Source organism: Sulfitobacter sp. AS92, from assembly GCF_038900015.1.
Taxonomy (GTDB): domain Bacteria; phylum Pseudomonadota; class Alphaproteobacteria; order Rhodobacterales; family Rhodobacteraceae; genus Sulfitobacter.
The window spans coordinates 1-113,874 of record NZ_JBBMQL010000008.1 but is presented as its reverse complement, the minus strand read 5'-3'; the positions used below and the strand labels follow the sequence as shown (position 1 = coordinate 113,874).

105 protein-coding genes (1 of these 105 only partly in view) are annotated in these 113,874 nt (G+C 60.7%); 58 read left to right on the top strand and 47 right to left on the bottom strand.

Features of this window, described 5'->3' with window-relative positions; genetic code table 11:
* Positions 1–45 carry the start of a glutathione S-transferase N-terminal domain-containing protein gene (locus WNY61_RS14450; protein WP_342852116.1) on the bottom strand. It extends 585 nt beyond the left edge of the window, so the window shows 45 of its 630 coding nt (coding positions 1–45); its start codon is at positions 43–45; its stop codon lies beyond the left edge, outside the window.
* A gap of 230 nt (positions 46–275) precedes the next feature.
* On the opposite strand from WNY61_RS14450, the gene WNY61_RS14445 reads away from it, so the two are divergent.
* Positions 276–2,339 carry an NAD(+) synthase gene (locus WNY61_RS14445; RefSeq protein ID WP_342852115.1) on the top strand — a complete coding sequence of 688 codons (2,064 nt, stop codon included), beginning with the start codon at positions 276–278 and terminating at the stop codon, positions 2,337–2,339.
* Between the two features lie 6 nt (positions 2,340–2,345).
* Here WNY61_RS14445 and WNY61_RS14440 read toward each other — a convergent pair whose 3' ends face one another.
* Positions 2,346–3,566, bottom strand: coding sequence for an MFS transporter (locus WNY61_RS14440; RefSeq protein ID WP_342852114.1), 1,221 nt, complete (start codon positions 3,564–3,566; stop codon positions 2,346–2,348).
* A gap of 255 nt (positions 3,567–3,821) precedes the next feature.
* Here WNY61_RS14440 and WNY61_RS14435 point away from each other — a divergent pair, with 255 nt between their 5' ends.
* From WNY61_RS14435 to WNY61_RS14425, 3 genes are all read left to right on the top strand, one after another.
* Positions 3,822–4,991, top strand: coding sequence for an efflux RND transporter periplasmic adaptor subunit (locus tag WNY61_RS14435; protein ID WP_342852113.1), 1,170 nt, complete (start codon positions 3,822–3,824; stop codon positions 4,989–4,991).
* Positions 4,988–8,107 carry an efflux RND transporter permease subunit gene (locus WNY61_RS14430; RefSeq protein WP_342852112.1) on the top strand — a complete coding sequence of 1,040 codons (3,120 nt, stop codon included), beginning with the start codon at positions 4,988–4,990 and terminating at the stop codon, positions 8,105–8,107. The genes WNY61_RS14435 and WNY61_RS14430 overlap by 4 nt, the downstream gene beginning before the upstream one ends.
* Before the next feature lie 90 nt (positions 8,108–8,197).
* Positions 8,198–9,754, top strand: coding sequence for a phospholipase D-like domain-containing protein (locus WNY61_RS14425; protein ID WP_342852111.1), 1,557 nt, complete (start codon positions 8,198–8,200; stop codon positions 9,752–9,754).
* Between the two features lie 14 nt (positions 9,755–9,768).
* On the opposite strand, the gene WNY61_RS14420 is transcribed toward WNY61_RS14425, so the two are convergent.
* The 5 genes from WNY61_RS14420 to WNY61_RS14400 form a co-directional block, all read right to left on the bottom strand.
* Positions 9,769–11,028, bottom strand: coding sequence for an OpgC domain-containing protein (locus WNY61_RS14420; RefSeq protein WP_342852110.1), 1,260 nt, complete (start codon positions 11,026–11,028; stop codon positions 9,769–9,771).
* Positions 11,015–12,817: a glucans biosynthesis glucosyltransferase MdoH gene (mdoH, locus tag WNY61_RS14415; RefSeq protein ID WP_342852109.1), complete on the bottom strand. Its 1,803-nt coding sequence runs from the start codon at positions 12,815–12,817 to the stop codon at positions 11,015–11,017. Before mdoH ends, WNY61_RS14420 begins: the two co-directional genes overlap by 14 nt.
* A gap of 172 nt (positions 12,818–12,989) precedes the next feature.
* The gene (locus tag WNY61_RS14410) at positions 12,990–14,543 is read right to left on the bottom strand and encodes a glucan biosynthesis protein G (protein ID WP_342852108.1); all 1,554 of its coding nucleotides are present in this window, start codon (positions 14,541–14,543) and stop codon (positions 12,990–12,992) included.
* A 336-nt stretch (positions 14,544–14,879) separates the two neighbouring features.
* Positions 14,880–15,431 (bottom strand): 2OG-Fe(II) oxygenase, encoded by a 552-nt coding sequence (locus WNY61_RS14405; RefSeq protein WP_342852107.1) that lies wholly within the window; start codon positions 15,429–15,431, stop codon positions 14,880–14,882.
* Between the two features lie 205 nt (positions 15,432–15,636).
* On the bottom strand, positions 15,637–16,665 hold the full coding sequence (locus tag WNY61_RS14400) for an Ldh family oxidoreductase (RefSeq protein ID WP_342852106.1): 1,029 nt from the start codon (positions 16,663–16,665) through the stop codon (positions 15,637–15,639).
* A gap of 106 nt (positions 16,666–16,771) precedes the next feature.
* On the opposite strand from WNY61_RS14400, the gene WNY61_RS14395 reads away from it, so the two are divergent.
* From WNY61_RS14395 to WNY61_RS14355, 9 genes are all read left to right on the top strand, one after another.
* Complete coding sequence (locus WNY61_RS14395; RefSeq protein WP_342852105.1) at positions 16,772–18,289, top strand: aldehyde dehydrogenase (NADP(+)); 1,518 nt, start codon at positions 16,772–16,774, stop codon at positions 18,287–18,289.
* Positions 18,290–18,533: 244 nt separating this feature from the next.
* Positions 18,534–19,340: a transporter substrate-binding domain-containing protein gene (locus tag WNY61_RS14390; RefSeq protein ID WP_342852104.1), complete on the top strand. Its 807-nt coding sequence runs from the start codon at positions 18,534–18,536 to the stop codon at positions 19,338–19,340.
* 60 nt (positions 19,341–19,400) lie between these two features.
* Complete coding sequence (locus WNY61_RS14385) at positions 19,401–20,066, top strand: amino acid ABC transporter permease (protein ID WP_342852103.1); 666 nt, start codon at positions 19,401–19,403, stop codon at positions 20,064–20,066.
* Positions 20,067–20,079: 13 nt separating this feature from the next.
* Positions 20,080–20,733 carry an amino acid ABC transporter permease gene (locus tag WNY61_RS14380; protein WP_342852102.1) on the top strand — a complete coding sequence of 218 codons (654 nt, stop codon included), beginning with the start codon at positions 20,080–20,082 and terminating at the stop codon, positions 20,731–20,733.
* Positions 20,726–21,448 (top strand): amino acid ABC transporter ATP-binding protein, encoded by a 723-nt coding sequence (locus WNY61_RS14375; RefSeq protein ID WP_259986195.1) that lies wholly within the window; start codon positions 20,726–20,728, stop codon positions 21,446–21,448. The genes WNY61_RS14380 and WNY61_RS14375 overlap by 8 nt, the downstream gene beginning before the upstream one ends.
* A complete protein-coding gene (locus WNY61_RS14370; RefSeq protein WP_342852101.1) occupies positions 21,448–22,671 on the top strand; it encodes an FAD-binding oxidoreductase in 1,224 nt (407 codons plus the stop codon). Before WNY61_RS14375 ends, WNY61_RS14370 begins: the two co-directional genes overlap by 1 nt.
* Positions 22,672–22,679: 8 nt before the next feature.
* Positions 22,680–23,681 (top strand): 4-hydroxyproline epimerase, encoded by a 1,002-nt coding sequence (locus WNY61_RS14365; RefSeq protein WP_342852100.1) that lies wholly within the window; start codon positions 22,680–22,682, stop codon positions 23,679–23,681.
* Between the two features lie 16 nt (positions 23,682–23,697).
* Positions 23,698–25,395, top strand: a complete 1,698-nt coding sequence (locus tag WNY61_RS14360; protein WP_342852099.1) for an aconitase family protein — start codon at positions 23,698–23,700, stop codon at positions 25,393–25,395.
* Positions 25,388–26,419, top strand: coding sequence for a proline racemase family protein (locus tag WNY61_RS14355; protein WP_342852098.1), 1,032 nt, complete (start codon positions 25,388–25,390; stop codon positions 26,417–26,419). The genes WNY61_RS14360 and WNY61_RS14355 overlap by 8 nt, the downstream gene beginning before the upstream one ends.
* On the opposite strand, the gene WNY61_RS14350 is transcribed toward WNY61_RS14355, so the two are convergent.
* Positions 26,416–27,975 (bottom strand): NAD(P)/FAD-dependent oxidoreductase, encoded by a 1,560-nt coding sequence (locus WNY61_RS14350; RefSeq protein WP_342852097.1) that lies wholly within the window; start codon positions 27,973–27,975, stop codon positions 26,416–26,418. The genes WNY61_RS14355 and WNY61_RS14350 overlap by 4 nt on opposite strands.
* 103 nt (positions 27,976–28,078) lie before the next feature.
* On the opposite strand from WNY61_RS14350, the gene WNY61_RS14345 reads away from it, so the two are divergent.
* The 11 genes from WNY61_RS14345 (at position 28,079) to WNY61_RS14295 (ending at position 40,460) form a co-directional block, all read left to right on the top strand.
* Positions 28,079–29,647: an NAD(P)/FAD-dependent oxidoreductase gene (locus WNY61_RS14345; RefSeq protein ID WP_342852096.1), complete on the top strand. Its 1,569-nt coding sequence runs from the start codon at positions 28,079–28,081 to the stop codon at positions 29,645–29,647.
* Between the two features lie 43 nt (positions 29,648–29,690).
* Positions 29,691–31,217, top strand: a complete 1,527-nt coding sequence (locus WNY61_RS14340; protein ID WP_342852095.1) for an ABC transporter substrate-binding protein — start codon at positions 29,691–29,693, stop codon at positions 31,215–31,217.
* 61 nt (positions 31,218–31,278) lie between these two features.
* Entirely contained in the window at positions 31,279–32,289 is a 1,011-nt protein-coding gene (locus WNY61_RS14335; RefSeq protein ID WP_342852094.1) for an ABC transporter permease, read from the top strand.
* Positions 32,282–33,133, top strand: coding sequence for an ABC transporter permease (locus WNY61_RS14330; protein WP_342852093.1), 852 nt, complete (start codon positions 32,282–32,284; stop codon positions 33,131–33,133). Before WNY61_RS14335 ends, WNY61_RS14330 begins: the two co-directional genes overlap by 8 nt.
* Positions 33,130–33,999, top strand: coding sequence for an ABC transporter ATP-binding protein (locus WNY61_RS14325; RefSeq protein ID WP_342852092.1), 870 nt, complete (start codon positions 33,130–33,132; stop codon positions 33,997–33,999). The genes WNY61_RS14330 and WNY61_RS14325 overlap by 4 nt, the downstream gene beginning before the upstream one ends.
* The gene (locus WNY61_RS14320) at positions 33,996–34,790 is read left to right on the top strand and encodes an ATP-binding cassette domain-containing protein (RefSeq protein ID WP_342852091.1); all 795 of its coding nucleotides are present in this window, start codon (positions 33,996–33,998) and stop codon (positions 34,788–34,790) included. Before WNY61_RS14325 ends, WNY61_RS14320 begins: the two co-directional genes overlap by 4 nt.
* A 158-nt stretch (positions 34,791–34,948) precedes the next feature.
* Positions 34,949–36,565 carry a peptide ABC transporter substrate-binding protein gene (locus WNY61_RS14315; RefSeq protein WP_342852090.1) on the top strand — a complete coding sequence of 539 codons (1,617 nt, stop codon included), beginning with the start codon at positions 34,949–34,951 and terminating at the stop codon, positions 36,563–36,565.
* A gap of 89 nt (positions 36,566–36,654) precedes the next feature.
* Complete coding sequence (gene oppB, locus WNY61_RS14310) at positions 36,655–37,572, top strand: oligopeptide ABC transporter permease OppB (RefSeq protein ID WP_342852089.1); 918 nt, start codon at positions 36,655–36,657, stop codon at positions 37,570–37,572.
* A gap of 1 nt (position 37,573) precedes the next feature.
* Positions 37,574–38,488 carry an ABC transporter permease subunit gene (locus WNY61_RS14305; protein WP_342852088.1) on the top strand — a complete coding sequence of 305 codons (915 nt, stop codon included), beginning with the start codon at positions 37,574–37,576 and terminating at the stop codon, positions 38,486–38,488.
* On the top strand, positions 38,488–39,456 hold the full coding sequence (locus WNY61_RS14300) for an oligopeptide/dipeptide ABC transporter ATP-binding protein (protein ID WP_342852087.1): 969 nt from the start codon (positions 38,488–38,490) through the stop codon (positions 39,454–39,456). The genes WNY61_RS14305 and WNY61_RS14300 overlap by 1 nt, the downstream gene beginning before the upstream one ends.
* On the top strand, positions 39,453–40,460 hold the full coding sequence (locus tag WNY61_RS14295) for an oligopeptide/dipeptide ABC transporter ATP-binding protein (protein WP_342852086.1): 1,008 nt from the start codon (positions 39,453–39,455) through the stop codon (positions 40,458–40,460). The genes WNY61_RS14300 and WNY61_RS14295 overlap by 4 nt, the downstream gene beginning before the upstream one ends.
* A gap of 181 nt (positions 40,461–40,641) precedes the next feature.
* Here the strand turns inward: WNY61_RS14295 and WNY61_RS14290 are convergent, their stop codons facing one another.
* From WNY61_RS14290 to WNY61_RS14280, 3 genes are read right to left on the bottom strand one after another with little or no spacing between them, the layout of a single operon-like run.
* Positions 40,642–42,831 (bottom strand): xanthine dehydrogenase family protein molybdopterin-binding subunit, encoded by a 2,190-nt coding sequence (locus tag WNY61_RS14290; RefSeq protein ID WP_342852085.1) that lies wholly within the window; start codon positions 42,829–42,831, stop codon positions 40,642–40,644.
* Positions 42,828–43,814 (bottom strand): xanthine dehydrogenase family protein subunit M, encoded by a 987-nt coding sequence (locus WNY61_RS14285; protein ID WP_342852084.1) that lies wholly within the window; start codon positions 43,812–43,814, stop codon positions 42,828–42,830. The genes WNY61_RS14290 and WNY61_RS14285 overlap by 4 nt, the downstream gene beginning before the upstream one ends.
* Positions 43,811–44,317: a 2Fe-2S iron-sulfur cluster-binding protein gene (locus WNY61_RS14280; RefSeq protein ID WP_342852083.1), complete on the bottom strand. Its 507-nt coding sequence runs from the start codon at positions 44,315–44,317 to the stop codon at positions 43,811–43,813. The genes WNY61_RS14285 and WNY61_RS14280 overlap by 4 nt, the downstream gene beginning before the upstream one ends.
* Before the next feature lie 269 nt (positions 44,318–44,586).
* Here WNY61_RS14280 and WNY61_RS14275 point away from each other — a divergent pair, with 269 nt between their 5' ends.
* Both WNY61_RS14275 and WNY61_RS14270 read left to right on the top strand, forming a co-directional pair.
* Complete coding sequence (locus tag WNY61_RS14275; RefSeq protein ID WP_342852082.1) at positions 44,587–45,813, top strand: glutathionylspermidine synthase family protein; 1,227 nt, start codon at positions 44,587–44,589, stop codon at positions 45,811–45,813.
* A 39-nt stretch (positions 45,814–45,852) separates the two neighbouring features.
* Complete coding sequence (locus WNY61_RS14270) at positions 45,853–46,431, top strand: DUF1190 domain-containing protein (RefSeq protein WP_342852081.1); 579 nt, start codon at positions 45,853–45,855, stop codon at positions 46,429–46,431.
* A gap of 7 nt (positions 46,432–46,438) precedes the next feature.
* Here WNY61_RS14270 and WNY61_RS14265 read toward each other — a convergent pair whose 3' ends face one another.
* The 4 genes from WNY61_RS14265 to WNY61_RS14250 all read right to left on the bottom strand — a co-directional run bounded on the left by WNY61_RS14265 (position 46,439) and on the right by WNY61_RS14250 (position 49,356).
* Positions 46,439–47,344, bottom strand: coding sequence for a bestrophin family ion channel (locus WNY61_RS14265; RefSeq protein WP_342852080.1), 906 nt, complete (start codon positions 47,342–47,344; stop codon positions 46,439–46,441).
* A gap of 96 nt (positions 47,345–47,440) precedes the next feature.
* Entirely contained in the window at positions 47,441–47,599 is a 159-nt protein-coding gene (locus tag WNY61_RS14260; protein WP_342852079.1) for a peptidase M23, read from the bottom strand.
* A gap of 38 nt (positions 47,600–47,637) precedes the next feature.
* Positions 47,638–48,465, bottom strand: coding sequence for a 3-keto-5-aminohexanoate cleavage protein (locus tag WNY61_RS14255; protein ID WP_342852078.1), 828 nt, complete (start codon positions 48,463–48,465; stop codon positions 47,638–47,640).
* A 27-nt stretch (positions 48,466–48,492) separates the two neighbouring features.
* Positions 48,493–49,356 (bottom strand): 3-hydroxyacyl-CoA dehydrogenase NAD-binding domain-containing protein, encoded by an 864-nt coding sequence (locus WNY61_RS14250; protein ID WP_342852077.1) that lies wholly within the window; start codon positions 49,354–49,356, stop codon positions 48,493–48,495.
* Between the two features lie 85 nt (positions 49,357–49,441).
* On the opposite strand from WNY61_RS14250, the gene WNY61_RS14245 reads away from it, so the two are divergent.
* On the top strand, positions 49,442–50,167 hold the full coding sequence (locus WNY61_RS14245; protein WP_342852076.1) for an SDR family oxidoreductase: 726 nt from the start codon (positions 49,442–49,444) through the stop codon (positions 50,165–50,167).
* Here WNY61_RS14245 and WNY61_RS14240 read toward each other — a convergent pair whose 3' ends face one another.
* The 4 genes from WNY61_RS14240 to WNY61_RS14225 form a co-directional block, all read right to left on the bottom strand.
* Positions 50,168–51,076, bottom strand: coding sequence for a LysR family transcriptional regulator (locus WNY61_RS14240; RefSeq protein ID WP_342852075.1), 909 nt, complete (start codon positions 51,074–51,076; stop codon positions 50,168–50,170).
* Positions 51,077–51,154: 78 nt separating this feature from the next.
* Entirely contained in the window at positions 51,155–52,336 is a 1,182-nt protein-coding gene (locus WNY61_RS14235) for a LarC family nickel insertion protein (protein WP_342852074.1), read from the bottom strand.
* Positions 52,336–53,649, bottom strand: coding sequence for a lactate racemase domain-containing protein (locus WNY61_RS14230; protein WP_342852073.1), 1,314 nt, complete (start codon positions 53,647–53,649; stop codon positions 52,336–52,338). Before WNY61_RS14230 ends, WNY61_RS14235 begins: the two co-directional genes overlap by 1 nt.
* A gap of 24 nt (positions 53,650–53,673) precedes the next feature.
* Positions 53,674–55,221, bottom strand: coding sequence for an altronate dehydratase family protein (locus WNY61_RS14225; protein ID WP_342852072.1), 1,548 nt, complete (start codon positions 55,219–55,221; stop codon positions 53,674–53,676).
* Positions 55,222–55,310: 89 nt separating this feature from the next.
* Between WNY61_RS14225 and WNY61_RS14220 the strand changes: the two genes are divergently transcribed.
* On the top strand, positions 55,311–56,087 hold the full coding sequence (locus WNY61_RS14220) for a GntR family transcriptional regulator (protein ID WP_342852071.1): 777 nt from the start codon (positions 55,311–55,313) through the stop codon (positions 56,085–56,087).
* Position 56,088: 1 nt separating this feature from the next.
* Here WNY61_RS14220 and WNY61_RS14215 read toward each other — a convergent pair whose 3' ends face one another.
* From WNY61_RS14215 to araD, 3 genes are read right to left on the bottom strand one after another with little or no spacing between them, the layout of a single operon-like run.
* Positions 56,089–56,799, bottom strand: coding sequence for a ribonuclease activity regulator RraA (locus tag WNY61_RS14215; protein ID WP_342852070.1), 711 nt, complete (start codon positions 56,797–56,799; stop codon positions 56,089–56,091).
* Positions 56,796–57,707 carry a dihydrodipicolinate synthase family protein gene (locus WNY61_RS14210; RefSeq protein ID WP_342852069.1) on the bottom strand — a complete coding sequence of 304 codons (912 nt, stop codon included), beginning with the start codon at positions 57,705–57,707 and terminating at the stop codon, positions 56,796–56,798. The genes WNY61_RS14215 and WNY61_RS14210 overlap by 4 nt, the downstream gene beginning before the upstream one ends.
* 11 nt (positions 57,708–57,718) lie before the next feature.
* Positions 57,719–59,461, bottom strand: coding sequence for an L-arabinonate dehydratase (gene araD, locus WNY61_RS14205; RefSeq protein WP_342852068.1), 1,743 nt, complete (start codon positions 59,459–59,461; stop codon positions 57,719–57,721).
* 132 nt (positions 59,462–59,593) lie between these two features.
* On the opposite strand from araD, the gene WNY61_RS14200 reads away from it, so the two are divergent.
* Genes WNY61_RS14200 through WNY61_RS14190 form a run of 3 tightly spaced genes read left to right on the top strand, consistent with a single transcriptional unit; the run spans position 59,594 to position 62,882 of the window.
* Positions 59,594–60,379: an HpcH/HpaI aldolase/citrate lyase family protein gene (locus WNY61_RS14200; RefSeq protein ID WP_342852067.1), complete on the top strand. Its 786-nt coding sequence runs from the start codon at positions 59,594–59,596 to the stop codon at positions 60,377–60,379.
* Positions 60,380–60,381: 2 nt separating this feature from the next.
* Positions 60,382–61,923 (top strand): aldehyde dehydrogenase (NADP(+)), encoded by a 1,542-nt coding sequence (locus WNY61_RS14195; RefSeq protein ID WP_342852066.1) that lies wholly within the window; start codon positions 60,382–60,384, stop codon positions 61,921–61,923.
* Entirely contained in the window at positions 61,920–62,882 is a 963-nt protein-coding gene (locus WNY61_RS14190; protein WP_342852065.1) for a 2-hydroxyacid dehydrogenase, read from the top strand. Before WNY61_RS14195 ends, WNY61_RS14190 begins: the two co-directional genes overlap by 4 nt.
* Positions 62,883–62,924: 42 nt before the next feature.
* Here WNY61_RS14190 and WNY61_RS14185 read toward each other — a convergent pair whose 3' ends face one another.
* Genes WNY61_RS14185 through WNY61_RS14165 form a run of 5 tightly spaced genes read right to left on the bottom strand, consistent with a single transcriptional unit; the run spans position 62,925 to position 66,210 of the window.
* Positions 62,925–63,239 (bottom strand): NIPSNAP family protein, encoded by a 315-nt coding sequence (locus tag WNY61_RS14185; protein WP_342852064.1) that lies wholly within the window; start codon positions 63,237–63,239, stop codon positions 62,925–62,927.
* Positions 63,240–63,264: 25 nt separating this feature from the next.
* A complete protein-coding gene (locus WNY61_RS14180; protein ID WP_342852063.1) occupies positions 63,265–63,981 on the bottom strand; it encodes a FadR/GntR family transcriptional regulator in 717 nt (238 codons plus the stop codon).
* A 3-nt stretch (positions 63,982–63,984) separates the two neighbouring features.
* Entirely contained in the window at positions 63,985–64,692 is a 708-nt protein-coding gene (gene larB / locus WNY61_RS14175) for a nickel pincer cofactor biosynthesis protein LarB (protein ID WP_342852062.1), read from the bottom strand.
* A complete protein-coding gene (locus WNY61_RS14170) occupies positions 64,673–65,458 on the bottom strand; it encodes an adenine nucleotide alpha hydrolase (RefSeq protein WP_342852061.1) in 786 nt (261 codons plus the stop codon). Before WNY61_RS14170 ends, larB begins: the two co-directional genes overlap by 20 nt.
* Positions 65,455–66,210 (bottom strand): FadR/GntR family transcriptional regulator, encoded by a 756-nt coding sequence (locus tag WNY61_RS14165; RefSeq protein WP_342852060.1) that lies wholly within the window; start codon positions 66,208–66,210, stop codon positions 65,455–65,457. Before WNY61_RS14165 ends, WNY61_RS14170 begins: the two co-directional genes overlap by 4 nt.
* Positions 66,211–66,464: 254 nt before the next feature.
* On the opposite strand from WNY61_RS14165, the gene WNY61_RS14160 reads away from it, so the two are divergent.
* The 4 genes from WNY61_RS14160 (at position 66,465) to WNY61_RS14145 (ending at position 72,630) form a co-directional block, all read left to right on the top strand.
* Positions 66,465–67,424 carry a TAXI family TRAP transporter solute-binding subunit gene (locus WNY61_RS14160; RefSeq protein ID WP_342852059.1) on the top strand — a complete coding sequence of 320 codons (960 nt, stop codon included), beginning with the start codon at positions 66,465–66,467 and terminating at the stop codon, positions 67,422–67,424.
* 132 nt (positions 67,425–67,556) lie between these two features.
* Positions 67,557–69,431, top strand: coding sequence for a TRAP transporter permease (locus WNY61_RS14155; protein ID WP_342852058.1), 1,875 nt, complete (start codon positions 67,557–67,559; stop codon positions 69,429–69,431).
* A 31-nt stretch (positions 69,432–69,462) separates the two neighbouring features.
* Positions 69,463–71,169 carry a thiamine pyrophosphate-binding protein gene (locus tag WNY61_RS14150; protein WP_342852057.1) on the top strand — a complete coding sequence of 569 codons (1,707 nt, stop codon included), beginning with the start codon at positions 69,463–69,465 and terminating at the stop codon, positions 71,167–71,169.
* A gap of 12 nt (positions 71,170–71,181) precedes the next feature.
* Entirely contained in the window at positions 71,182–72,630 is a 1,449-nt protein-coding gene (locus tag WNY61_RS14145) for an FAD-binding oxidoreductase (protein WP_342852056.1), read from the top strand.
* Positions 72,631–72,634: 4 nt separating this feature from the next.
* Here the strand turns inward: WNY61_RS14145 and WNY61_RS14140 are convergent, their stop codons facing one another.
* Positions 72,635–73,381, bottom strand: coding sequence for an SDR family oxidoreductase (locus WNY61_RS14140; RefSeq protein WP_342852055.1), 747 nt, complete (start codon positions 73,379–73,381; stop codon positions 72,635–72,637).
* 165 nt (positions 73,382–73,546) lie between these two features.
* Between WNY61_RS14140 and WNY61_RS14135 the strand changes: the two genes are divergently transcribed.
* The 11 genes from WNY61_RS14135 (at position 73,547) to WNY61_RS14085 (ending at position 82,078) form a co-directional block, all read left to right on the top strand.
* Positions 73,547–74,158: a TetR/AcrR family transcriptional regulator gene (locus WNY61_RS14135; protein ID WP_342852054.1), complete on the top strand. Its 612-nt coding sequence runs from the start codon at positions 73,547–73,549 to the stop codon at positions 74,156–74,158.
* Between the two features lie 11 nt (positions 74,159–74,169).
* Positions 74,170–75,150, top strand: coding sequence for a zinc-binding dehydrogenase (locus tag WNY61_RS14130; RefSeq protein WP_342852053.1), 981 nt, complete (start codon positions 74,170–74,172; stop codon positions 75,148–75,150).
* Between the two features lie 261 nt (positions 75,151–75,411).
* Positions 75,412–76,209: an urease accessory protein UreD gene (locus WNY61_RS14125; RefSeq protein ID WP_342852052.1), complete on the top strand. Its 798-nt coding sequence runs from the start codon at positions 75,412–75,414 to the stop codon at positions 76,207–76,209.
* A gap of 1 nt (position 76,210) precedes the next feature.
* Complete coding sequence (locus WNY61_RS14120) at positions 76,211–76,513, top strand: urease subunit gamma (RefSeq protein WP_342852051.1); 303 nt, start codon at positions 76,211–76,213, stop codon at positions 76,511–76,513.
* Positions 76,514–76,522: 9 nt separating this feature from the next.
* The gene (locus WNY61_RS14115) at positions 76,523–76,720 is read left to right on the top strand and encodes a hypothetical protein (protein WP_342852050.1); all 198 of its coding nucleotides are present in this window, start codon (positions 76,523–76,525) and stop codon (positions 76,718–76,720) included.
* Positions 76,717–77,022, top strand: a complete 306-nt coding sequence (locus WNY61_RS14110) for an urease subunit beta (protein ID WP_342852049.1) — start codon at positions 76,717–76,719, stop codon at positions 77,020–77,022. The genes WNY61_RS14115 and WNY61_RS14110 overlap by 4 nt, the downstream gene beginning before the upstream one ends.
* Positions 77,022–78,758: an urease subunit alpha gene (ureC, locus tag WNY61_RS14105; protein WP_342852048.1), complete on the top strand. Its 1,737-nt coding sequence runs from the start codon at positions 77,022–77,024 to the stop codon at positions 78,756–78,758. The genes WNY61_RS14110 and ureC overlap by 1 nt, the downstream gene beginning before the upstream one ends.
* A gap of 10 nt (positions 78,759–78,768) precedes the next feature.
* Positions 78,769–79,263 carry an urease accessory protein UreE gene (ureE, locus tag WNY61_RS14100; RefSeq protein WP_342852047.1) on the top strand — a complete coding sequence of 165 codons (495 nt, stop codon included), beginning with the start codon at positions 78,769–78,771 and terminating at the stop codon, positions 79,261–79,263.
* Entirely contained in the window at positions 79,256–79,903 is a 648-nt protein-coding gene (locus WNY61_RS14095) for an urease accessory protein UreF (protein WP_342852182.1), read from the top strand. Before ureE ends, WNY61_RS14095 begins: the two co-directional genes overlap by 8 nt.
* On the top strand, positions 79,900–80,544 hold the full coding sequence (gene ureG / locus WNY61_RS14090) for an urease accessory protein UreG (protein ID WP_342852046.1): 645 nt from the start codon (positions 79,900–79,902) through the stop codon (positions 80,542–80,544). Before WNY61_RS14095 ends, ureG begins: the two co-directional genes overlap by 4 nt.
* 193 nt (positions 80,545–80,737) lie before the next feature.
* Positions 80,738–82,078 carry a DUF2793 domain-containing protein gene (locus WNY61_RS14085; protein ID WP_342852045.1) on the top strand — a complete coding sequence of 447 codons (1,341 nt, stop codon included), beginning with the start codon at positions 80,738–80,740 and terminating at the stop codon, positions 82,076–82,078.
* A 45-nt stretch (positions 82,079–82,123) separates the two neighbouring features.
* Here WNY61_RS14085 and WNY61_RS14080 read toward each other — a convergent pair whose 3' ends face one another.
* On the bottom strand, positions 82,124–83,086 hold the full coding sequence (locus WNY61_RS14080; RefSeq protein ID WP_342852044.1) for a pyridoxal-phosphate dependent enzyme: 963 nt from the start codon (positions 83,084–83,086) through the stop codon (positions 82,124–82,126).
* A gap of 16 nt (positions 83,087–83,102) precedes the next feature.
* The gene (locus WNY61_RS14075) at positions 83,103–84,062 is read right to left on the bottom strand and encodes an ornithine cyclodeaminase family protein (protein ID WP_342852043.1); all 960 of its coding nucleotides are present in this window, start codon (positions 84,060–84,062) and stop codon (positions 83,103–83,105) included.
* Between the two features lie 100 nt (positions 84,063–84,162).
* Between WNY61_RS14075 and WNY61_RS14070 the strand changes: the two genes are divergently transcribed.
* Together WNY61_RS14070 and argE are read left to right on the top strand one after the other, a co-directional pair.
* Positions 84,163–84,783 (top strand): PAS domain-containing protein, encoded by a 621-nt coding sequence (locus WNY61_RS14070; RefSeq protein ID WP_342852042.1) that lies wholly within the window; start codon positions 84,163–84,165, stop codon positions 84,781–84,783.
* A complete protein-coding gene (argE, locus tag WNY61_RS14065) occupies positions 84,780–85,931 on the top strand; it encodes an acetylornithine deacetylase (RefSeq protein ID WP_342852041.1) in 1,152 nt (383 codons plus the stop codon). The genes WNY61_RS14070 and argE overlap by 4 nt, the downstream gene beginning before the upstream one ends.
* Here the strand turns inward: argE and WNY61_RS14060 are convergent.
* The 3 genes from WNY61_RS14060 to WNY61_RS14050 all read right to left on the bottom strand — a co-directional run bounded on the left by WNY61_RS14060 (position 85,905) and on the right by WNY61_RS14050 (position 88,717).
* Complete coding sequence (locus tag WNY61_RS14060) at positions 85,905–87,056, bottom strand: aminotransferase (protein ID WP_342852040.1); 1,152 nt, start codon at positions 87,054–87,056, stop codon at positions 85,905–85,907. The genes argE and WNY61_RS14060 overlap by 27 nt on opposite strands.
* A gap of 19 nt (positions 87,057–87,075) precedes the next feature.
* Complete coding sequence (locus tag WNY61_RS14055) at positions 87,076–88,158, bottom strand: serine hydrolase (protein WP_342852039.1); 1,083 nt, start codon at positions 88,156–88,158, stop codon at positions 87,076–87,078.
* A gap of 79 nt (positions 88,159–88,237) precedes the next feature.
* A complete protein-coding gene (locus WNY61_RS14050) occupies positions 88,238–88,717 on the bottom strand; it encodes an Lrp/AsnC family transcriptional regulator (RefSeq protein WP_342852038.1) in 480 nt (159 codons plus the stop codon).
* Between the two features lie 94 nt (positions 88,718–88,811).
* On the opposite strand from WNY61_RS14050, the gene WNY61_RS14045 reads away from it, so the two are divergent.
* The 4 genes from WNY61_RS14045 to WNY61_RS14030 all read left to right on the top strand — a co-directional run bounded on the left by WNY61_RS14045 (position 88,812) and on the right by WNY61_RS14030 (position 94,847).
* On the top strand, positions 88,812–90,014 hold the full coding sequence (locus tag WNY61_RS14045) for a methionine gamma-lyase (RefSeq protein WP_342852037.1): 1,203 nt from the start codon (positions 88,812–88,814) through the stop codon (positions 90,012–90,014).
* 65 nt (positions 90,015–90,079) lie between these two features.
* Positions 90,080–92,464, top strand: a complete 2,385-nt coding sequence (locus WNY61_RS14040; protein WP_342852036.1) for a 1-deoxy-D-xylulose-5-phosphate synthase N-terminal domain-containing protein — start codon at positions 90,080–90,082, stop codon at positions 92,462–92,464.
* Positions 92,465–92,877: 413 nt separating this feature from the next.
* Positions 92,878–93,456: a TRAP transporter small permease subunit gene (locus WNY61_RS14035; RefSeq protein WP_342852035.1), complete on the top strand. Its 579-nt coding sequence runs from the start codon at positions 92,878–92,880 to the stop codon at positions 93,454–93,456.
* Positions 93,456–94,847 carry a TRAP transporter large permease subunit gene (locus tag WNY61_RS14030; RefSeq protein WP_007121131.1) on the top strand — a complete coding sequence of 464 codons (1,392 nt, stop codon included), beginning with the start codon at positions 93,456–93,458 and terminating at the stop codon, positions 94,845–94,847. Before WNY61_RS14035 ends, WNY61_RS14030 begins: the two co-directional genes overlap by 1 nt.
* A gap of 156 nt (positions 94,848–95,003) precedes the next feature.
* Here WNY61_RS14030 and WNY61_RS14025 read toward each other — a convergent pair whose 3' ends face one another.
* On the bottom strand, positions 95,004–96,098 hold the full coding sequence (locus WNY61_RS14025; protein ID WP_007121130.1) for a TRAP transporter substrate-binding protein: 1,095 nt from the start codon (positions 96,096–96,098) through the stop codon (positions 95,004–95,006).
* 242 nt (positions 96,099–96,340) lie between these two features.
* Between WNY61_RS14025 and WNY61_RS14020 the strand changes: the two genes are divergently transcribed.
* From WNY61_RS14020 to dctP, 3 genes are read left to right on the top strand one after another with little or no spacing between them, the layout of a single operon-like run.
* Positions 96,341–96,841, top strand: coding sequence for a TRAP transporter small permease subunit (locus tag WNY61_RS14020; RefSeq protein WP_342852181.1), 501 nt, complete (start codon positions 96,341–96,343; stop codon positions 96,839–96,841).
* Complete coding sequence (locus tag WNY61_RS14015) at positions 96,831–98,153, top strand: TRAP transporter large permease subunit (protein WP_342852034.1); 1,323 nt, start codon at positions 96,831–96,833, stop codon at positions 98,151–98,153. Before WNY61_RS14020 ends, WNY61_RS14015 begins: the two co-directional genes overlap by 11 nt.
* A gap of 26 nt (positions 98,154–98,179) precedes the next feature.
* On the top strand, positions 98,180–99,262 hold the full coding sequence (dctP, locus tag WNY61_RS14010) for a TRAP transporter substrate-binding protein DctP (protein WP_342852180.1): 1,083 nt from the start codon (positions 98,180–98,182) through the stop codon (positions 99,260–99,262).
* An 82-nt stretch (positions 99,263–99,344) separates the two neighbouring features.
* On the opposite strand, the gene parA is transcribed toward dctP, so the two are convergent.
* The 13 genes from parA to WNY61_RS13945 all read right to left on the bottom strand — a co-directional run bounded on the left by parA (position 99,345) and on the right by WNY61_RS13945 (position 111,027).
* A complete protein-coding gene (parA, locus tag WNY61_RS14005) occupies positions 99,345–99,983 on the bottom strand; it encodes a ParA family partition ATPase (RefSeq protein ID WP_342852033.1) in 639 nt (212 codons plus the stop codon).
* Positions 99,984–100,075: 92 nt separating this feature from the next.
* Entirely contained in the window at positions 100,076–100,810 is a 735-nt protein-coding gene (locus tag WNY61_RS14000; protein ID WP_342852032.1) for an amino acid ABC transporter ATP-binding protein, read from the bottom strand.
* Positions 100,807–101,481 (bottom strand): amino acid ABC transporter permease, encoded by a 675-nt coding sequence (locus WNY61_RS13995; RefSeq protein ID WP_342852031.1) that lies wholly within the window; start codon positions 101,479–101,481, stop codon positions 100,807–100,809. Before WNY61_RS13995 ends, WNY61_RS14000 begins: the two co-directional genes overlap by 4 nt.
* A 3-nt stretch (positions 101,482–101,484) precedes the next feature.
* Positions 101,485–102,243: an amino acid ABC transporter substrate-binding protein gene (locus WNY61_RS13990; protein ID WP_342852030.1), complete on the bottom strand. Its 759-nt coding sequence runs from the start codon at positions 102,241–102,243 to the stop codon at positions 101,485–101,487.
* 242 nt (positions 102,244–102,485) lie between these two features.
* The gene (locus WNY61_RS13985) at positions 102,486–103,838 is read right to left on the bottom strand and encodes a sigma-54 dependent transcriptional regulator (RefSeq protein WP_342852029.1); all 1,353 of its coding nucleotides are present in this window, start codon (positions 103,836–103,838) and stop codon (positions 102,486–102,488) included.
* Between the two features lie 18 nt (positions 103,839–103,856).
* Positions 103,857–103,982, bottom strand: coding sequence for a hypothetical protein (locus WNY61_RS13980; protein ID WP_007121121.1), 126 nt, complete (start codon positions 103,980–103,982; stop codon positions 103,857–103,859).
* 34 nt (positions 103,983–104,016) lie between these two features.
* Positions 104,017–105,219 carry a formate dehydrogenase subunit gamma gene (locus WNY61_RS13975; protein WP_342852028.1) on the bottom strand — a complete coding sequence of 401 codons (1,203 nt, stop codon included), beginning with the start codon at positions 105,217–105,219 and terminating at the stop codon, positions 104,017–104,019.
* A 67-nt stretch (positions 105,220–105,286) separates the two neighbouring features.
* Entirely contained in the window at positions 105,287–105,880 is a 594-nt protein-coding gene (gene fdh3B / locus WNY61_RS13970) for a formate dehydrogenase FDH3 subunit beta (protein ID WP_067266580.1), read from the bottom strand.
* Positions 105,881–105,892: 12 nt separating this feature from the next.
* Entirely contained in the window at positions 105,893–108,880 is a 2,988-nt protein-coding gene (locus WNY61_RS13965; RefSeq protein ID WP_342852027.1) for a formate dehydrogenase subunit alpha, read from the bottom strand.
* 105 nt (positions 108,881–108,985) lie between these two features.
* The gene (locus tag WNY61_RS13960) at positions 108,986–109,198 is read right to left on the bottom strand and encodes a twin-arginine translocation signal domain-containing protein (RefSeq protein WP_342852026.1); all 213 of its coding nucleotides are present in this window, start codon (positions 109,196–109,198) and stop codon (positions 108,986–108,988) included.
* A gap of 61 nt (positions 109,199–109,259) precedes the next feature.
* Positions 109,260–109,868, bottom strand: coding sequence for a molecular chaperone TorD family protein (locus WNY61_RS13955; protein WP_342852025.1), 609 nt, complete (start codon positions 109,866–109,868; stop codon positions 109,260–109,262).
* Positions 109,865–110,491: a DUF3306 domain-containing protein gene (locus WNY61_RS13950; RefSeq protein ID WP_342852024.1), complete on the bottom strand. Its 627-nt coding sequence runs from the start codon at positions 110,489–110,491 to the stop codon at positions 109,865–109,867. The genes WNY61_RS13955 and WNY61_RS13950 overlap by 4 nt, the downstream gene beginning before the upstream one ends.
* Entirely contained in the window at positions 110,488–111,027 is a 540-nt protein-coding gene (locus WNY61_RS13945; protein WP_342852023.1) for a DUF3305 domain-containing protein, read from the bottom strand. Before WNY61_RS13945 ends, WNY61_RS13950 begins: the two co-directional genes overlap by 4 nt.
* 381 nt (positions 111,028–111,408) lie before the next feature.
* On the opposite strand from WNY61_RS13945, the gene WNY61_RS13940 reads away from it, so the two are divergent.
* From WNY61_RS13940 to WNY61_RS13930, 3 genes are all read left to right on the top strand, one after another.
* Positions 111,409–113,373, top strand: a complete 1,965-nt coding sequence (locus tag WNY61_RS13940; RefSeq protein WP_342852022.1) for a 4Fe-4S binding protein — start codon at positions 111,409–111,411, stop codon at positions 113,371–113,373.
* Between the two features lie 27 nt (positions 113,374–113,400).
* Positions 113,401–113,604 (top strand): DUF6494 family protein, encoded by a 204-nt coding sequence (locus WNY61_RS13935; protein WP_342852021.1) that lies wholly within the window; start codon positions 113,401–113,403, stop codon positions 113,602–113,604.
* A gap of 5 nt (positions 113,605–113,609) precedes the next feature.
* Positions 113,610–113,874: iron-sulfur cluster assembly protein (locus tag WNY61_RS13930; protein WP_342852020.1), on the top strand; the 265-nt coding region annotated here is incomplete at its 3' end.

Below are 113,874 nucleotides of genomic sequence, written 5' to 3'. Positions count from 1 at the left end.
GACCTTGCGGCCGTTTGGGGTGGTCCATGTATAAAGGTCGATCATCGCTATTGGTCCCGTCTATGGATGCGCGCGTATTGATTTCTTGCAATGTTAAGCAGGCGCGCGAGGGTGGGTCAATGTGCAGTCCGATCCGACGCCCCGCGTGAACACCAAAGAGAAACCCATGCATTTTGCGCTTGCACGCGAAGGGTGTAACAAGGTTCATCGGGTCAATCTGCCGCGCCATGATCCGAGAACGCGGCCTGACATACGATATTGAAGGAAACCTTGACGTGAGCACGAGCCAAGCCGACGCCTTTACCGCCTACCACCGTCATGGCTTTGTCCGCGTGGCCACCTGCACGCCGCGGGTGCGGCCTGCCGATGTGGCGTTCAACCGCGATAGTCTGCTGGAGGAAATGCGCCGTGCCGACACGGCCCGCGTTGATCTGCTGGTCTGCCCTGAACTGTCGCTTTCCTCTTATGCGATTGACGATTTGCACATGCAGGACGCGCTGTTGAATGCTGTTGAAGAGGCGCTTGGCATTTTAATTGAGGCTAGCGCCGAGATGACACCGGTGGTCCTACTCGGTGCGCCGTTGCGGCGCGAGGGGCGGCTTTATAACTGTGCCATCGCGATCTCACGCGGGCAGGTGTTGGGGGTGGTGCCAAAATCCTACCTGCCGAACTACCGCGAGTTCTATGAGAAACGCTGGTTTGCCCATGGCCGTGACACCAGCGGAGAGATCACTGTCGCGGGGCGTCGCGTACCCTTTGGCGATGATCTGATTTTCGAGGCAACGGATCTTCCCGGCCTGATCTTTCATACCGAGATCTGCGAAGACCTTTGGACGCCTGCACCGCCGTCGGCTGATGCGGCCCTTGGAGGGGCGTTGATCCTTGCCAACCTTTCGGCGTCCAATATCGTGATTGGCAAATCGTCAGACCGCCATCTGCTCTGCCGGTCGCAATCCATGCGCGCCTTTGCGGCCTATGTCTATTCCGCCGCCGGGCCGGGTGAGAGCACGACTGATCTGGCCTGGGACGGGCAGGGTATGATCCACGAATTGGGCGATCTGCTGGCGGAATCCACCCGCTTCCCATTGGAGCCGGAATTGACCATCGCCGATGTAGACTGTGGACGCATCCAGTCGGAACGGATGCGAACGGGCAGTTTCCATGACGCCGCACGGCACCGCGCGCCCACGTTCCGCCGCGTGACCTTCACCCATCAGCCGCATTATGAAAACGTGGGCCTGCAACGCCCGGTGCGCCGTTTTCCCTATGTGCCGAACCGCGAAAGCCATCTGGATCAAGATTGCTATGAGGCGTTCAACATCCAGGTCGAAGGCCTGCGCCGCCGGTTTGAGGCAACCAAGAGCAAGACCATGGTCATCGGCATTTCTGGCGGGCTCGATTCCACCCATGCGCTGATCGTGGCGGCCAAGGCCTGTGATCGCATGGGCCTGCCACGTGACCGTATTTTGGGGTTCACCATGCCCGGCTTTGCGACTTCCGATGACACCAAGTCCAACGCTTGGAAACTGATGCGCGTCATGGGCATCACCGCCGATGAGATCGACATCCGCCCCGCCGCGCGGCAGATGCTGGGCGACATGGATCACCCCTTCTCGGACGGTGAGCCTGTCTATGACATCACCTTCGAGAACGTGCAGGCCGGGCTTCGGACTGATTACCTGTTCCGGCTTGCCAATCAGCGGCAGGGGTTTGTGATCGGTACCGGCGATTTGAGCGAGCTGGCGCTTGGCTGGTGTACCTATGGCGTCGGCGATCAGATGAGCCACTATGCCGTGAACACCGGCGTGCCCAAGACGTTGATCCAATATCTGATCCGATGGGCCACCCGCACAGGTCAGTTCGACGCTGATACCGATAAGGTGCTCGAAGCCATTCTGGAGACCGAGATTTCGCCCGAATTGGTGCCTGCAGGTGAGGGTGAAGAGATCCAAAGCACCGAGGCGATGATCGGGCCCTATGAGTTGAACGATTTTTTCCTCTACCACACAATGCGCTATGGGCTGTCGCCGTCAAAGGTGGCGTTCCTCGCATGGCACGCTTGGCATGATATCGAACAGGGCCGCTGGCCGGATGGTTTTCCGCAGGCCAAGCGAAATGCGTATGACCTGCAAACCATCCGCCATTGGCTTGAAAAATTTCTGCACCGCTTCTTTGCCACCAGCCAGTTCAAACGCTCGGCTCTGCCCAATGGGCCAAAGGTCAGTGCAGGAGGCGCGCTGTCGCCGCGCGGCGATTGGCGTGCGCCCTCAGACGGTGTGGCGACCCCGTGGTTGGACGAATTGCGTAGCAACGTGCCAGAGGCATGGCCCGAGGGCTAAGCCGCCCTATTCCTCGCGGCTCAACTTGCCCTCAACAAAGTTCGGAGTAAGCGGCGGTGCGGCATGGCGCTCTTGTGTCTCAGGGTCGCTGCGCAGATGCATCCGCAGCAGCCCCCAAGCGACAATCGCAAGCTGGAACGCGCCAAGGGCCAGTGGCAGGCCGCGCGGCCCCATCAGGTCAAGCAGCAGGCCCGCCACCAGCGGCCCGATGGCGGCCCCGATACCTTGCATCAGCACCAACCCGCCCGACACGGCCACCACCGCCGTCCCCGGCGCGCGGTCGTTGACATGGGCAATAACGATGGATTGCGCGGGCAGCACCAGCCCGCCAATGGCAAAGCCCAAAAGCAGCAACCCCGTCCCCGACGGCGCGGGGATTGGCAGGGTCAGCATCATCAACGCGCCGCCCGCGGCGGCCAGCCCAATGCCCAAACCGCGACGACTCATCCGATCAGAAATCCAGCCGAGCGGAAACTGCAGCACCAACCCGCCAATGGTGAAGGCGGCGATCAGCAGCGCGATGCGCGATTGGGCATAGCCCATGTCCTGCGCAAACAGCGGGGCCAACCCGTAGAACGTGCCGATGGACGCGCCGACCAGCCCTGCACTGACGGCGCCATAGGGCGAAAGCCCCCAGAGACGGCGCAGCGACGGCGGCTCTTGCGCGTCCTCAGATCTCGGCCCCTCCACCCGGCTAAGAGAGATCGGTACCAGCGCGAGCGACATGACGATTGAGACGAGCACAAAGAGAATAAATTCAGCCGGATCCCCGAGATTGAGCAGGAACTGCCCCGCAGCACCCGAGGCCATGCCGACCATCCCATAGACCGCCAACAACTTGCCCCGCTGCGCCGAACTGACCGAAGCATTGAGCCAACTTTCCGTCACGATGATCAACCCGGCAAAGGCAAAGCCGGTAAGGCAACGCACCCCGATCCAAACCCAAGGGTCAATAAAGGCGATATGCATCAGCGCGGCCGCCGAGGCGACGGAGGCGAGGGCGGCGAAGGTCCGGATATGCCCCACACCACTGATCAGCCGCGGTGCCACAAAAGACCCAAGGCTCAGACCCGCGAAAAAGCCCGACATGATCAGGCCGGTGGTCACCCCACCAAACCCTTCAAGCCCCGCGCGGATGGCTAAAAGCGTGCCCTGCAACCCATTGCTCATTTGCAAAAGTGAAAAGCCGAGTAACAGTGTTACCAGTGGCATAACAGTTGCGCGCATGATGTCCCCTTGGTCTTAAATCCGGTCTCGGTACAGGGTTACGTGACCTAATGGTCCCAAAATATGTGCGGCGGATCTGTAATTTCCAGTAATCAACCCAGACGCTCTTCCACCGGGCAAGGTTCCGCGTCATAGTCGTATCAGCCAGTGGCTCCTTCGTGGAATGCCCAGCTGAAGATCAAGCAGATTTGACATGCCTTTTTTACGGGGATGCTCAAAAATGCGCCTTGCAACGCAATTTGAAAGCGCATCCTCGTGAAAGCCCTGCGCCAATTTATCGTATTCCTGCTGGTTCTCGTTGCCGGCCTCTATGTGATGTTAACCTACGTGCCTGCGTCTCGTCCCTTCGTGGCGCAGACCGGTATCCTTGATCTTTTGGGGGTCGACGCAGCACCGGAAAAGCCCAAGGAGTCAGGTGGCGGCTGGGGCGGCGGCGGGCCGTCGCTGGTCGTGACTGCCGAGGTTGGCGAAGAGACATTGGCCGACCGCATCACCGCAATCGGCGACGGGCGCGCGCGCCGGTCAGTGACCTTGCGGTCCAACGCAGTTGGGGTCATCACCGACCTCAACCTGCCCGCCGGTCAGCTGATTGAAACAGGCACTGTGATCGCACTGTTAGAGAATGAGGCCGAGCAGATCGCGCTGAAACAGGCCGAATTGCAGCTAGAGAATGCCCGCACCGAACAGGTCCGCGTGGAGAGGTTGCAAAACACAGGCGCGGTCAGCGAAGTGCGCTTGCGGGAGACGGAACTGGCGCTGCAAAGCGCTGAGCTTGCGCTCAGCCAAGCGCAGTTTGACCTTTCTCAGCGCCGTATTCTTGCGCCGATCTCTGGCTGGGTTGGGATCACTGACATCGAAGAAGGCGACCGGGTGAATGCCCAAGACGAACTCGCCACCCTGACCGACCGCAGCGAGATTTTAATTGATTTCCGCGTGCCAGAGCGTGTGGTGGGCAAATTGGCATTGGGCAAGGAAATCACAGTCACCCCCCTTGGCATGCGAGACCTTACGCTTGAAGGCGAAGTCAGCGCCATCGACAGCGTGATCGACCGCGCCAGCCGCACTCTGTTGGTGCAAGGCCGGGTGCCGAACGAAGACGACCAATTGCGCGCTGGCATGGCGTTTTCCGTCAGCCTCACATTTGTCGGTGACGCGCTTTTGGCGATCCCGCCGTTGGCGGTGCAATGGTCCTCCGACGGTCCATTTGTTTGGGCCGTGCGCGAGGGCAAGGCGCATCAGGTCGCCGTGGAAATCGCGCAGCGCAACAGCGATTCCGTGTTGGTCCTGTCAGACGATTTAACCGCTACGGATGTTGTGGTGACCGAGGGCGTGCAAACCCTGCGCGAAGGCGGCGATGTACGCGAAGCCAATCAATCCGGCAGCGTCCAGTCTGATGCTGCATCTCTAGAAAAGAAATCCCTGTGAGCGCCGAGGCCCCCGGCGAAGGTGCGCCGCCCCCTTCCACCGGAGGCGGCACAGCACTTTTCGTACGGCGGCCGATCTTTGCCTTTGTGTTGAACGCGCTGATCGTTCTGGCAGGCATCGCCGCGCTCTTTGGGGCGGAAATTCGCGAACTGCCAAATGTCGATCGGCCCGTCGTAACTGTCACCACGACGTTCTCGGGTGCCTCCCCGGAATCTGTCGACCAAGAGCTGACGGGGCGGATCGAAGGCGCGGTGGGACGTGTCTCTGGCGTGCGGGCAATCTCGTCGAACTCACGTTTCGGTCGCAGCCGTGTCACGCTTGAGTTCAACGACAGCACTGATATCGACGTGGCCGCCACCGATGTCCGTGACGCTGTCGCGCGGATTGTGAACCAACTGCCAGACGGAGCCGAGCAGCCGCAGATCGTCAAAGCCGACGCCAATGCCCAGCCGGTGATGCGGATTGCCGTGACCTCCATGGGCCGCTCGCCCGAAGACCTGACCAGACTGGTGCAGGACCAAGTCGAGGATCGGCTGATCTCGGTCAACGGGGTCGCGGACCTGCAGATTTACGGCGACCGTGAACCCTTTTTTCGCGTCGATATTGATCAGTTGGAACTCGCCAGTCGTGGCCTAACCTTGGGCGACATCCAACGCGCCTTGGCCGATGTCGCCTATGACGCACCTGCGGGCGATCTTGCGGGGGACCGCCAGTCGATCAACGTGCGCACAACTGCTAGCGTCGCCACCACGCAGGCCTTTGAAGCGATGGAGATCAAGGAGAATGTCCGGCTCGGCGATGTCGCTCAGGTGACGCTCGGCCCCGCCAAGGGCGAGACCATCCTACGCGCGAATGGGCAATTGGGGTTGGGCATCGGGATCATCCGGCAGGCGACCTCGAACACTTTGGAAATTTCGAACGACGTGCGCGCCGTGGTGGCAGAGTTGAACGACACGTTGCCCGAGGATGTGCGGATCTTTGTTACCTCAGACGACGCGACCTTCATTTCAGGTTCGATCCGCGAGGTACTCTCGACGCTGGCATTTGCCGTGGGCATTGTGGTCGCGGTGATCTTCATCTTTTTGCGCGATTTCCGCGCCACGCTGATCCCGGCGCTGACCCTTCCGGTCGCCCTGATCGGCACATTGGCGGCGATCTATCTTGTCGGTTTCTCGATCAATATCCTGACACTGCTCGCCTTGGTTTTGGCCACGGGCATGGTGGTGGATGACGCGATTGTCGTCTTGGAAAATATCGTGCGCCAGCGTGCGGCGGGCATGGGGCCACGGGCGGCAGCGGTGCTGGGCACGTCGCAGGTGTTCTTTGCCGTTGTCACCACCACCGCGACGCTGGCGGCGGTTTTCATCCCGCTGTCGTTTCTGCCCGGCCAAGCGGGCGGGTTGTTTCGAGAGTTCGGCTTTACCCTCGCGATCGCGGTGATGTTGTCTTCTGTCGTGGCACTCAGCCTTTGCCCGGTTCTGGCCAGCCGTCTGCTCACCCGGCCTGCAGCGGAAAATCCGCGCGGTCCTGTGGTGGCGCTTGGCAACGGGCTGTTCCGGCTCTACGCCGCGACGCTTCGCTGGGCACTGGCAATGCCCTATGTTGTGGTGCTGATTGCGGCCTTTGTGGCGCTGACGGCAGTGCTGGTTTCAGGCGAAATCCGCCAAGAGCTGACGCCGCGCGAAGACCGCGCCGTGGCCCTGCTTAGCGTGACGGCCCCGCAGGGGGTATCGCTTGAGTATACCCAAAGCAAAATGCGCGAGATCGAAGACCTGGTAACCCCGCTTCAAGAGACCGGGGAGGTGACGAACATCTTCTCTATCACTGGGTTTGGCGCGGACAACCGGGGGTTCATGGTGTTTACCCTCGCCGGATGGGAAGACCGCGCGCGCAGCCAAGATGAGATCGTCGGCGAGATCAACGGCAAGCTGCGCGGCATCGTTGGCGTGCGGGCCTTTGCGATCCAGCCGAACTCCCTCGGCATTCGCGGCGCGGGGCGCGGGCTGTCTTTTGCGATCACTGGCAACAACTATGAGCAACTCTCGGAAGTTGCGCAGGCGATGGTTGACCGGCTGAGCACGAACCCCGCGATGGGCCAAGTGCGGCTGGAGTATGAGCGCACGCAACCGCAGCTTTTCGTGCAGATTGACCGGACGTTGGCGGCGGATTTGGGCGTTGATATCACAGGCTTGGGCCAAGCCTTGCAAGCCATGCTCGACGGGCGCGAGGTGGCGTCGGTCTTTATCGACGATACCAGCTACGGTGTGCAGATGCTGTCGACCTCAGACCCCGTGAACGACCCACGCGACCTTGAGAATGTCTTTGTCCAATCTGGCACAGGGCAGATGATTTCACTGGCCAGTTTTGTCACCCTCGAAGAACGCGCCGTCGCACCAGAGCTGGACCGCGAAGGTCAGAACCGTTCGGTCGAGATTTCCGCCGGGCTGACGCCGGGTCTGTCGCTTGGGGACGCGCTGGTGCAAGTGCGCGCCATCGGGGATGAGGTGCTTGGCGATGAAAACCTGATCGTGCCCCTGGCCGAAGCCGCCGCATTGGATCAAACAAGTTCGGGGCTTTTCGTAACCTTTGGCTTTGCGATCCTCGTGGTTTTCCTCGTCCTTGCTGCCCAGTTTGAGAGTTTCGTCTCGGCCGTGGTGGTGATGGCCACGGTGCCTTTAGGGCTGGCTTGTGCGATATTCGCGCTGCTGATGACGGGGCAAAGTCTAAACGTCTATAGCCAGATCGGTCTGGTTATGTTGATCGGGATCATGGCCAAGAATGGCATCCTAATTGTCGAGTTTGCCAATCAGTTACGCGATCAAGGGGCGGATATTCATGAGGCGATCTTTGGCGCATCTACGATCCGCCTGCGCCCGGTGATGATGACGATGACCTCAACCGTGCTGGGGGGCGTGCCGCTTATCTTGTCTTCGGGTGCGGGGGCAGAGGCACGCGAGGCGCTTGGTTGGGTGATTGTGGGGGGCCTAGGCATGGCTACGCTATCCACGCTCTACCTCACCCCTGTCGCCTATTTCCTTCTGGCCCGGTTCACCACACCCAAAGCAGCGGAAGAAGCCCGGCTGCAGCGCGAACTCTCTGAGGCGCAGGTGGTCTAGCGGCCTGTTGGCGCGATATTTCGTGACCTATGCAACTTCGGCCAGTGGTGGGCGTTTAGCCATGTAGGACCAAAGCGAGAGGGACATGACGTGCGCAGCGATCTAAGTTTGGCAACATCCAGCAACGAGTCCTCCGCCGACGGGGCAAACAGCCCAAGCCTTTTCACCGACAGCACAACCTGGCGTGTGGTGCGGGCCGACCGCTTTGGCCTGATCGTCGATGCTGCGGATTACTTTCGGATTTTGCGCGAAATTTTTCTGGGTGCCCGCCAGCAGCTCATGCTTGTCGGCTGGGATTTTGATTTTGAACTGGAAATGCTGCCGGGCGAAAGTGACGAAGACGGCAACGCCCCTGACGGCTATCCCAATCAGCTTGGGGCTTTTGTCGAAGCGGTGGTTGAACGGACGCCCGAGTTGCATGTCTATCTGTTAAAGTGGAACGGGGCTGTGCTCGCCGCGCCCGGAAGGTTGGTCCCCTCGCTTGCTCTCAGCCTGTTCGGCGGAGACCGGATTCATTTTGCTTTGGATGGACATCATCCTTTCGGTGCATGCCATCATCAAAAGATCGTCGTGGCAGACGATGCCCTGGCCTTTTGTGGCGGCATCGACGCGACGGAAGACCGCTGGGACACCCCAGACCATCTGCCGGGTGACCCACGCCGGATACGCAAGGATGGCACGCCGTCTGACCCTTGGCACGATGCGACCTCGGCCATATCTGGCCCCGCTGCCGCAGCCTTTGGTGAACTTTCACGCCGCCGCTGGCTGCGGGCCACGGGCGATGAGATTGAAGGGCCGTCGAATGCGCTTAAGTTCGAATGGCCCGACCTTCTGCCAGTAGATGCCGAAGACGTTGACGTGGGCATCGCGCGCACCGAACCGCCTTTTGATGAAGAGCCTCTGATCAATGAGATCGAACAGCTCTATCTTGCAGGGATAAAGTCCGCGCAGAAATATATTTATATCGAATCACAGTACCTTGCCGCTGAATCGGTTTGCGATGCGCTAAAGGCGCGGCTGGTTGAAAAAGACGGACCGGAGATTGTCATCATTAACCCGCGCAACGCGGAATCACAGTTAGAAGACGATGCGATGCACGTCTTGCGAGAGCGGCTGGTTGAAGAGTTAAAGCGCGCAGATCATCAAAATCGTTTCCGCATCTATTTCCCGGTCACTGATGAAGATGAGCCGATTTATGTCCACGCGAAGATCATGATTATCGACGATCATTTGCTGCGGCTTGGGTCTAGCAACCTTAACAACCGCTCTATGGGGTTCGACACGGAATGCGATGTCGCGATTGAACAGCCCGCTGAGGTTATTGAAGGGTTCAGGAACAGGTTGCTTGCAGAGCACTTGGGCCAAACGGTTGCGCGTGTGGTCGAGGTTATGACGCGCACGGGATCGATGATCGGCACGATCGAAACACTTAATAGCAAAAAGGGCCGGGGCCTGCGTGCGGTTTTTCGGGGCAGTGAGACGGTGGTCGGTGGCTTTCTGGCCAACACCCGTTTGCTCGACCCACGTTACCACCCCGGAGAGAACACCTCCACCGGGCGCGGCATCCGCCCGCGTCATCTGGGGTTGATCGCAGGCGGGCTGGGTGTTGCTTGGTTAGCATGGCGCAATTGGGGGCGGCGGGACTAGCCGCACCATTCGCCTTAAGGTGACACCGCGATCGTGCGCGTTTTCTCGAAACCAGTTCCGCTCATAGCGGGGTCTATCTGTTCTGCAGGCGCAGACAAGATCCGGCGTGATACGTCGGCGATGAACGCGATTGCAAAGAGCGCCGCTGTCCCGAGTGCCGGCAGAACCCAAACCATCCAAACTGCATTTGGTTGCGCCAACATCAACGTCTGACAGACCAGCGCCAGAACCGTACCGCTGGCAAAGATTAGCAGCCCGTGTTGGCCAATCAGCCGGAACGGGCTAGCCGCCCGATGTCCGGCCAGTCGTGTCACGCTTGGCAGTTGGGACAGAAAATATCCTAATGCCAGAATATGGATGAACCGGGGCGCAGACAGATAGGTTTTGTCATGCGACGTGAGGTTAAAGGGTACGCCTGCCTCTCTCAGATTGTGCATCTGAAGGTTTAGATATTTACCTAACCCCGGCACGTATTTCCACGCGAGGATCCCAAGCAGCACCGCAATCGACAGGCTAAAAAGGACTTTGGATGCGGGGAAGAAGCGATGCCCCTGGCGCTGACTTAGCCCGACCAACAGCCCGCAGACAAAAATTGCCTGCCATGCAAAGGGATTGAAGAACCAGCCACCGGGATTGGGATAGTTCGGCAGGTTAAGACGGAAAACGCCAGTAAACAGCCAAAGGGTAAGCGACAGAGTGAGCAGTATTCGGGGCCAGCGCAGCCCAAGGATGATTGCCGCCGGAGCGCAGATCAGCAAGACCGAATAGGCCGGTAGAATATTCACATAGCCGAACTGATGCGTCAAAAGCGGGATACCGATTAAGGCTTGGGTCGGGTTTTGAAACACTTGCCGCATGTTGATCTTGGTCAGGAAATCTGCCTGTGCGGTGATCTGAAACGCTCCTGCAAAGATGGCCAAAGCAATGGCAGACAATGCTATTTGCACAAGGTAAAGGGACCAAGCGCGCTTCCACAGCGGCGCGATCGCACGCCAGAGGCCGTGGCGCACGCGGTCTCTCTCGATAAACCGGGGGGTATAGGCCAATCCCGCCGCAATGCCGGACATAAGGAAAAACGCCTCGGCAGCATCGGCAAACCCAAGGTTGCGGATAGTCAAATATTCGTAAGGATTGCCCGGAACGTGATTAATAAAGATCATGATCAGCGCAAGGCCGCGAAAAACGTCGATGCGCGGGTCGCGGGGGGCTTTGCCGATACGAGCAGAGCCCGCAGATACTGCCGCGTGGGACAGGCCGACGTTATGCTGTTGCATGGATCAGGTCAGTCGATGTGAGGTTGTTCATCAGGTGCTCATCATTCCAAGTCAGCCGCCAGACATCGCAAATGCTGTCGAATTCCGCGACGATATCAAGCGGGTTTGAATTCTCTGGCACGGTAAAACTCCGGCTTGAGGGGCGCGATGTCCAAGCAATAAGGAAAGGCGCAAACAACATCGGGACTGCCACAGGCAGCAACCAGACCGTCAGGTCCGGCGCGAGCCATTGCACCGCTGCCAAGATCACAGCCCCAATCAAAACGATCCAACTGCCCGCCGCCCAGCCGTCACGCAGGCTCAGCCGACCTTCGTTGCGTTGATTTGCAGGCCAGCCACCGTCTTGGCCCGATAGAACCTGTAAGACCGACCGGCTGTGATAGAGCAACATCAACGGGGCCAAGAGGGTCGTTAGGATGACTTCACTCAAAACAGACCGTGCCATGCGCAGGCTGAGACCAAAGTCGCGCGCCCGACCAAAAAGGGTCGCGTGGAGCAGGATCAGCATCTTTGGAACCACCAAAAGTCCCAACACGCCCAAAGCTAACAACGTGATTTCACGGGTGCTGGTTTCCGGAAAAACGGGAAAGAGTTGATACGGTCCGGGAAAGTATTCTGGCGGAGGGGCATAAAGAGTACTGATCGCTGATGTGACCAAAAACGCGGCCCAAAGTAGGGAAACCACATAAGCGGTTACGTTTTGCAAGAACACAAACCGGCTCCAACCGGCCAACCCGGGGGCGAATATCAGCCGGGCGTGTTGAAGGTTGCCTTGGCACCAGCGGCGCTCTCGACGGGCGAAAGAAAGCACATTTTCCGGGCCTTCTTCAAAGGAACCGCCCAGGGTTTCGTCGACCTCAACTTTCCATCCTGCGCGGGCCAGCAAAGCGGCTTCGACGTAGTCGTGGCTTAGGATATGGCCGCCCAAAGGGGGCGGACCGGAAAGTTCGGGCAGGCCGCAGCTTTCGGCAAAAGCGTTGACCCGAATGATCGCGTTGTGACCCCAAAATGGGCCGGTCGGGCCTTGCATGCGGGCGAGGCCACGGGTGAAAATCGGGCCATGAAACCAAGAGGCAAACTGCAAAGCGCGGCCAAAAAAGGACCGTGCGCCAATAATCTTGGGCAGGGTTTGCAACAGCCCTAACCGCGGGTCGGACTGCATCCGGGCAATCATCGCGCGGATCGTGCTGCCCTCCATTAAACTGTCTGCGTCAAGGATCACGGCCAGTTCATAAGCCCCGCCAGAGGTGCGGATGAACTCTTCGATATTGCCTGCCTTGCGGCCTGTGTTGTCACGCCGCCTGCGGTAAAAGATGCGCCCCGCGCCGTTCGTCTCGCGCAGCAAACGTGCAAAGGCGAACTGCTCTTTCCCGGCCAGACTTTCGTCGCGGGTATCAGACAGAACGACGAAATCAGCGGTGACACCGGCCTGTGCCACGGAGCGGTCGATCGCGGCGATGCGGGCGAATGTGGTCAGCGGGTCTTCGTTGCAGACGGGCACCGCAACCACGGTGCGAGGCTGCGGCGCGCGAAGGTCTGGGCGCGGTGCGTCCGATCTGCCGCCGAACAGCCCGATCAGTGCAAGTGAGGCCCCCCACGACAGCCAAGCTGTCGTAGCAAAGACAAGCACGGCGCGGATGCCATCCCAACCACTGAAACCATCCCGCGCGGCCGCCTCTGCCAAAAGCGTCGAGGCGATGACTGCACATCCAAGCGAAACGGTCACGGCAAGCGCCCGTGCAAAGCGCGTTCGGGTGTCCGCTGCAAGCTGCGTCTGCTGGCGTGCCATTGGTGTCAGGCCTTACGGCGCAGCAATAAGGCCCGCGTCAATTCAACAAGTCCGGCCCGATGTGGACGCCGTTCCAAAGTCTGTCTGGGCATCGACAGTGGCGCCACTGGCGGCATCCAGTTTTCGACCTCTGTCGTCATTGCCGAATAAGGGGAATCCCCCTCGTTAAAGCTTACGCGTTGATCCATTGGTACACCCATGTCTCTGTAAGATTGCGGTCATATCCCGATAGAACTGCCTTGATCTCGACGATGGCGTCAGTCTCTGCGCGCAATTCCAGTACAAGCCGCCATTCATTTCTGCCGGCGACCCGGCTTAGGATTGCCTCAACGATTTCACCGTTCTGCGCGCTTGCAACCGGTTCCAATTCAGCGTCGCTCGGCATATCGCTGAGCTGACCCCCGGCAAAGTCGATGACGAATTTGCGCGTTTCGGTATCTGCCTCAACACCCGCAACCCCACCATGGCCCGAGCGCAGCCGAACCACGCGACCAAGGGTTTGCGGTGTCGCGCCCGGCGGGTTGATCCCCCAGTGCATACGGTAGCTATAGGCCAATTCGTCCCCGGCGCGTGTTTCGCCTTCAGGGATCCAATAGGCGACGATATTGTCGTTGCCTTCCAGATCCGACGGTATCTCAACCAGTCGAACCGTGCCCTTGCCCCAATCGCCCATCGGCTCAATCATCAGTGACGGTCGGCGCTCGTAATGGGCCTGTGCATCGAGGTAATGTTCAAAATCCCGGTTGCGCTGAACCAGTCCGAAAGAGCGTGGGTTCTCGGCTCCGAAATAGGAACTGGCAAGGCGCGGTGGGTTGTTGAGTGGTCGGCACAGGGTCGCGTCTTTGCCCGCATTCAGCACCAAAGCTTCGCTGTCATGGACCGAGGGGCGGAAATCGTCAAATGCCCCTTTGTCCGCACCATTATGTAAGAACATCGAGGTGAGTGGCGCGATGCCGAGTTGCTTGATGTCTTTGCGCAGGAAAAGACGCATCGTCACGTCGACCGAAGTCGTCTCTCCCGGTGTGACGGCGAACTGATACGCACCGGTCACAGACGGGCTATCGAGAGCGGCGTAGATCATCACGGTGGTATCGCCGGGTTCCGGACGGCGCAGCCAAACCTCGCTAAACCGGGGGAACTCTTCGCCTTCGGGCAGTCCGGTGTTCACTGCAAGCCCGCGTGCGCTCAGACCATAGAGCGTGTCTTTCCCAAGAGCGCGGAAATAGCTGGCACCTTGAAATACGATCAACTCATCGAAGATATCGGCGCGGTTGATCGGAGTATGAAGACGGAAACCAGCAACGCCCGGCATTTCGGCATTGGGCGGGATCGACTTGGCCAAGGCATCGTCGTCATATTCAAAATCTGCCGTGGTAAAGCCCATAGGCGCAACCCTGTCGCCTTGGACTTCATTGATTTTAACAGCCTCTTTGAACAGCCAGCCGGGATGGAAAGCCTGCACCCTAAAGCCAACGCCTTTTTCCTGCCAACGGGCCTGTTCAGGGCGGAAGCGAATGCGCTGGTAAGCGTCGTAATCAAGGTCTGCAAGGAACCCCTCGACGGGCTCAGGGGCCGCATAGGGCGACTGCGCCAGTTCACGCATCTCGTTTACAAGATTATCGAAGGTGAAGGACGCCGCAGCAACCTCCTGCGCGTGACTGCGTAAGGGCAGAAGTGCTGAAGCAAAGGACACGGCTGAGAGCGTCAAAAACTGGCGCCGCTCCAAGCGAGCCGCTTTCAATCCTTCAGTTCGTGTAGTGTTAGAAATCGACAATATAAAACTCCGAAAGACACGTTATGAGTGTGCAATTTTGTGACCTATCTAATCGTTTCGGCACCGCTGAAAACTTGAATCTTAATTTTTCAGCGAAATGCTGCACAGCAGCGCGGGAAACCGCCGACCTGTCTTATGTTCTTCGCTGTTTGCCCAAAATTTCGCCTTGATTACCGTAGGATCGCCGCTCTTTTATGACTTTCGGCTACGGCTTCGGCGTCTCATTCGGCGCAAGCCCACAGGTGTTTACCCGGCCTTCTGCCAGACCAACCGCTCCGCCAGGCCGTTTCACCGAAACGCGGGCCCGTGCGCCCAAACGGTCATCGAATAGCGGGTGCCGCGTGTGACGGGCGTGACCTGATGCAGCGTGAAACTGGGGAAGATGCTCACACAGCCCTGTTCGCGGTTGGCCGTCAGCGTGTGAGCGCCCGGCATGACCTCCAAATCACCGCCCTCATAGCTGTCGGCGTCGCTTAGTTGGAGCACGAGCGTCAGCTTGCGTTTCCCCGCCGCGGGGCCGCTGCCAATGTCGGAATGCCAAACGAAATGGCCGCTGTCCGACGCCTTGTAGATCGCGACCTGTGGGCTTTCTGCAAATTCGGTCAGATCGAACTCAAAATGCGCGCGGTTGGCTGTGCGCACCAGATCGATCAGGCGCTCCATCACCCATTCCGTGCCTTCCACTTCGTCGGTCCAGACGAGTTGGGATTTGCGCAGGTTGTGATCCCGGTTGCGGCCCACCAACAACGCTTCGTCTGTGGGCACGTCAGAGATCCGTTTGATGATGGCCTCGCATTCGCTTTTGCTGAATGCAGCCGGCATTGCGTGTAGTGCAAGCATTCCTTCGGTCCTTTGGAAATGAGCTTGCTTCGGAGTGCGCGCATGCTGCGGCGAATCTCTTTGTCGAAGTGGCTCGGTGATTTCCCTTAGCATGAAATCTGAGCCGGAACGCTAGTGTACATTTGCGCTTCTTGCGCTTTCTCTTTGGCGGACACAAAGGCCACGTCCAGCCTGCGCGAGATCGGTTTGGACGTGGCGGATTTGATTATACGGCATCAAGCCCTTGGGCCAGCAGGTGCTCTAGCCCGCTCATTTCTGCGTCGGTCAATGTAATACCATTGGCGCGCGTCTCTGCCCGCGCTTTGAAGCGACGTTGCGAGGGCAGGCGCGCGCCTTGGCTGAGGATGGCGGAAAAGAGCGTTTCGGCCCGGGCAAAAGGATCTCCGGGGCGATCAGCGGCAAACTTCACCGGATCGAATGCGATGATCAGCTCGCCATGTGCAGGCGCAAGAGAAAGTGAGCCCAAGGCGTCACGTGCCTCCGGGCTGGTCAGATCCCCGATCATCACCCCCGCGAGCAGTTCAATCATCGTCGAGATGGCCGAGCCTTTGTGACCGCCGAACGGCAGCATCGCCCCTGCAAGGGCAGCTTCGGGGTCAGTGGTCGGCGTGCCGTCGGGGGCAATGGCCCAGCCTTCGGGCAGGGACGTGCCCGCGCGGCGATGCAGCTCAATCTCCCCGCGTGCGGCGACGCTGGTGGCAAAGTCAAAGACGTAAGGATCGCTGCCCATACGCGGCCAGCCAAATGCGAAGGGGTTCGTCCCCATCAGCGGGTCGGTACCGCCCGAAGGGGCAACGCTGGCATAGCTGGGGCACATGGCCATGGCGGCAAGGCCCATGTCCGTCAGGGCCTCAATCTCGGGCCAGAGGGCGGCGAAATGGGTGCAATCGTTGATCACCATCGCGGCGATCCCGGTGGCGCGGCAGCGTTCGGCCAGCACCGGCGCGCCCGCGTCAAACGCAGCGTTGGAGAAGCCGCCGCCTGCGTTCACCCGCACGATGGCGCTTTCGTCTTGCACCACCTGAGGCACGGCATCGGGGACCACCTTGCCCGCCTTGATCGTGCGCAGGCACCCTTCGATCCGATAGATGCCGTGAGATTTGCAAGCATTGCTTTCACCCGCCACGATCACCCGCGCCAAGGCTGACGCATTAAGCGGCGATAGACCCGCGCCTTCGCAAATCCGGATGACGATTTCATTGAGTTCGTCGTGGGACAGGGTTGCATCGCTCATTTGGAGCCTCGTGCAGCATGGGTTGCAATCTTGCATACATCATGTATGCAGTGACGGAAAGACGCAAGCTGACACCGGGCCGCGGCCCGCATGAAAGGATAAGACGATGGCCTTTACCCCCCATGGCAAACACCTGATCGCTGGCGAGTGGATCGCCACCGACGCGCGTTTTAGCTCCAGTCCCGCGCATGGAAGCGCACATGAATTCTCGGTCGGCACGGTGGAACTGGTCGACCAAGCCTGCCAAGCCGCCGAAGCCGCGTTCTGGGACTATGGCTATTCCAGCCGGGTGACCCGCGCGAAATTTCTGAACGCCATCGCCGATGAGATCGACGCACGCGGGGCAGAGATCACCGAGATCGGCAGCCAAGAAAGCGGCCTGCCCGAAGCGCGGTTGGAAGGGGAGCGGGGCCGGACCGTTGGTCAGTTGCGCCTCTTCGCCACGCATATCGAAAAGGGTGCGTATCTCGACCGGCGTTTTGACGCAGCCATGCCCGAGCGTCAACCGGCACCACGCCCGGCCATCACAATGGTGCAACGCCCCATCGGCCCTGTCGCCGTCTTTGGCGCGTCGAACTTCCCGCTGGCCTTTTCGGTCGCAGGCGGTGACACGGCGGCGGCGCTGGCGGCAGGCTGTCCCGTTGTGGTGAAAGGTCACTCCGCGCATCCCGGCACTGGTGAGATCGTGGCCGAAGCGATCCATGCGGCGGTTGAAAGCTGCGGCATGCCGCGCGGTGTGTTCTCGTTGATCCAAGGCGGCAACCGCGCTGTCGGTCAAGCCGTGGTGCAGCACCCGTTGATCAAAGCCGTTGGCTTCACCGGCTCTCTTGCCGGGGGGCGTGCGCTCTTCGATCTCTGTGCGGCGCGGCCAGAGCCGATCCCCTTCTTTGGCGAATTGGGATCGGTCAACCCGATGTTCATGCTCCCCGCCGCAATGGAGACACGGGCCGAGGAACTGGGCAACGGCTGGGCCGCGTCCCTGACCATGGGCGCAGGCCAGTTCTGCACCAATCCGGGCATTGCCGTGGTGATCGACGGGGCAGGAGCGGACGCCTTCGTGCAGAGTGCCGCCTCCGCGCTGAAAGACGTGGCCGAACAGGTCATGTTGACCGACGGTATCGCGCAGGCCTTCTGTGCAGGTCGCGACACGTTCAAAGCCGAGCAAAGCCTGCGCCAAGTGCATGTGGCCGCCAGCACAGGCCGCAACGCCGCCCCGGCCCTGTTCGAGACGACGGGCGCAGAGTTCAAAGCCAACCCGGCGCTGCATGAAGAAGTCTTTGGCCCGCTGGGGCTGGTGGTGCGGGTTGCTTCGCTCGAAGAGATGCGCGCGCTGGCGGTTGAGCTGGACGGGCAGTTGACCATCACCCTGCATATGGATGACGCGGATGTTAAGGCCGCGCGGGTGTTGATGCCAGCGCTGGAACGCAAAGCTGGGCGTCTGTTGGCAAACGGCTTCCCCACCGGCGTCGAGGTGGTGGATTCCATGGTGCACGGCGGGCCTTACCCGGCCAGCACCAACTTCGGCGCGACCAGCGTGGGCACCCTGTCGATCCGGCGTTTCCTGCGGCCGGTGTCCTATCAGAACCTGCCAGAGGCGCTCTTGCCCGAAGACGCGACGGAGTGATCTCAGCCCGAGAAAGCCGGGCCGCGCGCCCGGCTTTTTCATTTTAGCCAGAAAAGGGGGCGGCTGCGGCCCAATTCCCACCCCCAACAAGGACAACGGTGTCTCTATGTATCAAAAATATGTCGACACATCGGTAAAAGTTAAAAATACATATTGTATTTTTAGTGAGGACATTGTTCCTTCATCTTACCCCGCACCCCGTCCGACGAGAGTCGGGGGCGACCAACCCAAGAGGGAGATATCTATGAAACTCACGCAACTCGCCGGGAGCCTTCTGGCCGCCTCTGTAATCGGCACCGCCGCACAGGCTGACAAACTGGACGACATCATTTCTTCGGGCACGCTGCGCTGCGCCGTGGTGCTGGACTTCCCGCCCATGGGCTCGCGCGATGACACCAACACCCCCGTCGGTTTCGACGTGGACTACTGCAACGATCTGGCCGCAGCACTTGGTGTCGAAGCCGAGATCGTTGAGACGCCTTTCCCTGACCGTATTCCCGCGCTCGTCTCGGGCCGTGCGGATGTCGGCGTTGCGTCCACCTCCGACACGCTTGAGCGGGCCAAGACCGTTGGGTTCTCCGTCCCTTACTTCGCCTTCACCAATGTTGTGCTGACGCGCGAAGACGCGGGCGTCGACAGCTTTGAAAGCCTCAAGGGCAAGACCGTCGGCTCCGTCGCGGGCACGTTTGAGGCCATCGCGTTGGAAGAGCAGCTCGACGCATGGGACGACGGCAGTTTCCGCTCCTACCAAAGCCAAGCTGACGTGTTCCTGTCCCTGTCTCAAGGTCAGATCGACGCGACCGTCGTAACGTCCACCGTGGCGTCTTCCATCGTCAATGGCGGCAAGTTCGAAGGTCTGACCATTGCGGGCGACGCACCGTTCGACGTGGACTACGTTGGCCTGATCGGCCTGCGTCAGGAATACGGTCTGCTGAACTATCTTGATCTCTTCGTGAACCAGCAAGTTCGGACTGGCCGCTATCAGGAACTCTTTGACAAATGGGTAGGCGGCGACGCGCCTGACCTGACCATCGCCAAAGCCTATCGCTGATGGATGCGGGGGCCGCGCGCTGTGGCCCCCACTGCCGATAACCGCTGATCGGAGCACATGATGGGCAACTACACCTTTCAATGGCGACAGGCCTTTCGCGCTTTCCCAGAAATGCTGGAAGGCGCGCTGGTTACGCTACAGATATCAATCCTGTCGATGCTGATCGGCGTGACCATTGCCGTGCTGCTGGCCGTGGCGCGGGATTCCAAAACACGCTGGCTGCGCGCGCCTGCGGCCGCATGGGTCGAAGTGGCACGTAACACGCCGGCACTTTTTCAGATCTACATGGCGCATTTCGGGCTTGGGTCTTTCGGGATTTACCTTAGCCCCTATGCCGCGCTGCTGGCTGGGATCGCGTTCAACAATGCGGGCTACTTGTGCGAAACGTTCCGCGGCGCGATGCGGGCCATTCCGGACACGCAGCTGCGCGCCGGGCGGTCGCTGGGCATGGGGCAGGCCAAGGCGTTTCGCCTGATCATCGCGCCGCAGATGTTCCGCATCTCGTTCCTGCCGACCACAAACCAGATGATCTGGGCAATCCTAATGACCTCTCTGGGTGTCACGGTGGGACTGAATTCGGACCTCGCGGGGGTCACACAAGACCTGAATGCGCGCAGCTTCCGGACCTTTGAATTCTTCGCATTGGCGGCGGTGATCTACTACGTGATCGCCAAGGCCGTGATGCTCGGCGCACGGCTCATGGCTGCCCGCCTGTTTCGCTACTGAGGGAACAGAATAGATGTTTGATACGGCTCTGACCTTCAACGACTTGATGTTCATGCTCAAAGGCGCGGGCGTGACGCTTTCGGTCACCGCCTTTGCGGTGGTGGGCGGCACGCTGCTTGGCGTCTTCTTCGGGGTACTGCGCAGCCAGATCAGCCCTTGGGCGGCGCTGCCGCTAACCTTCGTGCTGGATATCTTCCGCTCGGTTCCGCTGCTGATCCAGCTGATCCTCGCCAACGCTTTTCAGGCCATCGCGGGCTGGGGGATTTCGCCCTTCGTGACCTCTTGCATCGTACTGGCGCTTTATACCTCGGCCTATTGCACCGAGATCGTGCGCGGCGCGATCGAGGCGGTGCCTTCGGTCACCCGCCGTGCGGCGCGTTCGCTTGGCATGACATGGAGCCAAGACCTCACGCAGATCGTCTTTCCCATGGCGTTGCGGGTGGGCCTGCCCAGTTGGATCGGCCTGACGCTTGGCGTGATGAAAGACAGCGCGCTGGTGATGTGGCTAGGCATTATCGAATTGCTGCGGTCCTCGCAGATTTTGGTGACACGCCTGCAAGAGCCAATGTTCATCCTGCTCGTGACGGGTGCGATCTATTTCGCGCTCAGTTTCCCCATTGCCCGGCTTGGCAGCCGCTTGGAAAAAAGGTGGCAAGAAAATGATTGAGATTGAAAACGTCCATAAGTCCTTTGGCGCGCTTCAGGTGCTTAAGGGCATCGACCTGACCGTGCAAAAGGGCGAGGTCGTCTCGGTGATCGGCGGCTCTGGCTCGGGCAAATCGACGCTGCTGACCTGCATCAACGGGTTGGAGCCGATCGACAAAGGCCGCATCGTGGTCGACGGCACCGAAGTTCACGCCCGCGATACCGATCTGAACAAGCTGCGCCGTAAAATCGGCATCGTGTTCCAGCAATTCAACGCCTTCCCGCACTTGACGGTCCTGGAAAACGTCACGCTGGCCCCGCGCAAAGTAAAGGGAATGGGCCGCAAGGAAGCCGAAGAAATCGCGGTGCAGCAACTCTCGCATGTCGGTCTGGCCGACAAGCTGGGCGTCTACCCCAGCCGCCTGTCGGGCGGGCAGCAACAGCGGATGGCGATTGCACGTGCATTGGCGATGTCGCCCGATTACATTCTCTTTGACGAGGTGACCTCGGCGCTCGACCCGCAATTGGTGGGCGAGGTGTTGGACACGCTCAAATTGCTGGCAGATGAGGGGATGACGATGATCTGTGTCACCCATGAGATGAGTTTCGCACGCGATGTGTCGGACCGGGTGGCGTTCTTTCACAAGGGCGTCATGGCCGAGATCGGCGCGCCGGATCAAATCTTTGGCGATCCGCAGCAAGAAGAGACCCGTCAATTCCTGTCGAGCGTCCGGTAATGAACCAAGCCCCGGTTACGGTTGTCGGCGCTGGCGTGGTGGGCCTGTCCATCGCGCTGGCGCTTCAGGCGCGCGGGTTGACCGTGCGGGTGATTGACCGCGAGGGTCCGGCAGCGGGCGCGTCGGCGGGCAACGCGGGTGCCTTTGCATTCACCGAAATCCTGCCGCTGGCCTCACCCCGGATGATCCGGCAGGCGCCGAAGTGGCTGCTGGACCCGCTGGGGCCGCTGACCGTGCCGCCGCGCTATGCCGCAAAGATCGCGCCGTGGATGTGGCGCTTTTGGAAGGCGAGCTGGCCTGCGCAGCTGCGCGCCTCGACCGTGGCACAGACGGCACTGATGAAGCTCTCGCAAGCCGCCCTTGATCCACATCTTGAGAGGAGCGGTCTGGCCCCTATGCGGCGGCACGACGGGCAGTTGCAGGTCTATGAGAGCGAGGCCGAGTTCCGGGCATCGCTCCCCGGTTGGCAGGCCCGCGAAGAGGCGGGGATCGCCTTCACCCACCTCAAGGGCGAAGAGATTGCAGCCTATCAACCCGGTCTTGCGCCTTCCTTCACCCATGCGACCTTCACCCCGGAATGGCAGTCCATCTCTGACCCGCGCGACTATGTTTTAGCCATGGCCGAACGCTTCAGGGCAGGGGGTGGTGAAATCACGATCACTCGCGCCGAGCGTCTGGTTGCAGGCGGGGTCGAGACCTCTGATGGGTTCATGCCGGGCCGCGTGGTGCTGGCCGCTGGCTCGCATTCGCACCATCTGGCGCGAACCGCTGGCGTAAAAATCCCGCTGGAGACCGAGCGCGGTTATAACACGACACTGCCCGCAGGCGCCTTCGATCTGAAACGTCAGATCACTTTCGGCGGCCATGGCTTTGTCATCAGCAAAGTCGGTAACGGCCTGCGCGTCGGCGGCGCGGTGGAGCTGGGCGGGCTCGACCTGCCGCCGAACTTTGCCCGCGCCGATGCGATGTTGAAAAAGGCCAAGCGTTTCTTGCCGGGGCTCGACACCTCGAGCGGCACGCAATGGATGGGCTTCCGCCCGTCGCTGCCCGACAGCCTGCCTGCCATCGGCGCATTGCCAAATCGCCCGGATGTGTTCTGCGCCTTCGGCCACGGGCATCTTGGCCTCACACAATCGGCGGGCACCGCCGCCATCATCGCTGACCTGATGACCGGCCAAAATCCCGGCATCGACCTGACCCCCTTCTCCCCCGCGCGCTTTTAGAGGCTGACATGACGCAACACACATTTCCCTGTATCGATGGTCACACCTGCGGCAATCCGGTGCGGCTCGTCACCGGCGGCGCGCCTCTGCTCAAGGGCGCGAACATGCTGGAAAAGCGCGCGCATTTTCTGGCGGAATACGACTGGATCCGCACCGGCCTGATGTTCGAGCCCCGCGGCCATGACCAGATGTCGGGCGCGATCCTCTACCCACCAACGCGCGAGGACTGCGACGTAGCCGTCCTGTTTATCGAGACCTCGGGCTGCCTGCCGATGTGCGGTCACGGGACCATCGGCACCGTCACCATCGCGCTGGAAAACGGGTTGGTGACGCCTGCCACCCCCGGCCAGTTGCGCCTTGAGACCCCTGCCGGGCGGGTCGATGTGACCTACCGTCAAGAGGGGCGTTTCGTCGAAGAAGTGCGCCTGACCAATGTGCCCGCCTTCCTCCATTCCGAAGGGCTGACGGCCGAGGTCGAGGGCTTGGGCGAAGTGGTGGTTGATGTGGCCTATGGCGGGAACTTCTATGCCATCGTCGAGCCACAAAAGAATTTCCGCGACATGGCGGATTTCTCGGTTTCTGAACTGGTCGGTTTCAGCCCGAAACTCCGCGCAGCACTAAATGCGAAATACGAATTCATCCACCCCGAACACCCCCCGATCAATGGGCTGAGCCACATCCTTTGGACCGGCGCCGCCCAATCCCCAGAAGCACACGCCCGCAACGCGGTCTTCTACGGCGACAAGGCGATCGACCGCTCCCCCTGCGGCACCGGCACCTCTGCCCGGATGGCGCAACTTGCGGCCAAGGATAAGCTCAAGGTTGGCGATGACTTCGTCCATGAATCCATCATCGGCTCTATGTTCAAAGGCCGCGTCGAAGCGGCGGCGGAGGTGGCGGGAAAGCCTGCGATCATCCCTTCCATCGCTGGTTGGGCGCGGGTCACCGGTTTTAACACCATCTTTATCGACGAGCGCGACCCCTTCGCGCACGGCTTTGTCGTCACCTGATTTGGAAAGGCTGCTCATGGCACAAATCATCGTTCCCGCCGAGGCACAAGGCGCGGTGCTCGTCTCGACAGAGGGGCTGAGTTTTTGGGGTGGCGTTGATCCGGCCACTGGCATGGTCATTGACGCGCATCACCCGCTTTGCGGGCAGTCGCTGGCGGGCAAGATCGTGTTGATGCACACGAGCCGCGGCTCCTGCACTGGCAGTGGCGTCTTGTTGGAACTGGCGATGAACGGCCATGCCCCCGCCGCCCTCGTCTTTCGCGAGGCCGAAGACATCCTGACCTTGGGTGCCCTGATCGCGGCCAAGATGTTCGACAAGCCGCTCGCTGTGCTGCGTTTGGGGGCCAAAGATTACGACCTGCTCGCCAAAGCGCGCAGCGCACGCATTACGCCTGAGATGCTGAGCACCGATGATTGGGACTTGCCGCTGTCTGACAAACCCGCCCGCGATCTGCATCTCACCTCCGAGGATCAAGCGATGCTTGATGGGGCCGACGGTCCGGCGGTGCAACTGGCGATGGGGATTACCTGCACAATGGCGCGCGGGCAGGGGGCCGAGAGGTTGGTTGACGTGACGCGCGTGCATATCGACGGCTGCATCTACGCGAGCCCCGCCAACTTGGCTTTTGCCCAGACCATGGCCGACATGGGGTCGCAGGTACGGGTGCCGACGACGATGAACGCCATCTCGGTCGATCACGGCAACTGGCGCGCGCAGGGCGTGCCGCCGGACTTCGGCCTGCCCGCCAGCCGTCTGGCCGATGCCTATGTCACCATGGGCGCGCGGCCCAGTTTCACCTGCGCGCCCTATCAACTGCCCGCCCCGCCCGAGCGCGGCGAGGTCATCGCATGGTCGGAATCTAACGCGGTGATCTATGCCAATAGCGTGCTCGGCGCGCGGACGGTGAAACATCCTGATTTCCTCGACCTTTGCATCGCGCTGACCGGGCGCGCCCCGCTGTCGGGGGTCTACCTTGATGCCCACCGCGCACCGCGTCGGGTGATCGATGTGCAACTGCCCGCGCAGTATGACGAGGCGATTTGGCCGATGCTGGGCTGGCTGGCGGGGCAGGCGGCCCCGGACCGGATCCCACTGCTGCGCGGGTTGGAGAGTGCCGCCCCGAACGAAGATGACCTCAAGGCGCTCTGCGCGGCCTTCGGCACCACCTCTGCCGCGCCGATGCTGCATGTGGCCGGCATCACGCCCGAGGCCGATCTGCCGCCTGTTGCGGAGGCGGAGACGGTGCGCGTAACATCGAACGATCTGCGCCGCGTCTGGCGGCAGTTCAACGCCGGGCCTGCAAAGGTCGATCTCATCGCCTTTGGCAGCCCGCATTTCTCCCACGCGGAATGCCGTGCGCTCGACGCCGCCCTCGCAGGGCGCAAGCGTCATCCCGATACAGCGGTTATCGTAACGCTCGGCCATGACACGCTCTCGGCAGCGCGTGGCGACGGCACGGTGGCGCGGCTCGAAGCGGCGGGCGTGCAGGTCGTGCCCGACATCTGCTGGTGTTCGATCTCTGAGCCGGTCTTTCCGCCTTCGGCCCAAGTGCTGATGACCAACTCTGGCAAATACGCCCATTACGCCCCCGGTCTCTCGGGCCGCGCGGTGCGCTTTGGCAGCATCGCCGATTGTGTAGAAGCCGCCCTGACCGGGCAGGCGCGAGAGGCCTTACCGACTTGGCTGGCCGAAGAGGAGACAAGTAATGCGTAGCAGCAAAACCGTTCATGTGATCTCGGCCCATGCCGAGGGCGAGGTTGGCGACGTGATCGTGGGCGGTGTCACCCCGCCTCCGGGCGACACACTCTGGGAGCAAAGCCGTTGGATCGCGCGGGATGAGACGCTGCGCAACTTCGTATTGAACGAGCCGCGGGGCGGGGTGTTTCGCCATGTGAACCTTCTGGTCCCGCCCAAAGATCCGCGCGCCGATGCGGCCTTCATTATCATGGAGCCGGAAGACACGCCGCCCATGTCCGGCTCAAATTCGATCTGCGTTTCTACCGTTTTGCTCGACGGGGGCATCCTGCCGATGACTGAGCCGGTAACGGAACTAACCCTCGAAGCGCCGGGGGGGCTGGTGAAGGTCCGCGCGGAATGTCGCAATGGCAAGGCAGAGCGCATTTTCGTGCAGAACTTGCCAAGTTTCGCCGCCCGGTTGGATATCCCGCTGGAGGTCGAAGGTCTGGGCACGCTCACCGTCGATACCGCCTATGGCGGCGACAGTTTCGTGGTCGTCGATGCCGCCGCGATGGGGTTCTCATTAGAGGCGCATGAGGCACATGACATCGCCCGTCTGGGCGTGCGGATCACCAATGCCGCCAATGCCGCGATGCGCTTTGAGCATCCCGATAACCCGGATTGGCAGCATTTCTCTTTCTGTCTTTTCGCTGGGCCTGTCACCCGTGACGAGACCGGCCTGCGCGCCGGAGCGGCGGTGGCGATCCAGCCGGGCAAGGTGGATCGCTCCCCCACCGGCACGGCACTTTGCGCGCGAATGGCGCTGCTGCATGCACGAGGGGAGGTGGGGTTGGAGGACAGTCTGACCACCGTCTCGCTGATCGGCTCGACCTTTACTGGGCGTATCTTGGGCGAGACGCGTGTGGGCGATCACCCGGCAATCCTTCCCGAACTCTCAGGGAGGGGATGGATCACCGGCATCCATCAGCACATGCTCGACCCCGATGACCCTTGGCCCGGCGGTTACCGCCTGTCGGACACTTGGAGCGCGCGGGGCTAAGCAACCATCCCTTTCGCCAAGTTGAACCCCGAACCCCCGCCCAAACCCGGGCCGGGGTGGGTCGAGGCACCGATATGGTGCAGCCCCTTAATCGGAGTGGCGTAGTTCTTCTGTTCCGCAAATGGCCGCCAGAGGAAGAACTGATCCAAGGTGCAGGCCCCGCCATAGGGGTCACCGCCCACCAGATTGACGTTCATCGCGGCCAGATCGGCAGGCGAATAGGCGCGCCGGGCAAGTTTTATTTCATCGAAGTTGCGGATGCTTTTGCGCAAAATACTTTCGATCCGGTCGGCGAAGGCCTCCCGCATCGACTCGGTCCACTCAGAGGTGGTTTCGATCTCTCCCGCGGCATCACCCTTGATTGCGCGCGGCGCGTCGGGGACCTGCAGCCAGAGCACCGCTTTCCCCTCAGGACAGCGGCTGGGATCAAGGCGATGCGGTTGCCCGACGCAAATTGTAGGCACCGCCGGAAGCAGCCCGCGCTCAGCCTCATTGCAGGCGCGCGAGACGGCGTCGATCCCGTCGGTCAGGTGGATCAAAGCGACATCCTCTAGCCCATTGGCAACCCAATCGGGGTCACCATCCAGCGCGTAGTGCAGTTGAAAATTACCCCGCCCGTGGCGGAATTTGCGGCGATGTTCGGGGCGCGGTTGATCTTTTAACAAGCCGTCGTATAGCTGCCCCGGCGCGACGGATGCGATGACATTCTTGGCGTTGATCCTCTCGCCTGAGGACGTCTCAATCCCGCGCGCCTGTCCGTTCTCAACAAGGATACGGCTGGCTTCGACGCCGGTGCGGATTTCGCCACCGTTTGCCGTGATCAATTTCTCGAATGCCACGGCCATCTGTCCCGCGCCGCCCTTGACCACGGGCGCGCCTGCGGCCTCCAGCGCAAAGGCGATAACTCGGCTCATCTGTCCGCCATAGCTGGCCTCGGGCGTCAGTCCTACATGCAAAACCCAAGGCGCCCAAAGCGCCTGAACGTCGTCACTTTCATAGCGCGTCTCAAGCCACGCGCGGCCCGGCTCCAACGCCTCACCGAACCATGCTTTAAGTGGGCCAAGCCCTTTTTTCCATGCCTGTTTTGCCAGCAGCCACGCGGATTGCCGCGACCAGAGCGGCTGCCCCAAAAGCGCAAAAAGAAAATCCGCATCCGCCTCAATTGCGCTTACATCCGCCGCGTGTTGATCCCCGTCCCCTGCAGCGCGCGCGTTGAAGGCCGCGATATTTGCCGCGCGGTCCATCTCCAGCCGCAGGGCTTGACCATTGGGGCGCAGAGCGGCGGTGGGATGCGGGCTGTGGCAGAACTCCAGCCCATGGCTGGCCAAATCATCGCCCAAGGCACCATAGGCAGGGCCAGTCAAAAACAGCACAAAGGTCGCGGCCATTACGTCATGGTGAAAGCCGGGCAACGTGACCTCTTCGGTCATCATGCAGCCGCCGATCCGGTCTTCGCGCTCGACGACCAGTACGCTGTCCCCTTTGCGCGTCAACAGCGCCGCCGCGACCAGCGCGTTAATGCCTGACCCAATGATAAGGTGATCCACATCAGCCATGCCTATTCCTTCCGCAAACGTCTCATGAGGTCTCAGATATTTGAAACAAAGCTAGACAAAAAAATATGCGTTTGCAATTATCTTGCTTAGGGAGACTAGGGCAATGACATCAAATGTTGATGCTGTCATCATCGGCGCGGGGCACAATAGCCTCGCTTGTGCTTGCCATCTGGCGGCGCGGGGCTGGCGGGTGGCGGTATATGAGCAAGCGGCAGAACCGGGCGGCGCGGTAAAGTCGGGCGCCTACACGCAACCGGGGTTTCGCCATGATTGGGCTGCGATGAACCTGTCGCTTTTTGCGGGTTCTGCGTTCCATGCAGATCACGGCGAAGAGCTTGCGCGTCATGGGCTGGGCTTTGCCCCCACGGCAAACCCTTTCGCGAGCCTGTTTCCCGACGGGCGCTGGCTGGGCATCTCAAATGACCGCGCCTTAAACCGGGCGCGGATTGCCGGGTTTAGCACGGTGGACGCTGAGGCGTGGGACCGGCTGAGCGATGATTTTCCTGCCGAGGCTGAGACGATTTTCGCCTTGCTGGGCAGCCCGATGCGGGCAGGGTCATTGGCCAAACTGGGTTGGTCGACGCTCCGAAAACGAGGTGCAGGCGGTAGCCTTGATCTCGCGCAATTTTTGATGATGTCGCCACGGGCGTGGCTGGACCAGACCTTCGAGGATGACCGGGTAAAGGCCACTTTCGCGGCGTGGGGCATGCATCTTGATTTCGCCCCTGACATCGCAGGCGGCGCGCTTTTTCCCTATCTCGAAGCAATGGCGGCGCAGGCCTTCGGCATGGTGTTGGGGCAAGGCGGCGCGGATACCATGACCCGCGCGATGGTGCGGATGATCGAAGCGCGCGGTGGCAGCGTCACCTGCAACGCAGAGGTAATGGGCATCGAAGAGGCCGGTGGTCGCGCGACCGGGATCACACTTTCTGACGGTCGATTTATCGGGGCGGACAGGGCGGTGATCGCTAACGTCGCGCCTTCGGCTCTGCTGCGCCTGACCGGAGGCAGCGGGGACGCGCGGCATGACAGGGCCATGAAGACCTTCCAACACGCGCCCGGCACGATGATGATCCATTTGGCAATGGACGACCTGCCGAACTGGCCTGCCGCCGAGTTGAACCGCTTCGCTTATGTGCATCTGGCCCCATCGATGGACCAGATGGCGCGCACCTATGCGCAGGCCAAGGCGGGGATGCTGCCGGACGAGCCGGTGATCGTTTGCGGCCAGCCGACGGTGGTAGACCCCAGCCGCGCACCAGAGGGCAAACACGTTCTTTGGCTTCAGGTGCGGATGGTGCCAGGGCAGATCAAGGGCGATGCGAAGGGCGAGATTGCAGCGCGGGATTGGGAGAGCGCTGCCGCGCCAATGGCCTTGCGCGCGCTTGATCTGTTGGAGCGCTACGCCCCCGGCACCCGCGCCCGTATCCTCGACCGCCATGTGGTGACACCCGCGATGTTGGAGGCCGATAACCCCAACCTTATCGGCGGCGATCAGGTTTGCGGCAGCCATCACCTGCACCAACATTTCATGAACCGCCCCGCGCGCGGCTTTGCCGATGGCAGCACGCCGATCAGAGGGCTTTACCACACCGGCGCCGCTGTTTGGCCCGGAGGTGGCACAGGAGCAGGGCCCGGCACCTTGCTCGCCCGAAAACTTGTCGGAAAATAACAATAAAAACCAATAATAACCATTTCTCAGGGAGAGAAAGACAATGAAACTATCCAGACGTAGCCTACTCAAGACCAGCGCCGCGGCGGCGGCCTTCGCCACCGTCGGCCTGCCCAGCTTTGCCCAAGAGATTGACGAACTGGTCATCGCCTATAACGTCAACCTGCCCAGCTGGGATCCGACCGTGGGCCCTTCGGCGGTGAACCCGACGATCCAAGGGTTCTACCAATCGGTTTTCGATCTCTATATCCCGCAGAACCCTGACCTGTCATTTGGCCAGGGCTTGATCACCGATTTTGGCTGGAATGACGATCAGACGAAAATCTGGATGGAGGTCCGCGACGGGGTGACGTGGCACAACGGCGATCCCTTCACCGCCGAAGATGTCGCATGGTCGCTTGAGCGCGCCGCCAATGCCGAGACGGGCAACCCGATCCAATTCATCTGGGGCAAGGTCGAAAACATCACCGCCGAGGGCAACCGCGTCACCGCGGATGTGAAGGAATATGAGCCGACGTTCTTTAAGTGGATGTCATTCCTTACCGGCTATGTGCTGCCCAAGAAATACTACGAAGAAGTCGGCGCAGATGGGTTTGAGGCAGCGCCAATCGGGACCGGCCCCTATATGGTTGAGAAATTCGAGCGCAACGCCTTCGTGCGGCTGAAAGCCAACGAGAATTACTGGGGCGGCGCGCCCGCGTTCAAGAATGTGACGATCAAATTCGTGACCGACGCGGCGTCTCGCGTGGCAGAGATTGAATCGGGCAACAGCCATGTCACGCTCGAAGTTCCCTACGAAGAGTTCGACCGCCTGAAAGCCAAAGACGGTATCGAAGGTGTGGCCGAGCCGATCTCAGATATTGGGATGATCTTCCTCAACGACATCGACGTGATGACCGACCCGAATGTGCGCAAAGCCGCTGCTCTGGCGATCGACAAGGGTCTTATCATCGAACGGCTGCTGTCAGGCTACGGCGTGCCGATCGACACGATGCAAACCCCTGACTATGCCGCCTATGATGAGACAATTACCGTCGGTCACGACAACGAAAAGGCCAAGGAACTGCTGGCAGAGTCTGGCTATAGCGTCGACAATCCGGTGAAGTTCAAAATCCAGACCACCAAGGGTTTCAAACCCAAGGATTACGAGATGGTGCAGGCCATTGTCGGGCTCTGGCGTAAGGTGGGGATCGAAGCTGAGATCGAGGTCTACGAGATCGCCAAACACTATGAGCTGCGCGCGGCGGATACGCTGGCACCGGCGGCCTTCTACAACTGGGGCAACTCGGTGGGTGATCCGACAACCTCGACCGGTTTTGCGATGTTCGGCCCCTCGCCGCATTCGGTTTGGGACGGGGAAGAGACCTTGAACATGATCCTGCCGCTCTGGGGCGAGAAGGACGAGGCCAAGCGCATCGAAGGCTGGAAGGCGGTCGACCGTCACATCGCCGAGAACGCCGAGGTGATCCCGCTGCTGCAATATGTCCAGCCGATCCTGCATGTCTCTGCCGTCAATGTAGTGCCGCACCGTTCAGGCGCGTTGCTGCCGCATCTGATGACGCGCGCCTAACGCTAGCTGGCTTTGACGGGGCGGCGCTTGTCGCCCCGTCACCCCAACCTCCAGAGGCAAAATGACCCTATTGCGCAGTATATTGATGCGGCTCCTGAGCACCGCCATCACGCTCTTTGGTGTGGCCGTGATCATCTTTGTGGTGATCCGTGTCGTGCCAGGCAACCCCATCGCCATGATGCTCCCCCCCGGCGCGACCGAGGCCGATATCGCACGGCTTCAGGCGCAATACGGGTTTGATAAATCCATCTTTGAGCAGTTCACGATTTGGCTGGGCGGGGTGCTTCAGGGTGATTTCGGCACGTCGATCTCGCTGCGCCAGCCGGTCAGTTCTTTGGTGCTGAACCGTCTGCCCGCAACACTGGAGCTAAGCATCGTTGCCTTGGTGATCGCGGTGGTGATCGGCGGGACGATGGCACTGACCGGCACGCGGTGGCGCAATACCCGCAAAGAGGGTGCCATTGACGTCTCAACCGGCATGGCCCTGTCGATCCCGGATTTCCTTTGGGGATTGGTGCTGATCTTGCTCTTTGGTGTGCTCTGGCCGGTATTTCACATCTCTGGCCGCATATCCCCCGCGCTCGATATTGATTTCACCACCAACTTTTACCTTTTCGAAGCCCTGCTGCGGCTGCGCTTTGACGTGCTGGGCGATCTGATCGGCCATATGTTCATGCCGGCGCTCGCGCTGGCAATCCCGCTGTCGGCGATCATTGCGCAACTGCTCAAGCAAAGCCTGAAAGAAACCATGCATCTTGATTACGTTACCCTGTCGCGCACCCATGGCTATGGCGAACACCATGTGATCACCCGCGACGCGTTGCCCAATGCGATCCTGCCGACGCTGACGCTGGTGGGGGTGCAGTTTACCTTTCTGATCGGCGGCACTGTCATCATCGAGCGGCTGTTCAGCTACGAAGGCTTGGGCAATATGGCCATCGACGCGGTAATCAACCGTGATTTGCCCTTGATCCAAGGTATCGTGATCCTGTTTGCTCTGATCTTCACCCTCGTGAACCTAGCCGTCGACATGCTCTATGTCGTGCTGAACCCGAGGTTGCGCCATGCGTGATGCGAGAGGTGACGTAAAACGCCCGATTGGTCTGCGGCTGTGGCTCTCGGGCGGGTGGCTAATTGTGCTAGTTCTGGCCGCTGTTCTTGCGCCATGGATCGCGCCGCAAGATCCGCTGGCGCAGGATCTTTTTACCTCGCGCTTGCCGCCATTTTGGGAGGCAGGGGCCGAACCGGGCTATTGGTTGGGGTCGGACTCACTGGGCCGCGATGTGCTGAGCCGTATCGTTCATGGCGCGCGTCTGGCGCTGATTGTGGCACTGGTGGCAGGCACGCTGACCTGTGTGATCGGCACGGCATTGGGGTTGATCGCGGGCTACTATCGCGGCTGGCCGGATCGGATCATCAGCCGCTTTGTCGACATCTGGATGGCCTTCCCGCCGGTGCTGTTTGCCATTCTGCTGATCGCGGTACTGGGCACCGGTCTCACCTCAATCATCATCGCCATTGTGGTAATCGACTGGACCCGTTTCGCCCGCGTGATCCGGGCCGAAGCGATGACCCAAGGTGCGATGGATTATGTTGCCTCTGCCCAAGTGGCGGGGCGCAAACGGATGGGGACGATGCTGACCGAGATCTTACCGAACGTGCTGCCCACGATCATTGCGCTGCTGACGCTTGAGATGGGCATTGCCGTGATCGTTGAGGCAATTCTGAGTTTCGTGAACCTATCGATCTCGACCGACAGCCCCACTTGGGGGGGCATGATCTCCGAAGGGCGCACCTCGGTCCATCAGGCGTGGTGGGTGCTGGTCTTTCCGTTGGTCACGTTGTTTCTGACGGTGCTCAGCTTCTCTCAACTAGGCGAAGGGTTGAAAGACCGCTTTGATCCGGTGCTGCGATGAGTGCTTTTCTGGAGATCCGCAACCTCTGCGTCACGCTCAAGGGCGGCGCGCCGATCCTGCGCAATGTCTCGCTCAGCGTTTCGGCAGGGCAAGTGCATGGGTTGGTCGGTGAAAGCGGCGCGGGCAAGTCGATGATTGGCAAGGCCGTGCTGGGCACCTTGCCGCGGGCGCTTGCGGTGACGCGGGGCGAGATCTGGCTTGATGGGGTCGATCTGCAAACCCTGCGCCCGGCTGAACGTCGCCGCCGCATCGGCGCATCGGCGGCGCTGATCCCTCAAGACCCGCTGACCGCACTCAACCCCGCGCGGCGCATTGGGCCGCAGATCACGCGGCGTTTGGTTGATATCCTCGGCTGGTCGCGCGCCGATGCTGAGGCCCGCGCGCTGGAGCTGCTGGCAGAGGTCCAGATCCCCGACCCGGCGCGCGTGATGCGCAGCTACCCGCACGAGCTGTCGGGTGGCATGCGCCAGCGCATCTTGATCGCCGCGGCCTTTGCTGCCGAACCAAAGCTCATCATCGCGGATGAGCCGACCACGGCCTTGGATGTGACGGTGCAAAAGCAGATCCTGCGGTTGATTGCCGACATGCAGGCGCGCCATGGCACGGCGCTTTTGTTCGTGACCCATGACCTCGGTGTGGTGTCCAAGGTCTGCGACACGCTCAGCGTGCTTTATGCAGGCAAGGTCGTGGAAGAGGCGCAGATGCGGCGGTTTTTCATGCATCCGATCCACCCCTATTCGGCGGCGCTTTTGGCGGCGACACCAAGTTACAAAGACCCCGACGGCTCGCTCACACCAGTGCCGCAATCGGTGATTGATCAGGTAGAACGCGAAGTGACGGACCATGACCGGAGGGCGGGTCTATGATGTACCAAGTTCGAGATCTGCGGCTGTCTTTTCCGGATATGACCCGCAAACCGCTGTTCGGCGCGGCCCCCCGGATCGAGATCCTGCGCGGACTCAGTTTCGATGTACCCAAGGGAGCGGTGCTGGGGATCGTCGGTGGCTCGGGTTCAGGCAAGTCCACATTGGGCCGCGCCATGCTGCGGCTGTTTGAGCCGACGGCCGGCAGCATCACTTTCAACGGGCGCGACATTACCCATTTGGAGGAGGCCGACCTGCGCCCCATGCGCGCGCAGATGCAGATGATCTTTCAAGACCCGATGTCATCGCTTAACCCGCGTCGGCAGGTGGGGGGCATCATCGCCGGTCCGCTGCGGGTGCAGGGGCATGAAGGCATCCCGGCCAAAGTGACAGAGGCGCTGGACATGGTGGGCCTGCCGCGCAGTTTCGCCAATCGCTATCCCCATGAACTTTCCGGCGGGCAGCGGCAGCGGGTTGGGATCGCGCGGGCCATTGCGCTCAGGCCCGGATTTATCCTCGCGGATGAGATCGTCTCAGGGCTTGATGTCTCTTCGCAGGCGCAGGTGCTGAACCTGTTGCAGGAGTTGGTGCGCGAATTGGGGCTGACTTTGGCCTTTATCAGCCATGACATGTCGGTGATCCGGCGGCTCTGCGATCAGATCATCGTGCTCTATCAAGGGCAGATCGTGGAGCAGGCGCAGACCGCGGACCTCTTTGCAGCGCCGCAGGCGGAATACACCCGCACGTTACTTGATGCGATTCCCCTGCCAGACCCGGATCAGGTCTGGGTCTGATCTGACAAGGCATTGACGAAAAGCTTGGCGCCAAGGGTCTTCCTCGGCGCTAAGCCGCCGTCATTGCCTTACGCGAGGCAACGTCTTGCATGTGCGTCCCGTTTTCGATTGATTATTTTTCAATCAAAACACGAACTTTCAAACAACGGAGAGTCACCATGAAAATTCGCACCACACTTGCCTGCTCTGCGCTGGCACTCAGCATTGCGTTTCAAGCACAAGCCGCCGATGTGCCCGAAGGCGTGAGCCTTGCCGAAGATCAAAACTATACTTTCTGGCTGCTCGACGCGATCAAGTCGATGGACCCGCAGATCAACACCGATGTCGAAGGCTCTGACGTGCTGCGCAACCTCTTTGAGGGGCTCTATAACGAAGACGGCAATGGCGAATTGGTGCCCGGCGTGGCGCTGGATCACGAGGTTTCCGAAGACGGCACAACCTACACCTTCAACCTGCGCGACGATGCGAAATGGTCGAACGGCGATCCGGTAACGGCGAATGATTTCGTCTACTCTTGGCGCCGTCTGGCAGACCCGGCCACGGCGTCGGAATATGCGTGGTACATGGAGCTGATGCAGGTCGAAAACGCGCCTGAGATCATCGCAGGCAACACATCCCCCGAAGAGCTGGGCATTCGTGCTGTCGACGATCACACGCTTGAGGTCAAGATCACCACGCCGCTGCCCTACTTCCCGCAGATGTTGGTGCATGGCTCGACCTTCCCCGTGTTGCAGAGTGCTGTTGAAGAGCATGGCGATGACTGGACCGACGCGGGCACCTTGGTCGGCAACGGTGCCTATAAATTGGTTGAGCATCAGTTGGGCGAGCGCGTTGTGATGGAGAAGAGCGACACCTATTGGGACGCCGAAAACGTGGTGATGGAGAAGATCACCGCCCTGACCATCAACGATGTAAACCAAGCGCTGACGCGCTATCTGGCGGGCGAATTGGACCGTGTCGACATCCCCGCCGGTCAATACCCGCGCCTGAAAGAAGAATACCCCGAGCAGGCCGTCTCGACCCCCTATAACTGTTCCTACATCTACATGCTGAACGTAGGCGAGAAGGGGCCCGAAGCGTTGAAAGACGCGCGCGTGCGCAAGGCGCTGGCCTATACGATCGACCGCGACATCATCGTCGACCGTATCCTGCAAGGCGGGCAAAAGCCGTCCTACAACTGGACCCACTGGGCGATTGCCGATTTCGAGCGGCCCGAGCTGGACTGGGCCGACAACATGGATCAGGCGCAGCGCGTTGAAAAGGCTAAAGAGTTGATGGCCGAAGCGGGCTATGGCCCCGACAAGCCGCTGGATCTGACACTGCAGTACAACACCTCGGAAGATCACAAAAAGATCGCTATCGCCGCGTCGCAGATGCTCAAGCAGATCAACGTGAACGTGACGCTGGATAACTACGAGTGGAAGATCCACACCGACCGCATGCAAAACCAAGACTACGACATGGCGCGCTATGCGTGGTGCGGAGATTACAACGAGGCGTCGACCTACCTCGACCTGCTGACCTCCTATTCGGGCCACAACAATGGCGAGTTCTACAACGACGCTTATGACAAGCTCATGAAAGACAGCAAAACCGCCGAAGATCCGCAGCCGCTGTATAAAGAGGCAGAGAGCATTCTGGCCGAGGAAATGCCGATCATTCCGATCTACCACTACGCCAACGTCGACATGATCGCGGAAGACATCGAAGGTCTGCCCGAGAATAATGTCAACAACACGTGGTACGGCAAAGACCTCTACCGCGTCGCCGAGTAACCTATCGACATCCGGGCAGCCCTGCGGTTATGCGGGGTTGCCCAATTCTATTTACACCCCCCAAACCCCGTCTCCGGAGCGCGCGCCCCTTGCTCAGTTACATCCTCAAGCGCCTTGCAATCGCGATCCCGACACTTCTGGTGTTGATTGTGATTTCCTTCCTGCTGATGCACTCCGCGCCCGGCGGGCCGTTCACCTCAGAGCGTGAGTTGCCGCCGCAGGTGCTGGCGAACCTCAATGTGAAATACGGGTTGGATGATCCACTGTGGAAGCAGATCGGCAGCTATGTGTGGGGCATTGTTTCTGACTTCGATTTCGGGCCGAGCTTTGTCTACAAGGACCGTTCGGTGAACGAGATCATCGCTCAAGGGTTCCCGATCACGCTCACCTATGGGCTGTTGTCCTTTGCCGTGGCGGTGATTGTAGGCGTCAGCCTTGGTGTGGCCGCTGCGGTGCGGCACAACTCGCTGCTGGATTATGTGGCGGTGGGTGTCTCTATCGGCGCGCAAGTGCTGCCGAATTTCGTTATGGCCCCGATTTTGGTGCTGGTCTTCACACTCTGGCTCGGCTGGTTGCCCGGCGGCGGCTGGCAAGGGCCGGAGTATTGGATCATGCCGGTGATCGCGCTGTCGACCTCCTTTATGGCGTCGATCGCGCGTATCACCCGTTCATCGATGCTTGAGGTGTTAACCTCTAACCACATCCGCACGGCCCGCGCCAAGGGGCTGCCCGAACGCCGGGTGATCCTGCGCCATGCGCTGAAGCCCGCAATGCTGCCCGTTATTTCCTACCTCGGTCCGGCTTTCGTGGCGATGATTACCGGCTCGGTGGTGGTCGATATCTATTTCTCCACCGGGGGCATCGGCAAAGCCTTCGTCGATTCAGCGCTCAACCGCGACTATGCGGTGATGATGGGGGTTACGATCCTCGTAGGCGCGCTGACGATCTTCTTCAACCTCGTGGTCGACATCCTTTACGGGTGGATCGACCCCAAGATCCGGTACTGACATGGTGATGACATCAGAACAGACCGTCGAAGCGGGCGCGATTATGGGCAAGGGGCGCTCCCCCTGGGCCGATGCGAGGCGGCGGTTCTTCCGCAACAAGGCAGCGTTAATGGGCCTGGTGATCCTGGGCTTCGTCGTGGCCTTTGCGCTTTTTGGCGGCTATTTCGCGCAGTGGTCGAACGAGGAGCTCGACTATAACGTCATGGGCCAGATTGTTGAGCTGGGCGGGCCGTCGATTGAAAGCGGCCACTACTTCGGCACCGACGATCTGGGGCGTGACCTTTTTGCGCGGACCATTCAGGGCACGCAGATCAGTCTCGCCGTGGGCCTCGTCGGCGCGCTGATCGCTTGTATCGTCGGCACGCTTTACGGCGCGGTGGCGGGCTACGCAGGCGGGCGCACGGACGGCATTATGATGCGCCTCGTCGATATCTTTATGGCCGTGCCTTATATGTTCGTGCTGATCCTGCTGCTGGTGATGTATGGCCGTTCGATCACGATCCTTTTCGCCGGCATCGGCCTGATCTCTTGGATGGAGATGGCCCGCATCGTGCGCGGCCAGACCCTGACAATCAAAGGCCGGGAGTTCGTCGAGGCCGCCCGCGCCACGGGCGTCTCGGCCCCCGTCATCATCCTGCGCCATATCGTGCCGAACCTGCTGGGCGTCATCGCCGTTTATGCCACGCTGCTGGTCCCGCTGATGATCCTGACGGAAAGCTTCATCTCTTTCCTCGGCCTTGGCGTACAAGAGCCGCTCACTTCCCTCGGCGCGCTGATCTCCGAAGGGGCGGGGACCATCGCCTACGGCACCACTTGGCAGCTGGGTTTCCCGCTGCTGTTTTTCTGTCTCACGCTATTCGGGCTGTTTTTCGTCGGCGACGGATTGCGTGACGCGCTCGACCCCAAGGATCGCTGATGTCCCTGCTGCAAATCGACAATCTCTCTGTCACCTTCGACGGCGAAGACGGCCCCGTGCATGCGGTCAATGACCTGTCGCTCTCCATCGATAAGGGCGAGACGCTTGGCATCGTGGGCGAAAGCGGGTCGGGCAAAAGCCAGACCGCCTTTTCTGTCATGGGACTGCTCGCGCCGAATGGGCGCACCGATGGCTCGGTAAGGTTTGACGGACAAGAGATTTTGGGCGCGAAGCCGAAGGTGCTGAACAAGCTCCGGGCCGAGCGGATCGCGATGATCTTTCAAGATCCGATGACCTCGCTCAACCCCTATATGCGCATCGCGGACCAGATGACCGAAGTGCTGACGCTGCACAAAGGCATGTCGAGACGCGACGCATTGGCGGAGTCCGTGCGGATGTTGGACGCAGTAAAAATCCCCGCAGCTAAGGAGCGTATTCGTCTTTTCCCGCACGAGTTCTCCGGCGGGATGCGCCAGCGGGTGATGATCGCGATGTCGCTCTTGTGCAAGCCCGACCTGCTGATTGCGGATGAGCCGACAACCGCGCTTGATGTGACCGTGCAGGCACAGATCATGGGCCTGCTGGGCGATCTACAAAAGGATTTTGGCATGGCCACGATCCTCATTACCCATGACCTTGGCGTCGTCGCAGGCTTCTGCGAGCGCGTTTTGGTGATGTATGGGGGCCGCGTGATGGAGCAGGGCCCGACCGAGCCGCTCTTTGCCCAACCGACCCACCCCTACACCCGTGGCCTGCTGGCTGCCGTGCCGCGCGTTGATGACGAGGACGCCACGATGAAGGCGATCCCCGGCAACCCGCCCAACATGGCCGCCCCGCCCGAGGGATGCCCCTTCCGCCCGCGCTGCACCTACGCTGCTGAAGACTGCCGCGTGATGCCGCCGCTCGCGCCGTTTGCCGAAGGTCGTGCCCGTGCTTGCCACCGCCCGATTGCGGAGGTCACCGCATGAGCCCGCTCCTTTCCGTCCGCGATCTTCACGTACGCTTCCCCATCACCCGCGCAGGCGACATGCCTTGGACCAAGCCGCGTTTCCTACATGCGGTCAACGGGGTCAGCTTCGATCTGGAGCCCGGCAAGACACTTGGCGTGGTCGGTGAATCCGGTTGTGGCAAATCCACTCTCGCGCGCGGGTTGATCCAGATGGTTCCGGCGACGGGGCAGGTGATGTGGCGCGGCGAGACGGATCTGCTCTCGCTCAGCCCGCGCCGGATGAAGCCCTACCGCTCCGAGATCCAGATGGTATTCCAAGACCCGCTGGCCTCGCTCAACCCCCGCATGACGCTGGGCCAGATCATTGCCGAGCCGCTACGGACCCACCGCCCCGACATTTCCGCCAAGGAACGCCGTGCCCGCGTGGCGCAGATAATGGAACGGGTCGGCCTGCTGCCGCAGATGATCAACCGCTACCCGCATGAGTTTTCGGGCGGGCAGTGCCAGCGCATCGGCATCGCCCGCGCGCTGATCGTGGAGCCCAAGCTGCTCATTTGTGATGAGCCGGTGTCGGCGCTCGATGTGTCGATCCAAGCGCAGGTGATAGAGCTGCTGAAGGAACTGCAACGCGATCTGGGGCTGGCGATGATCTTTATCGCCCATGACCTCAGCGTGGTGAAAAACATCTCGGATCAGGTAATGGTGCTCTATCTGGGCCGCATTATGGAGAAGGCCCCCAAGGCGCAACTCTACGACAACCCGCAGCACCCCTACACGCAGGCGCTGCTTTCTGCTGTGCCGATCCCCGATCCGGTGGCTGAACGCGCCAAAAAGATTGTGCCGATGACCGGTGATATGCCGTCCCCAATGAGCCCGCCTTCGGGCTGCGTTTTTCGGGGTCGCTGCCCGCGTGCGCAGGCCGATTGCGCGCAGGTTGTGCCAGAGCCGGGGCAGGGGCCGCATCAGGTGGCCTGCATCCACCCCGGCCCGATGCAAGAGCGCGAGTTAACAACCGCCCGCTAACACCTCTGGGTTGGCAGATGTCCGGCGCGTTCAAGCAAAGAAAATGAGGTCCGCACCCGCGTCGCGTGTGACGAAGACGTACTCCGCAAATCATCGACGCGGAGGTTTCCGAAAGCCGTCACACAGCCTTACGCGTTTGCTGAGTGAATAAGGGGCGGCGAGGAAAGCCGCCCCTCGTCGATCACATCCCGGCAATCACCTTATCCAAAGTCGCAGGATAGTCGCGCACTCGTACGCCGGTGGCGTTGTAAATGGCGTTGGTGATTGCCGCAGCCGCGCCGCAAATACCCAGCTCGCCAATGCCTTTCGCCTGAAGCGGGTTGGCCCAATCGTCCCGCTCTTCCAGCAGATCCACGGTCAATTGCGGCACATCGGCGTTCACCGGAATGTGGTATTCCGCAAGATTGTGGTTCGCCACATGCCCGTCGCGTGGGTCGAACGACAGCTCTTCGGTCAGGGCGATGCCAATCCCAAAGGTCATCCCGCCCAGACATTGCGACCGGGCCGTTTTGGCATTCAAGATCCGCCCGGCAGCGAAGGTGCCATGCATCCGCCGCACCCGAGTCTCGCCCGAGGCGGCGTGAACCGCAACCTCAGCGAAATAGGCGCCAAAGGTTGCTTGCCGGACTGCTTCGGAGGTATCACCCGGCAGCACATGACCAAGTTTGGCAATCTCATCGCCGTTTAGGATCTCACTCAACGGACGGGTTTGGTTGTCGAAAGTGGCCAAGCCATCCTTCAGGGTAAGGTCGTTTTCGTCGACCTCCAGCCGCTCGGCCAACTGCCGCCGGATCGCTTCGCATGCCAAATAGACTGAGGTGCCGCTTGATGACGCCCCCCAAGACCCGCCCGAGCCGGAGGCCGGGGGCAGGGTGGTATCGCCCAGCACCACATCCACGGCATCGCGCGGCAGACCCAGCATGTCGCCCGCGATTTGACCGAGGATCGCATAGGTGCCGGTGCCGATGTCGGTCATATCCGTTTCAACCCGCACGCGGCCTTCGGGCATGAGTGTCACGCGCGCTTGGCTTTCCATCAGCACGTTGATCCGTGCCGCCGAGGCCATGCCGTAGCCGATCAGCCATTCCCCTTCGCGCCGTTCCTTAACGCCGGGGCGCTCGTCCCAGCCGAAGGTTTCTGCCCCGCTGTCGAGGGCTTCGCGGAAGCGGCGGGATGAAAACTCCTTACCGCTTTCAGGGTCTTTCTCGGGGATGTTGCGGCGGCGAAGCTCGACCGGGTCCATGCCAATCTTGACAGCCAATTCATCCATCGCCCCCTCGAGCACGGTCACGCCAACCGCCTCGCCTGGCGCGCGGACGGACCCTGCACAGAGGCGGTGCACCCGTGCCAGCTCCATCGACATTTTCCGGTTGGCCCCTGAATAGAGGAAATGCGATGCTTGAAGCACCGGCTCGGCGAATGTTTCTCCGGGCAGGTTCGACACGCGCGCGTCGTGACCAAGGCCCATCAGGCGCCCTTCGGCATCGGCGGCAAGGCGCACCCGCTGCGTGGTTTCCGACCGGCGCATCGTTGCCTCATAGACCTGCGGGCGCTGCAACGCGACCGAGACGGGGCGGCCCACCTCTTTGGCGGCAATAGCAGCCGCAACCGCTTCGGGCGTGATCCCGAGTTTTGAGCCGAACCCACCACCAACATAGGGCGACAGTATGCGCAGCCGATCTGGGTGAATGCCAAGCGCATCCGAAAGCTCATTTCGGTTGTATTTCAGCATTTGGTAGCTGCCGCGCAGGGTCAGGTCATCACCGTCCCATGAGGCGATGGACGCATGTGGCTCCATCGGCGAACTGGAATGCGACGGTGTGTTATAGGTCGCATCTACGGTAAATGCAGCCTCATTCATCGCGCCTTCCAGGTCACCCTGATCCAGCGTTTTTCCCTCCTGCGGCTCGACCGCCGCGGTGGCAGGATCAACGGGCATGACCTCCCCATTCTCAAGCTGCACCTGAAGCGATTGCGCGGCGTGACGGGCCTGCTCAAACCCTTCGGCGACCACGACAGCGATCAATTGGCCGAGGTAGGCGGCGTGATGCGGCCCTTGAATAGGGGCTTTGTTTGCGGTGCCCTGCGCGGGGTTGCGCAGTAGGCGGTCGTCTTGGATCACCGCCAACACGCCCGGCATCTTTGCCACGGCATCGCGGTTCGCCAACACTACGCGCCCGCTGTTGCCCGGCGCGCGGACCATGACGCCATGCACCACGCCCTCAACCTGCCATTCATTGGCATAGGTCGCTGTGCCGGTCACTTTCAACGGCCCCTCGGGGCGGTCGAGCGGCGCACCGACAAGACCCTGCGCCATGTCATCCAATCTGCGAGCGGTGGCAGGGGCGTCCATTTTAAATTGCTCGGTCATTGCTGTGCCTCCTCAGTGAGTTCGTTCAGCACCGACACCAGCGTGCGGCGGGCAAGGGGGATTTTGAAGTCGTTCGCACCAAAGCCTTTGGCCTCGGCAAGAAGCAGGTCAGCGGCTTTGTTGAACAGGTCTTTGGAAGGGGCCGCTCCCGTCAGCAGGTCTTCGACCTCGGCGTTCCGCCAAGGTTTCGGGGCCAGCCCACCAAAGGCCAGATCAGCGCGGGCGATTTTACCGTTCTCCACTTTCACGAGGCCAGCAACTGAAACCAAGGCAAAGGCATAGGACGCACGGTCGCGCACTTTGCGGTAGGTTTGTTTTGCATCAACAGGTGCAGGCAGCACCACGGCGGTGATCAACTCGCCCTGTTCTAGCACGGTCTCTTGATCAGGCCGGTTGCCGGGCAGCAGGTAAAGATCATCCAATGTCAGACGGCGTGTGCTGCCGTCGTCTTTCAGCGTTTCCACCTCGGCCCCGAGGGCGCGCATGGCAACGGCCATGTCGCTGGGATGCGTGGCGATGCAGTGTTCCGATGTGCCCAGAACCGCCAGAATGCGGTTGACCCCATCTATCGCAGAACAGCCCGTGCCCGGCTCACGTTTGTTGCAGGGCATAGCGCGGTCATAGAAATAGAGGCAGCGGGTGCGTTGCAGCAGGTTGCCGCCCGTGGTGGCTTTGTTGCGCAACTGTCCGCTCGCGCCAGCCAACAGCGCCCGGCTGAGCACGGGCCAACCTTTGCGAATGCGGGCATCATTGGCCAGATCACTGTTGGTGACCAATGCACCAATGCGCAGCCCGCCGTCATCCGTCTCTTCGATTTCGTTCAGGTCCAAGCGGTTGATGTCAATCAGCGCTTTCGGCGCCATGACTTCTAGCTTCATCAGGTCCAGCAGATTTGTGCCACCAGCAATGAAGGTGCCACCGCTGGCCGCCTGACGTGCAGCGCCTTCAGCGCTTTCGGCCCGGGTATAATCAAAATGTCTCATGCATTTTCCCCTGCAGCTTTGCGGATCGCCTCAACGATGTTGGGATAGGCAGAGCACCGGCAGAGGTTGCCGCTCATCCGTTCTGAAATTTCCTCCGCAGTGAGCTTTGCTTTGCCGTCCAGATCATCGGTCACATGGCTAGGCCAACCGTTGGAGATCTCTTCCAGCATCGCCGTGGCCGAGCAAATTTGACCGGGTGTGCAATAGCCGCATTGAAAACCGTCTTCGCTGACGAAGGCTTCTTGCAGCGGGCTAAGGTTTCCGGGCTGACCGAGGCCTTCGATGGTGGTCACCTCATCCCCATCGTGCATACAGGCCAACGTCAGGCAGGCGTTGATCCGGCGGCCGTTTACCATGACTGTACAAGCGCCGCATTGCCCGTGATCGCAGCCCTTTTTGCTGCCGGTCAATCCAAGATGGTGGCGCAAAGCATCCAGCAGCGTGGTCCGAGGGTCGAGGTTCAAGTGCTGTTGTGTGCCATTAATGGTCAGGTTCGTTTCCATGACAAATTCCTTTGGCTAAATGAGAGCGGGAGGCGGCTCCCGGTTATCGGCTAGATCGCAGGTAGGTCGGTGGACGTTGGCGGCAAGCGGAGGGAAGTGTCGCGCCTCGCGCAGGAGACCTTTTGTAGACCAGGATCGACTGACCTCATATTACATAATGTGCATTACAAGCGGCGCAGTCTCGGCCGGGCGCGCGCTACCGGATCCCCCTCTGGCTGCCACCGGCAAAGACGACTACAAGCAAATTGAAAACCGGGGGAAACAGAGCGTTGCAAAAGATTACATTGCCCGAAAGGCCCGATTGGCGCGCTCATGCGAAAGAGGTCGGCTTTACCTTTGCCGATATGCACGGGGAGCCCTATTGGGACGAAACCTCGGCCTATGCCTTGTCGCTTGAGCAGATCGAGAACGACATCGAAGACCCCTCGACCGAGTTGCACGGTATGTGCCGCGAAGCCGTGGCTGAGATCATTGCCAGCGAAGAGTTGATGGCGCGCCTTGCCATTCCGGAGGCGCATCGCGATCTCGTGGCCGAGAGTTGGCGCCGGGGTGATCCTGAGATCTACGGCCGCTTTGATCTGGCGTATGATGGTCAACGCCCCGCCAAACTGTTGGAGTATAACGCCGACACTCCGACCTCCCTTTACGAAAGCGCGGCGTTTCAGTGGCAATGGCTTGAGGATCAGTTGAAGGCAGGCATTCTGCCTGAGGGTACGGACCAGTTCAACGGCATCCACGAAGCGCTGGTTGCCCGTTTTGCCGATGTGTTCGAGCCGGACAGCGACCTGCATTTCACCGCTGTCGCCGACAACCCCGAAGATTACGGCACCGTCGAAGCGATGGGTTGGGCCGCACGGGAGGCGGGGCTTGGCGCGCATTACTGCGACCTCGACAAGATCGCGCTAAGCGAGGACGGTCAATTCCTAGACGATCAAGACCGCCGCATCGCGGTGTTGTTCAAGCTCTATCCGTGGGAGGACCTGCTGCGGGACGACTATGCGGCACATATCGCCGGGTCGGGCTGCCTGTTTCTGGAGCCTGCGTGGAAGGCGCTTCTGTCTAACAAAGGGCTGCTGCCCGTGCTTTGGCAGATGTTCGAGGGCCATCCCAATCTGCTGCCCGCGTTCTTCGAGGTGGATGTGGCCGAGGCGCTTTCCGGTCGTGGCCCTGCTGCCCCCGGCTGCGCCGAGGCCTTTGACCGCGCCGCCGCGGATTTGGCCGATGCGCATGTGCGCAAGCCGATCCTCTCGCGCGAGGGGGCGTCGGTGGCGATCTACCAATCGGGCAAGGTGATCGAACAGTCGAAAAACACCGACTACGCCGAACATCCCCGTATCGTCCAAGCCTACGCCCCGCTGCCCACGTTTGACGGGTTTCGCCCTGTGATTGGGTCTTGGATTGTCGGCGAGACCTGTGCCGGCATTGGCATCCGCGAAGACCGCTCGCGCATCACCCAAGATTTGTCCCGCTTCAAACCGCACTACATTTTTGCATAAACATTCGCCCCGCAGCCCCTTGGCAGAAAGACGACCATCATGACCAAACGCTCGAAACGGGTTTCCATCGCCATCCTCGGCGCCGCCGCCTTTACCCTTGCAGGATGCGAGGAAGAAAAGGTCGACGCCGCCGCCTTCCCTGACCTACAAAGCTGCCTCGCGGATGCCTCAAGCGGGGGCATGTACACCCAGCAACAATGCGAAACCGCCTTTGATGAGGCCCAGACCCTCCATGTGGAATCCGCGCCGCGCTATGACAGCCTTGAGGTTTGCGAAGAACAGCATGGCGCTGACGCCTGTGGATCAGAAGAAGCGGCGACCCAAGGCGGATCGGGCGGGATCTTCATGCCGCTGCTGGCTGGGTATTTGATCGGCAATATGATGAGCAATCGTGCAGGTATGTCGGCAGCACAGCCGCTTTATAAAACCTCCGATGGCCGCTTTACCAACGCCGCGCGGTCCAGCACCTATTCGGCAAATAGCGGCGCGGCAAAACTTAGCACTTCGCAGTTCGCACGGCCCACCACCACGGTTGGCAAAACGCCGATGACCCGCGCCACCGCCGCATCGCGGGGGGGCTTTGGCCGTTCCGGTGGATCGCGCGGTTTTGGCGGCTAAGCGAGGGCTAGGTCAGCACATGATCGCGGGGTGACAGCAGTGGCGGCGGCGCGCGGTCCAACGCCTCGGCGGCTGAGACTTCGATGATCCGGCACATGGCATCCAGCGGCAGGCCGTTATGCGCATTGCGAAAGGGCAGCTCCAATTCGTTGGTGACAGCCTGAAGGCCGAAAAAGACATAAGCCACAATTGCCGCAAAGATCGGCGCGAACCAATTCGTTGCCTCGATCAGCGCGAAGGGCAACAGCCAGCAATAGAGATAGGTCGTGCGCCGCACCATCAGTGAATAGACGAAGGGCAAGGGCGTGGTGAGAATGCGTTCACACCCCGCCTGCGCGGCAGCAAGGGCGGCCAGCGTTTCTGAAAGCCTCATCTGTCCAAAACCATTCAGCCCATCCTGCGCTGCAAGCTGGCTGATCCGCTCTGCCATGGCGCGCAGAGCAGCATCGGCGGGATTTGTCCGGGCCAGCAGCGCTTTGGCTTGGTTCTCGCCAACCCAGTCGGTGATCTGCGCTTGCACATCGGCATCGCGCAGAACCCCCCGGTGCAAATGGGCAAATGCCACCCCAAGCGATAGGATCTCGGCCCGGTCCTCGCCACGCCCTACAAAGATCGCCAGATCGCGCCCGAGGGTACGTAAATCGGCAATCATCGCCCCCCAAAGCGTGCGCGCCTCCCACCAGCGGTCATAGGCGGCATTGTTGCGAAAACCCAAGAAGAGCGACAGCGCAACGCCGAAAATCCCCATCGCTGCGATGGAGACATGGGGCAGTTCGACGAGATGTTGATCCACCAGCAAAACTACGGCGGTCAGCACGGCCACGCCGATGATCCGCCCGATGATATTCGGCACGATAGAGCCCTGCAGGACAAAGAACAGCTTCAGCGCGCTTGGCTGGTCCCTGACAATCATTCGACGATCCTTTGGCAGTGCAATGGTCTAGGTCGAATGCAACCTCTGCCCTACAGGGAAAAGATGCAAGGGAAGTCGAAGGGACGTCCCCTGCAGTTACTTGCGCCGCAGCACCGCGGCGGCAAGGATCACGATCGCCAGCGACAACAGCGCCACCGACCAATAGGGATCATTGCCATGGGGATGCACATGCGCGCCCTCATGCGCCGCGAGCGGGCTGGCGAAAAGGGTGAAGGCTAATATCAGTTTCTTCAATTCAGTTTCCTTTAAGAAAGAGCGATTCCAAAGCGGGCTTAGCCAAGCCCTAAAATTTCGCGGGCCTGCTGTGCTGTGGCAACGGGGCGGCCTGCCTCAGCACAGATCTCTGCCGCGCGGGTGACAAGCGCTGCATTCGATGGCGCGAGTGTGTCTTTATCCATGCGGATATTATCCTCGAGACCAGTGCGCAGATGCCCACCTGCCGCTGCACTCCATGCGTTCAACTCTGCCTGATGGCGTCCGATCCCGGCAGCACACCATGGGATATCGCCAAACAACCGTTTGACCGTCTGAATGTAGAAATCAAAAACCTCACGATCCGCAGGCATGGCGTTTTTCACGCCCATGACAAACTGAATATAGGGCCGCGCCGGGATCGCGCCCGCGTCCGCCATCGCCTTGGCCTGAAGGATATGGCTTAGATCGAAAACTTCGATCTCGGGCAGAACACTGTAGGTCTTCATTTCCCCTGCCAACCAGTCGACAAGCTCTGGCGGATTCTCGTAAACGCGGTTGGGAAAGTTGTTCGATCCCACGGAAAGCGAGGCCATATCCGGGCGCAGCGGCAGCATCCCGCCCCGGTTCTTGCCCGCGCCCGATCGCCCGCCCGTTGAGAATTGCACGATCATGCCGGGGCAATGTTTGTGCAGCCCTTCTTGCAGCCGGGCAGAGCGGTCAGGGTCTGCGGTGGGTGTGCCATCGGCGGTGCGCACATGGGCATGGCAGATCGTCGCTCCAGCCTCAAACGCGGCCTGCGTGCTTTCGATCTGTTCGGTGATGTCAATCGGCACTGCGGGATTGTCGGCCTTTGTGGGAAGCGACCCGGTGATGGCCACGCAGATGATTGCTGGGTTATCGGTCATGGTTGTCCTCGATTACTTGAAATATACTTAACCAGCGCTGTCGCGTGCCAGAGCGATAATACGCTGCAACGCCGCATCGGTGGCCCCTTCGCCCGCGTCTGTTGGCCAATCATAAAACCCATTGCCGCTGCGTTTGCCAAGACGCCCCTGCGCGACGAGGCTAGCGAGGGTGGGTGATGGATCGTGGCGGTCACAAAGATCGGGATATAGGTATTCAGCGATGCTGAGATGCGTGCCCAAGCCATTCATATCGCGCTGTCGAAACGGCCCGGAAAGCGCCATACGCACCCCGACAGACCACTGCACAATCTCATCAATCTCAGCAGGGCTGGCCACGCCTTCGTCTACCAGATGCAGACATTCCCGCATGATCGCATGTTGAATGCGGTTGGCCACAAAACCGGGCGGTGCATGGTCAAGCCGCACGGGCCGCCGCTCCAACTTCCGCAGCAGCGTCATGACATCATCGCAGAGCCCTACGGGGGCATCCTTTGCGGCCACGACCTCAACCGCTGGGATCACGTCGCCGGGGTTAAAGAAATGCGTGATTATGGCGCGTTCGGGATGCACCATCTGGGCGGACATGTCTTCGAGCGTGAGACCCGAGGTATTGGAGAGGATCGGCGCGCCCTTGGGTACGACGCTCTCTAATGTTGCGAAGACCTTTTGCTTAAGGGCAAGGTTTTCCGGCACGCATTCCAAAGCAATATCCGCGCGCCCTGCCCCCTCCAGATCCGCGCTTGCAGTCGCGTCCAAGACCGTGGCCAAAAACGTTTCTCGCGTGGCATTGGTCGGGTCGACCGCATGCACTGCCCAGCCATGGTTGGCGAAAAGCCTGCCGATGGATTGACCCATCGTTCCGGCGCCCACAATGATGATGCGTTCCGCCATGCTATCCCCTCCCGGATATCTGCTGTTTACTTATCACTAGGTGGTGGTGATAAGTAAACAGCAGATCGTTGAAAGGATAACCCCCGTGCCCCAAACCTCGCCTTCACGCCACGCGGTTGTCACTGGCGGCGCCCGTAACATCGGCCTTGGCATCGCGCGCAGGTTGCAAGAGGACGGTTGGCGGGTCTTTGTGCTCGACATCGCAGAGCCAGAGGAACCCACGCTGCGGGTGGATGCGCAGCAGCTGGACTTGTCAGACCCCGCAGCCACAACAGCGGCCTTGGAAAACGTTCTGGAAAACGGGCCGGTCACCTGTTTGGTCAACAACGTTGGCATCGTAAAACCTGCATCTTTCGACGCGGTAGAGATTGATGACTTTGACCGTATCATGCACCTGAACCTGCGCCCCAGCATAGTGGCGGCAAAGCTTTTGGTGCCGGGAATGCGCGCAGCCGGAGCGGGGCGGATCGTGATGAACACCAGCCGCGTCACCAAGGGCAAAATTGACCGGACGCTCTATTCCGCCAGCAAGGGTGCAATCCAATCCATGGCGCGCACGTGGGCGTTGGAACTGGCGCGTGATGGGATCACCGTCAACTGCGTCGCCCCCGGTCCCATCGCCACGACAGCATTTTGGGAGAACAACCCCAAGGACGCTGCCGAAACCCGCGCGATCGTCGATGCGGTGCCCGTGGGCCGCATGGGCGCCCCCGAAGATGTGGCGCAGGCGGTTTCCTTTTTCGCCGATGCGCGAAGCGGTTTTATTACCGGGCAGACGGTTTTCGTCTGCGGCGGTACGGCGGTCGGGTAGTCAGCTTTCGGGCTCTATGGTGTCGAGTAGCCTGCGCAGAACAGGATTACTCGGGTCGCGCAGATAAGCCAGCCCGATCCGGCTTTGCACCTTTGCGTCTTTAATCGGGAGGAACGACACGCCCGCGTCCTTCATCCGCGCGGCGGAAGTGGGGACAAAGGCGACGCCCAGACCCGCCGAGACGAAATTCACAATGGCCGTAAACTGTGGCGCGCGATGCGCCACACGGGGCGCGAAACCGGCGTCGGCGCAGAGCTGATAGGCGCAGGCGGCGAACCCCATGTCAGGGCCAAGGTGGCTGAAGATAAAGTTTTCTTCGCGCAGCGTTGCCATGGCGACCGATGGCACCCTGGCAAGACGGTGGTCCGGCGGCACGGCCAGCAAGATATCCTCGGTATGCACGGTGCGGGTCAGCAATGTTTCAGGGACACCGGAAAGTGGCAAACGCACAAAACCCGCGTCAAGCCTGCCTGCCACGATCTCAGCAATCTGCAGGTCCATGTCTAACTCGCGCAGGATAAGATTCACCCCCGCCGCACCTGCGCGCAGTTCCCGCAATAGCCGCCCCAGGATCCCCGCATAGGAAGCCGAGCCGACATAGGCCAGTTCGATCCGCCCCCGCTGGCCCGTGCGCGCCGCCTCGGCCACGGCCTCGACCCGCCGGGCCTGCTGCAAAAGTGCGCGGGCTTCGGGCAAAAGCGCGCGCCCAAACTCGGTCAGCGTGACCCGGCGGCGGTTCCGATCAAAAAGCAATGCGCCATCAAAAGCAGTTTCGAGGTGTTTCAGTTGTTGGGTCAGCGCAGGCTGCGCCACGCCCAAATGCGCCGCCGCTTGGCCGAAATGCAGCGTCTCTGCAATGGCGACAAAGACCTCATACTGGCGCAGCGAGGCGGTGAGTGGCTTTTCCATGCGGCCCCCTGAAACGGCTTTAGGCGTTTTCACATGGGGCCGGGTGATAAGCAAGACAGATCACTGGACGTCGGTATATTACCCTTCTACCGCGCGGGCGCGTTTTCGACGCTCATGCAAGGTGTCGACATCTGCCAGATCATCGCTCTCGACTTTGATGGTCTGATGCCCTCCCGGCCGTTGCGCGCGTTTGCGGCGCGGCTTGGCACCATCCTCACTCTCACGGGGCAGGATTAACCGATCTACCACCGACCTACGCAGACCAAGCGTTGAGGTCAGATCAAACACCCGCGCCGCGATCACTTCTGCTGCCTGCGGCGCAACCAAAAGCTCCAGACGTGTCACGGGCCGTGATTTCTTGCCCTGCCCGGCGAGTGTCAGAAGATCAACCACGCCTGCCGTCGCGCGCAGACGGTCCACGGCCGCACCCAGTTCTTCGCCGGTCATATCGTCGATGTCGCAGGCAAGTTGCACCAAGCTGTCCTGCTGTATGCCCCCTGACACCGTGTCAAAAACACTGACCCGCAAAATATTCGGCAATCCCTTCATCACCCGCGTCCCGGCCCCTGACCCGGTGCAGCGCAGCCGACCCGGTGGGCGGCGCGCCGACGGACTGCCACCGGTCACATGCGCAAGGATCGCAGCACCCGTGGGGGTTACACGTTCGCCCGGCACGCCATCGTCGTGCCAGTCGTAGCCTTGCAGGATCAGCGCGGTCGCGGGGGCAGGCACAGGTAGTTTACCATGCGCCGTTTCAACCAACCCGCCGCCAAGCGGTAGCGGCCCGAGCGACACTGTTGCCCCCGCCAGTGCCGCACAGATGCTGCCTGCGGCGGTCACATCCATCAGCGCGTCCCAGTCGGCGATCTCATGAAAATGCACCCGGTCGATGGGGATGTCATGCACCTGTGCTTCGGCCTCTGCGATCCGGTGCAGAATGGCGCAGGCGGACTTTGCCGTGCCGTCTGACAGCGGCGCGTTTTCCAGCAACTCGCGCATGGCGCGGTAGGTCGTCTCTGCCCCATGCCGGGTTCCTGCGTCGGGAGCTGTCAGCACCAATTTAAACTGCCGCGCGGTGATGCCCGAGGCAACGTGTTCGGTCAGTTCCGCATGGCCCACCTCGGCAGGCAATACGGCGGCCACATCGGTCAGCACACGCTCAGCTAAATCGGGGAAAGCATGCAGCATCGCCGCGATGAACATATCGCCCGCCGCGCCGCCCACCGGGTCGAGGTGCAGATGAAGCCCTTGGCCTAACATCAATGCCCCTCCGGCCAAGGATTGCGCAGCAGGCCTGCGTCAAACTGCATCTCTTGCACATCACCGACCACCTCTACCCCCGGACGGTCGCGCAGTTCCGGCAGCATCGCCTCGGAGGCATAGAGATACTCAAGTTTCAGCGTATTGGGGATGCGCAGCAGCCGGACCTTGGTGATATCCTCGGCCCCGCAGGTCTTGACCGCCGTTTGAATCGCCGTGCGGTCGCAGGGCATGACCATGGGGATCTTCGACTGTTTCAACACCTGCGAGGTGATGGCATTGGCGTATACCGCCTCTCGGTCGAAATCCTGCTCCAACCGCTGCGTGATCACATCCGCCCGCGCCGCGCCATTGCCGTTGCCGTTGCTGAGCGGCGAGAGGCCAAGCGCCACCAGCCGCGAGATATGCAGGTGGACCTGCATCTTCTCACTCGAGAACCGATGGGTAATATTCGGATCCATCCCGGTGCCGGAAAACTCCTTGCCGATCTCATCGACCACCAGCACATCCAGATCGCCCGAAGCCGAAGGCGCATCCAGCGGCCCCAGCGGCAGACGGGGCATGTTGCGCATCGCCTCTTGCAGATAGGGCGCTTCGGCCTCCAACATCCCGTCACTGTCGAGTGCCACGACCTGCGAGAGCCCATCGTATGCATTCTCAATCGTGCCGATGCCGAAAAGCACCTTGCAGCGCTCCAACTTCATCCGCGCCATTTTGGCGACAAAGATGCCGACGTTATCAATGCCGCGCGAATGGCAGGTCTCGGCCCCCGATTGCTTGCCCAACCCGATCGAGAGCATCTTGGCCAGCCCGCTTTCGTTCGGCGCGCGGAAGGAAGTATGCGGCTTGATCCGATTGAACAGGATGATCCCATCGGCGGCATTGGCGTGGCGGTCCATCCGCACCGACATGCCGTTGTCGAGCACGCCGATCTCATCGGTCTCCATCGACGAGCGGATTTCGCAGCCAAGGCTTTCCTCGGTCACGCCCAGTTTCGCCAGCAACGCGGTCTGCCCCTCTGCCGTGGCGCCCCCGTGGCTGCCCATGGCGGGCACGACGAAGGGATGCGCCCCGCGCGCGCGGACCTCGGCCACGATGGCGGCCAGCAGTTCCGGCAGGTTCGCCAGCCCGCGGCTGCCTGCGGTGATGGCGATGGACATGCCCGGTTTGATCCTACCTGCGCAATCGGCCTGCATCGCCTCTGCCACGGCGGCGCGCGGGTCGTCGATGCGGGTCGCGGCAAAGGTCTGACGGCAGAGCGCCATGCGCGGCAGCGGCGTATCCTCGACCAGTTTTACATAGTTCGGTTTCATCTGCGCTCTCCCCTTCGACATCTGTTACCCCGTGACCCCAATCGGCCAAGGCGCGAATTCCTCTTCGCCCACGCCAAGCGCTTCGGATTTGCTCTGCTCGCCCGAGGCGATGGCGAGGATACGCTCGAAGATCGCTTGACCCAATTCCTCTAGGCTCTGCTCGCCGTCGATGACCGTGCCGCAGTTGATGTCCATATCGTCCCGCATCTTGGTAAACATCGGCGTGTTGGAGGCGAGTTTGATCGTTGGCGAGGGATAGGAGCCAAAGCAAGACCCGCGCCCGGTGGTAAAGCAGATCAGGTTCGCACCCCCCGCGATCTGCCCGGTGGCCGAGACGGGATCGAAGCCGGGCGTATCCATGAAGACCAGCCCCTTTTGCGTCACGGGTTCGGCATAACGGTAGACTTCCATCAACCCAGTGCTGCCGCTTTTCTTGGCCCCGCCGAGCGATTTTTCCAGCACATTCGCCAGACCGCCCGCCTGATTGCCGGGGCTGACCACGCCGTTGATTTGCGTGTCGCGGCCCGTAGTATGCTCCAGCCACCAGTCCATGCGTTCGACCAGTTTGCGGCCCACCTCTTCGCTGCGCGCGCGCCGGGTCAGCAGGTGTTCGACGCCGAAAATCTCCGGCGTTTCCGACAGGATCGCCGTGCCGCCGTTGCGCACCAGAATATCCGCCGCCACCCCAAGGCCGGGGTTGGCCGACAGACCTGAGAGCCCGTCCGACCCGCCGCATTGCATGCCGATGGTGATGTGTTCCGCCGAACAGGGTTCGCGCCGCACGGCATTGGCTTGATCCAACATCTCGCGCACCGCGTCCTTACCCTTGGCAATCGCGCGGGCCGTACCACCGACGTGCTGCATGGTAATGGTGCGCAGCATCTTGCCCTCGGCCAGCCCTTCCTCCTCAAAGAACTGCGCCAGATTGTTGCGCTCGCAACCCAGTGACAGGACCACGGCCCCGGCAAGGTTTGGGTGGCGGATATAGCCCGACAACGTGCGGCGCAGCAGGTCCATCGGCTCGCCCGTCAGTTCCATCCCGCAGCCGGATTCATGGATGAAGGGGATCACACCGTCGACGTTCTCCCATGCCTCTATCCGCTCTTCGTCGAAGTAGTTGGCGATCTTACGCGCCACGGTGGCGGAGCAATTCACGGTCACGAAAAGCCCGATGTAGTTCCGGGTGCCAACGCGGCCATTCGCGCGGCGGATGCCCATGAACTGGGCGCGCTCTTCGGGGGGGAGCAGGTCGGTCGGCGTATAGTCGCGGGCAAAGGCATAATCTTTGTCGACCGCGTCGAACTTGATGTTGTGGCTGTGCAGCCAGTCCCCCGCGGCGATATCCTCTGCCGCATAGCCGATGACTGTGTCGAATTTCAGGATCGGGGCACCGCGTTGGATCGGGCGGATCGCAATCTTGTGACCTTGGGGCGTATCGTGGTTGGCACGCAGCCCGTCTTGCGGCAATACCGCGCCTTGGGGCACCGCCGAGGTCGCCACGACCACGTTATCGGTCGGTGACAGCAGCATCACCTTTGCGCGTCTGTCCTCTTGCATGGTCTGGCTGTCCATTGGATGCTCCCCCCAGGGTGTCGAAAAAACCGCTTCGGTAAGATGTCATTAACTGATATATTAGATTGAATAGCTATGGAAGAGCCCACATGACCTCATCGAACAGATCCGCGGCACAGAGCGCACAGACCCTCGCCAAAAGCATTTTGGGCGGCGGGGCTGACTTGGGTCTGTTTGAGGGCGGCCCCACCGGGCGCGGGGTCTATGCCACGCTGCGTGATCAGATTGTCCGGCTCGAGCTGCCGCCCGGCACCCCGCTTTTGCGCGCGGAATTGGCCGAGACTCATGGGGTCAGCCTGACCCCCCTGCGCGATGCGCTGCAACAGCTTGCCAAAGAGGGGCTGGTCAAGATCTACCCGCAGTCGCGCACTTTGGTGACGCCGATCGACATGTCCGCGATCCGGGAAGCGCAGTTCATGCGCATCGCGCTAGAGACCGAAGTCGTACGCCGTTTGGCGGCCCACATCGCGCCCGAAGCCCTCACCCGCCTGCGCAGCATCGTCGCCCTGCAAAGCAGTATCTCGGACCAGCCCGGCGATGTGCCCACCTTTCAGGAGCTGGACGAAGTATTCCACCAGACCCTCTTTGTGGCGGCGGGCCATGTGCAAAGCCAGCGCATCATGCGCAGCCACGCGGGCCATTTGGAGCGTCTGCGCCGCCTGCATCTGGACGACATCGACGAGGCGGGGCGCATTCTGAACAACAAGGATGTGATTGGGGGCCACAGCCGGATCCTTGACGGGATTGAGGCGGGTGATGCGCCCGCCGCGATGGAGGCGCTGCGCCAACACCTGCAACGCACCGTTGACCGGATGACCGAGAAACGGGCGGCTTTCCCGGAGTATTTCACCCCGGAAAAGCCCTGACTCAGCGGTTGTTGGCCTTGCGCCATTCCGCGAATTTATCGAGGTTTTCTTGCTTGGTGCCCGGATAAAGCCCGATGATCCCCGCGCCGCCTTTGACCTCTTCGACGACGAAATCCTCATAGGCGGTCATCTCTACCGCCTCATCCGCCACCTCTTCGGCGATATCTGCCGGGATGATGATCACGCAGTCGTCGTCGCCCACCACGATATCACCGGGAAAAACCGGCGCATCGCCGCAGCCGACGGGGCAGTTGATCTCAATCGCCTCATGCAGGGTCAGGTTCGTGGGGCTTGAAGGCCGCGCGTGGTAGGCGGGCATCTCCAGCGCGCCAATGCTCGCCGCATCGCGCAGCCCACCATCGGTCACCACCCCTGCCGCGCCGCGCATCATCAGTCGGGTGATCAAGATATCCCCAGCACTCGCGGCGCGCGCGTCTTTGCGGCTGTCCATCACCAGCACATGACCCTCGGGGCAGGTCTCAATCGCGACGCGCTGCGGGTGCTCGGGGTTGCGGAATTCGACCAACTGGTTGCGGTCTTCGCGCGCGGGCATATAGCGCAGGGTAAAGGCGGGACCGACCATATTGCGCCCCTTGGCCGCGACCGGGCCGACCCCCTGCACCACCTGATTGCGCAGCCCGCGCTTGTAGAGCGCCGTGGCCAGCGTCGCGACCGAGACTGCTTGAAGTTTCTCGCGTAGTTCGGGGCTCATGTCGCCTCTCCCTTCAGTTGATTGTCTTTCACGAATTGCTCCAGCACTGCCTGCTGCTTCTCCGTCAGGGGCCATGCAGAGGGCGGCCGCGTGGCGCCGCAGTCCTGTCCGATGGCCATCAGCGCCGCTTTGACGCCGGTGACATTGGTGCCGTTCTGCTCTTCGGCCCGGATGTCTTCAAAGGCGCGCATCCCTGCGATCAAGCGGTTCGCTTCCTCATAGTCGCCCGCGTCGAGTGCCGCGTGAATGGCGACAGACCGCTCGGGCCAGACGTTGATAAGGCCCGAGGTAAAGCCCCGCGCCCCCACAGCATAAAGCGGAGGCGCCCAAACCTCGGCCAAACCGCCAACCCAAACGATATCATCCGGCGCCGCCTCAATCGCGCGGGCAAGGTTCAAAGGGTTCGGCGTGGCCCATTTGACCCCCTTCACCCCCTCGACCTCGCAAAGCCGCGCGATGCCCTCAGGCCCCATCGCATCATTGCGCAGGTACAGCATCACCGGCAGCCCACCCGAGGCATCGCGCACCGCGCGCACATAATCGACCGTGCCACGGGGGGAGACGAAGGGATCAGGCGGTTGGTGGATCATCAGCGCATCCGCGCCCGCCTCGGCACTCGCCTTGGCCAGCGCACAAGCATCCCGAATGCCGCGCCCGACGCCTGCCAGTAGCGGCGCGCGCCCGTCGACCATCTGCGCCACCTCGCGCACCATGGTGCAGGCCTCATCATTGGTCAGCGCGTAATATTCGCCGGTGTTGCCGTTCACCACCGGGATATGCACCCCGGCGGCGAGCGCGCGGTCGATAATCGGGACCAGCTTGCGCGGCGCAATCTCTCCAGCATCGTCATAGGGTGTGACAAGGATGCCCGAGATGCCGGTGAGCGCTTTAGATAGATCATGTGTCATGGACATACCCCTCAGAAAATATCCGGCTCGCCCGCCGCTTGCCCGAAGGCCGCGGTGAGATAGTCAAAGTCACAGCCCTGATCGGCCTGCCCCACATGGCGCTGGAACATATAGCCCCATCCCCGCTCAAACCGCGGCTCCGGCGCTTGCCACGCGGCGCGGCGGGCGGCGAGTTCGTCCTCATCCACCAGCATGTCGAGGGTTCGCGCCTCAAGATCCATGCGCACGATGTCTCCTGTCTTCAGCAGCGCCAGTGGCCCACCGACGAAAGATTCAGGCGCGACATGGAGGATGCAAGCGCCGTAAGACGTGCCCGACATCCGCGCATCCGAGATCCGCAGCATGTCCCGGTGCCCCTGTTTCAACAGCGCTTTCGGCATCGGCAACATGCCCCATTCGGGCATCCCCGGCCCGCCCTGCGGCCCCGCGTTGCGCAGCACCAGCACATGGTCCGGCGTCACGTCGAGGTTCTCGTCATCAATTGCGGCCTTCATCTCGGGGTAGCTGTCAAAGACCAGTGCCGGGCCTTCATGGCGGTGGAACTTCGGATCGCAAGCCGCCGGTTTGATAACCGCGCCATTGGGGCAAAGATTGCCCTTGAGCACGGCAAGCGAGCCTTCCTTATAGACCGGGTTCGAAAGGGGCCGGATCACGTCGTCATTATAGACAGGCGCGCCCGCGATCCCTTCTTCCAAGGGTTTGCCGGTGCAGGTGATCGCCGCACGGTCCAGCTTATCCCCCAGTTGATCCATCAGCGCCCGCAACCCGCCTGCGAAGTAGAAATCTTCCATCAGGTATTCGCTGCTGCCGAGGGGACGAATGTTGGCGATGAGCGGTGTGGTGCGGCCCAGAGCATCCAGATCGTTCAGCTCCAGCGCCACGCCTGCGCGGCGTGCCATCGCAAGCAGGTGCACCACCGCATTCGTCGAACAGCCCGTCGCCATCGCCACCGTCGCCGCGTTTTGCACAGCTGCCGGGGTGATAATTTTGTCAGGCGTCAGGTCCTCCCAAACCATATCAACGATGCGCCGCCCGCAAGAGGCGCTCATCCGTTTGTGGCCCGCGTCCGCTGCGGGGATCGAGGTCGCCCCCGGCAGCGTCAGCCCCATCGCCTCCGCAATCGCGGTCATGGTCGAAGCCGTGCCCATTGTCATGCAATGACCGTAAGACCGCGCAATGCCGCCCTCGACGCCGACCCATTCCTCGGCCGAAATCGTGCCCGCGCGGCGCTCATCCCAGAACTTCCACGCATCGGAGCCAGAGCCAAGCGCCCGCCCCGCGTAATTCCCGCGCAGCATCGGCCCTGCGGGCAGGAAGATAAACGGCACGCCTGCGCTGATCGCGCCCATGGTCAGACCGGGGGTGGACTTATCACAGCCGCCCATCAGCACCACCCCGTCGAGCGGATGCGAGCGGATCGTCTCTTCCGTCTCCATCGCGATCATGTTGCGATAGAGCATCGAAGTCGGCTTGGTGAAACTCTCGTCGATTGAGATCGTCGGGATCTCCAATCCCAGCCCCCCGGCCTGCGCGATTCCCTTTTTCACGTCCTCCGCGCGGTCGCGGAAATGAAGGTGGCAGGGGTTCATCTCGGACCAAGTGTTCAGGATGCCGATCACCGGGCGGCCCTCCCAATCTTCGGGGCCCAGACCCATCTGCATCATCCGCGACCGATGCCCAAAGCTGCGCAGATCGTCGGGGGCAAACCAGCGCGCGCTACGCAGCTGATCGGCGGTTTTCTTGGTCTCGGTCATGGAATCCTCGCCAGCTAAAACATCATCGCAAAACGGGTGGAAATCACATCTTGCTCGAACTGATATATTACCGTATCACCCCAATTGTCGATACCGTTTGAGAGGCGCGTTGCGAAAATGTCGGGAAAAACATTGAAACAAACGCTCCAGCCCGGCAGCCGTCTGTCGGGGTTTTGGCTCTCGCTCTGCTCTCCTACGGTGACGGAAATCGCCGCGGGCAGCGGGATCGATTGGCTCTTGCTGGACATGGAACATGCGCCGAATGACCTAAGCCAGATCACCGACCACCTGCGCGCCGCAGGCAGTGCCAATCCCGATGCGCAGATGGTGGTACGGATGCCCTCATCCGACCAGACGATGACAAAACGGCTCCTGGATATCGGCGTGCGCAATCTGATGTTCCCGATGATCCAAAACGCCGAAGACGCCCGCCGCGCCGTGTCATGGACCCGCTACCCCCCCGAAGGACTGCGCGGCATCTCGGCCACGATCCGCGCCAATAATTATGCGCGGCAGACGGATTACCTGACCACATATACCGACGCTCAATGCGTCATCGTACAGGTCGAAACCCCCGAAGCGGTTGACCAGATCCCCGCCATCGCCGCCGTGCCCGGCGTGGATGCGATCTTTATCGGGCCGGGGGATATGTCCTCGGCGATGGGCCATACCGGCAACCCGATGCACCCCGATGTCCAAGACAAGATCCGCGACGCGGTCGATGCCATTCACGCCGCCGGGCTGCCTGCGGGCATCCTTGGCTATGGCGCCGATCTGGCGCGCCGCTACTTTGACAGCGGTATCGAATTCGTCGCCATCGCGGGCGACGCTTGGCTGCTCACGCGGCAGATGGATGCGCTGGTGCAAACCATGGCGCAGCCCTCCCCCACTTTGACACAGCAAACCGACAAGGATTGATCATGAGCGCTGACAGCAAGAAATTTCACCCCCACGGCAAGCACTTGATCGCAGGCGAATGGGTCGGCGGCGGGGAAACCTTCGCCAATTCCCCCGCCACCGGCGACAGCAACCAATTCCAAAGCGGCACCCCCGCCCACGTGAACCAAGCCTGCGAAGCCGCCGAGGACGCCTTTTGGTCCTACGCCTATTCCAGCCGCGAAAGCCGCGCGGATTTCCTTGACGCCATCGCGGATGAGATGGAGGCCCGCGCCGAGATCATCACAGAAGTTGGCACGCGCGAATCCGGCCTCCCCACTGCACGCCTTCAAGGTGAGCGCGGACGCACCATGGGGCAGCTTCGCCTCTTTGCCGATCACATCCGCAAAGGCGCCCATCTGGACCGTCGCGTTGACGGCGCAATGCCCGAGCGCCAGCCGATTCCCCGCCCCGACATTCGCATGATCCAACGCCCCATCGGCCCGGTCGCAGTGTTTGGCGCGTCGAACTTCCCGCTGGCGTTCTCCACCGCGGGCGGTGACACCGCCGCGGCGCTGGCGGCGGGCTGCCCGGTCGTCGTCAAAGGCCATTCCGCCCACCCCGGCACAGGTGAAATTGTCGCCGAAGCGATCCATGCCGCGATCCAGAAATGCGGCATCCATCCCGGTGTTTTTTCCCTCATCCATGCCAACAGCCGTGAGGTGGGCCAGACGCTGGTGCAGCACCCGCTAATCAAGGCCGTGGGCTTTACCGGCTCCCTCGGCGGTGGCCGCGCGCTGTTTGATCTCTGCGCGCAACGCCCCGAGCCGATCCCGTTCTTTGGCGAGTTGGGCTCGGTGAACCCGATGTTCGTTCTGGCCGAGGCCACCCGAAACCGGGGCGCGGAAATCGGCGCAGGCTGGGCCGGGTCGCTGACCATGGGCGCGGGGCAGTTCTGCACCAACCCCGGCATCGCGGTCGTGGCCAAGGGTGCCGAGGGCGATGCCTTTGTCGCCGCCGCGAAAGAGGCGCTGGAGCAGGTCGGCCCACAAGTCATGTTGACCGATGGTATCGCCAAGGCCTACCGCGACGGTAAGGAACGTTTCACCGGGCGCAACGCGGTGCGCGCGCTGGTGAGCACTGACAGCGAGGGGCGCAGCGCCCAGCCGAACCTCTTTGAAACCGATGCCGATACCTACCTACAAGACCACGCACTTGGCGAAGAGGTTTTCGGCCCCTTGGGTCTGGTGCTGCGGGTATCTTCGGGTGATGAGATGCAAGAACTCGCCAAGGGTTTTGAGGGCCAGTTAACCGCGACGATCCAGATGGACGATGGCGATACCGACGCGGCCAAAGCGCTGATGCCTATTCTTGAACGCAAGGCGGGCCGGGTGCTGGTGAACGGCTTCCCCACCGGGGTCGAGGTTTGTGACGCCATGGTGCACGGTGGCCCCTACCCGGCCTCCACAAACTTCGGCGCGACATCCGTGGGCACGATGGCGATCCGCCGCTTCCTGCGTCCGGTTTCCTACCAGAACCTGCCTGAGGCGCTGCTACCCGAAGACCTGCGCGGGGCTCTGGCATGAGCGGCGCAGTGATCGGCCCCGTCGCCGTGCTCGACGCGATGCCACAGGATATGCAGGATAAGGTGCGCGGCTATGCCGAAGGGCTGGACCTGCGCTTTGCGGCGTCCTATTCCGAAGAGGATTTTGCCGAGACGGTGAAGGGCGCGGCCTATATCGTTCCCCGCGGACGCGGCCTTCCGGCCTCGGTGCTGCGCGGGGCCGATAGTGTGCGTCTCGTCCACCAATGGGGCACGGGCTATGACAAGATCCCGGTGGATGTGGCCAAGGAAATGGGCGTGACCGTGGCGCGCAGTCCGGGCGTTAATGCCCCCACCATTGCGGATCTCACCATCGGCATGATGATCGCCGCCCTGCGCCGCATTCCGCTGCACTATAACAACACCCGCGCGGGCAAGTGGATCGTGCCGGAGATCGTCCCCGGCGCGCGGGACCTCAGCAGTCAAAAGGTCGGGCTGATCGGCTTTGGTGCCATCGGGCAGCTTGTGGCGAAAAGGCTGACGGGTTTTGACTGCGAGGTGCTTTATTACCGCCGCTCAGGGGAGGCCGAGGGCACCGCCGCGCGCTATGCCGAGCGGGACGAAATCTTAGAAACCTGCGATATCGTCAGCCTACATATGCCGCTGACCGAGGCATCGCACCACACCATCGGCGCGGCGGAACTAGCACGGATGAAATCGGACGCCCTGCTGGTCAACACCGGACGCGGCGGGCTGATTGATGAGGCGGCTTTGATCGACACGCTCACCCATAAACGCATCGCAGGAGCGGCCTTGGATGTGTTTACTGAAGAGCCTGTCGAGCCGGACAACCCCCTTCTGCGGCTCGATAACGTCCTGCCTCTGCCGCATATCGGTGGCCATAGCGAGGATAACCTCAAACGTATGGTCGGCCATTGGGCAAGCAACATCCGCGCCTTCCACGAAGGGCGCGGGATCGACGAAAGCTGTATCGTCACCTAAACCACGCCTCCGGCCTGAACCCTCAAGCCGGAGGCGTACCGCTTAACCTTCGAGCGGTACGGGCATGAGGATCTTATTGGTCTGGCTCACCAAATACCCCGCCTCTGCGCTCTTCTTCAGATAAGCCTGCCATTCAGGATCCGCCGCCATCTGCGCGCGGCGCGCAGCGCGGTCGGCGGCATCCTCATAGACCCAGATATGCACGAATGAATTCACGTCGCCCGTTTCAACCTGTGCATATATCACTGGCGTGCCAAGGATGCGTTTTTGCACCGGAAATCCAAACTCAGCATAAAGCGCGAGATGTTTCTTGATCGTACCGGGGCGGCAGCAATAGGTACGGTGGTCGTAAATCATAAAATGGCCTTTCGGGCTGTTAGCTTTATGCAATTCCGGCGTGGTCGGTGATCCGGGTCCGCGCCTGCAAAAGGTGATAGGCCATCGACACACCCGCGACTTCGCTGTCACCTGCGCGGATCGCTTCGAGTATTTGGCGATGCTCATCGATCACCACATCGATCCGCGCTTGGGAGCCTTCGCGGGTCAGCTTTTGCGCGACGTCGATCCCTTGCTCAATGGACTCCCGCGCGCAATCGAGCATCCGAATGAAGACCTCATTGCCCGAAGCCGCCGCAATGGCGCGGTGGAACTGGTAATCTGCGTCAAAGGACGGGGTGCGCGCTTGCATCGACGCCTCTAGCGTCTGCAACGCCGCCTCAATCCGTGCGATGTCTTTCGGGTTGGCCCTCTGTGCGGCCATGCGGGCGGTCGCTTTTTCAACCGTGATCCGCGCCTCCATTGCCCGCATCAGACCGGCGACAGACCCGGCCGTCGCATATTCAATTAGCTTTTCCGAAGGCCGCCGCCGCACAAAAGTGCCGACGCCGCGCCGTGCCTCGACCAAACCATCTTCTTGCAACTTGCGCAGCGCTTCGCGCACCACGGGGCGGGACACGCCGAATGCCGTGGCAATCTGGTTTTCCGAAGGCAGCTTTTCGCCCTGCACCAGCTTGTTCGACACGATCTGCTCTAGCACCTGCCCGTATAGCTGATCGGCCAGTGTCTGGCGTTTCTTGATCTTCAGTTTCGGCGCTGTCACCGGTCACTCCCCCGCCGCGGCGCGGCGCATCATATTGGCCAGCCGCAAGGCCGAAGTCGCAGCCCCATAGCCGTTGTCGATATTCACCACCGTCACCCCCGGCGCACAGCTGGCGAGTATCGAATCGAGCGCGACCCTCCCGCCGCGGGCCACACCATAGCCCACGGAGGTCGGCACACCAATCACCACCCCCGGCACAAGCCCGGCCACGACCGACGGCAGGGCCGCGTCCATCCCGGCAAAGACAATCACGACATCCATTTCACGCAGCATTTCTTCCCGCGCGAGCAGCCGCCACAGCCCGGCCACGCCTACATCCGACACTTCGGTCGCGTCCATGCCGCCATAGGCCAGCGTGCGCCGCGCTTCGGCCATGGGCGCGTAATCAGAGGTGCCTGCACTGACGAGGGCGATGCGGGGATCGCGGGCCAAGGGCCCGATCTCTCCTAGAATGGCGGTGCGCGAGGCGGTGCAGTAATCGACCGATTGGGCCAGATTGTCCGGCAAGCCGTCAAACTGTTCTGCCGTCAGCCGGGTCAGCAAAAGCCTGCGCCCCTCGGCCGCCGCGTCGCCGATGATCGCGGCGATTTGCGGCACCGACTTATGCTCGCAAAGCACGGCTTCTTCGATGCCGATGCGCCCCCCGCGCCCCCGGTCAAAGGTCACGTCTGGATGCCCGCCGGGGCCTCTCTCATTGATGGACAAATGCACTTCCTCTTGAATAGGGCCGCAGGTCAACCGCGCGCCCGTCATCTGTTTCCTGCCGGACCTGCGCTAAAACCATCGCACGCTGAGAGGCAGTAAGACCGTCGTGCGCAAGCTGGTCGACCTCAACCACCCAGCCCCCGCGCAACAGGCGGCAACGCAGGGTGATATTGCCCAACTCCCCGCGCAGTAACGTCTCGACCCGATCGATCACCGCCAAGTCCGCAGGCTCCACCCGCAGGCCGGTCTCGATCCGGCTGGCCAAACAAGGAGCCGCTGGCAATTCCGCCAGTTCCCCCAGCCCGAGCACCCGCGCCAGCGCGCGCACATCTGCTTTTGACATCTGCGCATCGACAAAAGGATGCAGCACGCCATGCTCTGCCGCCGCCTGCAAACCGGGGCGGTAGTCTGTCAGATCATCGGTATTGGTGCCCGCCGCCACCAGCGGCCCCATGCGTGCCAATGTGCCGTAAAGGTTCGTCTTGCAGAAATAACAGCGGTTCACCGGGTTGGCGCGGTAGGACGGATCGGCAAATTCGCCCGCATCCACCAGCCTAAGCGGCGCACCCCAAGCGGCTGCGAATTCTTTTACCCGTGCCGTTGCCGCTGAGGGAACCGCTGCCGACACCGCATGGCAAAGCGTGACTCCCGCCGCTCCCCGCACTTTGGCTGCCGCGGCAGAAAGGGTCAGGCTGTCAATCCCACCGCTCAATGCAATCGTAAGAGACGCAGGCCTGGCAAGTGCATCATGAAGTGCTGCAGGTATCGTCATTCGCCCAACCCGTCTTCTGTCTTGAGCTGCGCCAAGAGACGCGCGCTCGACATCTGTAGGTGGTCTCGCATCCGCTGACGGGCATTTTCCGCATCGCCTTGGGCGATGGAAGTTGCGATGTCATAATGCTCCTGAATGGCATCCCGGCTTTCGCCTCCGCGTTTGAGCGCTTGAAGCCGCCCGGCCAGCATCGTCTCCCGCAGACTGGCGACAAGATAGTTAAACAGACTTAGATAATAACTGTTCCCGGTGGCCTCACAGACCGCGCGGTGAAAGGCGAGGTCGGCACTGACCCCGCTTGCAACGGCAGGACCGCCAATCTTGTTGCTTCGGTCGTAGTCCGCGGCGGCGCGCTGGATTTCATTACGGGCCTCCGGCGTCGCGCGGGCGGCAGCGATGGCTGCGGCCTCAATCTCTAGACCCATGCGCAATTCTAGAATTTGCTCAAGTTTGCGTTGGCTTTCCACATCCTGCTCAGGAATCGCAAACCCTTGTCGAGGCCGATCACTGGCAACAAACGCGCCGCGACCTTGCCGACTTGAAAGCATCCCCTCCGCTTTGAGACGTGATACCGCTTCACGGATTACCGTACGGCTAACGTCAAAGTCACTCGCCAAAGTGGTTTCGGACGGCAGCACATCGCCCACGCTCCAGACACCATTCACAACGTTATGCCGAAGCACCTCGGTCACTTGGTCGCTGAGCGTGGCACCATCGACCAGGGGCGCTGTCGCCTGAAGATTTCCTGCCATGATAACAACTTCCTTTCACCGATTGGACCACCTGTATGACAAGCTGTCAATAACGAGGAGATAGGGCCGTTTGAACCATTACAAGCAGAATACAACATTACAAGTAAGAGGAAATATGCCTTGATTTGTATTTTTAATTGACAGGCTTGCGATTCCCCCCCAGTCTGCAGACCTACGGCATGAGGGTATCAGGGGGGAGCCCGGAACCCATCCAGTTACTGCCGAAACACAGTTAAAACTCGGGAGGAGTTTCTATGTCACCTATGTTCAAATCGTTACGCCGCACCACTGCGGCCACCATCCTTTTCGCCGTCGCAGGCGTTGCCGCACATGCGCAAAGCTTTGTTATGGCGACTGGCCAGCAGGGCGGTTCTTGGTATCCAGTGGGCGGCGCGATCAAGGCGATCGTCGAGCGCGAAAACCCCGGCATGGACATCACTGTGACCCCGGGTGCTGGCGTGTCGAATGTGGTGGGTGTAGACGCGGGCCGTTTCGGCATCGCATTCGCCAACTCGATCTCGACCGTGGACAGCCTCACCGGCAAGGAGCCATTCCGCAAGGCGACCAGCAATGTCTGCAACCTAGGCATTCTCTATCCGCAGTATTTCCAGATCGTCGCGCTTGAAGATTCCGGCATCAAAACCATCGCCGACATGAAGGGCAAGCGCCTGACAACTCAGCAGCTCGGCAACACCGGCGAGTTCTTGACGCGCGAGCTTTTGTCGACGGCCGACATGACGTTCGATGATCTGGATAGCGTGGCCAACACCTCCTACTCCGACTCTGCCTCGCAGATGAAAGACGGTCAGGCCGATTTCTTCACGCTGGGTTCGTCCCTGCCAACCGGTTCGGTTATGGACCTCGCCTCTTCGCGCAAAATCCGCCTGATTGATGTCGACGAAGAGACCTTCGCCTACTTTAAGGATCAGAACGCCGCTTTCCAGCGTCGCGAAGTCAAAGCCGGCGCCTACCCCGGTTTTGATGAGACCGTACACGCCATCAGCTACGACACCCATATGGTCGCACCTTGCGACTACGACGGTGAGATCATTAAATCCGTGCTTGGGGCAATTGCCGACAACAACGACAGCTTTGCCGCGATCAGCAAATCCATGGCGGACCTGACGGTTGAGGAAATGGCCACCGACATCGGCGTGCCCTTCCACCCCGCCGCGAAAGAGTTCTACGCCGAGCGTGGCGTCTCGGGGATGTAATCTACCCTTGACGGAAAACGGGTCGGCCGGGGCAGCACGCTCCGCCCGACCCAATCCCATACTGGGCCCCGCCGCGCGCGCTAAGCGCAGCTGTGCTTCCGGCCACCTTCCACTCTAGACGCGAGAACCCCCATGCAACTGTCAATCTTACTGGACAAGATGCCCCTGATTACCCGTATAGCAAGGCTGATCCTGGTCGGTATGGCTGTGTGGCATCTCTACGTCGCCTTCGTTGGCCCGCCCAACCCTTATATCATGCGGGGCGTGCACGTCGCGCTCGCGCTTTTGCTGATTTTCCTGACCGTCGACCGCAAAGGTCTGCGCAACGATGTGCCGAGTTGGTATGACGTGGTGATCGGTCTGGTCGCGGCGAGTGCTGCACTCTACCCGTCCTTCAACCTCAATTACATCACGCAGCGGTTCCTCTACGTCGATCCGTTGATGCCGATGGACATCGTGGTGGGGATCACCCTTGTGGTTCTGCTGCTTGAGGCAACCCGACGGATGCTTGGGCCGATGTTGCCGATCACCGCCCTTCTATTCCTCGGCTACGGTCTGGCCTTCACCTCGACCCTCCCCTCGGTGATCCTTGAGCAGCTGTTCATGACCCCCGAAGGCATCTTCGGCATCCCAATTGCGGTATCGGCGACTTATATGGTGCTGTTCATCCTGTTTGGCTCGTTGGTTGAGCGGATGGGCGTGGGCCAACTCTTCATGGATTTCGCCGTGGCCCTCACCGGGCGTCAGGTTGGCGGCCCGGCAAAAGTGGCTTGCGTGACCTCGGGTCTTTTCGGCTCGGTCTCCGGCTCTGCCGTGGCCAACGTAATGACCACCGGCACCTTCTCCATCCCGCTGATGAAACGCATGGGCTTTAAGCCCGCATTCGCGGGCGCGGTTGAAGCCGTGGCCTCAACTGGCGGTCAGATCATGCCGCCGGTCATGGGGGCTGCGGCCTTTGTCATGGCGGAATACCTCGGCGTGGGATATCTGACAGTTGCGAAATACGCGCTGGCTCCGGCCATTCTGTTCTATGTCGCGCTCTTTGCTGCGGTCCATTTCGAGGCCAAGCGCAAAGGCATTGGTTCGGTCCCCAAAGAAGACCAAATTCCGCTCAAGATTGTCTTGCTCGAACGCGGCCACCTGTTTTTGCCTCTAGTGACCATCGTCGGTGTACTGATGATGGGCTACTCGGCCCCCTATGCGGCGCTTTGCGGGATCATCTCGGTTGTGCCGGTGGCGGCCATGCGCAAAACGACGCGCCATTACGTCACCGTCGACAACATCCTTGATGCTCTCGAAGGCGGGGCACGCAACGTACTGGCTATTGCTGCGGCCTGTGCCTGTGCGGGCATCGTGGTTGGCGTAATCGACATTACCGGCCTTGGCCTCACCTTCTCGAACTTTGTGATCGAAGCGGCGCAAGACACGCTGGTTATCGCGTTGTTCCTGTCGATGATCGCGGGCATCATCCTTGGTATGGGGATGCCGACAACACCCGCCTATATCGTGCAGGTCGCCCTGCTGGTTCCGGCGCTGGTGAAACTGGGCGTTCAGGTCGAAGCGGCGCACCTCTTCGTGTTCTACTTCGCGATCCTGTCGGCCATCACACCCCCCGTCGCCATGGCGGTCTATGCGGCCAACACCCTGTCGCATGCCAAGATCGTTGAGGCGAGCTGGGCTGCGGTGAAACTCGGTGCGACCGGCTTTATCGTGCCCTTCATGTTCGTCTATGAACCGGCGATCCTGATGCAAGGCTCGGTCACCCAGATCACACTGGTCCTGTTGCAGGCCACCACCGGGGTCATCCTGCTGGCGGCCGCATTGCAACGCTACTACTTTGGGAGGCTGTCCAACGTGTTGTCGGTGGTGCTTTTCGGTGCGTCGCTGCTGCTGATCTACCCTGATCTACGGCTCACCGCCTCGGGGCTTGTCATCGCGGGCATTATTCTGGTCTTCCAAAGGTCCAGAAACCCCAATCCGAAAAGCCAACCGGCGACCCATACTTAAATCTTAGAACGAACGAAACGGAGCCTTCTCCATGCTGCAAAAAACTTCCCTCAAGGCGCGGACCGGCGGACAGGTCCTTGTGGATCAACTGCTGATCCACGGTGCCGACACCGCCTATTGCGTGCCGGGCGAAAGCTATCTTGAGGTGCTGGATGCGCTGCATGATGTGCAGGACAAGTTCAGCCTTATCAACGCAAGGCACGAGGCCGGGGCCGCCAATATGGCCGAGACCTATGGAAAGCTCACCGGCAAGCCCGGCATCTGCATGGTCACCCGTGGCCCCGGCGCCTGCCACGCGGCAATCGGTGTGCATATCGCGCAACAAGACAGCACGCCGATGATCCTGCTGGTGGGGCAGATCGCCCGCGACACGACTGACCGTGAAGCGTTCCAGGAAGTCGACTACCGCGCCATGTTCGGCCCGATCGCCAAATGGGCCACCCAAATCGACGACCCGGCGCGCGTGCCGGAATACATGGCCCGCGCCTTCCGCGTGGCGACCTCGGGCCGTCCCGGTCCGGTGGTGATCTCCCTGCCCGAAGACATGCTGACCGAGGTGGTCTCGGTCGCCGATGCGCGGCCCTATACGGCCACTCATGCAGGGCTGTCTCCCGATGACCTTGATATGCTCAAAACCGAAATTGCGCAGGCCGAGCGGCCTTTGCTCCTGCTCGGCGGCTCGGGCTGGTCGGATGAAAGTGCCGCGGCCATCACCCGCTTTGCCGAGGCCAACAAAATTCCGGTCACCACCTCGTTCCGGCGTCAGGACATCGTGAACAACCTCTCGCCCGTCTTTGCTGGCGATTTCGGCACCTCCACCGCGCCCAGCCTTTACGCGCATCAGCGTGAGGCGGACCTCCTCGTGGTGATCGGTGCGCGACTGGGAGAAATGACGACCAAAACCTACACCACCATGCAATCGCCCAACCCTGACACGCGGCTAGTCCATGTCTATCCCGACGCGGATGAAATCGGGCGCGTCTATTCGCCGGATCTGGGGATTGCCGCCGCACCTGTCTCTGTCGCTGCTGCATTGGACGGTGTCGATCTGGGCCGCGCTGAGGCATGGGACGTATGGTGCGAAAAGCTGCACGCCGATTACCTCACCGATACCGAAGCGCCCAATGGCAGGGACTGGGAACTCGACATGGGGGTCGCACTTGCGCAGCTGCGCGATGAGCTGCCGGACGATGTGGTGGTCACGCTTGATGCGGGCAACCACACCGGCTGGGCGCAGCGCTTTTTACGCTTTGGCCGTCCAGGGCGAATTGTCGGTTCGACCTGTGGTGCGATGGGGTATTCCGTGCCCGCCGCTGTTGCCGCGTCGATTGCCGAGCCCGAACGGCTGACGCTCTCCTTCGTTGGTGATGGCGGTTTTATGATGAGCGGCAACGAACTGGCCACCGCCGCGCAATATGGCGGGCGGCCCATCGTGCTGCTGTTCAACAACGGCATCTACGGCACGATCCGCATGCACCAAGAACGCGACCACCCCGAACGGATCTCGGGCACTACGCTGCAGAACCAAGATTTCGTCAAAATGGCCGAAGGGCTCGGTGCCCATGCCGAACGAGTGACCAAAACAGAGGATTTCGCCGCCGCCTTCACACGTGCCTGCGAGAGTGGCCGCCCCGCACTGATCGAACTGGTGACCGACCCTGAGCAAATCTCGACCCGGACCACCATCAGCAAACTGCGCGAGGCCGCGCGCAAAAAGGCCGAAGCCGACCAGCGTTGAAGGATTGACCCAATGACCACTCTGACCGCGCCGCGCGACCTGCCTCAAACAGATGCGCGCGACCATAGCGCTCTGCTTGACGACCTACGCCAAGCCATCGGTGCCACATATGTCGTGACCAACGCGAAAGACTTTGACGCCCGGCTTATCGAAGACCGCGGAATGCGGCGCGGCACGGCGCTGGCCTTGCTGCGCCCAGGTTCAACCGAGGAGGTCGCCACCTGCATGCGCCTGTGCCACGCAGCACAGGTGCCGGTGACCCCGCAGGGTGGCAACACCGGACTTGCAGGCGGCGGCGTGCCGGATGGTGGGGTAATCCTGACGACTGAGCGTTTGAACCAAATTCGCCAAGTCGACCCAACCAATGCGACTATGACGGTCGAAGCGGGCTGCATTCTGGCGAACATTCAAGCCGCTGCTGATGGGGTCGATGCGCTATTCCCGCTGTCTTTAGCTTCCGAAGGCTCCTGCCAAATCGGCGGCAACCTGTCGACCAACGCGGGCGGAACGGCGGTGCTGCGTTACGGCAATACCCGCGATCTGGTTCTGGGTGTCGAAGTGGTGCTGCCCGATGGCCGTGTGCTGAACGACCTTAACGGCTTGCGGAAAAACAACACTGGGTTTGATCTTAAGCACCTTTTTATCGGGGCCGAAGGCACGCTTGGGATCATCACTGCGGCAGTCATCAAACTCTTCCCCAAACCGACCGCCCGCGCCACGACATTGGTGGCCTGCACCGGTCCCGAGCCTGCGCTTGCTCTCTACGCCCGGATGCGTGGGCAAGCTGCTGATACACTCTCTACTTTTGAGTATATCGACCGGCTTGGCCTGCAAATGGTGATCGACCACGCGCCGGGGTGTAGTGATCCACTGGCAGAGGCGCATCCCGCTTATTGTCTGATCGAACTCACTGGCAATGGCGCGCAGGCGGACCTCGATACGCGGCTCGAAAACGCGTTGGAAGTAGCGTTTGAGGCGGAAGAGATCGTCGACGCGGTGATCGGCGCATCTGAGGCGCAAAAGGACGCGCTTTGGGCCCTGCGGGAAAACCTCTCAGAAGCGCAGAAGCCTGAGGGCGCGTCGATCAAACATGACGTATCTGTCCCGGTCTCCCGCGTGGCCGATTTCATTCACGAGGCGACCCAAGCCTGCATGGATCACATGCCCGGCCTGCGGCCCTGCCCCTTTGGCCATTTCGGCGACGGGAACTTGCATTTCAATCTGTCACGCCCCGTGGATATGGCAGATGCCGATTTTCTGGCGGAATACGGAGCCTTCAACCGCATCGTGCATGATATCGTGCATCAAATGGGCGGTTCTTTTTCGGCGGAACACGGCATCGGCACCTTCAAACGCGCTGAGCTGCGCCGCTATAAAGATCCGGTTGCGCTGGAGTTGATGGAGCAGATTAAGGCAACACTTGACCCGGGCCACTTAATGAACCCGGGCAAAATACTTTAACCGCCTACCCGCGTCCGGCGAAGGGCATCTTGGTGGCCATAACGGTGACGAACATCGCGTTTGCATCCGGTGACAGTTTCGCCATGTAAGACAGCGTCGCTGCAACGTCGTTCACATCCATGCGCGGCTCTGACATCCGGCTGCCGTTGGGCTGCAAGATGCCCGCTTTCATACGCTCTGTCATCTCACTCGCCGCATTGCCGATGTCGATCTGTCCGCAAGCAATGTCATGCGATCGACCATCAAGTGATAACGCGCGGGTAAGTCCGGTGATCGCATGTTTTGTGGCCGTATAAGGGACGGATAAGGGCCGCGGAACATGCGCGCTGATCGAGCCGTTGTTAATAATCCGCCCGCCTTTTGGTTCTTGCCGTTTCATCAGCGCAAAGGCCGCACGGGCGCAAAGGAACGACCCGGTTAGGTTAGTGGCCACGATGTCATTCCAATCCGCAACGCTCAGCGCGTCCAACTCTACCGCAGGGCCGTTGCGCCCGGCATTGTTGAATAGAAGGTCCAACCGCCCGAAGGTGGTTTCAATCTTTTCAAACAGCGCGGCAACATCCGCCTCGACACCCACATCGGCGGCGACGGCCAGATGCTCCTCTCCCGCAAGCGTTGCGCGTGCCTCGTCAATCTTGTCTTGCCGCCGCCCGGTCAGAACCACGGTGAAACCGTCTCGCGCGAGTTGCTGCGCACAGGCCAAGCCAACGCCGCTGCCGGCACCCGTGATCAAAGCAATTTTCTGGTCCATCGCACTATTCCATTCATAAGGGCATTGTCAAAAATCTAATATATTTGATTCGCAGAGGATAGGTTTTTCCACGGGTCTTTTACCAATGCCCCTGTCCAAAACCCATCGCCTCACGTTTACGAGAGGGCGCTAGACGACCGGTCTATTACTGAATAGATACCCCCTATGATTAAGACAAAGAAATCAGACCAAACGCGGCAACGCATCTTGGACACCGGACGTAGCCTCGTGCTGCGGCACGGGTTCTCGGGCGTTGGCCTATCGCGTATCCTGAGCGAGAGCGGCGTGCCCAAGGGTTCTTTCTACTATTATTTTGCATCGAAAGAGGCCTTCGGCACGGCGATGCTTGCCGACTATGTAGAGGGTTACCTTACCCGTGTTGACGCGCTCATAGCAGGGCCGGGCCAAGCGGGTGATAAGCTTGATAGTTTCTGGGACGCATGGCTGAGCCAATCCAGCGCGCCGGGGATCGCCAGCGCCTGTCTGGTGGTCAAACTTGGGTCCGAAGTCGCTGATCTGTCGGACCCGATGCGCGATACGCTGGATCAAGGTGTTGACGCTTTGGTAAACCGTATCGCGCAATTGTTGCGGCACGGTGCGCAAGATGGCTCCGTGCGCGCGCTGGACGATCCTGAAACCACCGCCCGTATGCTCTATGCCAAATGGCTAGGTGCTGCGGTGCTCGCCAAACTAGCCCGTAGCGACGCGCCTTTGCGCATGGCCCGGGCCGAAACCTCTGCCCAACTCTCCCCCACCCGGGACCAACTCCCAACCTGAAAGGAAACAGCATGTTTGCTGCCATCCACGACACCTTCGGCGAACCCGCCGATGTTCTGACCACCCGCGAAACCGACACGCCCGCGCCCGCCGCTGGCGAAGCGTTGATCCGCATGGTGCTGTCGCCCATCCACAACCACGATCTTTGGACCGTGCGCGGCAACTATGGCTACAAGCCCGAACTGCCCGGTGCTGTTTGCGGGTCTGAAGCGCTCGGCATTGTTGAAGCCGTCGGTGAAGGCGTTGATGATTCGCTGATCGGCAAACGCGTCACGGCGGCTGGCTTCCACGGTGCATGGGCCGAATATTTCACCGCCCCCGCCGCAGGTCTGCTGCCCCTGCCCGAAGCAATCTCGGACGAGGCGGGCGCGCAGCTGATCGCCATGCCATTCAGCGCCCTGTCACTGCTGGAGACACTGAAAGTCGGCGAAGGCGACTGGCTGATTCAGACCGCTGCCAATGGTGCAGTGGGCAAGATTATGGTCGGTTTGGCCAAAGCGCGGGGCGTCAAATTGCTGAACCTTGTGCGCCGCGACGGAGCCGCCGAAGAACTGCGCGAGACGGGTGCGGAAAACGTCCTTTCCACCGATGACGCGGATTGGCAGAGCAAAGCGCGTGAGCTGATCGGCAAAGCTGGTGCAGTGTCGGCAATCGACTCTGTCGGCGGCGAGCTAGGCGGTCAGTTGGTTGAGCTTTTGGGCAAAGATGGCGAGCTGATCGTTTTCGGCACGGCAACTGGCCAACCGCTCACCATGTCCTCTGGCGAGCTGATCATGAAGCACATCACCGTCAAAGGCTTCTGGGGGTCGCGGGTCAGCGGCGAGATGGCACCTGAGACTCGCGTTCGTTTGATCGGCGAACTGGTGCAACTGGCGGCCAAGGGTCAGCTTCCGCTCGACACCGGCGGCATCTACCCGCTGGCAGAGGTGACCGAAGCGATGAAAGCCGCGGTGACCACAGGCCGTGGCGGGAAGGTTATGCTGCGTCCCTGATCGGCATCTAATTCCTGCAGCGGCCCTTAGAATGGGGCCGCTGCAGTCAGGCAATTCTAGATTCTCGCGACGCCTAAAAATAAGACGCGTCCAGAAATTTCCGCCCCATATTTGGGCAAAACCCGCTGTCAGGCGCCCATTTGATGCCTCAGCGATGGCTCTTACCCATCTCTATGGTGATTAAAAAATCATCGGAATTTTGTGGGTGGAGCCGTCACCATTCTCCTTGAGACTAGCATAAACAGCCCGAGCGCGATCCCGGTGCAGCCGCGCGCTATCGGCGCTGCAATGGTTTCGGCCAAAGCGGCGCGGGGTCGCTCGACGCTCGGTGACCTGCGCCAATCTGGTGCGATGAAATTGCTTTTCCCCCGTCCCGACGGAGCCGCGCTTCAAGTGATTGCTATCAATACCGCTGGTGGTCTCACGGGTGGCGATGCTTTCACCCTTACCGCTTGCGCCGAAGAAGGCGCGGCACTCAGTCTCACCACACAGGCCGCCGAGCGGGCCTATCGGGCACAGCCGGGGGAAGTGGCCTCGGTGCAAAACACCATCTCAGCGAGACCCGGAGCAACGCTGCATTGGCTGCCTCAGGAAACGATCCTTTATGAGAGATGCGCGCTGCGGCGGAGCCTTTCGGTGGACCTTGCCGACGATGCGTCACTTCTGCTGGTAGAGCCGCTGGTTTTTGGCCGCGCGGCCATGGGCGAAGCGCTACGCCACGCGAATTTCCGCGATACGATCAGGATCTGCCGTGCAGGCCGACCGCTTTTTTTAGACGCCATGACGCTGCGCGGCGATGTGACTACCCATCTGGCCGCGCCGCATGTCGCCGCAGGCGCCGGCGCGCTGGCGACGTTGATCTATGTCGCCCCCGACGCCGAAGCGCGGCTTGCGCCCCTGCGTGCGCAGTTGCCCAAAAGCGGTGGCGCCAGTCTGATCGGCCCTGACCTGCTTGTCGCGCGCATTCTTGCGCCGGATAGTTTCGATCTTCGCCAATCGCTCGTCCCGGTCCTACGCGAGTTGAGTGGTGACACCCTTCCCCGATCATGGATGACCTGACGTGCAACTGACCCCGCGAGAAAAAGACAAACTGCTGATCGCAATGGCCGCCGAGGTCGCCCGCAAGCGCCTTGCGCGGGGGGTCAAGCTGAACCATCCCGAAGCAATCGCACTTATCACCGACACGGTGGTCGAAGGCGCGCGGGATGGGCGCAGCGTGGCCGATATGATGCAGGCGGGTGCGCATGTGATCACCCGCGACGACTGTATGGAGGGGGTTTCCGAGATGATCCCCGAGGTGCAGGTCGAAGCGACTTTCCCCGACGGGACCAAGCTCGTCACCGTTCACAACCCTATTAGATAAGGATATTCCATGCCACGCTTTGCCCCCCTACTTGCCCTCCCGCTCACGTCGCTTGCCATGACCGCCTTTGCCCATACAGCACCAATCCCACATGGTCATGGTGGCGAAGCGGGAGGCTCATTGATGATGTATATCGTCGCGGGTTTGGCTTTTGCGCTGTCAGGACTGATTGCCGTTAAGCGCCGTTTGAAATCTGCCAAAGCATGATCCCCGGCGAGATCTTTCCGGCAGAGGGCACGCTTACCCTTAACGCTGACAGCAAAGCGATCACGCTGATGGTGGCCAATACCGGAGACCGCCCGGTGCAGGTCGGCAGTCATTACCATTTCGCCGAAAGCAATCCGGCGCTGGACTTTGATCGCGAAACGGCACGGGGGTATCGCCTCGACATCGCTGCGGGCACCGCCGTGCGGTTTGAGCCCGGCCAGCGCCGCGAGGTGTCCCTTATCCCGTTCAGCGGCGATCGGCGTATCTTTGGTTTCAATAGCGCGGTGATGGGAGACCTCTGATGCCTGCACAGATCAAACGTGGTGACTACGCGGCTATGTTCGGCCCCACGGTAGGCGACCGGGTGCGCCTGGCGGATACCGACCTTATCATCGAGGTCGAGCGCGACCTGACCACTGAACGCAGCGGGCAAAACGCCCCCGCCTATGGCGAAGAGGTCAAATTTGGTGGTGGCAAGGTCATCCGCGACGGCATGGGCCAGTCTCAGGTGACCCGCGCAGGCGGGGCCGTTGATACGGTCATCACCAATGCGCTGATCGTCGATTATATTGGCATCTTCAAAGCCGATGTCGGGCTGAAAGACGGGCGCATCGCCAAGATCGGTAAGGCTGGCAACCCCGACACGCAACCGGGCGTGAACATCATTATCGGGCCGGGAACCGAAGTGATCGCGGGCGAGGGGCGCATTCTGACCGCAGGCGGGTTCGACAGCCATATCCACTTCATCTGCCCCCAGCAGATCGAAGACGCGTTGCATTCAGGGTTGACCACCATGCTCGGCGGCGGCACCGGCCCCGCGCATGGGACGCTGGCCACCACCTGCACGCCAGGCGCGTGGCATATCGGACGCATGATGCAATCTGCCGACGCCTTTCCGATGAACCTAGCTTTCGCGGGTAAAGGCAACGCTTCCCAGCCCGCCGCCCTTGAGGAACAGATCAATGCGGGCGCCTGTGCGCTAAAACTACACGAAGATTGGGGCACCACGCCTGCCGCCATCGACTGCTGCCTCAGCGTGGCTGACGCGATGGATGTGCAGGTGATGATCCACACCGATACGCTCAACGAAAGCGGCTTTGTCGAGCATACCGTCAAGGCCATGAAGGGCCGCACGATCCACGCCTTTCATACCGAAGGCGCAGGTGGCGGTCATGCGCCCGACATCATCAAAATCTGTGGCGAAGAACATGTGCTGCCGTCGTCCACCAACCCGACGCGGCCCTTCACCGTGAACACGCTGGAAGAGCATCTCGACATGCTCATGGTCTGCCACCACCTAGATAAATCCATCCCCGAAGATGTCGCCTTTGCCGAAAGCCGCATCCGCCGCGAGACCATCGCCGCCGAAGATATCCTACACGACATGGGCGCGTTTTCGATCATCGCGAGCGATAGTCAGGCCATGGGCCGCGTCGGAGAAGTGTTGATCCGCACGTGGCAAACTGCCGACAAGATGAAAAAGCAGCGCGGACGCTTGGCCGAAGAAGCCGGCGAGAACGACAATTTTCGCGTGCGCCGCTACATCGCGAAATACACGATCAACCCGGCCATCGCGCATGGAGTTTCAACCCATATCGGCAGTATTGAAGAGGGCAAGCGCGCGGATCTGGTGCTGTGGAATCCTGCGTTTTTCGGGGTCAAACCTGAGATGGTGCTATTAGGCGGCAGTATCGTCTGCGCGCAGATGGGCGACCCCAATGCGTCCATCCCCACGCCACAGCCAGTCTATTCGCGGCCCATGTTCGGGGCGTATGGCCGCGCGGTGGAAAATTCCGCAGTGGTGTTTGTCAGCGAAGCGGCACAGGCTGCGGGCATTGGCAAACAGCTTGGCCTTGCAAAACAGACCGTCGCGGTGCGCAACACCCGTGACATCGGCAAGCGCGATCTGAAACTGAACGACGCGTTGCCCAAGGTCGAAGTGAACCCCGAAACCTATGAGGTCCGCGCCGACGGAGAATTGCTGACCTGTGAGCCCGCCTCTGTGCTGCCAATGGCACAGCGCTATTTCCTGTTTTGAAGGATTTAATATGACCCCAATCCTTTGCCAAGACATCCGCCGCGCGCCCGATTGGACCGATGCGAGTGACCAAGTGAAGCTGACCTATGATGGGCGTTTTCTGCGCCGTCGGGTGCTCACGACTACGGGCGGACTGTCGTTCTTGGTCGATCTCGCGCAGACTGCCTCGCTTGATCATGGCGATGCTTTTGTTTTGTGCGATGGGCGTGTGGTTGAAGTCGTGGCTGCCGACGAAGACCTGTTGGAAGTAACCGGTTCTGACCTACCGCGCATCGCGTGGCATATTGGCAATCGACACAGCCCTTGCCAGATAGAGGTCGACCGCCTTGTCATCCAACGCGATCATGTGATGGTCAAAATGCTAGCGCAGATCGGCGCAGAAACCCGCGAGATCACCCGCCCCTTCCGCCCCGAAGGCGGAGCCTATGGACACGGGCGCACCCACGGGCATGATCACAGCCATGCCCATCATGCCCCCCAAGATCACGACCACACTCATGCCTAACACCAATCAGGCTGAGCAGCTTCTGACGCTGGTGCAGATGTTCTCCCCCTCCTATCCGGTAGGGGCATTTGCCTATAGCCACGGGCTGGAATGGGCTGTGCAGGACGGGGCCGTGACTGACCGGGATAGCCTTAGCGATTGGCTAGATACGGTGTTGCGGCACGGGGCTGGATCGGCCGACGCCCTGTTTCTCGCGGCCGCTTACCGCGCAGAAGCCCCGTCCGAGATTGACGCCGAGGCCCGCGCCTTCGCGGCCTCGGCCGACCGCCTCAAAGAAACCGTGTTGCAGGGCGAAGCCTTTGCCCGTGCCAGTGCAGATATCTGGCAGATCGACCTGCCTTCGCTATGCTATCCTGTCGCGGTTGGTCGGGCCGCTGCGCTGCAAGGGCTCCCCTTGCGCCAAACGCTTGAGATGTTTCTACACGCTTTTGCCGCCAACCTCGCCACCGCCGGAATGCGGCTTATTCCATTGGGGCAGACGGAGGGGCAGATTATCATTCGCACCCTTGCACCGCTTTGCCTTGAAATTGCCGAGACCGCAGAAAAAGGCACGCTCGACGATCTCACCTCCACCGCTTTTCTAAGCGACATCGCCGCCATGAAGCACGAAACCCAGTATTCGAGGATTTTCCGCACATGAAACGCAACAACGGCCCCCTACGCGTCGGCATCGGTGGCCCCGTAGGCGCGGGTAAAACCACCTTGACGGCCGCGCTATGCCGCGCTCTGCGGGACAGGCTTTCGGTGGGCGTCATCACCAATGACATCTACACTCAAGAAGACGCCGAAGCCCTGATGCGGATGCAGGTGCTGCCGCAAGACCGGATTATCGGCGTCGAAACCGGCGGTTGCCCCCATACGGCAATCCGCGAGGATGCGTCGATCAACCTTGCCGCTGTGGCTGAAATGATCGCACGGCACCCGGAGGTTGAAATCGTGCTTATCGAAAGCGGTGGCGACAATTTGTCAGCCACTTTTAGCCCCGAACTGGCAGATGTGACCCTCTATGTGATCGATGTGGCCGCAGGCGAGGAGATACCTCGCAAGGGGGGGCCAGCAATAACGAAGTCCGATATCCTTGTTATTAACAAAACCGACCTCGCCCCTCATGTTGGCGCGTCGCTTGACGTTATGCAGCGCGATAGCGCGCGGATGCGGCCAAACTTGCCAACGGTTTTCTGCGCGTTGAAATCCGGTGAAGGGATCGACGATGTGCTAAAGCATCTGGCACAAGTCGGCGGATTAGATCTTGGCCTGCGTCACCCCGCTGTGGCTGACTAACTTCGATAGATATCCGCCATTGGGATGGATACCTCGATCCGGTGCGCCGTGTCGTTGCAACGGTTTGGGTATCCTCCCACACAAGATCGCTGGTTTCGGGGGCACCCGTTGCCCGCTGTCCGTGCGCCCTGTTGTGAGACTGGCAAGACTTACTTTCCACAGTCACAGGCGACCCATAACGCGGAGAATCCCCATGGCTGACACCTCTGAACGCTTGTCTCTTCCCTATTTGATGCCAGCACAGGCGCAGAAACACGTAACCCATAATGAGGCTCTGCAACGGCTCGACCTTTTGGTGCAGCTTGCGGTTGAGAGCTTTGACGCCAATACCCCGCCGTCATTGCCACAGGCGGGAGAGGTCCATGCGCTTGGCAGTTCACCGACGGCGGCTTGGGCAGGCCATGCAGACGAACTCGCCGCTTGGGTTGAGGGGAACTGGCACTTCATCGTGCCACAGGAGGGATGGCAGGCTCTCGATAAATCTAGCGGCGCTTTGCGGCGGCGTGCGGCAGATGCCTGGGTTGAGGTTTCGGTCCCCGATCTGACTGACCTGCCCGGCGTGGGGATCAACGCGGGCCACAACAGCGGTAACCGTCTGACAGTCTCCTCTCCGGCGACATTGCTGAACCACGAGGGGGCGGGGCATCAACTAAAGCTTAACAAGGCCGGCACGGGCGATACCGCAAGTCTGCTGTTCCAGACCGATTGGTCAGGCCGGGCCGAGATGGGGACAGCGGGTGAGGATGATTTCTCAATCAAAGTCAGTGCAGATGGCAGCACATGGACCACGGCGCTTGCCTTTGATGCGGCGACGGGGATGGCCTCGGGCATGGCGCTTACCCAAAGCGCAGAAGATACGACGGTGGGCCGATTGCTTCGCGTGGGGGATTTCGGCATCGGGGCGGATGCGGGGCCGGTCGTGACCGACCTCGACGCGCACCAGCTTTCGGGCAGCTATTCAAGCTATGGCGGCGCCCATGCGCAGGCACCGGCGGGCGCCAATCCCTTTCTCACGATGGATGGGGTCTTTGGCCTTCTCAGCGGTAACAGCACCTTGGGTGAACAAAGCGCGTATCTTTGGCAGATCGCGATTGGCCTCGACACGCCGGGGTTGGCGTTTCGCGTGCGGGCAAGTGGGGCATGGGGCAGTTGGCAAAGGCTGTGGTCCGGGGCAAACACGACCGTCGATGCCAATGGCTTCGTCAAAGAAGCGAGCCCGATCGTGCGACTGTTTTGCGATACCTGCGAGGAGCCAGCGGTCCCCCTAAACGCGCAGTTTAAACGGCAAGCGCTTGGGCAATATACCCTAACGAATGTGCCGCCCCTCGCCTCGAAGGGGTGGCAGATTGAGGTGCCGCAAGATGCGAATGGCAATCGGTTGGTCTATGTCGACTGTACCTATGACGCGGCGAACGGCGCACTGCATGTTCGGACCAGCAAGGTGATTTGGCAGGACAATTGGGCCGCCGGTGAGCCTTGTGACATCCCCGAAGGCCGCTGGGTCGACTTGCGCTTTGGCATGCCCACGCGCTGATCGCGTGACCCCGGCCCACTGTAACCTCAGCGGGCCGGGAAACGTTTAGATAATCCCACGCAACTGCTCGACCTCATAGTTGCCCCCGCAAAGCAAAACGGCAGAGGTCTGGCCCGCGTATTTCTCAGGGTCCGCCAAATAGGCGGCTAGCGCCAAAGCAGCGGCGCCTTCGACCAGCATATTCTCATCCCATGCCAGCACTTTCAGCGAAGCGGCTATTTGATCTTCGTCGCAATGCACGATCTCGTCGATCACCTCGCTCGCCATCGGCAGGGTAAGCGAGTCTGCGTCGACCCCGCCTGCTACGCCATCGGCCAATGTATCAAGATGCTCTGTCTCTACAATTTTGCCCGCTTTGATTGAGGCCGCTAATGCGCAGCTGCTTGTGGCACTAACGCCGATGACGCGGGTCTGGGGAGAAAATTCCTTGATCACCGACCCCATGCCCGAGATCAGCCCGCCACCGCCCATTGAGATAAAGACGTTGTCGACCCCCTCAATCTGGTCCAGCAGTTCCAGCGCGGCAGTGCCTTGCCCAGCGATCACTTCGGCGTCGTTATAGGGCGAGATATAGGTATAGCCTTCGGCCTCAGCCAATTGCTGGGCGTGCAGTTCCGAGAGTGACGCATCAGCACCGTGGATCACGACCTTGGTGCCAAAGCCTTCGATGGTTTTGCGTTTCTTGGCGACCACCGTTTCAGGCAGCACGACGATCAACTCATGCCCCGTTGTCTGCGCGGCAAGCGAGCAGGCGATGCCGTGGTTGCCCGACGACGCGGTAATGACCGGACGGTCAAGCGGCACGGTGGTAAGCTTGGCACTGGCCCCGCGCAGTTTGAAAGACCCGGTGTGCTGGAAGTTCTCGGTTTTGTAGAATAGCCGCGTCCCCTCCGCCAGTGGCAGGCGCGAGGCGATGACCGGCGTGCGGTAGATTGCGCCTGCGATCTTGCGGTGAACCGCGCAGGAACGCGCGGCGGATTGGGAGATCAGGTTAGAGACAGGGGACATGGCAGTTTCCATCAGATTAAGTGAGATCGGGGTGCGCGGCGTGAAGCACAGCGAGCGAAATCGCGGCATCCTGAACCGCAAGGCCCGTGAGGTCGGCGATGGTGATCTGCGCCTCATCGGCCCGGCCCGGATGCGCGCCAGATAGGACTGATCCCAGGGCCACAACATCTTCAGCGATCCCGGCTTCAGCCTCCGCCGTGGCGAATTCACCATGATGCAACGACTGCGCAGCCAGGTCACAAACCAGCAGGTCGGCCGAGGTCACAAGGTCCGTTGCCAGTTCTTGCTTGCCGGGACTGTCCGCACCAACGGCGGTGATATGGGTGCCGGGCGCGATCCAGTTGCGTGCGATGAGCGGGGTCTTTGCGGGTGTGGTGGTGATGATGACCTGTGCCGCGCGGCAGGCGGTTTCGAGGTCGGGGGCGACGGTGGCGTTCAGGCCCTCGGCTCCGAGCTCTCCTGCGGCCGCCTCTGCCTTGGCCGCATCGCGCCCCCAGATGGTGAAGGTCAGCTTCCGCTCGGGCAGCAGCGCCTGCAGGCACCGCGCTTGGAAACGGCATTGCAGCCCGGTACCGACGATCAGCACCCGATCAAACCCGTCAACGCCAAGCGCACGACTGGCCAGCGCCCCGCCCAGCCCGGTGCGCATATCGGTCAGCCAGCCTTCATCCCGCAGGATCGCCAGCGGCGCGCCGGTGGTGGCCGAGAACATCAGGTTAAGGCCGTTTGAACTGGGCAGCCCCTTAGCGGGATTGTCGTAAAAGCCGGTGGCAACCTTGATGACAAAACCTTCGGTCCCGAGCACATGGCCCGTTTTCACGTGGCAATCCCCATTGGCCGCGTCAAAGCCCAGATAGGTCACCGGCGGCGCCTGCACCCGGCCCTCGGCAGAGGCGATATAGGCGTTTTCGATGGCCTGCGCCGCCGCAGTCAGATCGAAACGCGCTTTGATTTGGCTTTTGTTCAGGTCGATCACACGCGGCTCCCTTTAGATCACTGCCAATATCGGTTGACCCAATTTCTGGATCGAATTATCTAATTTACAATTTCCTGTCAATCAGTGGAACGTCCCGCCGATGCCCGAACCGACCTTCGACAATGCCTGCGCCACCGCAGATGCCATCGCTCGTCTCTTCGGCGCGCGGATTGAGGTTGTGGTCCATGATCTGACAGCCGAGCGTATCGCCCATATCGCCAATCCGATGTCGCAACGCAGCATCGGCGATCCGTCGAACATGCATGAGATTGACCTTGGCGAAGCCCCGGTGATTGGCCCCTATGAAAAGGTGAACTGGAACGGCTCCACCTTAAGGTCGATCAGCATCCTGCAACGGCGCGCGGACGGCACGGCGGCCTATGTGATCTGCATCAACCACGATCAGGCCGATCTACTGGCGCTGCGCCGTGTGGCTGAGGCACTTGGCCCCGCGCCTCTGGAAAACGATGAACCGCAGGTGCTGCTGCGCAATGACTGGCACGACCGGCTCAACAGCTATGCCAGCGCGTGGTGCCGCGACCGGGGGGTGCGGATTGACGCCCTCGGGCGTGATGATCGACGTGCGTTGATTGGTGACCTGTCGGCCTCCGGCGCCTTGGCCGAACGACATGCCGCCGCCTATGTGGCGCGGATGGTGGGGGTGAGCCGGGCGACGATCTATAACGACCTAAAGGCGCGCCAAGACGGAGACGCGGAATGACCGATATCTCACAGGCGCTTGTACTGTTGGAGAAGCTGATCGCCTTCCCTACGGTGTCGCACCGCTCGAACCGTGCATTCATTGCATTCGTCTCAGACTACCTAAGCGGGCTGGGAGTGGCGCATCATATTTTTCCCGATGAGACGGGTGAGAAAGAAGGGCTGATCGCCCATATCGGGCCGCAGGTCGAAGGCGCGGTGATCCTGTCGGGCCATACCGATGTTGTGCCGACCGAGGGTCAATCGTGGCGGCACGACCCGTGGAGCCTGACGCTGGAGGACGGGCGTTATTTCGGGCGCGGCACCTGTGACATGAAAGGCTTCGTGGCGCTGGTTCTTGCAGCCGTCCCACAGATGTTGGCGCAGCCATTGGCCCGCCCCATCCAATTGGCGTTTTCCTATGACGAGGAACCCGGCTGCCTTGGCACCCTGCCCTTGATCGACTCGTTGGCACGGCATTACCCGCGCGCTGAAAGCGTCATCGTGGGCGAGCCGACGCAGATGAAAGTGGTGACCGGTCATAAGGGCGGGATCGGTATCAAAACCACCCTGCGCGGGTTGGCGGCGCATAGCTCGAACCCCGGGCGCGGGGTCTCGGCCATCGCTCATGCGCTGCCGCTGATCGACTGGCATGAGCGGCAGATGATGCAGGAGGCAGCGAACACAAGGCCGAGCGGGTTCGACCCCGCCTTTACGACGCTTCAGGTGGGCACTCTGCACGGCGGAACGGCCCTGAATACCGTGCCCGACGTGTGCGTCTTTGAGAGCGACATCCGCTATGTGCCGCCCCAGACCGCTGACGATTGGATCGCGGCCTACCGGGCCGAGGCTGCCAAGGTCGAAGCTGCGATGCAGGCCCGCCACCCTGAGGCCAGCGTAACGCTGAGCGATATCGACATCGCCCCGGCACTGGCCCCCGAGCCCGGCAATGCCGCCGAAGAATTGGCACGGCGGCTGACCGGCGACAACTCCGACACCCTCGTCGCCTATCAGACCGAGGCCGGGCATTTTCAGGGCGCGGGCTATGCCACTGTGGTGTGCGGACCGGGCAGCATCACGCAAGCCCATCAAGCGGATGAATATATCACCGCTGATGAGCTGCGCCGTGGGGCCGATTTTCTGTCAAAGCTGATCGACAGTCTCCGCTGAGCCGACGCCTTGCCGCGCAAGGAACGCCGAGACGCGTACCAATCCGGCGCGCAGATCCGCCGTGGGGTTGGCATATCCGATGCGCAGCCAGCCCTCCATGTCCATCGCGCTGCCGGGGGTGAAGAGCACGCCCTCCTCCTCCAGCAACCGGGTGCAGAAATCGCGCGACGGCAGCGGCAGGTCGTATTTTACCAGCGCGGTCGTGCCGGACTTGGGCCTGACCCAAGAAATCAACGGCTCAGCCTCAACCCAGTCAGACAGGATCGCGAGGTTCTCGCGGGTGATGCGATGTGAACGCTCAAGGATTTTCTCGCGGTTTTCCAGCGCGAGGGCCGAGAAATACTCATCAATCCGACCGACAGAAATGGTGTTATAATCGCGGTGGATCATGATGCGCTCCAGCAAATCGCGCGGGCCTGCGACCCAACCGACGCGGAGCCCGGCCAGCGAATAGGCTTTGGACATCCCCGCCGTGCTGATGCCCTTCTCATAGAGGTCGCAGATCGACGCGGTATAGCCGTCGCCCTCCTGATCCGTCCCGCGATAAACCTCATCGCAAAGCACCCAAGCATCACTGCCGCGCGCAATCTCCGCAATCTCAGAGAGCATCTGACGGTTCATCAACGCGCCGGTTGGGTTATTGGGGTTGTTGGTCGCGATCATCCGCGTATCGTGGCGCATCATGGCGCGCAATTCGTTAAAGTCGGGGAGGAAGCCGTTCTCTTCGCGCAGGTGTAACAGCTCAACTTCGGCGCCGATGCTTTCGGGGATGGAGTAATGCTGCTGATAGGTCGGCACGATAGCGATGATATGATCACCGCGGCTCACAAGCGTCTGATGCACCAGCGAATTCGCACCGATGGTGCCGTGGGTTGTCAGCACATTATTGCGGGCTTGAGCCTCGTAAAGCCCCGCCACCGCGTCGCGTAGCCGGTCGGACCCCTCAATCGCGCCGTATCCCATCCGCATCTCGCGCAGTTCGCCCAAGACACTGTTGTCGACGCCCGCCATGTCGATCAAATCGCCCAAAGTGATCGACTCCACGCAGGTTTCGGCAAGGTTGTAGCGGCAGTGGTTCTCGAATTCGTTCATCCACATTTCAACGCCGAAGGTTTTTATGTCCATCGTGTAGTCCTCTCGATTATCAGCTCCGTGCCGGGCCGCTCAATGCCGCCATTAGCAGTTCCAGAAACTTGGGTGCCTGCGGCGGGGCGAGCCAGCGCATGACGGCCACAATCTCCTGCTCCGGTGCGATCCAGATCGTATGCCCGCCCGCGCCCTGCGCGCTAAAAGCAGTCGCAGGCAGCGCCGGATTGGCGTCCTGCCCCCGGTTCAGCCACCATAGAAAGCCGTATTTGTCGAGGGTCGGTGTGGGCGTTAGGGACCGCCGCATCCAGTCTTCGGGCAGGATCTGCGCGCCGTCCCATTGGCCGTTCTGACAGATGAACTGGCCGAATTTCGCATGATCCTCGGCCCCGATGAAAAGCCCGCCGCCCCAGTGTCCGCCGCCGGTGACCGACTGAACGCGCGTGCCATCGATCTCGACCCAAGAGGTCGAATAGCCTTCCCACCGCCAGTCGCCGGACGCGCCAATCGGGTCCATGACCCGTTCGCGCAGCACCTCAGGCAAGGGTCGGCCAAAACGGCACAGCAGTGCATAGGCCAGCGCGTTCACCCGCACGTCGTTGTATTCGTAGTAGCTCCCCGGCGCGCCGACCTCGCGCAACTGCCCCTTGCGGCTGTTGTCCGCGCCAACGCCAATTTGGCGATAGTGGTCGACCTGATCGTCCTTGCCAAAAATCTCACCACGCCATTCGCTGTTCATCTGCAGCATGTGCCGCCACGTGATGCGCCCGTTGTGATCGCCCGCGAAATGTGGGTCGGAAACACTTTCCCCCACCGGCGTGTCGAGGTCATCAATCAGCCCGTCCTTCACCGCCAATCCGGCCAGCACCGAAAGATAGCTTTTGGCAATTGAGAACGTCATGTCAGTTCGCGTGGTATCGCCCCAGTCGGCCACCCGTTCGCCGCGGTGCATGATCACCCCTGCAGGCCCGCCGCGCGGTGCGACGGGGCCGACGATCTCGGTCCAAGGGCCGCTCTCATTCCACTCCCGGTTCCCGACATAGGCACCATCGGGGTAGTACATCTCCCGCGGCCACGCGGTCTCATGGGCAAGGGCGTGATCAACAACGGCCTGCAAGGCGGGGGTGGCGGCGAAGGTCATATGGCTCTCCTCGAGTTGCGGCGAACTCTTTCCAAGGGGGCGGGGATTGTAAACCGCAAAGACCGCGTCGTTCAGGGGTTTACCTGGTTATAATGGGAAAGACCTGACTGCGTTTGACCACGCCATAGACAAAGCTGGTGTCGATCGAGCCAATCCCGCCGATAGGATGCAACCTTGCGCGGACAAAGCGTTCGTAATCCTCAAGATCGCTGACCACGACCCGCAGCAGATAATCCGACAGCCCACTCATCACGAAGCATTCCAACACCTCGGGGATCGCTTTGATTTGGCTCTCGAAGCGCTGCACCGTCGCCTCGTCATGGCCGTCAAGCGTGACACGCACCATCACCGTGACCGGCAGCCCGTAGGCCTTGGCGTCGACCTCCACACTATAGCCTCGGATCGCGCCGTTCTTTTCCAAAGCGCGCAACCGCCGGAGGCAGGGCGAGGGCGAGAGGTGCACCTCCTCCGCGAGGTCGAGGTTGGTCATCCGACCATTGCGCTGAAGGGCGCGAATGATCTTGCGATCTGTGGCGTCCAATTGGGGTATCTGGGGCATAATATGCCAAACCTCCTAAATCTAGTGGATATAATAGCAACCAAATGCCAATGCGACCATCAGATAATGCCTCAACAACTTTAAGGGGCATTCCATGAACAATTCGCAGAAATCCTTTGCCACACGCGCGATCCATCACGGCTATGACGCGCAAAGCGAACAGGGCGCGTTGAACCCGCCGGTTTACATGAGCTCGACTTTCACCTTTGAGACGGCAGAGGCAGGCGGCGACATGTTTGCCGGTGAACGCGAGGGGCATTTCTACACCCGCATTTCCAACCCCACGCTTGACCATTTGGAAAAGCGGATTGCCAACCTTGAAGGGGCCGAAGCAGGCCTCGCCACGGCATCTGGCATGGGGGCGATCACCTCGACGCTGTGGTCTTTCCTTGAGGCGGGGGATGAGATCATCATCGACAAAACGCTCTATGGCTGCACCTTTGCATTCATGACCCACGGCCTGCCGCGCTTTGGCGTGAAGGTGACGCTGGTAGATATGACTGAGCCCGCGAACCTCGAAGCGGCGATCAGCGCGCAAACCAAGATCGTCTATTTCGAGACCCCCGCGAACCCCAACAACCGTCTGGTCGACATCGCTGCCATCTCCGCCATCGCGCATCGCGCCGGGGCCAAGGTGGTGGTCGACAACACCTATGCCACGCCAGTCCTTACCCGCCCGATTGAACATGGCGCGGACATGGTGGTCCATTCGGCGACGAAGTTCATTTCCGGTCACGGCGACGTCGTTGCGGGCCTCGTCGTCGGCAGCAAAGAGGATATGACGCAGGTGCGGCTTGTCGGCCTTAAGGACATGACGGGTGCTGTGATGTCTCCGCTGACCGCCATGTTGCTGTTGCGCGGGATCAAAACGTTGGAACTGCGGATGGAGCGCCACTGCGCCACCGCGCGCAAAGTCGCCGAGGCGCTGGAAGCGCATCCGGCAGTGCTGCATGTCGCCTACCCCGGTTTGAGCAGCTTCCCGCAGGCCGATCTTGCGCGGCGCCAGATGTCGGATTTCGGCGGCATGATCCCCTTTGAGGTGAAGGGCGGCAAACCGGGCGGCATCGCCTTTATGAACCGGTTGAACCTGATCCAGCGCGCCGTGAGCCTTGGCGATGCGGAAAGCCTGATCCAGCACCCGGCCAGCATGACCCATTCGACCTATTCCCAAGAGGAACGCGCCGAGCACGGCATCGCCGAAGGTCTCGTGCGTTTGTCGGTCGGGCTCGAAAGCGCAGATGACATCATAGATGACCTTTACGCCGCGCTTGGGGCGCATAACATGCAGGCGGCCTAATCCGGCCCCTTCAACGGGTGCGCCATGCCGCGCGCCCGCGATGTCACCAATCTGAAAGACCTGCCATGACCGCTCTCGCCCCAGACCAACTCAAGACCATCGAACAGCGTCTTTTGTGGCTGTCACATTGGATGATCCACAACGCCAATCACATCCGGCCCAAGGTGGACGGGATCAAGGTGGGTGGGCATCAGGCGTCCTCGGCCTCCATGGTGTCGATCATGACGGCGCTCTATTTCAGCGCGCTGCGGCCTGAGGACCGGGTGGCGGTGAAGCCCCATGCTTCGCCGGTCTTTCATGCGATGCAGTACCTCATGGGCAACCAGACACGTGAGAAGATGGAGAATTTTCGCGGGTTCCACGGTGTGCAGAGCTACCCGAGCCGGACCAAAGATATCGACGATGTGGATTTCTCTACCGGGTCCGTGGGTCTTGGCGTCGCTGTGACCTCCTTCGCCTCGCTGGTGCAGGACTACATTACCGCGAAGGCGTGGGGGGAGGATGTGAACCTAGGTCGCATGGTGGCGCTCGTTGGCGATGCCGAGCTGGACGAGGGCAACATCTACGAGGCCTTGCAAGAGGGCTGGAAGAACGACCTGCGCAACACGTGGTGGATCATCGACTACAACCGCCAGTCGCTTGACGGGGTCGTCCGCGAGGGTTTGTTCAAGCGGATCGAGCAGATTTTCGACGCCTTCGGCTGGGACGTGGTGAAGGTGAAATACGGCGCTCTGCAACGGGCGGCCTTTGAGGAGCCGGGCGGCGAGAAGCTGCGCGACTGGATCGACAACTGTCCGAACCAACTTTACTCGGCGCTGACCTTCATGGGAGGGGCGGTCTGGCGGCAGCGGCTGATGGACGCGCTTGGCGATCAGGGCGATGTGACCGCGCTGATCGAAGCGCGCAGTGACGGCGAGCTGGCCGACTTGATGGAGAACCTCGGCGGCAACTGCGTGCAGACCATGGCCGAGACCTTCGCCGCCATCGACCACGACCGCCCGGTCTGTTTCCTTGCCTATACGATCAAAGGCTGGGGCACGCCGATTGCGGGGCACAAAGACAACCACGGCGGGCTGATGAACAAAAGCCAGATGGCTGAGTGGCAGAAACATATGGGCGTGGCCGAGGGCGAAGAATGGGAGAAGTTCACCACCGTCAGTGACCCGGAGACCCTCCAAGCCGCCCTCGACAAAGTGCCGTTTTTCGCCAAGGGCCGCCGCCGTTACGATGACATGACCCTGCCGGTGCCGCAGATCGAACTCTCCAGCGACCGCGAGATTTCGACACAGATGGCCTTCGGCAAAATTCTGGATGATCTGTCAAAAGGCGACAGCGATCTGGCCGAGCGCATCGTGACCATGTCGCCCGATGTGACCGGTACGACCAACCTCGGGCCGTGGGTGAACCGGCGCAAGTTGTTCGCGCGCAGCGAACAGGCCGATACCTTCATCAACGAGAAAATCCCCTCCACCGCGAAATGGGAGTTCACCCCCAAGGGCCAGCATATCGAGCTGGGCATCGCCGAGATGAACCTTTTCCTGCTGCTGGGCGCTGCGGGCCTCTCGCATTCGCTCTTTGGCAAGCGGGTCATTCCCATCGGCACGGTTTACGACCCCTTCGTCGCCCGTGGCTTGGACGCGCTGAACTATGCCTGCTATCAAGATGCGCGATTTATGATCGTCGGCACGCCATCGGGCGTGACGCTCGCCCCCGAAGGCGGCGCGCATCAGTCCATCGGCACACCGCTCATCGGCATGAGCCAAGACGGTCTGGCCAGTTTTGAACCCGCCTTTGCCGACGAGTTGGCGGTGATCATGCAGTGGGCTTTCGACTACCTGCAGAAGGACGGAGAAGGCGACCCGGATGAACGAACCTGGCTGCGCGACGAGACGGGCGGCTCGGTCTATCTACGGCTGACCACGAACCCAATTGAACAGCCCGGCAAACGGGTCGACGAAGACTTCCGCCAAGGGGCCATCGATGGTGCCTATTGGTTGCGCAAGCCGGGGCCAAATTGCGATGTGGTGATTGCCTATCAAGGTGCCGTGGCTCCCGAGGCCATCAAGGCGGCGGGGATGATTGCCGAAGGTCGGCGTGATGTGGGCGTGCTGGCCGTCACCTCCGCGGATCGTCTCAACGCGGGTTGGACAGCGGCACAGCGTGCGCGGGCGCGGGGCAATGCAGAGGCGGAAAGCCATATTGAGAGCCTGCTGGCCGATCTGCCGCGCGACTGTAAAATGGTGACGGTGATCGATGGACATCCGGCAACGTTGTCGTGGCTGGGCTCGGTCGTGGGGCATCAGACGGTGCCGCTCGGGGTGGAGCATTTTGGCCAGACCGGCACCATCGCGGACCTTTACCAACATTTCGGCATTGACGCGCGGTCGATTGTTGAGAAGGTCGAGGGGCTGACACCGGGGCGGCAGATTCTGCACCGAGTGGTCAGCTGAAGTATAATGGGCGACCACTGCGGCCCCCCGTCCCTACCGATGCGCGAAGTTTGCTTCTCAGATAGGCGGGATAGGCACTCAGAATACAAACGCCGGCCACGCTGAAATCGAGGATGGTCGCACCGATGCTCCCTGCCTACTGCCAGACAAGACCGCCAACTTGCCTGTGCAGCGCACAAATTCGCCCCTGCCCGCACTCTGGGCCGGGACGGCAATCGAAGCGCCATGCTCTACGCGATGTCCGAATGACCCGCCGTATGGCTTGCGAAAAAGCATGGAGTTACACGGTGGCCCCCCTGCCACTGCGCGTTTACAATTGCAGCTCTTGAAGGCCGCTTAACATCTAAATCTTGACATTTTGCCCCCTCCCTCTGATTGACGTGCAAACGAACTTGACGGGAAGAGGGGACAGGGTGCGTTTTTTAGCAGGAATTGCCAAAGTCATTTGCGCGGTGAATTTAATCATCGGCAATCTGTTTTCTTGGCTCTCACTCGGCATCGTGTTGGTGTGTTTCACCGTGGTCGTGCAGCGCTATGTTTTCGCTGTCAGCTTCGTCTGGATGCAAGACCTCTATATCTGGCTTAACGGCGCGATGTTTACGGCTGTGGCGGGCTTTGCCCTGTTGCGCGATGACCATGTGCGGGTCGATATCTTCTACCGCCCCGCCACTATGGCGCGCCGCGCGCTGATTGATTTGATCGGCGTCGTTGTCTTTCTATTGCCCTTCTGTTGGGTGGTTTATGCCTATTCGATGCCCTTCGTGCAGCGCGCTTGGGGCTACCAAGAAGGATCGGCCAACGTGGGTGGGATGCCAGGCCTCTATATTCTCAAAGCCTTTATTATCGGCTTTGCCGTTCTTATCGCCCTTCAGGGCATCGCCTGGATCATCCGCTCCATTCTGGTGCTCAGCGGCAATGCTGCGCTTGTGCCCAAATCCATGCAATACAGCCGGGATCAAATCCCTGCAGACCATCCGCAGGGAGCCGTTTGATGGATCCGATTTTAATCGGCGAGATGCTCGCCGCGCTCATGTTTTTTGGCGTGATTGGTTTTTTGCTATTGGGCTTTCCGGTCGCCTTCACGCTCGCCGGTGTGTCGCTGCTCTTTGGCTTGGTCGGCATTGGCTTTGGGGTTTTCGATCCATCTAACTTCGGTTCCCTACCAAACCGCTATATCGGCTTTATGACCAACGAAGTCTTGGTGGCTGTACCGCTATTTATCTTCATGGGGGTGATGCTGGAACGCAGTCAGATTGCTGAGCAACTGCTGATGACCATGGGCAAACTCTTTGGCAATATGCGCGGCGGACTTGGCTTTTCGGTCGTGATCGTGGGCGCGATGCTTGCCGCCTCGACCGGTGTGGTGGGCGCGACTGTTGTGACGATGGGGCTGATCTCACTGCCTGCGATGCTGCGCGCGGGCTATGACCCCAAACTTGCGACCGGCGTGATCTGTGCAAGCGGGACATTGGGCCAGATCATTCCACCGTCGACCGTTTTGATTTTCATGGGCGATATGCTGGCCGGCATCAACTCTCAGGTGCAGATGGCCAAGGGCAACTTTGCGCCCTCCCCTGTGTCCGTCGGCGATCTCTTTGCCGGGGCGCTATTGCCGGGCATCCTGCTGGTGTCGCTTTACATGGGCTATGTCCTGTTCAAGGCCGTGACCGCGCCGGCCTCCTGCCCCGCGACGCCGGTGCCTGCAGACGAGAAGGGCCAGTTGCTCCGCGACTTTTTCGTCGCTTTGGTGCCGCCGCTTTTACTGATCCTTGCTGTTTTGGGCTCAATCCTCGGCGGTATTGCCACCCCGACAGAGGCAGCTTCGGTCGGGGCCGTGGGTGCGATGGTGTTGGCAGCATTGCGCTGGCGCCTGTCCTTCCGCATCCTGCGCGAGACGATGATTGCGACAGCGACGATCACCAGCATGGTCTTTATCATTCTGTTGGGGGCTTCGGTCTTTTCCATTGTGTTCCGCATGATGGGTGGCGACAATCTGGTACATGAGTTCCTGAGCAACCTGCCCGGCGGCCCTTTGGCGGCGGTGGCAGTTGTAATGGTAATCATGTTCTTCCTTGGGTTCATCCTTGATACATTCGAGATCATCTTCATCGTGATCCCGATTACAGCGCCTGTCCTTTTGATGCTGGATATCGATCCGATCTGGCTGGGTGTTTTGGTTGGGGTGAACCTGCAAACGTCCTTCCTCACGCCGCCCTTTGGCTTTGCGCTGTTCTATCTGCGTGGGGTGGCCCCCGCAGACCTGCCGACCAGTGCGATCTACAAGGGCATCCTGCCGTTTGTGCTGTTGCAGGTTGTGGCGATTGCGATCCTGTTCGCCTTCCCGCAGATCGTGACTTGGTTGCCAAAGGTCATCTCGGGGTAAGACTTCCCTATTCTAGTTCAAAGGCTCGGTGGCAACGCCGGGCCTTTTTTGCATTCTGCGAGAGACCCTAAACCTGTCCCGCCCGGCGGCAGACCGGGCTCAAATAAAAAGGCCCGGCGTTTCCACCGGGCCTTTCCATCTTGATCAGCGCGAAGCTTAGTACTTCAGGAACTTCTGACGCGCCTGAACATAGGGGCTGTCGATGTTCTCGGTCCGGGTGCGGACAAGGTTCAGCGCCTCGACAAAGCTCTCGGCGGTCTTCTTGACCAGTGGATCGTCGCTGTTGCGCAGTTCTTCGACCACTTCGACCGACGCTTTCGCGCCCGCTTCCATGATGTCGTCGGGGAAGTTGCGCACAGTCACGCCATGCTCTTCGACCAACGTCTTCAGCGCGCGTGGGTCGTTGGCATAGAAGTCCGCCGCGACCTGATCGTATTCCGCCTGACAGACATCCCGCACGATGGCCTGAAGATTCTCAGGAAGCTCCTGGTACTTCTTCTTGTCGACGACAAGCTCGGTCGCCAGACCCGATTCCACGAAGGACGGCATGTAGTAGTTCTTGGCAACCTGGTGGAAGCCGAGCGCCAGATCGTTGTAGGGGCCAACGAATTCAGCCGCGTCAAGCGTACCTGACTGCAGCGCTTGGAAGATCTCGCCTGCTGCCATGTTGGTCACGGTTGCGCCCAGCTTCTCCCATACGCGACCACCAAGGCCCGGCGTCCGGAAGCGCACGCCTTTAACGTCATCAAGGCTCTTCAGCTCATCGCGGAACCAACCGCCGGTCTGGGTGCCGGTGTTGCCCGACAGGAAGCCCTGAACGCCGAACTGGTCATAGATTTCGTCCCAAATTTCCTGACCGCCCATATAGCGGACCCATGCGGTCAGCTCAGGCGTTGTCATGCCGTAAGGCACGCCAGTGAAGAACGAAAGCGCGGGCGATTTGTTCTGCCAGTAGTAGGCGGCGCCGTGGCTCATTTCGGCGGTGCCGTCGATCACAGCATCCAGCGACTGCAGCGGCGGAACCATCTCACCGGCAGAGAAGACCTGGATCGTCAGTTCGCCACCGGAAGCGGCGGTGATACGGTCGGCCAGACGCTGCGCGCCGACACCCAGACCGGGGAAGTTCTTGGGCCATGTGGTCACCATGCGCCAGGTGATATTGCCTTGTGCGACGGCTGGGGCCGCGAGGGTCGTGGCAGCAGCGCCCGCCCCCAGCACACCGGCTTTGCGAATAAATGAACGACGATCCATGTTTTCCTCCCAAACGGATAATTGTTAAGCATCCTCCGCCATTTGCGCAGAGAGCTGTGCGAAGCAGATAATCGTCGCTTTTCGAAAATGTCCATGGCCTACGCGAATAGAAGCTGCCTCTGACTGGACAATCTTCCCGTGCGGCGCATACGTAGTGCTACTTAAAGCAGCATTATTAATGGTCTTTTGCCTTGTTTTCGGAGGAAAGGCGAATAATGTGCGAGCTGCCAGGGAGGGCTCAGATCTTGATAAAATTCATCGACCAGATGAACGAAATCGTCGGGCGCATTGTGTCGGTGGTTGCCGTCATTTTTGCCGCGATCATCATCTATGACGTTTTCATGCGCTACGCGCTGAATGATCCGACCCGCTGGGCGTTTGACGTCACAAAACAGCTTTATGGCTTTTATTTCGTCATGTTGGGCGGCTACGCGCTGCGCCACCAGGCCCATGTGCGCGTCGACCTGATTACAGAAACCCTGTCCCACCACGTCAGACGTTGGGTCGAGGCGGCGGGCTATGTGATCTTCTTCTTCCCCTTCGCGTGGATCTTCACCACCCGCTCCTATGAATTCGCCATGCGCTCATATGCTCAGGGTGAGACGACCTACGGCTCCGTGCAGCTGCCGGTCTATCCGCTTAAGATGGCCATGGCCCTCGCCGCGGGCCTACTGTTGCTGCAAGGTGTGTCGGAATTTTTGAAACTCGTACTTAACCGTCAGGAACTGCCACGTGACGCCTGAACTTATCGCACTCGCCATGTTTGGCCTGCTTTTGCTGGGCCTTTTCATGGGTCACCCGCTGGCTTTTGTTCTGGGCGGCACCGCTGTTCTGGGCGCTATTATCGCTGGCAAACCGATGGTGCTTGGCATCGTTATCAACCGCATCTTCGGCGATGTATTGGATAACTTTACCCTGATCGCCATTCCGTTGTTCATCCTAATGGCAAGGTTCCTGTCTGATTCGGGCGTGACCGATAAGATGTTCGAATCGTTGCGGCTTTTGATGTCGAACGTCCGCGGTGGACTGGCGCTTGCGGTGGTCTTTATCTCGATCCTGCTGGCGGCAACGACGGGCATTATCGGCGCGTCGATCACTGTTATGGGTGTGATGGCACTTCGTCCAATGCTGCAATATGGCTATAGCCCGACGTTAACGACCGGCGTCATCGCGGCCTCTGGCTGCCTTGGTATTTTGATCCCACCGTCGATCATGTTGATCCTTATGGCATCCTACTCACCACTTTCGGTGGGTGAGCTTTTCGCTGGGGCGATGGTGCCGGGCGTTGTGCTAGGCCTGCTCTACGCGGTTTGGGTCTTTATCGTTGCCGTGGTGCGGCCCGACATGGCCCCCGCTGTCGAGCCGGATGAGAAAATCTCTAAACCTGCTCTGGTGCGGATGCTGCTGATCGAAGCGGTGCCGCCGCTGGTGCTGATCCTTGGCATCCTCGGCTCATTGCTTGCTGGTATCGCCACGGCGACCGAAGCCTCGGCCATTGGCGCGGCGCTTGCCCTGCTGATCGTAATCCTGCGCCGCAAGTTCACTTGGGCCAGTTTTTATGGTGCGATGCTAGAGACGGCCCGCACTTCGGCGATGATCCTCTTCATCGTCATCGGTGCCACAGCCTTTACCGGTGTGTTCAACATCACCGGTGGTCTGCGCGCGACGCAAGAGATCATCCGCAACCTCGACATGGCCCCGTGGCTCTTGATCGCGATGATGATGTTTATCGTCTTCATCCTCGGCGCTTTCCTTGACTGGACGGGCATTGTGCTGCTGTCCTTCCCGATCTTCCTGCCGATCGTGCAGGAAATGGACGTGAGCCTTTTGTGGTTCGTCGTCCTGATGTCGGTGGTCCTGCAGACGTCCTTCCTGACGCCGCCTTTTGGATATGCGTTGTTCTACTTGCGCGCCATTGCCCCGCGTGAGGTGAAGACGTCGCATATCATCGTCGGTGTGCTGCCGTTCATCGGGTTGATCCTGATGATGTGCGTGGCCATCGCCCTGTTCCCACAGCTGGTCACCTGGCTGCCGGAAACGCTTTATACCAAGTAAACCAACGGAGGAGAATAATAATGAAAATGAAATCAACCCTTGCCGGTCTGGCACTCTGCGCGGGCTTTGCCACGCAGGCGGCAGCCCAGGACAACTGGACCATGACCACCACATGGCCCACATCGCTTGAACTGATCGAGATCGACAAGCACTTCGTCGAACTGGCCAACAAGCTGACTGGCGATGACCTGACCATCGAATTCTTCGAAGGCGGCTCGCTCGTGCCTGCTGGCGAAGTGTTTGGCGCGGTAGAATCCAACACCGTGCAGGCCGGCGCAGATTGGCCCGGTTACTGGGCAGGCCGCAACTCGGCTTTCTCGCCGCTGGCAACCACGGCAAGCCTTTTCAACGCAATCGACTACGTCAACTGGATCGAACAATGGGGCGGTAGAGAACTCTATAACGAAATCTACGGCAAGTTCGGCATGGTCTATCTGCCCTACGGCGTGACCAACAACGAATCCGGTTTCCGCACCAATGAGCAGATCGTTACGTTGGAAGATCTTAAGGGCAAACGTCTGCGGTTGTCGGGTCTTGAGCAGGGTCGTCTGTTGGAAAAACTGGGCGGGTCTCAGGTTTCAATGGCCGGTGGTGAAATCTATCAGTCGCTTGAGCGCGGCGTGATTGACGGTGCTGAGTTCTCGACCCCCAACGTCGACTTCTCGGGCGGTTTCCAGCAGGTTACTAAGTTCTGGGCAACACCGGGCTGGCACCAGTCGGCGTCGATTTTTGGTGTGATGATCAACAAGGGCGCATGGGATGCGTTGTCAGACGAAACCCGCGAGTCGCTTGAAGTCGCGGCACAGGCCAACCTGATCTGGTCGCTGTCCTTCACCGAAAAACGTGCAACCGAAGCCTACCAGCAGTTCATCGACGCGGGCATCGAGATCAACCGCTATGACGACGAAATGCTGGCCACCGTTCAGGAAATGGCGAACGAAACAATCGAGGAGACCGCTTGCGAGAACCCCGATTCCGCCAAGGTTTACCTCAGCCAGCTTGAGTATTTGGCAGACTACGCCAAATGGCGTGATGCTTCGGCCCCCTTCAACCTGGGCCGCACACCGAATGGCCCGGACATCGAAAAAATCCGCGCCTGCGCAGAATAATCTGAGCGCTAGGTTGTAATGAGAAGGCCCGCCAATGGCGGGCCTTTTTGCGTGCTAAGCGAGGAAGTAGCTCTGCGGCGGATTAAAAATCCAGAATGGCCGCGACCTCTTGCGCAAGTGCGCGAACCTCATTCGCTGCGGGGCCGGATTTTTTGGCCTCTACCGCTCCTAAACCGCGCCCGAGCGCGTCGGCGTAGATCACCCTATTTGCCAAAGATGTGTCCAGTCGCCCGACGCCAAGCTCGGCCACGGATCGCGCAACGTCGTCACCGACACGGGTGCCCGAACGCGTGCGGTTCATCACAATATGGGTGGGCTTCTGCGCCCGTTCCGCCAAATCAAGAACATCGTGGGTTGCCCAGACATCGGCCTGACTCGCCGAGACAGGCACGAGCACCAGGTCAGACTCACGCAAGACCCATCGCACATCACTGTCCGCTTTCGGGGGCGTGTCGACAAGAATGACATCGACCTCGCCGCTCACCGACCTGATCGCTCGGGAAATTCCATAGGCGGTCGCAGTCGCAAATCGGAGGTTCGGGTTTACCCCCAGCAACTCTTCACGGACATCAAGCCATTTGCCAAGACTGCCTTGAGGGTCGGTATCTAGCAGCGCAACGCTTTTGCCTTCCGCCAGATAGGCAATTGCCAAATTAGAAACGAGTGTTGTCTTACCGGCCCCGCCCTTTTGCTGGGCCACACAGATAATTCGGGCGTTCATTTACCAAGCCTTCAATGGGTTCTCTGCACCGCAGCATACCGCTTGAGAACCGAAAAAGCGATATAATCCTTCTGCGAGAGGCTCGGAGGCTGCTAGCCTTCCACACGTTTCAGGAATTTTTGTAGACGTGGATCCTGCGGCGTACCAAATATCTGCGACGGTGGGCCGCTCTCCACGATCTTGCCACCATCCATGAAGATCACCCGATCCGCGATCTCGCGGGCGAATTGCATCTCATGGGTGACGATCAACATCGTCTGTTTGCGCTCAGCCACCGCGCGCATCAGGTCCAAAACTTCGCCCACCCATTCCGGGTCAAGCGCCGAAGTCGGCTCATCAAACAGCATCAACTCGGCCCCGAGCGCCATGGCCCGGCCAATGCCAACCCGCTGCTGCTGCCCACCCGAAAGCGCCGCCGGATAGCTGTCAGCTTTATCGGCGAGCCCGGTCTCGGCCAGCACAGACAGTGCGCGCTCCTCGGCTTCAGCCTTTGAGCGTTTTTGCACCGTTACAAGCGCTTCCATGATGTTTTGCTTCGCGGTCTTATTAGCAAATAGCGCGTAGTTCTGGAACACCATCGCCGTGCGCCGCCGCAGCGCCAGCACATCTGCCTTGCGCGCTTTCGCAGCATTAACAGTCACATCACCAACGGTAATCTGCCCGGCCTGCGGCACATCGAGAAAATTGAGGCAGCGTAACAAGGTCGATTTACCTGTGCCTGAAGGGCCAATCACAACCACGCGTTCACCATCAGCAATCTGCAGGTCGATCCCGTCCAGCACAGGCGCGCCGCCGAAATGTTTCGTGAGACCCGTAATATCAATCATCGTACAAACGCCTTGTTGAGATAGGTTTCAAGCCGCTTCTGACCTTGGCTCAGGACTTCGACGATGACCCAATACATCACCGCCACGACAAGGAAGGCTTCGAAGTAAAGGAAACTTCCCGCTGCTTCTTTCTGTGCCGCGCCCATCATCTCGGTCACGCCAAGGGTAAACGCCAGCGAGGTGCCTTTGATCATGTCGATAAAGTAGTTCACCAAGGTCGGTGCGGCGATCCGTGCAGCTTGGGGCAGAATGATCCGCCACATTAACTGACCTTGGGTCATGCCGATCGACTGCGCGGCCTCCCACTGGCTGCGGTCCACCCCCATGATTGCTGCGCGAATACTCTCGGCCATATAGGCCGAAAAATGCAGCGTCAGCCCCATAATCGCCGCTGTCACCCCGTCAATCTGGGTGAGGAACGACAGCACCTGCGGCAGGCCGAAGTAAAAGAGAAACAGTTGCACCAGCAGCGGCGTGCCGCGAAAGAAACTGATGAACAGCACCACAAACCAATCGAGCACCGGCACTTTTGCCACGCGCTCGACCGCCAGTAGTGAGGCGAGGATCAGTGCGAACACCATCCCCGCCACCGCCATAAAAAGTGTTAGCGGCACATAGCCCAGGATAACGGGCACCAGCCCCAGCATATAGTCGAGGTCTAGCGCCCGCATGGGTTACTCCGCTTTCGTGATATCAGTTCCGAACCACTTGTCCGAAATCTCGGCGAGTGTACCGTCTTCGCGCAGAGAGGCCAGCGCCGTATCGACACGGTCCCGCAAGGCACGGCCTTCGTCATTGTTTTGGAACGGCAAGGCGTTGCGAATTTCAGAGAAGGGTTTGCCAGCCAGTTGCAACGGCAGCGGGCTTTCCTGAATAAGCTGTGCGGAGGACACCCGGTCCATCACAAATGCATCCACTCGGCCTAGCGCTGTGTCTTGGGCGATGTTGGATTCGTAGGTCTTGATCTCAATCTCGTCTGCGAAATCCAACCCATTCAGTAGTTGCTCGAAATTCGAGCCAAGGTTCACCGCGACAGTCTTGCCCCGCAAATCCTCGACGCTGCCGATCTCTTCGTTGCCAATCTTGGTAACAACCTGTGCACCGTCAAAGACGTAAGGAGCAGTGAAGGCAAACTTTTCTTCGCGCTCTGGCGTGATGGTGATCTGGTTGGCGATCGTGTCGATGCGGCCAGCGTCCAGCGCGCCGATCAGACCCGAAAAGGCCATCGTTTCGAATTCGACTTCAAGGCCAGTTTCTTCGCCGACGGCGTTCATCACGTCGACTTCAAAGCCCTGCAGCTCATCCAGCTTAACGAAAGTGAAGGGGAAATAGCCGCCCGACATGCCAACGCGAAGCGTGTCATTGTCTTGGGCAAAGGCTGCGGTGCCGGATACTGCGGCGAGGGCGGTGGCGGCAACAATCTGTTTCAGCATTGAATTTACTCCTGTAACGCTTGAGCATCAGATGTCATCGGAGGCCGCCCGCTTCAACACCATCGCTAAAACAGGAACGTTTGCCGGGCCGGATTGGTTCAGATGGAATGGTGTCTGGGACTACGAGATGGTTGTGGAAATCGTTCTAAAAATCTACCGATGGAAAGAATTATATCCCGCCCTGAGTGGGAAAAACCAGCGAACGGGGGACAGATCAGTGAGAAACGCGGCTCCCTAAGTCGTCAGATTACGCTGATATCGAGCCCCTCAGCCACCCAAGCGGCCAGTTTGCGATCAACCGTCTTGCGCGACACACCCAAACGCCGCGCAGCTTCTGCCCGGTTGCCTTTGCACAAGTCAAGAATATGCAGCATGTGGCGCTGCGTTACGAGTTCGAGATCCTCAATCGCCCTCGGCCCATCCACGGTGCCGTGGCCCGCAAAGGCTTCGGGCAGACTGCCGAGGATGACCGAGCGTTCGATCAGGTTTCGCAACTCGCGGACATTGCCGGGCCAGTCGTAGCGCCGCAGCTTTAGCAACGTTTCTGCGTCCAAGCGAAGCGCGGGCATGCCAAGCGCGGTCGAGAATTGCTGCATGAACATCGCTGCCAGTTCGACGATATCCTCCGAACGGTCCTTCAGCGGTGGCATCGCAACCTCGACCACGTTCATGCGGTGATAAAGGTCTGCGCGGAAACGCCCCTCTTCGACGGCCTTCGGCAGATCGGCATTGGTGGCAAAGAGAAAGCGCAGGTTCAGCGGAATTTCCCGTTCGGCCCCCTCTGGCCGGATGCGCTGATCTTCGAGCACCCGCAAAAGGGCGGCCTGCAACGGCTCCGGCATTTGGGCCACTTCATCAAGGAACAGCGTGCCGCCATCGGCCAAGAGGAACAGTCCCGGTTGCAGAGTTTCGTTCCCTTCTACCGCGCCAAAGAGTTCGGGCACGATCCGATCTTGGGTGATTGCGGCGCAGTTCACAGCAACGAAGGGATGGTCGGCACGGTCTGACATCTGGTGCAATTGTCGCGCCGCCAGTTCTTTGCCTGTGCCGCTGGCACCTGTGAACAGCACCGGGGTCGGCACAGGAGCGAGACGGTTCAGCATGCCGCGCACCTTGGCCAATGCCTCGGATTTGCCAAGCATCTGGACCGCAGATCCGCCCTGCAGCTCGCGCCTGAGCAAGGTGTTTTCACGGCGCAGGTTTTTGCGATCAAGCGTGCGCGAGACAGCGCCCAAGATTTGGTTCGCTCGGAAAGGTTTCAGCACGAAATCACTGACCCCGGCCCGCAACGCGGCAATGGCGGTTTCCAGATCGGCATAGGCGGTGATGAGGATCGTGTCGGCGTAGAACCCTTTGCGGCGCTGCTCGACCACCCATTCCAGACCGGTTTTGCCGGGCATGACATTGTCCAGGACGACCACATCGAAATGCGCCTCATCCAACAGCGTGGTCGCCTCTGCAGGTGACGCCGCCTGTGCGACGCGCTTGACCCGCGGCTCAAGGATCTTGGTGAGAAAATGACGCATCCCGGGTTCGTCATCAATCACCAGAACCGACGCGCCTTCCAGCGTGCCGCCATATTCATCGCTTGCCATATGTTGCCTACTCGCGTGTCAGTCCACCCGGACGTTGTCACTCGAATAGACCTCTTGCGAGGAAAAGCCTATCTCATGCAGTCCGAAATAAGCCACAACGCCAATCACTGCGACGCCCAGAAACCCTGCCAACATGGCTTTCATTGCGCGAATCCTTTTACCTGTACGACCTTGCCCATCATTCAGCGGGGGTCTGGCGATTGTCGTGCTTGACCTCATCCAGCCAGATGGAGTGGTGCTGTTCAGCCCAGCGTTCATCCACTTCGCCGCTGCCCATAGCGTCATAAGCGCCTTCCATACCGAGCGTGCCGATATAGATGTGGCCGAGGATCAACGCCATCATCAAAAAGCCGATGATCGCATGCCATAGTTGTGCATATTGCATCTCTGCGTGGGGCGTTAGATCGCTCTGCAATGGGCCCAGACCTGCCGCTTCGGCCATGCCAATGTCGTTGATGATCCCAAAGGTATGACCAAAGAGCTGAACCTCGAAGGGAAACAACAGTGACAGGCCAGACAGCGATACCGAGAAGCCCAAAAGGATGACGCCCCAGAAGACGATCTTTTGGCCGAAGTTGAACTTCTTGGCGGGGGGGTGGTTGTTGCCGATAAAACCGCCAGCCTGCTTGATCCAAGTCCAGTCCGTACGATCAGGAAGGTTGTGATAGACCCACATGACAAAGACCATGACCAGCGCGATCATAAAGGCCCAAGACACGTTGTTGTGGATGAACTTCGACCCCGTCAGCAGGACCGAGTTGAACTCATGTCCCAGTAGAGGGATCACAACCTTGCGGCCAAACAGCGTGGCCAGCCCGGTAAGAGCCAGCAAGATGAAAGACCCTGCGAGCATCCAATGGGCAAAGCGTTCGATCGCCTTGAACCGCGTGACGGTACGGCCCACCTTACCGCCTTCGATGCGAATGCGCCCGCGCAGCAGGTAGAACACGGCGAGCAGGATCAGCATCCCGGCCAAGAGCCAGATGCCATAGGTCGCCAGCGGCCCTTCGCGGAAGTTCAGCCACCACATACCATTGTCTTGAACCAACACGCGGCCGGTCTTGTTCAAGGTCGAGGTGCGCACCGGCAATTCGTTATAGCGGATGCCCCGCCATAGCTCAGGGTCCGAGCGGCCGCCAAGCGGCCCAAGCCCCGGTACGGTAGATGCATCGCCACCGAGGTTGTTGCGGCGGAACCCATCGTCGATCTCAGCGCCGTTCTGACGCCGTTCAATATCCGCGAGGTTCTGCGCCCCCCCGGTGCTATTGCGGTCAATGGCCGAAGGGGTCGCGTTTTCGGGCAGGCGGATGTCCTGCGCCGTGGCGCCAAGCGGCAGCGCGACCAGCGCGAGAATGAAAAGAGCCATTAGGTGGCGCAGCATGGGAAATCCCCCGGCTAGACAGATATGGAGAAAAGGAGCGGCCCCGGCAGGGCCACCCCGAAAGCCGTTACTGGCCCTTTTGCTCGTAAGCCGTGCCCCAGCCCCAAGCGCCGGAGCCAAAGCCGCGTGCGACAACACGCTCGCGGTAGATGTCGGAGACCATGTCACCGTCACCCGCCAGAAGCGCCTTGGTCGAGCACATCTCGGCGCAGATCGGCAATTTGCCTTCTGCGATCCGATTGCGGCCGTACTTCTGGAACTCAGCTTGGCTGTGGTTCTCTTCTGGGCCACCGGCGCAGAAGGTGCATTTGTCCATCTTGCCGCGCGACCCAAAGTTGCCAGCCTGCGGATACTGCGGCGCGCCAAACGGGCAGGCGTAGAAGCAGTAACCGCAACCAATGCAGAGGTCTTTGGAGTGCAGGACGATGCCGTCATCTGTCTGGTAGAAACAATCTACCGGACAGACTGCCATACAAGGCGCGTCCGAGCAGTGCATACAGGCGACAGAGATCGAGCGTTCGCCCGGCTGGCCGTCCTGAATGGTCACCACGCGGCGGCGGTTGATGCCCCAAGGTACTTCGTGTTCGTTCTTACAAGCCGTTACACATGCGTTGCATTCAATGCAGCGCTCGGCATCGCAGAGAAACTTTGCTCTTGCCATTCTCTTGTCTCCTTACGCTGGCATAATCTTGCAGAGAGTACATTTCGTCTCCTGCATTTGTGTGACTGAATCGTAGCCGTAGGTCTGAACCGTGTTGGTGCTTTCGCCCAGCACGATCGGATCAGCGCCATCCGGGTATTTGTCCCGCAGGCTGACACCCTCCATATGACCGCCGAAGTGGAAGGGCATGAAGGCCACGCCTTCGCCCACCCGTTCTGTGACCATGGCCATCACCTTGATCTTGCCGCCCTCTGGACCTTCGACCCAGACATCGGCCCCGTCACGTACGCCCAGATTGTTGGCGTCACGTGTGTTGATCTCGATGAACATGTTCTGCTGCAACTCAGCCAGCCATGGGTTCGACCGGGTCTCGTCGCCGCCGCCCTCATATTCGACCAAGCGGCCCGAGGTGAGGATGATCGGGAACTCTTCGGAAAAGTCGTTCTTTTGGATCGATGCATAAAGCGTCGGCACCCGCCAGAAGGTCTTGTCTTCATAGGTCGGATAATCCGCCACCAGATCACGCCGGTTCGAATAAAGCGGCTCGCGGTGTTTTGGCACCGGATCGGGGAAGGTCCAGACCACGCAACGGGCCTTGGCGTTGCCGAAGGGGGCGCAACCATGCTCAATCGCCACCCGCTGGATGCCGCCCGAAAGGTCGGTCTTCCAGTTGATGCCGCCAACTTGGGCCACGTAATCCGACTCCATCTCGCCTTGTTGCGAGGTTTCGCCGACTTCCTCTTGACCATCGTCCGCATTCTCAGGCGCTTGATAGCCTGCGACAGCTTCGATGCTCTGCCGTTCTTCCGCCGTCAGATCGCCGTCCCAGCCCAGATCCATCAGCATCTGCATCGTGAACTCGGGATAGCCGTCCTTGATCTCGGACCCTTTGGAATAGACGCCTTCGGCCAGTAGATTGTCACCGTCACGCTCGACGCCGAAGCGGGCGCGGAAAGTCAGACCACCTTCGGCCACCGGCATCGACATGTCGTACAGGTTCGCCGTGCCGGGGTGGTTCATCTCGGGCGTGCCCCAGCAGGGCCATGGCAGGCCATATGTATCGCCATCTGCTGGGCCGCCATTGGCGCGCAGGGTGGTTTTGTCGAAAGTATGCTGGTTCTGCATGTGCATTTTCATCCGCTCGGGCGACTGCCCGGTATAGCCGATAGTCCACATGCCTTTGTTGAACTCGCGTGTCAGATCTTCGACCAGCGGCTCTTCACCGTTCACTTCGATGTTGCGGAACATGCGATCTTCAAAGCCGAACTTCTTGGCGAACTTATAAAGGATCGTGTGGTCCGGCAGGCTTTCAAACAGCGGCTCGACAACCTTTTCGCGCCACTGGAGCGACCGGTTCGAGGCGGTAACAGAGCCAGAGGTTTCGAACTGGGTACAGGCCGGCAGCAGATAGGTGTTGTCTGTCCGGTCGTGCAGAACGGCGGAAACGGTTGGGTAAGGATCGACCACGACCAGCAGGTCGAGCTTTTCCATCGCCGTCTTCATTTCTTTTTGACGTGTCTGCGAGTTCGGCGCGTGGCCCCAGAGCACCATCGCCTTGGTGTTGTCGGGCTGCTCAAGGTTTTCGCGGGCTTCCAGCACACCGTCGATCCAACGCGATACCGGAATGCCGGTAAGGTTGATCATCTTCTGCTCTTCGCCCGCGCCATCGGTCCACGAGGCGAAACGGCTTTGGATCCATTCCAGATCCTCACCCCAGACCCGTGCCCAATGCGCCCAAGAGCCATCGGACAGGCCGTAGTAGCCCGGCAGCGTATCAGCGAGAACGCCAAGATCGGTCGCGCCTTGCACGTTGTCATGGCCGCGGAAGATGTTGGTGCCGCCACCGGCGGTGCCCATGTTGCCCAAGGCCAGCTGCAAGATGCAGTAAGCGCGGGTGTTGTTGTTACCATTGGTGTGCTGCGTGCCACCCATGCACCAGATCACGGTGCCGGGACGGTGGTTGGCCAGCGTGCGCGCGACGCGCTGAAGCTGTTCGCCCGGCACGCCGGTGACGCGCTCAACTTCATCAGGTGTCCAGTTGGCAACTTCCTTGCGGATCTCATCCATGCCCCAAACGCGGGTGCGGATGAATTCCTGATCTTCCCAACCGTTCTCGAAGATGTGGTAGAGGATGCCCCAAACCAGTGCCACGTCCGACCCCGGTCGGAAGCGTACATATTCATCGGCATGGGCCGCGGTGCGGGTGAAACGCGGGTCGCAGACGATCAGCGGCGCGTTGTTTTCTTCTTTCGCCTTCAACACGTGCTGCAGCGAGACCGGGTGCGCCTCGGCGGGGTTGCCACCGATGATGAAGATCGCCTTGGACTTGTGGATGTCGTTATAGCTGTTGGTCATGGCGCCGTAGCCCCATGTGTTTGCTACGCCCGCCACGGTGGTGGAGTGGCAAATCCGCGCCTGGTGGTCGACGTTGTTGGTGCCCCAATAGGCGGCAAACTTGCGGAACAGATAGGCCTGTTCGTTGGAATGTTTCGCCGAGCCGAGCCAGTAGACCGAATCCGGACCGGAAGAGTCACGGATGGTGGTCATCTGGTCGCCGATCTCGTTGATCGCCTGCTCCCAGGAAATCCGCTGCCATTCGCCGCCGACTTTCTTCATCGGGTATTTCAGGCGGCGCTCGCCGTGGGCGTGCTCACGCACCGAGGCCCCTTTGGCACAGTGGGCACCAAGGTTGAAGGGGCTGTCCCAGCCGGGTTCTTGACCCAGCCAAACACCGTCGGACACTTCGGCAATGACCGTACAGCCGACCGAACAATGGGTGCAGACGGATTTCTTGATTTCCATCTTACCGCTGACGGCTGCCGTGGCGGCTGATGCCTGCTGCACGCTGCCTGCGGTTGCGGCGATGGCGCTCAGCCCACCGATGGCAAGGCCTGATCCGCGCAGAAATGCACGCCGGTCCATACCGCTGCGTGCCACATCGGACATGATGCCTGTCCGCTGCGCAGACCGCGCGACCCCATTGGTCTTTTTCCTCAACATATCTTCACTCCCTGTGCGCGGGCTGGTCCCCGCCTGAGGTGGCTATTGAACGGCGGGCGTTTCCCGCCCTGCCAAATTTAAGAGGCAGCGCCTCTTCGTATCTGATTAGAACCGAGCCGCGGCGTAGTAGGCGCGCGTGTGTTCGGTGTCTTGGATGCGATCCGACGACAGGTCAGGGGCTTGGGCCGCTTGGACCTCTGACCCGGTGGTGGCCACGGCAACGGCGGCCAATGGGGCAGCGGTGCCCGCGAATTTCAGGAAATCGCGCCGGTCCTTGCGAACGGGTGCGTTGGTGGAACCCTCTGGCTTGCGTGTCATGTTGTCTCTCCTGTTACGTCTTTTGTTCAAGGGCGGGGCGCCCCAGCTGTCTCGTCACGTCTTAATTGTCTTTGCTCAGGCGAAACGCCTCAGCTTCGATCTGCATAAAGGCGCGGCCTATTTTGCCCACAGGGGCGTAGAAAACCGAATTCTTAGCCCCTTCGAGGTCGGCAAAGAAATGCCCGGCCCATGGGGCGACATGCCGGTTAAAGAATGTCTTTTGCTGCGTCAGCGTGGCCGGTGCCGAAAAACGGCCCGCAATCATTGCGCCCATCATCTCCATAAGCGAGGCGATGTTGTCCTCAGGCTCAAACACATTTGGCGCCCGCTCAAGCCCACGTGCCACCATGTCTTGGCGCAGGGCAGCAAGCGGCTTTTCGTTCAGGAACCCGGTGAGGTAAAAGCTTGCATAGGGCAGCAACTCGCCCCGGCCCAGTCCGATAAAAAGCCGGTTAAATTCGCTCTCTGCTCCGGTCGGTCTGGTCTTGGACGCCAGCTTTGACAAAGTAGCAAACCCCTGCCCCAAGTCAGATTCATCACCGCTTAATGCAGCGCATTGATCAAGCAGCATCTGATCGGGTGGACCGGAAAGAATAAGCCCCATGAAGTTGTATAGGTCCGCGCGCATGCGGTCCTCTTCGGGCAGGGGTGTCGCGGCCAGTTGGCTCATGCGCTGCTACCTTCCATGTCGGCGGCCGGATCGCCGGCGAATTGAAAACGCATCCGGCGATGGGTCGGTGCGGATTGCTCGGCCTCTTTTTCTACTGGCGCGGCGTACACCTGAGAAGGCGCACGCTCTGCCAATGCGGTTTCGGTGCGCCGAGGCGCTGGCACAGCGACATCATGGGTTGGTGCCAATTCGGGCGCGTGTTCCTCAGCCGCTTCGGGCGTATCCCCTTCGGCGGTCAGTACCTCTTCGATCTTTGCCACCATGCCGCGGCCCACTTGATAGAGCGTGTTCACAGGCTTGCCAGCGGTCGCCGCGGCTGTGTAATCGTCGTCGTAATCATTCAAACCGTCAAGACAGGCGAGCACCGGATTGGTCCGCCAGAAGCTGCGCAGCGCGCGGGTCTTGAGGCGCTGCGGCAACTGCGCCTTGAGGAAAGCGCGGAGCTGTTCGCCGCTCACCAGTTCTTCGGGTGCGGGCAGATCAAACTCGGCCAGCAAGTCGTCATCGCTCCGTTCGGCCAGTGTGGCCTCTTCGGCCTCGGCCACGCGGGCCTCTTGGACGCGCACTTCGGCCTCAGCCTCTGCTGCCACTGCGGCGCGGCGTTTTTGCCAAAAGTTGCTCATGCCAGACGCTTTCGTTTCAACGTCGGCGAGGCGTAGATGTCTGCCGGCTTCTCAATGCGCGGGTCGCCGATGCCATCTTGGTGGCAGTCTGTCCGCAGGCGATCACGCCGCCGCTTCACGAACTCTTCTTCTTGGTGGAACTCTTCGACGAACTCTTGCACCCACGCCAGCAAACCGGGCGTCATCGCGATTTTCTCAACCACTTCTTCAGCGCTGTCGCAATAATCCTGCGCCTCATAAGGAGAGGCGGTGACCAGCGCCAATTTGAAAGGCCGCTCGGTCGCACCGGGAATGGGGCGCATCACCACATAGACGCAGGGCACGTCGGCCCCCAGCCCATGAACATAGGCTTCCGTCTCGGCACCGTGTAATTCAATCTGAAGCGTGGCGGCGTGATACTCGACGATATCACCCTCGCGGCGCAGCTCGCGCCAATCCGCATCCCCGGCACCGGGCAGCACAGCGGTCGCTTTCCAGCTCCACTTGGCCCACCGGGTCACACCCGGCACGCGCTGCAGTACGATACCCAAGGGCATCGTCCGATACATTTTCGGATTATTAATCAACTGGCTCCTCCGTTACTATGACCTTCACCTCAAACCCCCACTGGGGGGAAGCATAAATCCGCGCGATGTCTCTAAAAACCCGACTTTCCAGACAAGATGACCCGCGACCCCGCGCCGTCAATGACGCTTCGGACGTTTTGTCTAACTTGAGTATTTTCCTAGGAATATCAGAATTTTTCACATTTCGAATCACCATGCCGATCCTGACGCTTAAACGGCGGTGTTGCGTTGGTGGACCATGGCTCTCGCCTTTCCGTTTCCGGTTGTGGGCGGTGCTAAATCCCGTCTAGCTTGGGGCCTCAACTGCGCCCAAGAGGGCGGCGGTTTGGCGCGCGGAACAAGGAAAAATTCATGGCCAAGACATTGATAACATGCGATTGCGCAGGGTCGCAGCGTATCGATTCTGATGCGCTGGCCGAAAGCACCGGTTTGACCGTCGCACCGCCCTGTTCGGCCCTTTGCACCACGCAGATCGACCGCGCGGCCAAGGCACTGACCACTGGCGACGCGATTTTATGCTGCACCCAAGAGGGGCGCATATTTACCGAGTTGGCGGAGGAATTAGGTTTGCCCCCTGCCCCCCTCCTCGACCTGCGCGACCGGGCCGGATGGTCCGATGACCCCCGGGATAAAATGCCCAAAATGTCCGCCCTAGCGACAGAGGCGCTTTTAGACGCCCCGGCAGAAAAAACCATCGACGTCGCCTCCGAAGGGCTGTGTTTGATCCTTGGGCGTGGACCGGCAGCACTTGAGGCAGCGGCGCAACTCAAGGACCACCTTAGCGTCACGCTGCTGATGGACGACGCGGTCACGCAGGCTGAGGACAATCTGCCCGAAGTCCGCGACTTTGATCTCATCTCCGGCAAGCTGCGTCGCGCCAAAGGGGCACTTGGCCAATTCGAAGTCGTGATCGACGCGTTGCGGCAAGTTGACCCGCGGGGCCGTGGCCCGCTGACCTGGACCGAGCCGCGCGACGGGGCGAAAAGTCAATGTGACGTGATCATCGACCTGCGGGGCGACACACCCCTGTTCCCGGCCCATGAAAAGCGCGAAGGCTATCTGCGCGCCGATCCTGCGCATCCGCCTGCTGTTGCCGCCGCCGTGCTGGCCGCGTCGCACTTGGTCGGCACCTTCGAGCAGCCGCTTTATGTGCGCACCGAGCCGCTTCTTTGTGCGCACAGTCGCGCGGGGCAGACCGGCTGTACGGCCTGCCTTGATCTATGCCCCACCGGTGCGATTGTACCGGACGGTGATCATGTGACCGTTGACCCGATGATCTGCGCGGGCTGCGGTGCGTGTTCATCGGCCTGTCCTTCCGGTGCGATCAGCTATGACGCGCCGCCTGTCGATTTTACCATGCGCCGGGTGCAGACCCTTGCCCGCGCCTATCTTGAGGCCGGAGGCGATGCGCCCCGCCTGTTGGTGCATGACGACCACGGCGCCGAGATGATCTGTCTTGCTGCGCGTCACGGTCGCGGCTTGCCTGCCGATGTGATCCCGATGGACCTGCCCGCACTCGCGGCCTTCGGCCATGCCGAGGCGTTGGCCGCGCTGGCCGCTGGTTTCGCCCATGTCTCACTTCTGCTTGGCCCCAAAGCCGACCGCGATGCGATTGAAACTCAGACTGCTCTTGCGCGCGCCATTGCGGGCGAGGCTCGTATGACACTCATCGACACGCCCGATCCTGAGGCGCTGACAGACCTGCTCTATGACGGCACCGCCCCTGCCCCCGTCACCCAGCCGGTGCGTCCTATGGGCAGCCGCCGGCAGATCGCTCGGCAAGCGGCCCGCGCATTGCAGCCCGACGCGGAGGTGCTTCCCCTGCCCCAAGGTGCGCCCTATGGCGCGGTTTTGGTAGATAAGGACGCCTGCACGCTGTGTCTGTCCTGTGTCTCGCTCTGCCCGTCGGGCGCGCTTGGCGACAACCCGGACCTGCCGCAGCTGCGCTTTCAGGAGGACGCTTGCCTGCAATGCGGTCTTTGCGAACATATCTGCCCTGAAGACGCGATCACCCTTGCGCCGCAGCTTGATCTGACCGATGCGGCACTAAGCCAGCGGATCCTAAACGAAGAAGAACCCTTTCCCTGCGTCGAATGCGGCAGCCTCTTCGGCGTGAAATCCACCGTAGAGAAAATCACCGACAAGCTGCGTAGTCATTCTATGTTCGCAGATGAATCCAAACTGCGGATGATCCAGATGTGCGATGACTGCCGGATCAATGCGCAGTATCACAGCACCAACAACCCGATGACGGGGAACGAACGCCCCCGCCCCCGGACCACCGACGATTACCTCTCCAAACGGCGCGACCACTAGGCCGCCTTTTCAGAATAGGAGCCCCCCATGAGCGAAGAATTCAACATGTCGATGCGTAAGTTTCTCAAACAGGTCGGCGTGACCTCGCAGCAGGCCATCGAAAAGGCCATGCGCGAAGGTGACACCGCCGGTAAGACTTTCCCGGTCAAGGCTGTGATCTCAATCCCCGAGCTTGGGTTGGAGCATGAGATCGACGGCACCATTGCCGGCGCGGATAAGGGCGAGGCATAAACGACGTGACAGCCAGCAGAGAAGCGGTTCTAACCGCCTTGAAGACCGTGACCGATCCGGCCACGGGCACCGATATTGTGGCCAGCGGCGTGATGCGCGCGTTGAATGTGGACGACGCGGGCGCGGTGCGTTTTGTCATGGAAATCCCGCCCGCGCAGGCCAAAGCGTATGAGGAAGCCAAAGCGCTGGCCGAAGCGGCATTGGCGCAGGTCGATGGCGTAAGCAAAGTCTCCATCGTATTGACCGGGCACAGCGAGAAAGCCCCGCCGC

What these genes read in the sequence shown, in the direction of transcription:
- WNY61_RS14110 (WP_342852049.1), top strand. Translation starts at nt 76,717, where the DNA reads ATGATCCCCGGCGAGATCTTTCCGGCAGAGGGCACGCTTACCCTTAAC.
- WNY61_RS14170 (WP_342852061.1), bottom strand. Translation starts at nt 65,458, where the DNA reads ATGACGATACCTGCAGCACTTCATGATGCACTTGCCAGGCCTGCGTCT.
- WNY61_RS14185 (WP_342852064.1), bottom strand. Translation starts at nt 63,239, where the DNA reads ATGATTTACGACCACCGTACCTATTGCTGCCGCCCCGGTACGATCAAG.
- WNY61_RS14255 (WP_342852078.1), bottom strand. Translation starts at nt 48,465, where the DNA reads ATGACCGATAACCCAGCAATCATCTGCGTGGCCATCACCGGGTCGCTT.
- WNY61_RS13935 (WP_342852021.1), top strand. Translation starts at nt 113,401, where the DNA reads ATGAGCGAAGAATTCAACATGTCGATGCGTAAGTTTCTCAAACAGGTC.
- WNY61_RS14305 (WP_342852088.1), top strand. Translation starts at nt 37,574, where the DNA reads ATGGTGATGACATCAGAACAGACCGTCGAAGCGGGCGCGATTATGGGC.
- WNY61_RS14420 (WP_342852110.1), bottom strand. Translation starts at nt 11,028, where the DNA reads ATGCAACAGCATAACGTCGGCCTGTCCCACGCGGCAGTATCTGCGGGC.
- WNY61_RS14085 (WP_342852045.1), top strand. Translation starts at nt 80,738, where the DNA reads ATGGCTGACACCTCTGAACGCTTGTCTCTTCCCTATTTGATGCCAGCA.
- parA (WP_342852033.1), bottom strand. Translation starts at nt 99,983, where the DNA reads ATGAACGCCCGAATTATCTGTGTGGCCCAGCAAAAGGGCGGGGCCGGT.
- WNY61_RS14055 (WP_342852039.1), bottom strand. Translation starts at nt 88,158, where the DNA reads ATGACCTTCGCCGCCACCCCCGCCTTGCAGGCCGTTGTTGATCACGCC.
- WNY61_RS13955 (WP_342852025.1), bottom strand. Translation starts at nt 109,868, where the DNA reads ATGAGCCAACTGGCCGCGACACCCCTGCCCGAAGAGGACCGCATGCGC.
- WNY61_RS14045 (WP_342852037.1), top strand. Translation starts at nt 88,812, where the DNA reads ATGAACAATTCGCAGAAATCCTTTGCCACACGCGCGATCCATCACGGC.
- WNY61_RS14295 (WP_342852086.1), top strand. Translation starts at nt 39,453, where the DNA reads ATGAGCCCGCTCCTTTCCGTCCGCGATCTTCACGTACGCTTCCCCATC.
- WNY61_RS14385 (WP_342852103.1), top strand. Translation starts at nt 19,401, where the DNA reads ATGGGCAACTACACCTTTCAATGGCGACAGGCCTTTCGCGCTTTCCCA.
- WNY61_RS14330 (WP_342852093.1), top strand. Translation starts at nt 32,282, where the DNA reads ATGCGTGATGCGAGAGGTGACGTAAAACGCCCGATTGGTCTGCGGCTG.
- dctP (WP_342852180.1), top strand. Translation starts at nt 98,180, where the DNA reads ATGAAATCAACCCTTGCCGGTCTGGCACTCTGCGCGGGCTTTGCCACG.
- WNY61_RS14095 (WP_342852182.1), top strand. Translation starts at nt 79,256, where the DNA reads ATGCCTAACACCAATCAGGCTGAGCAGCTTCTGACGCTGGTGCAGATG.
- WNY61_RS14165 (WP_342852060.1), bottom strand. Translation starts at nt 66,210, where the DNA reads ATGGCAGGAAATCTTCAGGCGACAGCGCCCCTGGTCGATGGTGCCACG.
- WNY61_RS14070 (WP_342852042.1), top strand. Translation starts at nt 84,163, where the DNA reads ATGCCCGAACCGACCTTCGACAATGCCTGCGCCACCGCAGATGCCATC.
- WNY61_RS14380 (WP_342852102.1), top strand. Translation starts at nt 20,080, where the DNA reads ATGTTTGATACGGCTCTGACCTTCAACGACTTGATGTTCATGCTCAAA.
- WNY61_RS14285 (WP_342852084.1), bottom strand. Translation starts at nt 43,814, where the DNA reads ATGAGACATTTTGATTATACCCGGGCCGAAAGCGCTGAAGGCGCTGCA.
- argE (WP_342852041.1), top strand. Translation starts at nt 84,780, where the DNA reads ATGACCGATATCTCACAGGCGCTTGTACTGTTGGAGAAGCTGATCGCC.
- WNY61_RS13995 (WP_342852031.1), bottom strand. Translation starts at nt 101,481, where the DNA reads ATGCGGGCGCTAGACCTCGACTATATGCTGGGGCTGGTGCCCGTTATC.
- WNY61_RS14030 (WP_007121131.1), top strand. Translation starts at nt 93,456, where the DNA reads ATGGATCCGATTTTAATCGGCGAGATGCTCGCCGCGCTCATGTTTTTT.
- WNY61_RS14155 (WP_342852058.1), top strand. Translation starts at nt 67,557, where the DNA reads ATGCAACTGTCAATCTTACTGGACAAGATGCCCCTGATTACCCGTATA.
- WNY61_RS14160 (WP_342852059.1), top strand. Translation starts at nt 66,465, where the DNA reads ATGTCACCTATGTTCAAATCGTTACGCCGCACCACTGCGGCCACCATC.
- WNY61_RS14345 (WP_342852096.1), top strand. Translation starts at nt 28,079, where the DNA reads ATGACATCAAATGTTGATGCTGTCATCATCGGCGCGGGGCACAATAGC.
- WNY61_RS13965 (WP_342852027.1), bottom strand. Translation starts at nt 108,880, where the DNA reads ATGTTGAGGAAAAAGACCAATGGGGTCGCGCGGTCTGCGCAGCGGACA.
- WNY61_RS13940 (WP_342852022.1), top strand. Translation starts at nt 111,409, where the DNA reads ATGGCCAAGACATTGATAACATGCGATTGCGCAGGGTCGCAGCGTATC.
- WNY61_RS14350 (WP_342852097.1), bottom strand. Translation starts at nt 27,975, where the DNA reads ATGGCTGATGTGGATCACCTTATCATTGGGTCAGGCATTAACGCGCTG.
- WNY61_RS13975 (WP_342852028.1), bottom strand. Translation starts at nt 105,219, where the DNA reads ATGCTGCGCCACCTAATGGCTCTTTTCATTCTCGCGCTGGTCGCGCTG.
- WNY61_RS14240 (WP_342852075.1), bottom strand. Translation starts at nt 51,076, where the DNA reads ATGGAAAAGCCACTCACCGCCTCGCTGCGCCAGTATGAGGTCTTTGTC.
- WNY61_RS14150 (WP_342852057.1), top strand. Translation starts at nt 69,463, where the DNA reads ATGCTGCAAAAAACTTCCCTCAAGGCGCGGACCGGCGGACAGGTCCTT.
- WNY61_RS14315 (WP_342852090.1), top strand. Translation starts at nt 34,949, where the DNA reads ATGAAAATTCGCACCACACTTGCCTGCTCTGCGCTGGCACTCAGCATT.
- WNY61_RS13960 (WP_342852026.1), bottom strand. Translation starts at nt 109,198, where the DNA reads ATGACACGCAAGCCAGAGGGTTCCACCAACGCACCCGTTCGCAAGGAC.
- WNY61_RS14390 (WP_342852104.1), top strand. Translation starts at nt 18,534, where the DNA reads ATGAAACTCACGCAACTCGCCGGGAGCCTTCTGGCCGCCTCTGTAATC.
- WNY61_RS14210 (WP_342852069.1), bottom strand. Translation starts at nt 57,707, where the DNA reads ATGACACATGATCTATCTAAAGCGCTCACCGGCATCTCGGGCATCCTT.
- WNY61_RS14230 (WP_342852073.1), bottom strand. Translation starts at nt 53,649, where the DNA reads ATGAAACCGAACTATGTAAAACTGGTCGAGGATACGCCGCTGCCGCGC.
- WNY61_RS14290 (WP_342852085.1), bottom strand. Translation starts at nt 42,831, where the DNA reads ATGACCGAGCAATTTAAAATGGACGCCCCTGCCACCGCTCGCAGATTG.
- WNY61_RS14000 (WP_342852032.1), bottom strand. Translation starts at nt 100,810, where the DNA reads ATGATTGATATTACGGGTCTCACGAAACATTTCGGCGGCGCGCCTGTG.
- WNY61_RS14375 (WP_259986195.1), top strand. Translation starts at nt 20,726, where the DNA reads ATGATTGAGATTGAAAACGTCCATAAGTCCTTTGGCGCGCTTCAGGTG.
- WNY61_RS14440 (WP_342852114.1), bottom strand. Translation starts at nt 3,566, where the DNA reads ATGCGCGCAACTGTTATGCCACTGGTAACACTGTTACTCGGCTTTTCA.
- WNY61_RS14225 (WP_342852072.1), bottom strand. Translation starts at nt 55,221, where the DNA reads ATGGACAGCCAGACCATGCAAGAGGACAGACGCGCAAAGGTGATGCTG.
- WNY61_RS14040 (WP_342852036.1), top strand. Translation starts at nt 90,080, where the DNA reads ATGACCGCTCTCGCCCCAGACCAACTCAAGACCATCGAACAGCGTCTT.
- ureG (WP_342852046.1), top strand. Translation starts at nt 79,900, where the DNA reads ATGAAACGCAACAACGGCCCCCTACGCGTCGGCATCGGTGGCCCCGTA.
- WNY61_RS14235 (WP_342852074.1), bottom strand. Translation starts at nt 52,336, where the DNA reads ATGTTAGGCCAAGGGCTTCATCTGCACCTCGACCCGGTGGGCGGCGCG.
- WNY61_RS14325 (WP_342852092.1), top strand. Translation starts at nt 33,130, where the DNA reads ATGAGTGCTTTTCTGGAGATCCGCAACCTCTGCGTCACGCTCAAGGGC.
- WNY61_RS13945 (WP_342852023.1), bottom strand. Translation starts at nt 111,027, where the DNA reads ATGCCCTTGGGTATCGTACTGCAGCGCGTGCCGGGTGTGACCCGGTGG.
- WNY61_RS13950 (WP_342852024.1), bottom strand. Translation starts at nt 110,491, where the DNA reads ATGAGCAACTTTTGGCAAAAACGCCGCGCCGCAGTGGCAGCAGAGGCT.
- WNY61_RS14335 (WP_342852094.1), top strand. Translation starts at nt 31,279, where the DNA reads ATGACCCTATTGCGCAGTATATTGATGCGGCTCCTGAGCACCGCCATC.
- WNY61_RS13980 (WP_007121121.1), bottom strand. Translation starts at nt 103,982, where the DNA reads ATGAAAGCCATGTTGGCAGGGTTTCTGGGCGTCGCAGTGATTGGCGTT.
- WNY61_RS14405 (WP_342852107.1), bottom strand. Translation starts at nt 15,431, where the DNA reads ATGCTTGCACTACACGCAATGCCGGCTGCATTCAGCAAAAGCGAATGC.
- fdh3B (WP_067266580.1), bottom strand. Translation starts at nt 105,880, where the DNA reads ATGGCAAGAGCAAAGTTTCTCTGCGATGCCGAGCGCTGCATTGAATGC.
- WNY61_RS14195 (WP_342852066.1), top strand. Translation starts at nt 60,382, where the DNA reads ATGAGCGCTGACAGCAAGAAATTTCACCCCCACGGCAAGCACTTGATC.
- ureC (WP_342852048.1), top strand. Translation starts at nt 77,022, where the DNA reads ATGCCTGCACAGATCAAACGTGGTGACTACGCGGCTATGTTCGGCCCC.
- WNY61_RS14220 (WP_342852071.1), top strand. Translation starts at nt 55,311, where the DNA reads ATGACCTCATCGAACAGATCCGCGGCACAGAGCGCACAGACCCTCGCC.
- WNY61_RS14280 (WP_342852083.1), bottom strand. Translation starts at nt 44,317, where the DNA reads ATGGAAACGAACCTGACCATTAATGGCACACAACAGCACTTGAACCTC.
- WNY61_RS14115 (WP_342852050.1), top strand. Translation starts at nt 76,523, where the DNA reads ATGCCACGCTTTGCCCCCCTACTTGCCCTCCCGCTCACGTCGCTTGCC.
- WNY61_RS14370 (WP_342852101.1), top strand. Translation starts at nt 21,448, where the DNA reads ATGAACCAAGCCCCGGTTACGGTTGTCGGCGCTGGCGTGGTGGGCCTG.
- WNY61_RS14265 (WP_342852080.1), bottom strand. Translation starts at nt 47,344, where the DNA reads ATGATTGTCAGGGACCAGCCAAGCGCGCTGAAGCTGTTCTTTGTCCTG.
- WNY61_RS14360 (WP_342852099.1), top strand. Translation starts at nt 23,698, where the DNA reads ATGGCACAAATCATCGTTCCCGCCGAGGCACAAGGCGCGGTGCTCGTC.
- WNY61_RS14270 (WP_342852081.1), top strand. Translation starts at nt 45,853, where the DNA reads ATGACCAAACGCTCGAAACGGGTTTCCATCGCCATCCTCGGCGCCGCC.
- WNY61_RS14395 (WP_342852105.1), top strand. Translation starts at nt 16,772, where the DNA reads ATGGCCTTTACCCCCCATGGCAAACACCTGATCGCTGGCGAGTGGATC.
- araD (WP_342852068.1), bottom strand. Translation starts at nt 59,461, where the DNA reads ATGACCGAGACCAAGAAAACCGCCGATCAGCTGCGTAGCGCGCGCTGG.
- WNY61_RS14130 (WP_342852053.1), top strand. Translation starts at nt 74,170, where the DNA reads ATGTTTGCTGCCATCCACGACACCTTCGGCGAACCCGCCGATGTTCTG.
- WNY61_RS14355 (WP_342852098.1), top strand. Translation starts at nt 25,388, where the DNA reads ATGCGTAGCAGCAAAACCGTTCATGTGATCTCGGCCCATGCCGAGGGC.
- WNY61_RS14250 (WP_342852077.1), bottom strand. Translation starts at nt 49,356, where the DNA reads ATGGCGGAACGCATCATCATTGTGGGCGCCGGAACGATGGGTCAATCC.
- WNY61_RS14400 (WP_342852106.1), bottom strand. Translation starts at nt 16,665, where the DNA reads ATGAGCGATGCAACCCTGTCCCACGACGAACTCAATGAAATCGTCATC.
- WNY61_RS14145 (WP_342852056.1), top strand. Translation starts at nt 71,182, where the DNA reads ATGACCACTCTGACCGCGCCGCGCGACCTGCCTCAAACAGATGCGCGC.
- WNY61_RS14190 (WP_342852065.1), top strand. Translation starts at nt 61,920, where the DNA reads ATGAGCGGCGCAGTGATCGGCCCCGTCGCCGTGCTCGACGCGATGCCA.
- WNY61_RS14300 (WP_342852087.1), top strand. Translation starts at nt 38,488, where the DNA reads ATGTCCCTGCTGCAAATCGACAATCTCTCTGTCACCTTCGACGGCGAA.
- ureE (WP_342852047.1), top strand. Translation starts at nt 78,769, where the DNA reads ATGACCCCAATCCTTTGCCAAGACATCCGCCGCGCGCCCGATTGGACC.
- WNY61_RS13990 (WP_342852030.1), bottom strand. Translation starts at nt 102,243, where the DNA reads ATGCTGAAACAGATTGTTGCCGCCACCGCCCTCGCCGCAGTATCCGGC.
- WNY61_RS14050 (WP_342852038.1), bottom strand. Translation starts at nt 88,717, where the DNA reads ATGCCCCAGATACCCCAATTGGACGCCACAGATCGCAAGATCATTCGC.
- WNY61_RS14025 (WP_007121130.1), bottom strand. Translation starts at nt 96,098, where the DNA reads ATGGATCGTCGTTCATTTATTCGCAAAGCCGGTGTGCTGGGGGCGGGC.
- WNY61_RS14340 (WP_342852095.1), top strand. Translation starts at nt 29,691, where the DNA reads ATGAAACTATCCAGACGTAGCCTACTCAAGACCAGCGCCGCGGCGGCG.
- WNY61_RS14135 (WP_342852054.1), top strand. Translation starts at nt 73,547, where the DNA reads ATGATTAAGACAAAGAAATCAGACCAAACGCGGCAACGCATCTTGGAC.
- mdoH (WP_342852109.1), bottom strand. Translation starts at nt 12,817, where the DNA reads ATGGCACGCCAGCAGACGCAGCTTGCAGCGGACACCCGAACGCGCTTT.
- WNY61_RS14080 (WP_342852044.1), bottom strand. Translation starts at nt 83,086, where the DNA reads ATGTCCCCTGTCTCTAACCTGATCTCCCAATCCGCCGCGCGTTCCTGC.
- WNY61_RS13985 (WP_342852029.1), bottom strand. Translation starts at nt 103,838, where the DNA reads ATGGCAAGCGATGAATATGGCGGCACGCTGGAAGGCGCGTCGGTTCTG.
- WNY61_RS14215 (WP_342852070.1), bottom strand. Translation starts at nt 56,799, where the DNA reads ATGAGCCCCGAACTACGCGAGAAACTTCAAGCAGTCTCGGTCGCGACG.
- WNY61_RS14060 (WP_342852040.1), bottom strand. Translation starts at nt 87,056, where the DNA reads ATGGACATAAAAACCTTCGGCGTTGAAATGTGGATGAACGAATTCGAG.
- WNY61_RS14320 (WP_342852091.1), top strand. Translation starts at nt 33,996, where the DNA reads ATGATGTACCAAGTTCGAGATCTGCGGCTGTCTTTTCCGGATATGACC.
- WNY61_RS14365 (WP_342852100.1), top strand. Translation starts at nt 22,680, where the DNA reads ATGACGCAACACACATTTCCCTGTATCGATGGTCACACCTGCGGCAAT.
- WNY61_RS14140 (WP_342852055.1), bottom strand. Translation starts at nt 73,381, where the DNA reads ATGGACCAGAAAATTGCTTTGATCACGGGTGCCGGCAGCGGCGTTGGC.